96 protein-coding genes, 1 tRNA gene and 1 riboswitch (2 of these 98 only partly in view) are annotated in these 115343 nt (G+C 73.1%); of the genes, 56 read left to right on the forward strand and 41 right to left on the reverse strand.

The genetic code is table 11. The features are described 5' to 3' along the window. The 3 genes from ACGF12_RS03275 to ACGF12_RS03285 form a co-directional block, all read left to right on the forward strand. Positions 1–625 carry the 3' portion of an anti-sigma factor family protein gene (locus ACGF12_RS03275; protein WP_393024788.1) on the forward strand. Its footprint begins 392 nt before the window's first position, so only the last 625 of its 1017 coding nucleotides appear in the window; its start codon lies off the left edge, out of view; it ends in the stop codon at positions 623–625. A gap of 127 nt (positions 626–752) precedes the next feature. Further along, positions 753–1187, forward strand: coding sequence for a sec-independent translocase (locus tag ACGF12_RS03280; protein ID WP_393024791.1), 435 nt, complete (start codon positions 753–755; stop codon positions 1185–1187). Positions 1188–1410: 223 nt separating this feature from the next. After that, positions 1411–2088 (forward strand): hypothetical protein, encoded by a 678-nt coding sequence (locus ACGF12_RS03285; protein WP_393024794.1) that lies wholly within the window; start codon positions 1411–1413, stop codon positions 2086–2088. Between the two features lie 192 nt (positions 2089–2280). On the opposite strand, the gene ACGF12_RS03290 is transcribed toward ACGF12_RS03285, so the two are convergent. The 4 genes from ACGF12_RS03290 to ACGF12_RS03305 form a co-directional block, all read right to left on the reverse strand. Next, positions 2281–3441 carry an Mrp/NBP35 family ATP-binding protein gene (locus ACGF12_RS03290; RefSeq protein ID WP_393024797.1) on the reverse strand — a complete coding sequence of 387 codons (1161 nt, stop codon included), beginning with the start codon at positions 3439–3441 and terminating at the stop codon, positions 2281–2283. A gap of 56 nt (positions 3442–3497) precedes the next feature. Continuing rightward, on the reverse strand, positions 3498–4127 hold the full coding sequence (locus tag ACGF12_RS03295) for a DUF1003 domain-containing protein (RefSeq protein WP_393024800.1): 630 nt from the start codon (positions 4125–4127) through the stop codon (positions 3498–3500). Then, a complete protein-coding gene (locus tag ACGF12_RS03300) occupies positions 4117–5403 on the reverse strand; it encodes a magnesium transporter MgtE N-terminal domain-containing protein (RefSeq protein ID WP_393024803.1) in 1287 nt (428 codons plus the stop codon). Before ACGF12_RS03300 ends, ACGF12_RS03295 begins: the two co-directional genes overlap by 11 nt. Before the next feature lie 151 nt (positions 5404–5554). Beyond that, positions 5555–6094: a hypothetical protein gene (locus ACGF12_RS03305; protein ID WP_393024806.1), complete on the reverse strand. Its 540-nt coding sequence runs from the start codon at positions 6092–6094 to the stop codon at positions 5555–5557. Positions 6095–6257: 163 nt separating this feature from the next. Here ACGF12_RS03305 and ACGF12_RS03310 point away from each other — a divergent pair, with 163 nt between their 5' ends. Then, positions 6258–7184, forward strand: a complete 927-nt coding sequence (locus ACGF12_RS03310) for a DMT family transporter (RefSeq protein WP_393024808.1) — start codon at positions 6258–6260, stop codon at positions 7182–7184. A gap of 4 nt (positions 7185–7188) precedes the next feature. Here ACGF12_RS03310 and ACGF12_RS03315 read toward each other — a convergent pair whose 3' ends face one another. Further along, positions 7189–8310 carry a magnesium and cobalt transport protein CorA gene (locus ACGF12_RS03315; RefSeq protein WP_393024811.1) on the reverse strand — a complete coding sequence of 374 codons (1122 nt, stop codon included), beginning with the start codon at positions 8308–8310 and terminating at the stop codon, positions 7189–7191. Positions 8311–8752: 442 nt separating this feature from the next. Between ACGF12_RS03315 and ACGF12_RS03320 the strand changes: the two genes are divergently transcribed. Further along, positions 8753–9394 carry a suppressor of fused domain protein gene (locus ACGF12_RS03320; protein WP_393024814.1) on the forward strand — a complete coding sequence of 214 codons (642 nt, stop codon included), beginning with the start codon at positions 8753–8755 and terminating at the stop codon, positions 9392–9394. Between the two features lie 187 nt (positions 9395–9581). Here the strand turns inward: ACGF12_RS03320 and ACGF12_RS03325 are convergent, their stop codons facing one another. The 5 genes from ACGF12_RS03325 to ACGF12_RS03345 all read right to left on the reverse strand — a co-directional run bounded on the left by ACGF12_RS03325 (position 9582) and on the right by ACGF12_RS03345 (position 15038). Further along, positions 9582–10442, reverse strand: coding sequence for a PHP domain-containing protein (locus ACGF12_RS03325; RefSeq protein WP_393024817.1), 861 nt, complete (start codon positions 10440–10442; stop codon positions 9582–9584). Between the two features lie 54 nt (positions 10443–10496). Beyond that, positions 10497–11135, reverse strand: coding sequence for a DUF6758 family protein (locus ACGF12_RS03330; RefSeq protein WP_393024820.1), 639 nt, complete (start codon positions 11133–11135; stop codon positions 10497–10499). A 308-nt stretch (positions 11136–11443) separates the two neighbouring features. Beyond that, positions 11444–11602, reverse strand: a complete 159-nt coding sequence (locus tag ACGF12_RS03335) for a hypothetical protein (protein ID WP_380615731.1) — start codon at positions 11600–11602, stop codon at positions 11444–11446. 462 nt (positions 11603–12064) lie between these two features. Continuing rightward, positions 12065–12943, reverse strand: coding sequence for an alpha/beta fold hydrolase (locus ACGF12_RS03340; protein ID WP_393024823.1), 879 nt, complete (start codon positions 12941–12943; stop codon positions 12065–12067). Between the two features lie 181 nt (positions 12944–13124). Next, a complete protein-coding gene (locus ACGF12_RS03345; RefSeq protein ID WP_393024825.1) occupies positions 13125–15038 on the reverse strand; it encodes a DEAD/DEAH box helicase in 1914 nt (637 codons plus the stop codon). Positions 15039–15735: 697 nt separating this feature from the next. Here ACGF12_RS03345 and ACGF12_RS03350 point away from each other — a divergent pair. Next, complete coding sequence (locus tag ACGF12_RS03350) at positions 15736–16464, forward strand: ferritin-like fold-containing protein (RefSeq protein ID WP_393024828.1); 729 nt, start codon at positions 15736–15738, stop codon at positions 16462–16464. Between the two features lie 6 nt (positions 16465–16470). Here the strand turns inward: ACGF12_RS03350 and ACGF12_RS03355 are convergent, their stop codons facing one another. The 3 genes from ACGF12_RS03355 to ACGF12_RS03365 form a co-directional block, all read right to left on the reverse strand. Further along, on the reverse strand, positions 16471–16797 hold the full coding sequence (locus ACGF12_RS03355; RefSeq protein WP_393024830.1) for a hypothetical protein: 327 nt from the start codon (positions 16795–16797) through the stop codon (positions 16471–16473). Between the two features lie 136 nt (positions 16798–16933). After that, a complete protein-coding gene (locus tag ACGF12_RS03360) occupies positions 16934–17161 on the reverse strand; it encodes a DUF3107 domain-containing protein (RefSeq protein ID WP_387626451.1) in 228 nt (75 codons plus the stop codon). Positions 17162–17294: 133 nt separating this feature from the next. Next, the gene (locus ACGF12_RS03365) at positions 17295–17954 is read right to left on the reverse strand and encodes a TetR/AcrR family transcriptional regulator (protein WP_393024832.1); all 660 of its coding nucleotides are present in this window, start codon (positions 17952–17954) and stop codon (positions 17295–17297) included. A gap of 220 nt (positions 17955–18174) precedes the next feature. Here ACGF12_RS03365 and ACGF12_RS03370 point away from each other — a divergent pair, with 220 nt between their 5' ends. The 5 genes from ACGF12_RS03370 to moeZ all read left to right on the forward strand — a co-directional run bounded on the left by ACGF12_RS03370 (position 18175) and on the right by moeZ (position 24783). Next, positions 18175–19077 carry an alpha/beta fold hydrolase gene (locus ACGF12_RS03370; protein ID WP_393024834.1) on the forward strand — a complete coding sequence of 301 codons (903 nt, stop codon included), beginning with the start codon at positions 18175–18177 and terminating at the stop codon, positions 19075–19077. Positions 19078–19422: 345 nt separating this feature from the next. Then, positions 19423–21138 (forward strand): DUF3492 domain-containing protein, encoded by a 1716-nt coding sequence (locus ACGF12_RS03375; protein WP_393024837.1) that lies wholly within the window; start codon positions 19423–19425, stop codon positions 21136–21138. Then, on the forward strand, positions 21138–22232 hold the full coding sequence (locus ACGF12_RS03380; protein ID WP_393024840.1) for a hypothetical protein: 1095 nt from the start codon (positions 21138–21140) through the stop codon (positions 22230–22232). Before ACGF12_RS03375 ends, ACGF12_RS03380 begins: the two co-directional genes overlap by 1 nt. A 134-nt stretch (positions 22233–22366) precedes the next feature. Next, positions 22367–23374: an NAD-dependent epimerase/dehydratase family protein gene (locus ACGF12_RS03385; protein WP_393024843.1), complete on the forward strand. Its 1008-nt coding sequence runs from the start codon at positions 22367–22369 to the stop codon at positions 23372–23374. Between the two features lie 230 nt (positions 23375–23604). Continuing rightward, positions 23605–24783 carry an adenylyltransferase/sulfurtransferase MoeZ gene (moeZ, locus tag ACGF12_RS03390; protein WP_387628238.1) on the forward strand — a complete coding sequence of 393 codons (1179 nt, stop codon included), beginning with the start codon at positions 23605–23607 and terminating at the stop codon, positions 24781–24783. 89 nt (positions 24784–24872) lie between these two features. Here moeZ and ACGF12_RS03395 read toward each other — a convergent pair whose 3' ends face one another. Continuing rightward, positions 24873–27590, reverse strand: coding sequence for a flippase-like domain-containing protein (locus ACGF12_RS03395; protein ID WP_393024846.1), 2718 nt, complete (start codon positions 27588–27590; stop codon positions 24873–24875). 134 nt (positions 27591–27724) lie between these two features. On the opposite strand from ACGF12_RS03395, the gene ACGF12_RS03400 reads away from it, so the two are divergent. From ACGF12_RS03400 to ACGF12_RS03415, 4 genes are all read left to right on the forward strand, one after another. Next, entirely contained in the window at positions 27725–28102 is a 378-nt protein-coding gene (locus ACGF12_RS03400) for an MGMT family protein (protein WP_393024848.1), read from the forward strand. Between the two features lie 313 nt (positions 28103–28415). Continuing rightward, entirely contained in the window at positions 28416–31790 is a 3375-nt protein-coding gene (locus ACGF12_RS03405) for an ATP-dependent helicase (protein WP_393024851.1), read from the forward strand. 57 nt (positions 31791–31847) lie between these two features. Then, on the forward strand, positions 31848–35162 hold the full coding sequence (locus ACGF12_RS03410) for a UvrD-helicase domain-containing protein (RefSeq protein ID WP_393024854.1): 3315 nt from the start codon (positions 31848–31850) through the stop codon (positions 35160–35162). A 194-nt stretch (positions 35163–35356) separates the two neighbouring features. After that, the gene (locus ACGF12_RS03415) at positions 35357–36541 is read left to right on the forward strand and encodes a PP2C family protein-serine/threonine phosphatase (RefSeq protein WP_393024856.1); all 1185 of its coding nucleotides are present in this window, start codon (positions 35357–35359) and stop codon (positions 36539–36541) included. A gap of 12 nt (positions 36542–36553) precedes the next feature. Here ACGF12_RS03415 and ACGF12_RS03420 read toward each other — a convergent pair whose 3' ends face one another. Further along, positions 36554–37525, reverse strand: a complete 972-nt coding sequence (locus tag ACGF12_RS03420; protein WP_393024859.1) for an endonuclease/exonuclease/phosphatase family protein — start codon at positions 37523–37525, stop codon at positions 36554–36556. A gap of 67 nt (positions 37526–37592) precedes the next feature. Here ACGF12_RS03420 and ACGF12_RS03425 point away from each other — a divergent pair, with 67 nt between their 5' ends. The 6 genes from ACGF12_RS03425 (at position 37593) to ACGF12_RS03450 (ending at position 45642) form a co-directional block, all read left to right on the forward strand. Beyond that, positions 37593–38231 carry a PadR family transcriptional regulator gene (locus ACGF12_RS03425; protein WP_393024861.1) on the forward strand — a complete coding sequence of 213 codons (639 nt, stop codon included), beginning with the start codon at positions 37593–37595 and terminating at the stop codon, positions 38229–38231. A 141-nt stretch (positions 38232–38372) separates the two neighbouring features. Beyond that, on the forward strand, positions 38373–39137 hold the full coding sequence (locus ACGF12_RS03430) for an ABC transporter ATP-binding protein (RefSeq protein WP_393024863.1): 765 nt from the start codon (positions 38373–38375) through the stop codon (positions 39135–39137). After that, complete coding sequence (locus ACGF12_RS03435; RefSeq protein WP_393024865.1) at positions 39134–41989, forward strand: FtsX-like permease family protein; 2856 nt, start codon at positions 39134–39136, stop codon at positions 41987–41989. Before ACGF12_RS03430 ends, ACGF12_RS03435 begins: the two co-directional genes overlap by 4 nt. A gap of 132 nt (positions 41990–42121) precedes the next feature. Next, on the forward strand, positions 42122–43525 hold the full coding sequence (locus tag ACGF12_RS03440) for a dipeptidase (RefSeq protein ID WP_393024868.1): 1404 nt from the start codon (positions 42122–42124) through the stop codon (positions 43523–43525). A gap of 87 nt (positions 43526–43612) precedes the next feature. Then, positions 43613–44572 carry an NAD(+) diphosphatase gene (gene nudC / locus ACGF12_RS03445; protein ID WP_393024871.1) on the forward strand — a complete coding sequence of 320 codons (960 nt, stop codon included), beginning with the start codon at positions 43613–43615 and terminating at the stop codon, positions 44570–44572. A 230-nt stretch (positions 44573–44802) separates the two neighbouring features. Further along, positions 44803–45642 (forward strand): GntR family transcriptional regulator, encoded by an 840-nt coding sequence (locus tag ACGF12_RS03450; RefSeq protein WP_393024874.1) that lies wholly within the window; start codon positions 44803–44805, stop codon positions 45640–45642. 44 nt (positions 45643–45686) lie between these two features. Here the strand turns inward: ACGF12_RS03450 and ACGF12_RS03455 are convergent, their stop codons facing one another. Then, entirely contained in the window at positions 45687–45944 is a 258-nt protein-coding gene (locus tag ACGF12_RS03455; protein ID WP_393024876.1) for a mycoredoxin, read from the reverse strand. Between the two features lie 263 nt (positions 45945–46207). Between ACGF12_RS03455 and ACGF12_RS03460 the strand changes: the two genes are divergently transcribed. From ACGF12_RS03460 to ACGF12_RS03475, 4 genes are all read left to right on the forward strand, one after another. Beyond that, the gene (locus tag ACGF12_RS03460; RefSeq protein WP_393025191.1) at positions 46208–48376 is read left to right on the forward strand and encodes an ATP-dependent DNA helicase UvrD2; all 2169 of its coding nucleotides are present in this window, start codon (positions 46208–46210) and stop codon (positions 48374–48376) included. Positions 48377–48670: 294 nt separating this feature from the next. Continuing rightward, entirely contained in the window at positions 48671–49117 is a 447-nt protein-coding gene (locus ACGF12_RS03465) for a hypothetical protein (protein ID WP_393024879.1), read from the forward strand. Positions 49118–49285: 168 nt separating this feature from the next. After that, positions 49286–49654 carry a WhiB family transcriptional regulator gene (locus ACGF12_RS03470; protein ID WP_380615870.1) on the forward strand — a complete coding sequence of 123 codons (369 nt, stop codon included), beginning with the start codon at positions 49286–49288 and terminating at the stop codon, positions 49652–49654. Between the two features lie 152 nt (positions 49655–49806). Continuing rightward, the gene (locus ACGF12_RS03475) at positions 49807–50052 is read left to right on the forward strand and encodes a hypothetical protein (protein WP_393024883.1); all 246 of its coding nucleotides are present in this window, start codon (positions 49807–49809) and stop codon (positions 50050–50052) included. A gap of 87 nt (positions 50053–50139) precedes the next feature. Here the strand turns inward: ACGF12_RS03475 and ACGF12_RS03480 are convergent, their stop codons facing one another. Both ACGF12_RS03480 and ACGF12_RS03485 read right to left on the reverse strand, forming a co-directional pair. Beyond that, entirely contained in the window at positions 50140–51525 is a 1386-nt protein-coding gene (locus ACGF12_RS03480) for an ABC1 kinase family protein (protein WP_393024886.1), read from the reverse strand. Positions 51526–51707: 182 nt separating this feature from the next. Then, positions 51708–52424, reverse strand: coding sequence for a TetR/AcrR family transcriptional regulator (locus ACGF12_RS03485; protein ID WP_393024889.1), 717 nt, complete (start codon positions 52422–52424; stop codon positions 51708–51710). 210 nt (positions 52425–52634) lie between these two features. Between ACGF12_RS03485 and ACGF12_RS03490 the strand changes: the two genes are divergently transcribed. Beyond that, positions 52635–54167, forward strand: coding sequence for an MFS transporter (locus ACGF12_RS03490; protein ID WP_393024892.1), 1533 nt, complete (start codon positions 52635–52637; stop codon positions 54165–54167). A gap of 327 nt (positions 54168–54494) precedes the next feature. Here ACGF12_RS03490 and ACGF12_RS03495 read toward each other — a convergent pair whose 3' ends face one another. Further along, complete coding sequence (locus ACGF12_RS03495) at positions 54495–55583, reverse strand: TOMM precursor leader peptide-binding protein (RefSeq protein ID WP_393024895.1); 1089 nt, start codon at positions 55581–55583, stop codon at positions 54495–54497. Between the two features lie 423 nt (positions 55584–56006). Here ACGF12_RS03495 and ACGF12_RS03500 point away from each other — a divergent pair, with 423 nt between their 5' ends. After that, positions 56007–56582 (forward strand): M48 family metallopeptidase, encoded by a 576-nt coding sequence (locus ACGF12_RS03500; protein WP_393025194.1) that lies wholly within the window; start codon positions 56007–56009, stop codon positions 56580–56582. Between the two features lie 286 nt (positions 56583–56868). On the opposite strand, the gene ACGF12_RS03505 is transcribed toward ACGF12_RS03500, so the two are convergent. Both ACGF12_RS03505 and ACGF12_RS03510 read right to left on the reverse strand, forming a co-directional pair. After that, positions 56869–57456, reverse strand: coding sequence for an NUDIX hydrolase (locus ACGF12_RS03505; protein WP_393024898.1), 588 nt, complete (start codon positions 57454–57456; stop codon positions 56869–56871). Next, complete coding sequence (locus ACGF12_RS03510) at positions 57453–58997, reverse strand: zinc-dependent metalloprotease (protein WP_393024899.1); 1545 nt, start codon at positions 58995–58997, stop codon at positions 57453–57455. The genes ACGF12_RS03505 and ACGF12_RS03510 overlap by 4 nt, the downstream gene beginning before the upstream one ends. A 197-nt stretch (positions 58998–59194) precedes the next feature. Here ACGF12_RS03510 and ACGF12_RS03515 point away from each other — a divergent pair, with 197 nt between their 5' ends. From ACGF12_RS03515 to ACGF12_RS03530, 4 genes are all read left to right on the forward strand, one after another. Next, positions 59195–60343 (forward strand): NAD-dependent epimerase/dehydratase family protein, encoded by a 1149-nt coding sequence (locus ACGF12_RS03515; RefSeq protein ID WP_387630856.1) that lies wholly within the window; start codon positions 59195–59197, stop codon positions 60341–60343. A 133-nt stretch (positions 60344–60476) separates the two neighbouring features. Next, positions 60477–60917, forward strand: coding sequence for a molybdenum cofactor biosynthesis protein MoaE (locus ACGF12_RS03520; protein WP_393024902.1), 441 nt, complete (start codon positions 60477–60479; stop codon positions 60915–60917). A gap of 230 nt (positions 60918–61147) precedes the next feature. After that, positions 61148–61330, forward strand: a complete 183-nt coding sequence (locus tag ACGF12_RS03525; protein ID WP_393024905.1) for a hypothetical protein — start codon at positions 61148–61150, stop codon at positions 61328–61330. Positions 61331–61372: 42 nt separating this feature from the next. Further along, complete coding sequence (locus ACGF12_RS03530) at positions 61373–62485, forward strand: PDZ domain-containing protein (RefSeq protein WP_393024908.1); 1113 nt, start codon at positions 61373–61375, stop codon at positions 62483–62485. An 18-nt stretch (positions 62486–62503) separates the two neighbouring features. Here the strand turns inward: ACGF12_RS03530 and ACGF12_RS03535 are convergent, their stop codons facing one another. Then, entirely contained in the window at positions 62504–63085 is a 582-nt protein-coding gene (locus ACGF12_RS03535) for a PPA1309 family protein (protein WP_393024911.1), read from the reverse strand. 188 nt (positions 63086–63273) lie between these two features. Between ACGF12_RS03535 and ACGF12_RS03540 the strand changes: the two genes are divergently transcribed. From ACGF12_RS03540 to ACGF12_RS03550, 3 genes are all read left to right on the forward strand, one after another. After that, positions 63274–66234: a UPF0182 family protein gene (locus ACGF12_RS03540; protein ID WP_393024914.1), complete on the forward strand. Its 2961-nt coding sequence runs from the start codon at positions 63274–63276 to the stop codon at positions 66232–66234. A 66-nt stretch (positions 66235–66300) separates the two neighbouring features. After that, a tRNA-Met gene (locus ACGF12_RS03545) sits at positions 66301–66374 on the forward strand. 374 nt (positions 66375–66748) lie between these two features. Further along, on the forward strand, positions 66749–68725 hold the full coding sequence (locus ACGF12_RS03550; protein ID WP_393024916.1) for a tetratricopeptide repeat protein: 1977 nt from the start codon (positions 66749–66751) through the stop codon (positions 68723–68725). Between the two features lie 37 nt (positions 68726–68762). Here the strand turns inward: ACGF12_RS03550 and ACGF12_RS03555 are convergent, their stop codons facing one another. Next, positions 68763–69176: a Fur family transcriptional regulator gene (locus ACGF12_RS03555; protein WP_387630872.1), complete on the reverse strand. Its 414-nt coding sequence runs from the start codon at positions 69174–69176 to the stop codon at positions 68763–68765. A 104-nt stretch (positions 69177–69280) separates the two neighbouring features. On the opposite strand from ACGF12_RS03555, the gene ACGF12_RS03560 reads away from it, so the two are divergent. After that, entirely contained in the window at positions 69281–70756 is a 1476-nt protein-coding gene (locus tag ACGF12_RS03560) for a catalase (RefSeq protein ID WP_393024919.1), read from the forward strand. Positions 70757–70994: 238 nt separating this feature from the next. On the opposite strand, the gene hisN is transcribed toward ACGF12_RS03560, so the two are convergent. The 5 genes from hisN to ACGF12_RS03585 all read right to left on the reverse strand — a co-directional run bounded on the left by hisN (position 70995) and on the right by ACGF12_RS03585 (position 75531). Next, positions 70995–71792, reverse strand: a complete 798-nt coding sequence (hisN, locus tag ACGF12_RS03565; RefSeq protein WP_393024922.1) for a histidinol-phosphatase — start codon at positions 71790–71792, stop codon at positions 70995–70997. Between the two features lie 80 nt (positions 71793–71872). Then, positions 71873–72196, reverse strand: a complete 324-nt coding sequence (locus ACGF12_RS03570) for a multidrug efflux SMR transporter (protein WP_363569454.1) — start codon at positions 72194–72196, stop codon at positions 71873–71875. Positions 72197–72308: 112 nt separating this feature from the next. Next, positions 72309–73364, reverse strand: coding sequence for a ribosome small subunit-dependent GTPase A (gene rsgA / locus ACGF12_RS03575; protein ID WP_393024926.1), 1056 nt, complete (start codon positions 73362–73364; stop codon positions 72309–72311). A 15-nt stretch (positions 73365–73379) separates the two neighbouring features. Beyond that, a complete protein-coding gene (aroA, locus tag ACGF12_RS03580) occupies positions 73380–74711 on the reverse strand; it encodes a 3-phosphoshikimate 1-carboxyvinyltransferase (RefSeq protein ID WP_393024928.1) in 1332 nt (443 codons plus the stop codon). Between the two features lie 94 nt (positions 74712–74805). Continuing rightward, positions 74806–75531, reverse strand: coding sequence for a M50 family metallopeptidase (locus ACGF12_RS03585; RefSeq protein WP_393024931.1), 726 nt, complete (start codon positions 75529–75531; stop codon positions 74806–74808). Between the two features lie 137 nt (positions 75532–75668). On the opposite strand from ACGF12_RS03585, the gene ACGF12_RS03590 reads away from it, so the two are divergent. The 10 genes from ACGF12_RS03590 (at position 75669) to ACGF12_RS03635 (ending at position 85859) form a co-directional block, all read left to right on the forward strand. Then, the gene (locus ACGF12_RS03590) at positions 75669–76421 is read left to right on the forward strand and encodes an SOS response-associated peptidase (protein WP_393024933.1); all 753 of its coding nucleotides are present in this window, start codon (positions 75669–75671) and stop codon (positions 76419–76421) included. Positions 76422–76497: 76 nt separating this feature from the next. Then, positions 76498–77136 (forward strand): alpha/beta family hydrolase, encoded by a 639-nt coding sequence (locus ACGF12_RS03595; protein ID WP_387628951.1) that lies wholly within the window; start codon positions 76498–76500, stop codon positions 77134–77136. A 424-nt stretch (positions 77137–77560) separates the two neighbouring features. Further along, entirely contained in the window at positions 77561–78211 is a 651-nt protein-coding gene (locus ACGF12_RS03600) for a sigma-70 family RNA polymerase sigma factor (RefSeq protein WP_167349734.1), read from the forward strand. Beyond that, positions 78208–78633, forward strand: a complete 426-nt coding sequence (rsrA, locus tag ACGF12_RS03605) for a mycothiol system anti-sigma-R factor (RefSeq protein WP_393024936.1) — start codon at positions 78208–78210, stop codon at positions 78631–78633. Before ACGF12_RS03600 ends, rsrA begins: the two co-directional genes overlap by 4 nt. Positions 78634–78994: 361 nt before the next feature. After that, a complete protein-coding gene (locus ACGF12_RS03610) occupies positions 78995–80428 on the forward strand; it encodes an HD-GYP domain-containing protein (protein WP_393024939.1) in 1434 nt (477 codons plus the stop codon). 146 nt (positions 80429–80574) lie between these two features. After that, complete coding sequence (locus ACGF12_RS03615) at positions 80575–81864, forward strand: HD-GYP domain-containing protein (protein ID WP_393024941.1); 1290 nt, start codon at positions 80575–80577, stop codon at positions 81862–81864. Between the two features lie 293 nt (positions 81865–82157). Continuing rightward, positions 82158–83144 (forward strand): tetratricopeptide repeat protein, encoded by a 987-nt coding sequence (locus ACGF12_RS03620; protein ID WP_393024942.1) that lies wholly within the window; start codon positions 82158–82160, stop codon positions 83142–83144. Positions 83145–83172: 28 nt separating this feature from the next. Beyond that, entirely contained in the window at positions 83173–83826 is a 654-nt protein-coding gene (def, locus tag ACGF12_RS03625; RefSeq protein ID WP_393024945.1) for a peptide deformylase, read from the forward strand. Between the two features lie 187 nt (positions 83827–84013). Further along, positions 84014–84523 (forward strand): hypothetical protein, encoded by a 510-nt coding sequence (locus ACGF12_RS03630; protein ID WP_393024947.1) that lies wholly within the window; start codon positions 84014–84016, stop codon positions 84521–84523. A gap of 307 nt (positions 84524–84830) precedes the next feature. After that, on the forward strand, positions 84831–85859 hold the full coding sequence (locus tag ACGF12_RS03635) for a hypothetical protein (protein WP_393024950.1): 1029 nt from the start codon (positions 84831–84833) through the stop codon (positions 85857–85859). A gap of 102 nt (positions 85860–85961) precedes the next feature. On the opposite strand, the gene ACGF12_RS03640 is transcribed toward ACGF12_RS03635, so the two are convergent. Together ACGF12_RS03640 and ACGF12_RS03645 are read right to left on the reverse strand one after the other, a co-directional pair. Then, positions 85962–86234: a hypothetical protein gene (locus tag ACGF12_RS03640; protein ID WP_393024953.1), complete on the reverse strand. Its 273-nt coding sequence runs from the start codon at positions 86232–86234 to the stop codon at positions 85962–85964. Continuing rightward, complete coding sequence (locus ACGF12_RS03645) at positions 86231–86638, reverse strand: ATP-binding protein (RefSeq protein WP_393024956.1); 408 nt, start codon at positions 86636–86638, stop codon at positions 86231–86233. The genes ACGF12_RS03640 and ACGF12_RS03645 overlap by 4 nt, the downstream gene beginning before the upstream one ends. 228 nt (positions 86639–86866) lie before the next feature. On the opposite strand from ACGF12_RS03645, the gene ACGF12_RS03650 reads away from it, so the two are divergent. The 3 genes from ACGF12_RS03650 to ACGF12_RS03660 all read left to right on the forward strand — a co-directional run bounded on the left by ACGF12_RS03650 (position 86867) and on the right by ACGF12_RS03660 (position 89493). Further along, entirely contained in the window at positions 86867–87724 is an 858-nt protein-coding gene (locus ACGF12_RS03650; RefSeq protein WP_393024959.1) for a helix-turn-helix domain-containing protein, read from the forward strand. Between the two features lie 2 nt (positions 87725–87726). Then, positions 87727–88032 carry a DUF397 domain-containing protein gene (locus tag ACGF12_RS03655; protein ID WP_393024962.1) on the forward strand — a complete coding sequence of 102 codons (306 nt, stop codon included), beginning with the start codon at positions 87727–87729 and terminating at the stop codon, positions 88030–88032. A 300-nt stretch (positions 88033–88332) separates the two neighbouring features. After that, a complete protein-coding gene (locus ACGF12_RS03660) occupies positions 88333–89493 on the forward strand; it encodes a protein-L-isoaspartate O-methyltransferase (RefSeq protein WP_393024966.1) in 1161 nt (386 codons plus the stop codon). A 10-nt stretch (positions 89494–89503) separates the two neighbouring features. Here the strand turns inward: ACGF12_RS03660 and ACGF12_RS03665 are convergent, their stop codons facing one another. The 7 genes from ACGF12_RS03665 to ACGF12_RS03695 all read right to left on the reverse strand — a co-directional run bounded on the left by ACGF12_RS03665 (position 89504) and on the right by ACGF12_RS03695 (position 99935). Then, positions 89504–90520: a ribonucleotide-diphosphate reductase subunit beta gene (locus tag ACGF12_RS03665; RefSeq protein ID WP_387628968.1), complete on the reverse strand. Its 1017-nt coding sequence runs from the start codon at positions 90518–90520 to the stop codon at positions 89504–89506. Further along, entirely contained in the window at positions 90520–92940 is a 2421-nt protein-coding gene (locus ACGF12_RS03670) for a ribonucleoside-diphosphate reductase subunit alpha (protein WP_393025199.1), read from the reverse strand. Before ACGF12_RS03670 ends, ACGF12_RS03665 begins: the two co-directional genes overlap by 1 nt. A 190-nt stretch (positions 92941–93130) precedes the next feature. Beyond that, a riboswitch (cobalamin riboswitch) is annotated at positions 93131–93274 on the reverse strand. Between the two features lie 65 nt (positions 93275–93339). After that, the gene (locus ACGF12_RS03675) at positions 93340–94614 is read right to left on the reverse strand and encodes a ricin-type beta-trefoil lectin domain protein (RefSeq protein WP_393024969.1); all 1275 of its coding nucleotides are present in this window, start codon (positions 94612–94614) and stop codon (positions 93340–93342) included. A gap of 62 nt (positions 94615–94676) precedes the next feature. Continuing rightward, the gene (locus tag ACGF12_RS03680) at positions 94677–95996 is read right to left on the reverse strand and encodes a glycoside hydrolase family 26 protein (protein ID WP_393024972.1); all 1320 of its coding nucleotides are present in this window, start codon (positions 95994–95996) and stop codon (positions 94677–94679) included. Then, positions 95996–97993, reverse strand: a complete 1998-nt coding sequence (locus ACGF12_RS03685; RefSeq protein WP_393024975.1) for a glycosyltransferase family 2 protein — start codon at positions 97991–97993, stop codon at positions 95996–95998. The genes ACGF12_RS03680 and ACGF12_RS03685 overlap by 1 nt, the downstream gene beginning before the upstream one ends. Positions 97994–98254: 261 nt before the next feature. Then, complete coding sequence (locus tag ACGF12_RS03690) at positions 98255–99319, reverse strand: DUF2510 domain-containing protein (protein WP_393024977.1); 1065 nt, start codon at positions 99317–99319, stop codon at positions 98255–98257. A gap of 121 nt (positions 99320–99440) precedes the next feature. Further along, positions 99441–99935, reverse strand: coding sequence for a GNAT family N-acetyltransferase (locus ACGF12_RS03695; RefSeq protein WP_393024980.1), 495 nt, complete (start codon positions 99933–99935; stop codon positions 99441–99443). Between the two features lie 400 nt (positions 99936–100335). Here ACGF12_RS03695 and ACGF12_RS03700 point away from each other — a divergent pair, with 400 nt between their 5' ends. Next, on the forward strand, positions 100336–101286 hold the full coding sequence (locus ACGF12_RS03700; protein ID WP_393024982.1) for a helix-turn-helix domain-containing protein: 951 nt from the start codon (positions 100336–100338) through the stop codon (positions 101284–101286). 13 nt (positions 101287–101299) lie between these two features. Here ACGF12_RS03700 and ACGF12_RS03705 read toward each other — a convergent pair whose 3' ends face one another. From ACGF12_RS03705 to ACGF12_RS03720, 4 genes are all read right to left on the reverse strand, one after another. Continuing rightward, the gene (locus tag ACGF12_RS03705; RefSeq protein WP_393024985.1) at positions 101300–102094 is read right to left on the reverse strand and encodes a histidine phosphatase family protein; all 795 of its coding nucleotides are present in this window, start codon (positions 102092–102094) and stop codon (positions 101300–101302) included. 154 nt (positions 102095–102248) lie between these two features. Next, complete coding sequence (mctP, locus tag ACGF12_RS03710; RefSeq protein WP_393024988.1) at positions 102249–103859, reverse strand: monocarboxylate uptake permease MctP; 1611 nt, start codon at positions 103857–103859, stop codon at positions 102249–102251. Continuing rightward, positions 103856–104119: a DUF3311 domain-containing protein gene (locus tag ACGF12_RS03715; protein ID WP_393024991.1), complete on the reverse strand. Its 264-nt coding sequence runs from the start codon at positions 104117–104119 to the stop codon at positions 103856–103858. The genes mctP and ACGF12_RS03715 overlap by 4 nt, the downstream gene beginning before the upstream one ends. 481 nt (positions 104120–104600) lie before the next feature. Continuing rightward, positions 104601–105392 (reverse strand): GntR family transcriptional regulator, encoded by a 792-nt coding sequence (locus tag ACGF12_RS03720; RefSeq protein ID WP_393024994.1) that lies wholly within the window; start codon positions 105390–105392, stop codon positions 104601–104603. Positions 105393–105728: 336 nt separating this feature from the next. Between ACGF12_RS03720 and ACGF12_RS03725 the strand changes: the two genes are divergently transcribed. From ACGF12_RS03725 to ACGF12_RS03755, 7 genes are all read left to right on the forward strand, one after another. Continuing rightward, positions 105729–107009 (forward strand): extracellular solute-binding protein, encoded by a 1281-nt coding sequence (locus ACGF12_RS03725; protein ID WP_393024997.1) that lies wholly within the window; start codon positions 105729–105731, stop codon positions 107007–107009. Positions 107010–107098: 89 nt separating this feature from the next. Then, complete coding sequence (locus ACGF12_RS03730) at positions 107099–108124, forward strand: carbohydrate ABC transporter permease (RefSeq protein WP_393025001.1); 1026 nt, start codon at positions 107099–107101, stop codon at positions 108122–108124. Next, the gene (locus ACGF12_RS03735; RefSeq protein ID WP_393025004.1) at positions 108121–108951 is read left to right on the forward strand and encodes a carbohydrate ABC transporter permease; all 831 of its coding nucleotides are present in this window, start codon (positions 108121–108123) and stop codon (positions 108949–108951) included. Before ACGF12_RS03730 ends, ACGF12_RS03735 begins: the two co-directional genes overlap by 4 nt. 6 nt (positions 108952–108957) lie before the next feature. Next, complete coding sequence (locus ACGF12_RS03740; RefSeq protein WP_393025007.1) at positions 108958–110511, forward strand: glycoside hydrolase family 3 protein; 1554 nt, start codon at positions 108958–108960, stop codon at positions 110509–110511. Between the two features lie 423 nt (positions 110512–110934). Continuing rightward, positions 110935–112248, forward strand: coding sequence for an extracellular solute-binding protein (locus tag ACGF12_RS03745; RefSeq protein ID WP_393025010.1), 1314 nt, complete (start codon positions 110935–110937; stop codon positions 112246–112248). 176 nt (positions 112249–112424) lie between these two features. Beyond that, positions 112425–113483: an SIS domain-containing protein gene (locus tag ACGF12_RS03750; protein WP_393025013.1), complete on the forward strand. Its 1059-nt coding sequence runs from the start codon at positions 112425–112427 to the stop codon at positions 113481–113483. 439 nt (positions 113484–113922) lie between these two features. Beyond that, a protein-coding gene (locus ACGF12_RS03755) for a sensor histidine kinase (RefSeq protein ID WP_387629037.1) crosses the window boundary here: on the forward strand, positions 113923–115343 show its 5' portion. Its footprint extends 100 nt past the window's final position; the window shows 1421 of its 1521 coding nt (coding positions 1–1421); its start codon is at positions 113923–113925; the stop codon falls past the right edge of the window.

Consider the following 115343-nt stretch of genomic DNA (forward strand, 5'->3'; position numbering starts at 1 on the left):
CAACCTGCCCGAGGACGGCCCGGCGGACGGCGGCTGGCCGGGCCAGGGCGGCGGTCGGCGCGACGACGACGACCTGCCCGGCGGCGGGCTCGGCGTCACCGGCACGCTCGGCGGCAGCCGGCTCACCGGCGGCTCCTTCGGCCGCGGCGCCGGCGCCTCCTTCGGCGCGGGCGCGCTCGGCGCCGACACCCCGGTGCCCGGGGTCGACCCGCGCGCCTTCGGCCGCGGCTCGGTGCTGCGGCCGCTGATGGGCCGACGCACCGGCCGTCCGGAATCCGCCGTCGGCCCCGACCGTACCGCCGCCCGGCCGCTGCCGGCCGCGGCCGCCGTCCGCTCCTCCGCTCGCGGCCGCCGACTGGTCTTCGCTGCCGCGGGTGCTTTCTCGGTCGCCGCGGTGACGCTCGGCGGCGTCGGCGGCCTCGCCCAGGGCGAGGACCAGCACGGCACCACCGTCAGCCCGATCGGCGGCGGCACCACCGGCCGCGGCGGCCTGGTCCCGATGACCGCGCAGGTCCCGGTGGACTTCCCGGCCCGCCCGGTCGCCGCCACCCGCGAGGCGAGCCCCTCCTCCTCGCCGGAGCGCTACCCGGGCGGCATCGCGGCCCTGCGCCAGCAGATCCGCTAGCCGACACCCCGCCTTCGGGCCCGGCCACCGGCTGGTCTTTACCACGGCTTCATCGCAGCGTGGAGCGGGGACCCGCCGGTGGCCATTACTCTGGAGGAACCGTCGTCCGGCGAGCTAGGGAGCATAGGTGTTCAGCGACGTAGGCGGGCTGGAGATCCTGACCCTGATCGTGATGGCGATCATCATCTTCGGCCCTGACAAGCTGCCGAAGCTGATCCAGGACACCATGGGCTTCATCCGCAAGGTCCGCTCCTTCGCCGACAACGCGAAGGAGGACATCCGCAGCGAGCTGGGCCCCGAGTTCAAGGACTTCGAGTTCGAGGACCTCAACCCCAAGACCTTCGTCCGCAAGCAGCTCATGGGCGGCGAGGAGGATCCGCTGGGCCTCAAGGACATGAAGGACTCGCTCGACATCCGCTCCGTCCTGGACGACAAGCCCGCGGCACCGGTGAACGGTCGTGCGGGCGGCGTGAGTTTCGACAAGGCCGCCCCGGCGCCCGCCTCCGCCGGAGCCCCGCTGCAGCCCGGCGAGCGGCCCCCGTTCGACCCCGACGCGACCTGATCGAGCCCGCGCGCAACCCGCGGGAACACGACGCCACCGCCCCGCCCGGCCGTCCGGGTGAGCGGGGCGGCGGCATCCGCGCCGCTATTGTGCTGATTGTTCCCGCTGAGCCGTCCGTCACATCCGCGCTTGCGCGGACCAGGAACGGCCCCCGGGAACGCCGAGGTGCGCCACCATGGGAGCGCGCCACGGCAGGCACACGTGCGTTTGAGGAGGCCCGGGGATGGACGCGACGAGTCAGGCGGGAGGGGCGACGGCCACGGCCGGCGGCCCGGTGGTCGGCGGGCAGGCCGGTCCGGCGGATCCGCTGGTGCCCTACCTGTCCGCGGACTTCCCCTGGTACGGCCTGGACGACGGCTGGACCGGCCGCCGCTACCTGATGCAGGCCGGCGCCAGCGGCCCCCGCGGCTGGGCGGCCGGCAGCATCGACTACGGCACCCTCGGCCACGGCGACGAGCCGGCCAAGCAGTACGAGCCGCGCGAGATGCGCAAGTTCGCGGTCGTGGTCACCGTGGCCCGCCGCGACAGCCGCCGCAGCGCCGACAACACCGGCACCCTGGAGGCGACCTCCGCCTCCTCCGCCGCCTGGCTGGCCGGCTCCGGCCTGCTCGCCGCGACCTGGCCCGGCCAGCTCGACCGCGCGCTGCGCCAGGACTGGCTGGACCAGCAGAGCAGCCTGGCGTGGGACCTCGCCGACGATCTGGCCGGCCCCGGCTGGTCCACCCTCAGCCTGCCGGTCAACGGCCTGCCGCAGCCCTTCCGCTACCGCGAGTCCGAGTACGGCTGGGTGCTCGCGGGCGAGGCCCCCGGTGTCCTCCTCGGCGCCTTCGGCCGCGGCGTCAGCGCCTACGGCGTCGGCTTCGCCACCGTCGCCGATCTGGGCGGCTACACCCGGTCGTAGGAGTCGTGGATACGTCGAGGGCCCGGGTGGGATCCACCCGGGCCTGCTATTCGCCCGCTCGCCTCCGGGGCGCTCTGATCCGGTGCCGACGGTCGGCGGGCGCTGCGCCACCTCCTTCGTCGGCGGCTTGGCCCTTCTCCCTTTCGGCACCGGCGCGCCCCTTCGGCTCGGGGCGGGGACTCGCCCGCCCCGTCAGAACTTGTTCTTGGGCGTCAGCCCGAGCGACATGCCCGACAGGCCGCGCTGGCGGCCGCCGAGCTTGCCGGCCACGGCACGCAGGGCGGCGCCGGCCGGGGAGTCGGGGGCGGCGAGCACGACCGGGCGGCCGTCGTCGCCGCCCTCGCGCAGCCGCACGTCGATCGGGATCGAGCCGAGCACCGGGACGGTCGCGCCGACGGTGCGGGTGAGCGCGTCCGCGACGGTCTGGCCGCCGCCGGTGCCGAAGACGTCGATCATCTCGTCGCAGTGCGGGCACGGCATGCCGGACATGTTCTCGATCACGCCGACGATCTTCTGGTGGGTCTGCACCGCGATGGTGCCGGCCCGCTCGGCCACCTCGGCGGCGGCCATCTGCGGGGTGGTGACGATCAGGATCTCCGCGTTGGGGATCAGCTGGGCCACCGAGATCGCGATGTCACCGGTGCCGGGCGGCAGGTCCAGCAGCAGCACGTCCAGGTCGCCCCACCACACGTCGGCGAGGAACTGCTGCAGCGCGCGGTGCAGCATCGGGCCGCGCCAGACCACCGGGGCGTTGCCCGGGGTGAACATTCCGATCGAGATGACCTTCACGCCGTTCGCCTGCGGCGGCATGATCATGTCCTGGACCTGGGTCGGTCGGCCCTCGACGCCCAGCATGCGCGGCACGCTGTGGCCGTAGATGTCGGCGTCCACCACGGCGACCTTCAGGCCGTCCGCGGCCATCGCGGCGGCCAGGTTGACCGTCACGGAGGACTTGCCGACGCCGCCCTTGCCGGAGGCGACGGCGTAGACGCGGGTCAGCGTGCCCGGCTTGGCGAACGGGATCTCCCGCTCGGGGGCGCCGCCGCGCAGCAGCTGGGAGAGCTCCTTGCGCTGCTCGTCGCTCATCACGTCGAGCTCGACCTCGACGCCGGTCACGCCCGGCACCCGGCCGACCGCGTCGCGGACCCGGGTGACGATGGTGTCGCGCATCGGACAGCCGGAGACGGTCAGGTAGACCGCGACGCGAACCGCGCCCCCCTCGGCGATCTCGACCGATTTCACCATGCCGATCTCGGTGATCGGGCGGTTGATCTCCGGGTCGTTGACGGTCGCCAGGGCCTCGCGTACGGACTCCTCCGTGACGCCGGCAGCGACCTCTGTCTCGTTGGCCATGCCTTGATGGTACGGCTCCGGGCGAACCGCTTAACCGGTCGGTAGCGTGCTGCCGGTCACAACGTCCCGGAGGCGTCCCGGCGTTCGTCCATCTCCTTGAGCAGGGACTGGAGCTCGGACCGGATGAAGTCGCGGGTGGCGACCTCGCCGAGCCCGTGCCGCAGCGCGGCGACCTCGCGGGTCAGGTACTCGGTGTCGGCGATGTTGCGGTCGCTGCGGGCCCGGTCCTGCTCCATGTTGACCCGGTCCCGGTTGTCCTGGCGGTTCTGCGCCAGCAGGATCAGCGGCGCCGCGTAGGAGGCCTGCAGCGACAGCGCCAGGGTCAGGAAGATGAACGGGTACTCGTCGAAGCGCACGGTGGTCGGCAGCAGGGTGTTCCAGCCTATCCAGATGACGACCACCACCGTCATCCAGACGATGAACCGCCCGGTGCCGAGGAAGCGGGCGATCCGCTCCGACAGCACGCCGAAGGCCTCGGGGTCGTAGGACGGCAGCGAGAGCAGGCCGGGCCGGGCGGTGCGCGGCTGGTCGAGCCGGGTGCGGCTGGAACCGCTGATCGGGGCGGTCTCCAGCCGGCCGCCGCCCTCGCGGGTGCGCAGCTCGCGCAGCTGGCGCAGCTCCCGAAGTTCGCCCTGCAGGCGCCGGCGCGCGGAGTCGTCCGGCCGTCCGTTGCGGTCACCGTCCATCGGCCATCTCCTCTCTCTCGTCGTCGCGGGCGTGCAGCGCGGCGTCGCGCCAGTCCTCGGGCAGCAGGTGGTCGAGCACGTCGTCGACGGTCACCGCGCCCAGCAGGTGGTCCGCCTCGTCCACGACCGGCGCGGACACCAGGTTGTAGGTCGCCAGGTAGCTGGTGACCAGCGACAGCGGGGTGTCCGGCGGCAGCGGGTCCAGGTCGTCGTCGACCAGCGAGCCGACCAGCATGTACGGGGGCTCGCGCAGCAGCCGCTGGAAGTGCACGGTGCCCAGGTAGCGGCCGGTCGGGGTCTCGTTCGGCGGGCGGCAGACGAAGATCTGGGCGGCCAGCGCGGGCTTGTGGTCGCTGATCCGGATCCGCGCCAGCGCCTCGGCGACCGTCGCGTCCGGCTCCAGCACGATCGGCTCGGTGGTCATCAGACCACCCGCGGTGTCCTCCTCGTACGACAGCAGGCGGCGCACCGGCGCGGCCTCCTCCGGCTCCATCAGCTGGAGCAGCCGCTCGGCCTCGTCGCCGGGCAGCTCCGACAGCAGGTCGGCGGCGTCGTCCGGGTCCATCGCCTCCAGGACGTCGGCGGCGCGCTCGTCCTTCAGCTTGCCGATGATCTCGACCTGGTCGTCCTCGGGCAGCTCCTCCATGACGTCCGCGAGCCGCTCGTCCGGCAGCGCGGCGGCCACCTCGGCGCGGCGCTTGGCGGACAGGTGGTGCATCACGCTGGCCAGGTCGGCCGGGCGCAGCTGTTCGAAGGTGGCGAGCAGGTTGGCCGCGCCCTGGTCCTGCTCGGGCTGCGAGAAGCCGGTGACGTCCTGCCAGTCCAGGGTGAGCCGCTCGCCCTTGCCCTTGCGCAGCCGGCCGGCCCGGCCGACCTGGACGAAGACCTTGCTGATCTCCCACTCGCGCAGGCGGGTCTGCACCATGCCGATGTCCAGCACGGTGACGTCCTCACCGGTCTTGGACCAGGTGACGGTACGGTCCAGCAGCTCGGCGAGCACCAGGGTCTCGGACGGGCGCTGTTCGAAGCGCCGCAGGTTGATCAGGCCGGTGGTGAGCACCTGGCCGGACTCCAGGCTGGTCACCCTGGTCATCGGCAGGAAGATCCGGCGCCGGCCGACGACCTCGACCACCAGGCCGAGCACCCGCGGCGGGCGGCCGCCGAGCCGCAGCGAGACCACCACGTCCCGGACCCGCCCGACCTGGTCGCCGTTCGGGTCGAAGACCGCGATGGCGGAGAGATGGGAGATGAAGACCCGGGTGCCTGGCCCTGCCATGAACTCCCTCTGATCGCTCGACGCCTCGGCAAGGGTGTGCCGAGCACACCCGCGGCCCAAGGCTACCCGCGTGTCCGGGGCCGGGCCCGCTGGGCACGGTAGCGGCCGCAGGAGTCGTGGACGCCAACTCCTGCTTACGGTTGGGCGGCCCTCAGCGGCGCTTGAACAGCAGCTTGGGCAGTCCGGCCGGGATCGGGCGGCGGGTGGTGGCCGGGGTGGGCATCGGCCGGGCCGCGTGCGAGTCGTCCGGCATCGCGCCCGGGCGCTCGCCGAGCGCGCCGACCGGCTCCAGCCGCAGCACCCGGCACTCCCGGGCCCAGCGCTCGGCGATGGTGTCGGTGTCGGGCGCGTTCAGCCGCTTGCCCTTGAGCTCCTCCACGGCGCCCCGCCAGGCCTCGCCGTCCGGCGCCAGCTCCACCACCCTGGCGCCCCAGCCGGTCAGCCGGCCGCCCTTGTCCTTGCTGCGCACCGTGACCACGGCCACGGCGCCGGGCTCCAGGCCGTGCAGCGGCTGCTCGCCGCCCCCGCCAACCACCACCACCGCGCCGTCGTGCCAGGCGTGCCAGAGCGGACGGGCCTGCTCCTGGCCGTCCGCGCGCACCCAGAGCAGACCGGACTTCTTCGCGGCCTCCTCCAACAGGGCCTGGTCGAGGAAGTCGTCGGCGGTCGCGGCGGCGGGCGTACGGTCCATGGCGGACAGCGTACGGCTTCGCCCCCGCCGCCGTCCCTTCCCGTCCACCGGACGTCTCAGCTCCTGTCCACCAGATGTCTCAGCCTCCGGGCGACAGTTCCATTGCGGCGGCACGGGCCTTACCGTATGAGCGCCCAACCACCGTGATCAGCGAAGGAGCGCCGTGCCCGCCGCCCGGCCCGCAACCGCCCCTGCCATCCCCGCCGCCGACCCGCGGCCCGCGCACCCGCTCCCCACCCTCGATCTGCTGCTGCTCGCCGTCTCCATCGCCGGCATCTCGTTCTCCGGCCCGCTGATCAGCGCCACCGCCGCGCCCGCCCTGGCGATCGCCCTCTGGCGCAACGTCATGTCCGTCGGCGTCCTCGGCCCCTACGCGCTGCTGCGCCACCGCGCCGAACTGCGCGGCATCGGCCGACGGGCGCTGCTGCTCGCGATCGCCGCCGGCGCGCTGCTCGCCGTCCACTTCGCGCTCTGGATGCCCAGCCTGCGGATGACCTCGGTGGCCTCCGCCACCGCCCTGGTCACCACCACCCCGCTGTGGACCATCCTGCTGATGCGGCTGTTCGGCGTCCGGGCCCCCCGCATGGTCTGGCTCGGCACCGTCGTCGCCTTCGCCGGCGTGCTGGTGCTCACCGGCGTGGACCTCTCGCTCTCCCCGCGCGCCCTGCTCGGCGACGCCCTCGCCCTGGCCGCCGGCCTCGCCGCAGCCGGGTACATGCTGCTCGGCGCCGAGGTCCGCAAGACCGTCAGCACCACCGGGTACACCCTGGTCTGCTACACCACCACGGCGGTCGGCCTGCTGGTGATCTGCCTGGCTGCCGGGACACCGCTGTCCGGCTGGTCGGCCGGGGCCTGGTGGCAGATCGTGCTGCTGATGGTCGCCGCCCAGCTGCTCGGGCACTCGCTCAGCAACCGGGTGGTGCGCAACCTGGGCCCGTCGATCACCTCCACCGCGATCCTGCTGGAGACCCCGGGCGCCGCCCTGATCGCCGCCCTCTGGCTCGGCCAGTGGCCCCCGGCGGCCGCCTACCCGGCGGTGGTGCTGATCCTGCTCGGACTGGTCCTGGTCGCCCGCGGCGGACGCCGGTAGCGGGCTACAGCCAGCCGTTGCGGCGGAAGCCCCGGTACATCCCCACGCAGATCAGCGTGACCGCGCCGAGCACCGCCGGATAGCCGTACGGGTTGTGCAGCTCCGGCATGTAGTCGAAGTTCATCCCGTACACGCCGGTGATCATGGTGGGCACCGCGAAGATCGCCGCCCAGGCGGTGATCTTCCGCATGTCCTCGTTCTGCGCCACCGACACCTGCGCCAGGTTCGCCTGCAGCAGCGAGTTCAGCAGCTCGTCGAAACCGTGCACCTGCTCGGTCACCCGGGCCAGGTGGTCCGCGACGTCCCGGAAGTACTTCTGGATGTCCGGGTCCACCAGGCCCTGCGGCGGCTCCGACAGCTGCTGCATCGGACGCAGCAGCGGCGCCACCGCGCGCTTGAACTCCAGCACCTCGCGCTTGAGTTGGTAGACCCGGCCGACATCGGCGCTGCGCCCGCCCTTGGCCGAGAAGACGCCGTACTCGATCTCGTCCACGTCGTTCTGCAGTCGCTCGGCGACCAGCAGGTAGTTGTCCACCACGTGGTCGGCGATCGCGTGCAGCACCGCGGACGGCCCCTTGGCCAGCAGCCCGGACTCGTCCGCGTCCGCCTCCAGTCGGTGCCGCAGCTCCTGCAGCGAACCGTGGCCGCCGTGCCGGACGGTGATCACGAAGTCCCGCCCGGCGAACACCATCAGCTCGCCGGTCTCCACCACCTCGCTGGTGGGCGTGAGCTGGTCGTGCTCGACGTAACGGATGGTCTTGAAGACGGCGAAGAGGACGTCGTCGTAGCGCTCCACCTTGGGCCGCTGGTGGGCGTGCACCGCGTCCTCCACCGCGAGCGGGTGCAGGCCGAAGCGCTGGGCGATGCCCTCGAACTCCGCCTCGGTCGGCTCGTGCAGCCCGATCCAGCTGAACGAGCCCGCGCTGTCCGGGAATTGGTGCGCCGCCTTGACCCGGCGGGCGGCCTCGCGCGGGCTGCAGGTCTCGCCGTTGCGCCGGCCGTGCTGGTAGACCGCGCAGTCCACGACCGCCGAGCCGCTGCCTTCCGGCACGGCGTCGTACGGGCCGGGGACGCCCCGACGACGGTTGGTGCGGACGGCGGCGCGCAGGCTGTTGATCATCGACATGGCAGGCTCCCTGGAACAGGAGCCGTCGCACGGCGGCACGGAGAACGCGGGAACGCAGGGCCGTGGTGCGACGGCGAGGAACACCGGTGAAGGGGATGAGGGTGCTCTCCCGGCCGGTCCGTCCGCCGTCGACCCGCGCCCGGGGCCACTTACGGCTGGATCAGCCGGTACGGCCTGCGAGGCGAGGGATGCGGGGAAGTCGGGGCCGGGCAGAGCTGCCGGTACTGCATGGTCGGCCGGTATCCACCGCAACCACCTCCTTCACGCCGCCGCCCCGGGACGAACGATCCCGGTGGCCAGTCGCTCACCCTAACATCTGACCAGGCATCGGCGCCGAGGGGTTCAGCCGTCCCTTACGGGCCCTTGACGGGTCCGCCCCGCCCGCCGCCCGGCCCGCCGCCCGCACGAAGCCCGCGCGACCCGGCGGGTTACGCTCACCGGCATGGCCCATGACTTCCCGTCCTTCGGCGACCCCCACGGCGGCAGCTCCCCGGAGCTCACCCGGGAGGCGGTGCTGGCCGCCGTCGAGGCCCGGCTGATCTCCACCTTCGGCGAGCCGGGCGGCCGCGCCGCCGTCACCTTCCTCGGCGCCGACCGGATCGAGGTGCTGCGCTTCGGCCCGGACGCCGAGGGCCTGGTCCGCTACACCACGCTCGGGATGGCCGCCGCGCCGATGGCCGACCCGACCGCACTGGTCGCCGACCAGCTGCGCGGCCCCCGGGTCGAACTGGTGCTGACTGTGCGCGGCGGGCACGACAGCGTGCTGCGCAGCCTCGCCACCTTCGCCGCGACCCCGCAGGTCGAGGGCCTGGTGGTGGCCCCGGGCGGCTCGCTGGACCTCGGCGCCCCGCTGTGGGACGGCGCCCCCTTCACCTCGGTGCTGGCCGCCGAGCCGGGCGGCCTGGTGGAGGACCTCGAACTGGCCGAACCCGCCGAGCCGGTGCGCTTCCTGCCGCTGCTGCCGATGACGCCCAACGAGGCGGGCTGGAAGCGGGTGCACGGGGCGGCCGCGCTCCAGGAGCGCTGGCTGGACCAGGGCACCGACCTGAGGGACCCGGACCGGCGCGGCGTCCGGCTGGACTGACGGACGCTCAGGCGGGGCGTAGGGGGCCGGGGCGTACGGGGCGTGCGGGCTGCTGTGCGCGCCCGTGCCGCGCCCCCGTACGCCGGAGCGCGGCCGGGGAGTGCCGGCCGCTCGTACGGCTACTCGCACGGTTACCCGCACGGCTGCTCGTGCGGCCGATCGGCTCGGCTCAGCGCGCCGGAGCGGCTCAGCGCTCGATCGGCTTGGCCCCGGTCGCCTGCGCCAGCAGCGCCTCGTACACCGCCGGGTCGGTGGTGTGCTCGCCGAGCCGGACGGTCTTGCGGCTGCCGTGGTAGTCGCTGGAGCCGGTGACCAGCAGGCCCAGCTCGCCCGCCAGGCCGCGCAGCCGCTGCCGGGTCTCCTCGTCGTGGTCGGTGTGGTCGACCTCCAGCGCGGCCAGCCCGGCCGCCGCGAGGTCGGCGATCACCTGGTCCGAGACCGTCCGGCCGCGCTTGACCGCGCCGGGGTGGGCGAAGATCGGCACCCCGCCGGCCGCCCGGACCAGCCGGACCGCCTCCACCGGGTCGGTCTCGTGCTTGCGCACGTCCGCCCGGCCGCCGTTGGCCAGCCAGTCCGGGGTGAAGGCGTCCGAGACGGTGGCCACCACGCCCGCCTCGACCAGCGCGCTGGCGATGTGCGGCCGCCCGACCGAGCCGGCCCCGGCGATCCGCTGCACCTGCTCCCAGCTGATGTCCGCGCCGAGCTCGCGGCAGCGCTCGACGATCGCCCGCCCGCGCCGGAACCGGTCAGTGCGCACCAGCTCCCGCTCGCGCGCGAACTCCGGCTCCTCCGGGTCGAACAGGTACGCCAGCAGGTGCATGCTGATGTCGCCCACCACACAGGACAGTTCGGCGCCCGGGACGACGGTCAGCCGGGTACCGTCCGGCAGCGCGCGCACCGCCCCGGCGGCCTCGGCGTGGCCGGCGACGGTGTCGTGATCGGTGAGCGCCACCACGTCGAGGCCGGCGGCCACCGCCGCGGCGACCAGCTCGGCCGGGCTGTCGGTGCCGTCGGAGGCGTTGCTGTGGGCGTGCAGGTCGATGCGCACGGGGCGGACTCCTGGAGGCTCGTGGGTGCCGCCCAGGATAGGCCGTTCGGGCGTTCAGCCGAGCAGACGGGGGGAGAGGGCCCCGCAGGGCAGCAGGTCCAGCTCGGCGCCGGCCTCGCGCAGGTCGGTGAGCACCAGCTCGTCGTACATCACCAGGGCGGACTGCTCGGGCCAGGCGATCGCCCAGAGCCAGAGCCCGCGGGCCTCGCCGGCGAACACCGCGCGGTCGGCCGGGGCGTCCGGGACGTGGAACATCGGGGTGGGGCGCCCGGCGGCCATCAGCTTGGCGTCGGCGGGCTTGTAGAGGCCGACCGAGTCGCCCGGGTCCGGCCCGGGCAGCCCGGCGTAGCGTGCACCGAGCCCGACGCCCAGCTCCTCGGCGATCAGCACCAGCTCGCCGAAGCCGCCGAGCGGCGCCGGACCGGAGCAGGCGACGGCGGTGGCGCGGGCGCCCGAGACGTCGTCGCCGACGTGGCCGATGCCGGTGTAGAGCCAGCCGACCGGGAGCGGCCAGGGCAGCCAGACCGGGACCTGTGAGCGGGCGACGGCCACCCCCAGGGCTTCCACACTCGGGGGCAGCACGGGCTGCATCGGGTGCACGGCTCCGTGCCGATCGCACTGCCAGGTGTCTGAGAACAGACCGGGGGCGCGGACCCGACCGGCGCACCTCGGGCAGCTTGGCTCGCCCCTCATAGCCGACAACGCTCCTCCCTCCGGACCGCCGCGTCAAGGACGATCACCCGTACGGAGGGCTCGGCGGCACCTGTCGGTGGCGGACTCCCGGCCGGCGCGGGGTGGGCGCGGCGCGGGCGGTTCCCGTTGGGGGATGTCCCGTCGCGGACGGCGGCAAACGTCGCGCGGGTCAGGCCCCGGACGCACTGACGCCCCGTCATCGGCGAATGCGGCGACAGGGCGTCAGTCGGGTATCGGAACGTCCGGATCGGACGCGCCGGGCTCGTCGGCGGCGGGTGAGGGCTCCCGGTCGGAGGCGCCGCGCCTGGTCAGACGGTCGGGCACGGGCGGATGAGCAGGCGCTCGCCGGTGCGGGCGGCGGCCTCGACGTACTCGCGGACGGTCTCGGCGTCGGCGATCAGGCGGTCGGTGGCGGAGCCGTCGGTGTCGTCCAGTCGGAGGATCTCGAAGCGCATGGGCTTGGTCATGGGCGTCTCCTTTCCTGGCCCCGCGGGGCGGGGCGATTGCGGCTGAGTCGGTATCAGCCCATTCGGGGTCTTGCGGATCCGGCGGTACGGCCGGACCGATCGCGTCGTACGTGCGGCGGTCTGCTGCGGCAAGGGCTCCCCCTGCTTGCCTGGTGCGTCCAATGCCTCGTGCAACCACGGTGTCGTGGCGGTGCTACTGGGCCGTTGCCCGTCCGTAACGTCCAGGTTTCGCCTGATCGGCAACCGCGTGCGGGCCGGCGATGATTCCCGGACAGAATCAAAGATTACCGTAACTAACGAATTTTGTCCCGCGTGAAGAACGGTCGGACTGCCAAAAGTGGTTCAGACCACTCCGGTGAGGGTGCCGGGTGGATCCCCGCCCCGAGCTGAAGCGGGGCCCCCGCCCCGAGCGTCGGCGCCGGGTCCGAGCGCCCCGGAGGCGAGCGGGCGAATAGCCGCGGCTCAGGCCCAGAACGCCGCCAGCGCCTCGGCCGTGACGGCCGGCTGCTCGGCGTTGGGGGAGTGGCCCGCGTCCGCGACGACCACCCGGCGGGCGCCCAGCCGCTCCGCCATCCGGGACTGCTCCGGCACCGGCCAGGCGTAGTCCCGCACCCCGGACAGCACCAGCACCGGCAGCGCCCCGGCGGCCACCGCCGCCAACTCGTCCACCCGGTCCGGCGCGGCCACCAGGTGCCCGCCGACCACGGCCAGCGCCTGCGGCACGTTCGCCACCCAGCGGCGGTGCAGGAACTCCGTGACATCCGGCTCCAGGACGGGCTTGGGCGTGTCGCTGCTCTCGTCCATCTGCCGCATGACCTGCCAGATCTCCTCCAGGGTCAGCACCGGCAGGGCGTCCAGCAGCAGCTTGGTCCGGGCCGCCTCGGCCGCGTCGATCGCCCCCGGCCCGGTGGCCATCAGGGTCAGCGAACGCCAGGGCAGCGGCCCCGCCGCGGCGGCCGCGAGCACGGCCTCCCGCACCACCTGACCGCCGAAGGAGTGCCCCAGCAGGTGCACCGGCCCGTCCTCGGCCGCCAGCACCTCGGTCAGCGCCCGCACGTCCGCGCCCAGCGCCGGGAGCTCGTACGCGGCCGCCTCGTCCGGCCCGCCGGTCTCGTACTGCCCCCGCTGGTCCACGGCCGTCACCCGGTACCCGGCCGCCGCCAGCGGCTCCAGCAGCCCGATGAAGTCCTCCTTGCTGCCCGTGAACCCCGGCACCAGCAGGGCCGACCCCCGCACAGGCCCGTCAGGCTCCGCCCGCAACGCCGCGAACTCCCCGCGCGCGGTCACCACGCGCTCCGCCCGGGCACAACCGGGCAGGGTCAGGAACGGCGGAGTACTCATGGGCAGCTTCCCTCCCGCGACAGGCCGACACCCCGAGCTTAGGGGGTCCCTGACACCCACTCCCACCAGCCCGGACGCCGACGGCGCGTCGCCGACTGTCGCCCCGGTGGTGGCGGGTGGGAATGCCCGAGGGGGCGGGCGGGGCCGTCACGGCTCCGCCCGCCCCCTCGGGGTGGGAGTGTCAGCTCTCCGGGGTGGCCGCGACCTTGCGGGTGCGGGTCCGCTTGCGCGGGGCCGGGACCTCGGCGGGAGCCTCGGTGGCCGGGGCCTCCGGGGCGGTCTCCGCGACGGCCTTCGGCTTGCGGGTCCGGGTGCGGGCCGCGGGCTTCTCGGCCGGCGCCTCGGCGGCGGCCTCGACGGCCTCGGCCTTCGGCTTGCGGGTGCGGGTCCGGGGGGCGGGCTTCTCCTCGGCCGGGGCCTCGGTCGCCGCCTCGACGGCCTCGGCCTTCGGCTTGCGGGTCCGGGTGCGGGTCGCGGGCTTCTCGGCCGGGGCGGCCTCGACCGGCGCCTCGACGACGGCTTCGACGGCCTCCGCCTTCGGCTTGCGGGTCCGGGTGCGGCGCGGCTTCTCCTCGGCGACCGGCTCGGCGACGGTCTCGACGGCCGGAGCCGCCTCGACCACGGCCTCGGTCGCCGCCACGGCGGCCTCGGCCACGGCGGCGCCACCGCGCGAACGGCGGCGGCGACGGCGCGGCGCGGCCTCGCCCTCGGTGCCCTCGACGGCCGGGGCCCTCTCGGTCACCGGAGCGGCAGCGGCGGCCTCGCCCTCGGCGCCGACCTCCGAGCCGCGGCGGGTGCGGCGGCGCTCACGGGTGCGGCGCGGCTTCTCCTCCGCCGGGGTCTCGACGGCGGCGCGGCCCGGGCCGCTTCGCCCGCCGCGGCCGGAGCGGGAACCGCGTCCGCCGGTCTCGCCGAGGTCCTCGATCTCCTCCGCGCCGAGCCCGGCCCGGGTGCGCTCCGAGCGCGGCAGCACGCCCTTGGTGCCCGGCGTGATCTTCAGCAGCTCGTACAGGTGCGGCGAGGTGGAGTAGGTCTCCTCCGGCTCGTTGAACGGCAGGTCCAGCGCCTTGTTGATCAGCTGCCAGCGCGGGATGTCGTCCCAGTCGACCAGGGTGACGGCCGTACCGGAGGCGCCGGCCCGGCCGGTGCGGCCGATCCGGTGCAGGTAGGTCTTCTCGTCCTCGGGGCACTGGTAGTTGATGACGTGGGTGACGCCCTCGACGTCGATGCCGCGAGCCGCGACGTCGGTGCAGACCAGCACGTCGACCTTGCCGTTGCGGAAGGCCCGCAGGGCCTGCTCGCGGGCGCCCTGGCCGAGGTCGCCGTGGACCGCGCCGGCCGCGAAGCCGCGCTGGGTCAGCTGGTCGGAGACGTCGGCGGCGGTGCGCTTGGTGCGGCAGAAGATCATCGCCAGCCCGCGGCCGTCGGCCTGCAGGATGCGCGAGACCATCTCGACCTTGTCCAGCGAGTGCGCACGGAAGATGTGCTGCTCGATGTTGGCGACGGTCGAGCCGGTGTCGTCCGGGGCGGTGGCCCGGATGTGGGTCGGCTGGCTCATGTACCGGCGGGCGAGGCTGATCACCTGGCCCGGCATGGTGGCCGAGAACAGCAGCGTCTGCCGCTTGGCCGGCAGCATGGTGATGATCTTCTCGACGTCCGGCAGGAAGCCGAGGTCGAGCATCTCGTCGGCCTCGTCCAGGACCAGCGCGCGGACCTTGGACAGGTTGAGCTTGCGCTGCCCGGCCAGGTCCAGCAGTCGGCCGGGGGTGCCGACCACGATGTCGACGCCCTTGGCGAGCGCCTCGACCTGCGGCTCGTACGCCCGGCCGCCGTAGACGGCCAGGACGCGCACGTTGCGGACCTTGCCGGCGGTCTGCAGGTCGTTGGTGACCTGGGTGCAGAGTTCACGCGTCGGGACGACGATCAGCGCCTGCGGGAATTCGGAGAGCTGCTCCTCGGTGGCCCGGTCGGCGTCCACGTCGGCGCGCACGACGACCCGCTCGATCAGCGGGAGGCCGAAGCCGAGGGTCTTGCCGGTGCCGGTCTTGGCCTGGCCGATGACGTCGTGGCCGGTCAGCGCGACCGGGAGGGTCATCTCCTGGATCGGGAAGGGATGGACGATGCCGACGGACTCGAGCGCCTCGGCGGTCTCCGGGAGGATCCCCAGGTCCCGGAACGTCGTCTTGATGGGTTCAGCGGTGGTGGACAGGGTGCTGCCTCTTCCGTTTTCGGAGGGGCCGAGAGCGAGCGGCGGGCGGGCAGCCGCGCGGCTGCGAACGGGCCTGGGCGGCCCCGATTACAGCTGCGCGGACGCACAACCGCGCCGGTCCCTGCGGCCGGCCGGTGCGCGCGGCCCGGTGCGGGGCGCGTCGCCGGCGGCGTCGGGGAGGGTTCCCGTGAGGGACCTGCGCGGGACCTCCGCCAGGGGGCGTGGTCTCGGCGGCCCTCGCTCGGCCACTGATGCGGTGCCAAGGCTTGAAGTCCAAGCCATGGTCGGAGCCGATCGGCTCTCCGACCGGGCATCCGCGTACGTGAGTACCCGTGCCTCCGGTGCGGACACGTCCGAGGGGACGGTGCCGCTACGGAGCGGGCTTGCGCGGGCCACCGAGACGGCGGTGACACCGTGCGAGCACGACGGGGCTCCGTACCACCATACAGTCAGGCGACGACTCGAACACGTGACGCGTCTGACATTGCCCCGGGGGACCGGCCCGTGAACGGGCACTCCGGGCGGTCACCCGACCGCGCCGGGTGGTGGGGCGGACGCCGTGGCGGGACTAAGGTGGCGGGTCATGGAGACCCATGGTGAGACGCAGGACGGCGGGGCCGGCTCGATCGGCGACTGGGCCACGTGCTCGGCCGAGCCGGGCTACCGCGCGGCGGTGCTGGACCTGCTCGGCGCGCTCGCGTACGGCGAGCTGAGCGCCTTCGAGCGGCTCGCCGAGGACGCCAAGCTGGCGCCCGACCTCGCCGACAAGGCGGCTCTGGCCCGGATGGCCTCCTCCGAGTTCCAGCACTACCAGCGGCTGCACGACCGGCTCGCCGAGATCGGCGCCGACCCGCAGGAGGCCATGCGCCCCTTCGTCGAGCCGCTGGAGCTGTTCCACCGGATGACCGCGCCCTCGGACTGGTTGGAGGGCCTGGTCAAGGCCTACGTCGGCGACTCCATCGCGACCGACTTCTACCGCGAGGTGGCCGTCCGGCTGGACGACGACACCCGCGAGCTGGTCCTCGGCGTCATGTCCGACACCGGCCACGCCCAGTTCGCCGTCGACAAGGTCCGCCAGGCCATCGAGGCCGACCCGCGGGCCGGCGGACGGCTCGCACTGTGGGGCCGGCGGCTGATGGGCGAGGCGCTCAGCCAGGCCCAGCGGGTGGTCGCCGAGCGGGACGCGCTGTCCAACCTGCTGGTCGGCGGCGTCCATGTGCAGGGCTTCGACCTGGTCGAGGTCGGCAAGATGTTCAACCGGATCACCGAGGCGCACACCAGGCGGATGGCCGCGCTCGGCCTCGCCTCCTGAGCGGCGTCAGGCCGGCCGGTGCCGCCGCGGCGCGCGGTGGGCACCGGACCGGTGCGGGTGGTGCCGGTGCGCCGGTGCCCGGCCGGCGGCCAGGTCCGGCCGGGCCAGCAGCGAGGTGAGCACCCCCGCGGCCAGCGCCGAGAAGGCCACCGCGACCACCGGGTAGCGCCCGTCCAGGCAGAAGTGCGCGACCACCCCGCCGAGCAGCGCCGCCGCCGGCGCCGTGCCGGCGACCAGCGGACGGGACGCCCGGAAGTACCGGGGCAGGCCCAGCAGCGCGGCCGTGCCCGCGACCAGGCCGACGAGGGCGAAGGCGATCGACTCGACCAGCAAGGCAGCCTCCCCGGGGGACGGGCGTGCGGCAGCGGTGCCGCATCTGTCGGCGTACCCCGCCCCACCCCGCCGTACACGCGCCGGTGCCCCGCTCCCTGAGGGGAACGGGGCACCGGGACGAGCTTCGGGCGGCGCCTCAGAGGGTGCCGAAGCCGACCTTGCGGGCGGCCTGCTCGCCGATCTCCACGTACGCCAGGCGCTCGGCCGGGACGATGACGCGGCGGCCGTGCTCGTCGGTCAGCGAGAAGAGCTTGGTGGAGCCCTCCAGCGCCTTCGCGACCAGGCTCTCGACCTCATCGGCAGTCTGCGAGCTCTCGATCACGATCTCGCGCGGCGCGTTCTGCACGCCGATCTTGACCTCCACGGCTTCCGTCCCTCCGGGGTTGCAGCCTCCACGCGCGGCACCGGACCGCCCGGAACAGGCGTTCGCGGCGACCGCGCCGTACGGCTTCACCATAGAGCACCCGATCACCGCCCAGGCGAAGGTCAGCGGATCGTCACTGCTGGGCGGAGGCCTCCCCGGCCTGATCGCCCGGGTGCATCGGGAAGCCCTTCAGCCCGCGCCAGGCCAGGCTGGCGACCAGCCGCACCGCCTCGTCGCGCGGGATCTCCAGACCCTGCGAGAGCCAGTAGCGGGCGGTGATCTGGGCCAGGCCGCAGACCCCGGCGGCCAGCAGCTTGGACTCCGACTCCGGAAGGTCGGTGTCCTCCTGGATCACCTGGCTGACCAGCGTCGCGCTCGCCTCGGAGGCCCGCTCGACCCGCTCGCGCACGGCCGGCTCGTTGGTCAGGTCCGACTCGAAGACCAGCCGGAACGCGCCCGACTCGCTGGAGACGTAGTTGAAGTACGCCTCCATCGTCGCGGCCACCCGCAGCTTGTTGTCGGTGGTCGTCCCCAGTGCCTCGCGGGTCGACTCGACCAGGGCGTCGCAGTGCTTGTCCAGCAGCGCCAGGTACAGCTCCAGCTTCCCGGGGAAGTGCTGGTAGAGCACCGGCTTGCTGACCCCGGCGCGGTCGGCGATGTCGTCCATGGCGGCCGCGTGGTAACCCTGCGCGACGAACACCTCCTGGGCGGCACCGAGCAGTTGTTCACGGCGGGCGCTTCGCGGCAGGCGGGCACCGCGCGGGCGCTCCTGCGCCTCCTGGATGGCCGTCACGGCGCTCCTCACTTCGGGTTGTTCGGGGCTGGCAAGAGGGCCGATTCTACTTTTCGGTAACCGCGCCCGCGCTCGGCGAAGGCGAGAAAAGCTGCCCGGCCTCCTTGTCAGGAGCCCACAATACGGCGCTGACCTCGGCGTCGGCAGTGGTGTGACGAGGGGTGGAACGGCCGGACCACCCCACACCGCCCCCGGCCGGGGCTCAATACCATCGTCCACCATGAGCAGCACTGAGCAGCAGGTACGAACGGTCGAGGTCCCCGGCGCCGTGCTCGCGGTGCACCGCCCCGCCGACGGAGCGGGCCCCGACGGGCGCGAACCCGGCCTCTTCGTACACGGCCTCGGCGGCTCGGCCGCCAACTGGACCGCCCTCATGGACCGCCTCGGCGGCCTCGTCGACGGCGAGGCCGTCGACCTGCCCGGCTTCGGCCGCTCCACCCCGCCCACCGACGGCAACCTCAGCGTCTCCGGCCACGTCCGCGCCGTCATCGGCTACCTGGAGGCGACCGGACGCGGACCGGTCCACCTGTTCGGCAACTCGCTCGGCGGCGCCGTCGCCGTCCGGCTCAGCGCCCTGCGCCCCGACCTGGTCCGCAGCCTCACCCTGGTCTCGCCCGCCCTGCCCGAACTGCCCCCGCAGCGCTCCGCCTGGCCCACCGGCCTGCTCGCCATGCCCGGCGTGCCCGCGCTGCTGCGCCGGCTGCCCGCGGGCCGGCGCGACGTCGAGGCCGCCACCGAGGACCTGCTGCGGCTGGTCTACGGCGACCCGGCCGCCCTGAGCCCGGCCACCCGGGCCGAGGCGGTGGCCGAGTACCGGCGCCGGCTGGAGGTGCCGCACGCGATGCAGGCGCTGATCGGCTCCGCCCGCGGCATCGTCTCGGCGTACACCGAGCGCGGCGACCAGGCGCTGTGGCGGCAGGCCGAGCAGGTCCAGGCGCCGGTGCTGCTGGTGTACGGGCTGCGCGACAAGCTGGTCGCCTACCGCTCGGCCCGCCGCGCCTGCGCGGCCTTCCCGGACACCCGGCTGCTGGTGCTGCCGGAGTCCGGGCACGTGGCGATGATGGAGCACCCCGACGCGGTCGCCCGCGCCGTCCGCGAGCTGATCGCACACGCCGGCCGCTGAGCACGGCGCACCGGGCGCCCCGCGGACGACGCCCGCGTATAGCGCCCGCTAACGGCCCGGTTCGGGGCGAGGTCACGACGGTTCACTCGTTCAGGTGGCAGCCAGGCATGTGACCGATGGATCGCCCCGGGCCGGTCCTACCTTTCTGCTGCCGGACCGAACAGGTGTGGGGGAGGGCCGCTGACGCCGGAGCACACGGCGGGCGGCCCGAGCAAGGGTCCCGGCGTACGGCCCCGCGGCTCCCGTGGCCCCTTCCCGAGGGGCGTCCCAGGGGTGCGAGGGGACAGCCGGCCCTGACCGAGGGCTGCCGTCACCACCCCGCTCCGAGGCAGAAGGAGGTCTTCCGTGCGCGTCGCCCTGCTCACCGAGGGTACCCGTCCGCATCCCCGGCGTGGTGCCGGAGCCTGGTGCGACCGGCTGGCCGAGGGCCTGCCGGAGCACCGGTTCGAGCTGTACCTGCTGACCGGCCCCGAGCGCACGGGGCCCGTCCCGGGCACCGCCGAGCGGCTCTCGCCCGCCTGGCGCGGGGCGCGCGACCTCGCGCTGTGGGGGCGCCGGCCGCGCGGCCGGGCGCCGGGCGCGCTGCGCAGACGCCAGTACGCCGGCGCGTACGAGGAACTGGTGCGGGCGCTCGTGCTGCCCGGGCAGCGGGCCGGCTTCGGCGCGGGGCTGTACCGGCTGGCGGCACTGGCCGGGGAGGACGGCACGCTGCCCGCCTTCCTCGCCTCCGTGCACGCCCGGCGGGTCCTGGAACGCACCTGGCGGCTGCCCGGCGCGGACACCTCCGCCGGGCAGCCGCTGGTGTGCGACGTCCTGGTCGCCGCGGACCTGCTGGAGCAGTGCCTGCGACCGCTGTCCGCGCCCTGGTACGGCACCGGGCCCGGAGGCCTGGGCGGGGTCGACCTGTGCCACGTCGTCGGCGGCGGCCCCGCCGCACTGCCCGCCCTGGTCGCCCGGCACCTGCACGGGGTGCCGTTCGTCGTCACCGAGCACGGCCTGCACCTGCGCGAGCAGTACCTCGGCTACCGCGAGGCGCCGTACCGATGGCCGGTGCGGGCGCTGCTGCTGGCCTTCTTCCGGGCCCTCACCGAGGAGACCTACCGGCAGGCCGCGATACTCACCCCGGGCAGCGCCCACGACCAGCAGTGGCAGCGCCGCTGCGGGGCCGACCCGGCGCGCACCCGGGTGGTGTACGAGGGCACCCCGGCCGTGGACCGCCCGGCGGCCGGGCCCGAGCCCGAGCGGCCCACCCTGGTGTGGGCGGGCGCGCTGGAACCGGGCCGCGACCCCGAACTGATGCTGCACGCCTTCGCCCGGGTCCGTGCCGAACTACCCGAGGCCCGCCTGGTGATCCACGGCGAGGAGACGGCCCCCGGCTACCGGGCGCACTGCGCGGCGGTCGCCGAGCGGCTGGGCATCACCGGGGCGGTGGACTTCGCCGGACGGCCCGGCTCCCTCGCCCGGGCCTGGGAGGGCGGCACGGTGGCCGTCTTCACGGCGCTCTCCCAGCGCGGCCCCGGACTGCTCGCGGACGCCATGCTGAGCGGGCGGGCCGTGGTGACCACCGACGTCGGGGTGGCCCGCGAGGTGGTCGGCCCGACCGGGCTGCTGGTGCCCGCCCGCGATCCGCGCGCCCTGGCCGGGGCCTGCCTGGCGCTGCTGCGCGACGAGGAGCGGCGGGCCCGGCTCGGGCTGGCCGGGCGGCTGCGGGCGCAGGAACGCTTCGCCGTCGAGCCGGTGATCGGCGCCTTCCGGGAGATCTACCTGGAACTGGTCTCCCAGTACCCGGCCTTCCCCGGCGGCGACGGCGGCGAGGACGGCCGGGCGCCGCGCCCCTTCGCCCGCCCCGCCGAGTACTGGCTCACCGACGGCCCGCGCCCGGGCCACGGCGGCGCCCCGGACGGCGGCGGCGAGGACCCCGGCTCCCCGGAGCAGCCCGCCGCCCGGCACCCCCGCGGTGCCCACCTCGCCGCACTGCCCTCCGGCACCGACGCCCGACGGGAGCGCGACGACGACCCCGGCGGGCGGGAGCATGCCGAAGAGCTCGCGGGGGCCGTCTGATGCCCGGCGGCGCGGCGGTGGGCAGCGTCGACCCGGTGCGTGAGGTGATGGCCGAGCACCGGGAGCTGTGCGAGCGCGCCGTCGACCCGCTGGAGATCGCCGCCGGGCTGGAGGAGGCCGGACTCGGCCCGGACGCCGCCGCCCGCTGCCGGCACACCAACCTGTTCTCGCTCGCCGAGGAGCTGTACGCCCGGGTGCCCCGCCGCCCGCCCGCCGCGCCGGACCCACCCCGGCCCGGGCGGCGCGGTGCCGCCGCCCGGGCCGCCCTGACCGCCGCCGTGCTGGCCGCGCCGCCCTGCGCCGCCGTGGCCGCGTTCGGCGCCCGCTGGCCGGTGCTGCTGCCCGCCGCCGTACCGCTGGTGCTGCTGCCCGCGCTGACGACCCCGGCCGAATCCGGCCCGCCGCCGACCGCCCCGGCCCGCCCCGACGCCCTGGGCCCCGCCCCGGGCCGCGTCCCGGCCCCGGTCCCGTCCGCCGGCTCCCGGCTGCGCCCCGCCGCGCTCGGCCACGGGCTGGGCCTGGCCGCGCTGCTGCTGCTCCCGCTGGCCGTACCGGGCGGGGACCGGCCGCCGGCCGTCGCGCTGGTGCTGGCCGCCGCGGTGTCGGCGGGCTCGGCCGAGCGGGTGGCCCGCTGGTACCGGCAGGTCGGCCGCGGCCACCTGGGGGCGGCCCGCACGCTGGCCGGGTTCCGGGCCCGGATGCGGCCGGTGCTACCGGTCGCGGTCGCGCTGCACCTGGCGGTGCTCGCGGTGCTGACGTACGCCGCGCTGGCGGTGCTCGCCGTGGTGGCGCCGCACCCCGGGCCGGGCCACGGCGGCGGGCTGCTGCACCTGGCCGCCGAGCGGGCGGGCCCCGCGCAGTGGGCGGCGCAGGGCGTGCTGGGCCTGCTGCTGGTGCTGCCGGTGCTGCTGGCCCGCTGCGGCCGGAGGACGGCCGCCGCGCTGGGCGCGCTGGCCGGGCCCGCCGCGGCGGCGGTGCCGCTCGCCCTGGGCCGCTCCGCGCCGGCCGCCGTGCTGCTGGGCGGCGGCGCGGTCGCGGCGGCGCTGCTGGCGTACGCCTGGGCGCGGCTCGGCCGGGCCGGCGCCCACCGCTGACGTGCCGACGCCCGGCCGTACGCCGCCGTGACCCTCCGCCGCCCCGACCCTCCGACGCTCGAAAAACGCTGTTCGTTCGTAGTTCTCAGTCCGCCAGGTCGTCCCCGACCTCGCTTCGTGGAAGGACGCCCCCGATGAGGGTGCTGCTGCTGGGCGCCGACGGCTTCATCGGCCGCCGGGTGACCGATCGTCTGCTGATGGACCAGGAGTTGCAGGTGACGGTGCTCGGCCGGCGCGACTCGGCCGACATCCGCTTCGACCTGACCACCGGGAGCCCGGGCGCGCTGGCCCGCTTCCTGGACGCGGTCGCGCCGCAGGTGGTGATCAACTGCGCGGGCGCCACCTACGGCAGCTCGCGCACCCTGATCCGGTCGAACACGCTGGCCGTCGCGACCGTCTGCGAGGCGATCAGGCGCAGCCGGGAGCCCGCCCGGCTGGTGCACGTCGGCTCGGCCGCCGAGTACGGGCCGGTGCCCGGCGGGGTGCCGGTCTCGGAGCAGGCCGAGCCGAGGCCGGTCGGCCCGTACGGGGTGTCCAAGCTGGCCGGGACGGAGCTGGTGCTGGCCTCCGGGCTGGACGCGGCGGTGCTGCGGGTGTTCGACGTGGTGGGCCCGGGGGCACCGACCGCCTCGCTGTTCGGGCGGCTCGCCGAGGGCCTGCGGCGGGCGCTGGAGCGGGACGAGAACCAGGTGCGGATGCCGGACCTGTCCGGATACCGGGATTTCGTGGACGTGCGGGACGTCGCACGGGCGATCCAGGCGGCGGCGGTCTCGGCCGCCACCGGGGTGATCAACATCGGCAGCGGGCACGCCGTCCGGGCTCGGGACGCGGCCCAGCTGCTGGTGCGGGCCTCGGGCTTCGAGGGGTCGATCGTCGAGGAGAACCGCCAGATCCTGCTGCCCGCGCAGGCCGGCGGGCCGGGCGGCGACCACCTGCCCGGCCATCACCACCCGCCGGGGCAGTACCTGCCGGGGCACCGGGCGGAGGGCCAGCGGCCGGAGGGTCGGCCCGCCCCGGGCGAGCCGGTGCCGTGGCGGCAGGCGGACGTGCGCACCGCCCGGGACCGTCTCGGCTGGCGGACACAGGTGCCGCTGGAGGAGTCGCTGGGGGATGTCTGGCTGGAGACGGCCTGCCGGGTGTGAGCTCGCACCGGGGGTGTCCCGGGCCCGGAATCACGGGCCTGGGGCGGCCCGGAGGGGCCCGTCGGCCGGTTCCACGATCCGGCGCCGCCCGTCTCGCCCATCGGACGGGCTGTCTCGGAATACCGGAGGGGCGTGACACTGTTGGCCTAGAGAGCCACCTGAGTGGCGGAGCAACAACCCCGTCCGAGGCGGCCCTGGGCCACCTGAACAAGACACCCATCGGAGTCCCCGTGTCGTTGCCACCCCTGGTCGAGCCGGCCGACGAGCTCACCGTTGACGAGGTCCGCAGGTACTCCCGCCACCTGATCATTCCGGACGTCGGGATGGCCGGGCAGAAGCGGCTGAAGAACGCCAAGGTGCTGTGCGTCGGCGCCGGTGGCCTGGGTTCGCCCGCGCTGATGTACCTGGCCGCCGCCGGTGTCGGCACGCTGGGCATCGTCGAGTTCGACGTGGTCGACGAGTCGAACCTGCAGCGCCAGATCATCCACGGCCAGGCCGACATCGGGCGCTCCAAGGCGGAGTCGGCGCGGGACTCGGTCAAGGAGATCAACCCCTACGTCGACGTGATCCTGCACGAGGAGCGCCTCGACAACTCCAACGTGATGGAGATCTTCTCCGGCTACGACCTGATCGTGGACGGCACCGACAACTTCGCCACCCGCTACCTGGTGAACGACGCCGCGGTGCTGCTCGGCAAGCCGTACGTGTGGGGCTCGATCTACCGCTTCGACGGCCAGGCCAGCGTGTTCTGGGCCGAGCACGGCCCCTGCTACCGCTGCCTGTACCCGGAGGCCCCGCCGCCGGGCATGGTCCCCTCCTGCGCCGAGGGCGGCGTGCTGGGTGTGCTGTGCGCGTCCATCGGCTCGATCCAGGTGAACGAGGCGATCAAGCTGCTGGCCGGCATCGGCGACCCGCTGGTCGGTCGGCTGATGATCTACGACGCCCTGGAGATGAACTACCGCCAGGTGAAGGTCCGCAAGGACCCGAACTGCGCCGTCTGCGGTGAGAACCCGACGGTCACCGAGCTGATCGACTACGAGGCCTTCTGCGGCGTCGTCTCGGAGGAGGCGCAGGCCGCCGCCGCCGGTTCGACCATCACCTCGAAGCAGCTCAAGCAGTGGCAGGACGACAAGGAGGACATCTACCTCATCGACGTCCGCGAGCCCGGCGAGTACGAGATCGTCAACATCCCCGGCGCGGTGCTGATCCCGAAGAACGAGTTCCTGATGGGCGACGCGCTGGAGAAGCTGCCGCAGGACCGGAAGATCGTGCTGCACTGCAAGTCGGGCGTGCGCTCGGCCGAGGTGCTGGCCGTGGTGAAGGCCGCGGGCTTCGCCAACGCCGTCCACCTGGGCGGCGGCGTGCTCGGCTGGGTGAACCAGATCGAGCCGCACAAGCCGGTCTACTGAGAGGCTGACGCGAAGGGAGGGCCCGCCGTCCGGCGGGCCCTCCCTTCGCGCGTCCTCCCGTACGTTCCCCCGTGGGTCTTCCCGTACGGTCAGAGCGCGTGCTTGCGCTGCAGCACGTTGTAGGCGATCCAGCCCGGCAGCACCGGCAGCCAGAAGGTGAGCGCCCGGAAGAGGAACACCGCCGGGGTGGCGACCGCCGGGGGCACGTCCGCGACGGTCAGCGCGCCGATCAGCGCGACCTCGACCGGGCCGATGCCGCCCGGGGTGGGGATCGCCGAGCCGGCCGCGTTGGCGGTCAGGAAGACCACCGCGACGGCCGAGAAGCTGACGTCACCGCCGAAGGCCTGCACCGAGAAGTCCAGGCAGGCGGTGAAGGAGAGGGTCAGCAGCAGGATGCCGCCGAAGCCGGTGAACAGCTTGCTGGGCGTCTGCATCAGGTCGAGCATCCGCGGCACCACGCCGAAGAACAGCGAGCGCAGCCGGCCCAGTACGAAGCGCCGCAGCGGCGCGACGGCGGCCACCACCAGGGCGAGTACGGCGGCGGTCAGCACACCGATGATCACCGCGCGGGACGCGGAGAGGTCGCCGTTGGTCTGGCTGCCGGTGATCAGGCCGAAGCTGAACAGCAGCAGCAGGTGCCCGGCCAGGCCCGCCAGCTGGGAGGCGCCCACCGAGGCGACCGCCTGACCGGGGCGGATGCCGGCCTTCTGCAGGTAACGGGTGTTGAGCGCGATGCCGCCGATCGCGGCGGGGGCGACCAGCTTGACGAAGGAACCGGCCAGCTGGGCCGCGACGGTGCGCCGGAACGGCAGCCGCTCGGGGACGAAGCCGGTCAGGCTCATCGCGGCGGCGACGTAGCTGAACGCGGCCGCGAGCAGGGCCGCCGCCGCCCACGCCCAGTTCATCTGGGACAGCTTGAGCTGGGCCGGCTTGATGGTGGTCAGCGCCAGGTAGGCGGCGAAGGTGAGCGCGATCACCATGATCAGCGTCTTCGGCTTCAGCCGCTCCAGCCTGGCCGGCTCCATCGGCGCCTCGGGGGCGATCTGCAGGATCTGACCGCGGATGCGGCTGAGCAGGTCCTCGCCGGCCGCCGCGATGTCCTCCTCGGCCTGCTGCTGGGTGCGCTCGCCGGCCGCGACCTGTTCCAGCGCCCTGGCCCGGGCGGCGGCCTTGCGCTCCTTGGTGAGCTTGGCGAGGTCGATCCGGGTGGAGCGGCTCATCCCGACCGGCTGGAGCAGCGGCAGCGCCTGGGCGACCCGGTCGGCCCCGAGCACCGCGTTGGCGGTGGCCACGGCCCGCTCGGGGCCGATCCGCAGCGCGAAGGTGGTGAGCAGCTGGGCGACGTCGATGCGCAGCGTCAGGTCGGTGGCGGCGATGTCGCCGCCGGACAGGTTGACCAGGCAGGCCGTCTTCCCGTCCACCACCAGCAGCGACTCCCCGGTGAGCCGGCGGTGGGCGATCCGGCGCTCGTGCAGGGCGGCCACCGAATGCCACAGCGAGGCCATCACCTCGTTGGTGACCTCCTCGTCGGCGAGCTCGTCCAGGGTGCGGCCCTCGACGTTCTCGTACACCAGGATCGCGGCGTCCGGGCCCAGCTCGGAGGTGGCGACCAGCTGCGGAGCGCGGGCGCCCGAGGCGGCCGCCGCGTACGCGATCAGGGCCTCCTGCTCCAGCGCCTGGCGCAGCGACTGGGGGCTGCGGCGCACCGCCACCGAGCGCAGCCGCAGCCGCCGCCAGGCCCGGTAGAAGAAGCCGGAGGCCTGCTGCTCGCGGTCGATGATGTGGACGTCCAGCGGCGGGCCGTCCTGCTGGGTGACGTAGTAGCGGCGGGTGCCGCCGGGCGCGTCCGGGGCGCGGTGGGCGCCGTCCGGGGTGAAGCCGACCTTGCGCAGGCCGATCATCAGGTGCTGGCCGGTGGGCCGGATGTTGGGGGAGCCGATCGCGTACAGCGTGCCGTAGGCGACGGACCAGCCGATCAGCACGGTCAGCAGCAGCGACAGCGGGGTGGTGTAGCCGCCGAGCAGCTCGGTGACGCCGCTGAAAACCACCACCACCCACAGGGCCACCCGCCAGCGGGGTCTGCTCGACATGCCGACGGCGGTCATGTAGGCGATCACCGGGGCGAGGTAGCCGTGCACCGGGTCGGTGAGGGTGCCGTTGCTGTCCAGCGGCAGCCGGGTCAGCGCGACCTGGATGTGCTCGGAGGCGCCCTCCGCCACCCACCAGTCGATGCCCAGCGAGACGCCGTACGCCAGCACCGAGGCGAGCACGCCGTCGGCGACCCGCAGGCCGTCGCGTTTGATCAGCCGCTCGACGGCGAACGCCAGCGGAACGGCCAGCACCGCGACGCTGGAGACCAGGCCGGTGATGGTGGACAGCACCGCGGAGAAGTGCGGCGCGTTGGTGGCGATGTCCTGCTCGATGCCGGTGGTGGTCGAGGTGGCGATGCCCGCCAGCACGAAGACGGCGACGATCCCGAGGACGCCGGCCAGGAAGCGGATCAGGTCGGACGGGCGGTGCGCGCGGGCGGCGAGCAGCGGTTCGTCGACGTCCAGGTGCGGGGCGTCGTCCAGCGGGTCGTGGTACTCGCCCCGCTGGGCCGGCTGCACCGGAACGAGGGGCCGCTCGACCGGCTCGGGCGTCTTCTCGGGCGTGGGGGTCTTGATCGTCGGGTCCTTGATCAGGGAGACTTCCGGCGTCGGCCCGCGCTCGGGCCCGCCGTCGGACTCGCCGCCGGGCGCCGGGGGCACGGCGGATCCGGACTCGTCGGAGTCCCTGTCCACGCCCACGTCAGCCGTCCCGGTCATCTGGTCTTGTCCTCGTATCACCACTCACCGCCCCGAAGATGGTGGCATGCCCCGCGCCCCTGTGCTGGACAGGGGGCGGATCGGGCGCGGCGGATCGGAGGCGCGGGGCCGCGCGTGCGCCCCTGTAAGGAAGAATGCCGCAGGTGACGGACGTAACAGACGACGGCCTCCCGGGCGCCCTACCGCCCTTCGCCGAACTCGTGCTCGACCTGACCGAGCGGATTCCACCCGGCAGGGTGATGACCTACGGCGACGTCGCCGAGTACCTCGGCCAGGGCGGCCCCCGGCAGGTCGGCCGGGTGATGGCACTGTACGGCGGGTCGGTGCCCTGGTGGCGGGTGATCCGCGCCGACGGCCGCTTCCTGCCGGGGCACGAGCACCGCGCCCTCGCCCACTACAGCGAGGAGGGCACCCCGCTGCGCGAACTCGCCGACCCGCCCCGGGTCGACCTGAGGCGGGCCCGCTGGGACGGCGAGCAGATTTCACCGGATCCTTCGCGCGGGCGGGATTGACGGGGCAGGATCGTAGGCTCGATACGGGCGGGCCCCGGCGGGCCCGCCCGGCCATGCCCCCTGCACTACCTCAGGACCATCTGTGAGCGAGCGAAGCGAGCGAGCCATCGAAAGGCGCGTGTGGGCGAACGCCCCTGCCGAGTGCGGCGAGGTGGGCGCGTGAGCGAGCGGAGCGAGCGAGCCATCAAGAGGTGCGTGTGGGCGAATGCCCCTGCCGAGTGCGGCGAGGCGGGCGCGTGAGCGAGCGGAGCGAGCGAGCCATCAAGAGGTGCGTGTGGGCGAATGCCCCTGCCGAGCGCAGCGAGGCGGGCGCATGAGTTCGCCGTACCGGCTCGTGCGCAGCCCGCTCGTCCAGCCCGACCCGCCCGTGCTGGACGCCTACCAGCGCGCCGTGGTCGAGCACACCGGCGGCCCGCTGCTCGTCCTCGCCGGACCGGGCACCGGCAAGACCACCACCCTGGTCGAGGCGGTCGCCCGGCGCGTCCAGGACGGCACCGACCCCGAGAAGATCCTCGTCCTGACCTTCAGCCGCAAGGCCGCGATGGAACTGCGCGACCGGATGTCCGGCCGCCTCGGCACCGCCGCCGCCCCGCAGGCCACCACCTTCCACTCCTTCTGCTACGCCCTGCTGCGCGCCCACCAGGACCCGCAGGACTACGCCGAACCGCTGCGGCTGCTCTCCGGCCCCGAGCAGGACGTCATGGTCCGCGAACTGCTCGCCGGCGGCGCCGAGGACGCCAAGCTCGGCAGTACCCGCATCCAGTGGCCGCTGGACCTGCGCGCCTGCCTGACCACCCGCGGCTTCGCCGACGAGGTCCGCGCCGTCCTCGCCCGCAGCCGCGAACTCGGCCTCGGCGAGGCCGAACTCGAACGCTTCGCCCAGGGCGTCCAGCGCCCCGACTGGGCCGCCGCCGCGCACTTCCTCGCCGACTACCTCGATGTCCTCGACCTGCGCGGCGTCCTCGACTACGCCGAACTCGTCCACCGCGCCGTCCTGCTCGCCGAACGCCCCGAGGTCGGCGAGGAGCTCCGGCAGCGCTACGAGGTCGTCTTCGTCGACGAGTACCAGGACACCGACCCCTCCCAGGTCCGGCTGCTGCGCCAGCTCGCCGGCGGCGAACGCGACCTCGTTGCCGTCGGTGACCCCGACCAGTCGATCTACGCCTTCCGCGGCGCCGACATCAACGGCATCCTCGACTTCCCGCAGACCTTCCGCCAGGCCGACGGCAGCCCGGCCGAGGTCAAGGTGCTGCGCGTCTCCCGCCGCTCCGGCGCCGTCCTGCTCGCCGCCTCCCGCGAACTCGCCCGCCGGATGCCGATGGGCCGGCTGCCCGCCGACAAACTCGCCCAGCACCGCGCCCTGCTGCCCTCCCGCGAGGGCGGCCGGGCCGAGGTCTACACCTACCCGACCCCCGGCGCCGAACTCGACTCGATCGCCGACCTGCTGCGCCGCGCCCACCTGGAGGACGGCGTGCCCTGGGGCGAGATGGCCGTGCTGGTGCGGGCCGGCGCCCGCTCCATCCCCGGCGTGCGGCGGGCGCTCGGCGCGGCCGGCGTCCCGCTGGAGATCGACGGCGACGACCTGCCGCTGCGCGAGGAGCCTGCCGTCGCCCAGCTGCTGCTCGCCCTGCGGGTCTGCGCCCAACAGGCGACCCGGGTCGCCGCCCGCGACCGGCACGGCGACCCGGACTCCGCAGAGCAGGACTCCGCGGAGCAGGACACCGCCGGCCCGGACACCCCCGACCCCCTCACCGTCGACCTGGCCCACGCCCTGCTCACCGGCCCGCTCGGCGGCCTCGACGGCTCCGACCTGCGGCGCCTGGGCCGCGCCCTGCGCGAGGAGGAACGCGCCGCCCTGCGCGCCGAAGGCCGCCCCGCCGCCGCTCTGCGCCCGGCCGGCGAACTGATCCGCGAGGCCCTCGCCGAACCCGAGCGCCTGATCGCCCTCGACCCGGCGATCGCCCGCCGCGCCCGCGACCTCGGCACCCTGCTGCGCAAGGTCCGCGAACGCCTCGCCGGCGGCTGCACCGCCGAGGACGCCCTGTGGGAGCTGTGGGACGGCAGCCGCCGCTGGCGCGAACGCCTGGAACGCGCCGCCCTGCGCGGCGGCGCCGCCGGCCGCAACGCCGACCGCGACCTGGACGCGCTGTGCGCCCTCTTCGAGACCGCCGCCCGCGCCGAGGAACAGGTCACCGGCCACCGCAGCGCCCTCGACCTGCTCGCCGAACTCGAAGCCCAGGACATCGCCGCCGACACCCTCACCGTCCGCGCCGTGCGCCCCGAGGCGGTCCGGCTGATGACCGCCCACCGCTCCAAGGGCCTGGAATGGCGCCTGGTCGTCGTCGCCGGCGTCCAGGACGGCCTCTGGCCCGACCTGCGCCGCCGCGGCTCCCTGCTGGAGGCCGACCGGATCGGCCGCGACGGCCTCGCCGAACCGCTCTCCCCGGCCGCCCTGCTCGGCGAGGAACGCCGCCTCTTCTACGTCGCCGCCACCCGCGCCAAGGAACGGCTGATCGTCACCGCCGTCAAGGCGCCCGCCGACGACGGCGACAAGCCCTCCCGCTTCCTGCGCGAGCTCTACCGCGAGGACGTCGACCCGCGCACCGGCAAGGTACTGCGCCGGACCCCGCCGGTCACCGTCGAGGACGTCACCCACCGCCCGCGCCGCCCGCTGTCGGTCGCCGCCCTGGTCGCCGAACTGCGCGCCGTCACCGTCGACCCCGCCCGCTCGCCCGAACTGCGCCGCGCCGCCGCCGAACGCCTCGCCACCCTCGCCGCCGCCACCGACGACGAGGGCCTGCCGCTGGTGCCCGCCGCCCACCCCGACCGCTGGTGGGGCCTGGACGACGCCACCGCCGCCCCCGAACCGCTGCGCAGCGCCGACCTGCCCGTACGGTTGTCCGGCAGCGGCCTGGAACAGCTGGAGAACTGCTCGCTGCAGTGGTTCCTGGACAAGGAGGTCAAGGCCCGGAGCGCCGGCTCCGCCGCCCAGGGCTTCGGCAACGTGGTGCACGCCCTCGCCGACGAGGTCGGCTCCGGCCGCACCCCCGCCGACCTCGCCGTCCTCATGGAACGCCTGGACACCGTCTGGGACGCGCTCGCCTTCGACGCCCCCTGGAAGTCCCAGCAGGAGAAGGGCGAGGCCCGGGCCGCCCTGGAGCGCTTCCTCAACTGGCACGTCCTGGAACGCGGCCGCGACGTCGTCGCCACCGAGCACGGCTTCGACGTCACCCTCGACGTCGGCGGCGTCTCGGTGCGCATCCGCGGCTCCATGGACCGGGTCGAGAAGGACCGGGCCGGGCGCGCCTACGTGGTCGACTTCAAGACCGGCAAGCAGATCCCCACCGACAAGTCGCTGCCCGAGCACAAGCAGCTCGCCGTCTACCAGCTCGCCGTGCGCGCCGGCGCCCTCAACGAGCTGCCCGGCTTCACCGCCCGCCCCCCGGCCACCGGCGGCGCCGAACTCGTCCACCTGCGCGAACCCGCCGCCAAGGCCGCCCCGGACGCCCCCAAGGTGCAGCGCCAGGAGCCGCCCGAGGGCGACCCGTGGATCGAGAACCTGCTCGCCGAGACCGCCGGCAAGGTCCTCGCCGAGCGCTTCGTCCCGCAGACCGGCAGCGGCTGCGACCGCTGCACCTTCCGCCGCAGCTGCTCCGCCCAGCGCGACGGCGCACAGCTCGTGGAGTAGGAAACGGTCGGGGAACGCCCGGCGGGGAATGTCCGCCGCTCCGGTTACGGTTGCGGGGTGACCGCCGTGCTCAGCCATCCCGACCAGCTCAAGGAGCTGCTGGGCATCCCGTTCAACCGGGAGCAGATGGCGGCCATCGGCGCCCCCCTGGCACCGGCCGTGATCGTGGCCGGCGCCGGCTCCGGCAAGACCACCGTGATGGCCGCCCGGGTCGTCTGGCTGGTCGGCTCCGGCGCCGTACGGCCCGAGGAGGTCCTCGGCCTCACCTTCACCAACAAGGCCGCCGGCGAGCTCGCCGAACGCGTCCGCGCCAGCCTGCTCCGGGCCGGGGTCGCCGACCGGGCCGACACCGACCCCCTCGGCGACCCGGAGATCTCCACCTACCACGCCTTCGCCGGCCGCCTCCTCAAGGAGCACGGCCTGCGGATCGGCATCGAACCGGACGTGCGGCTGCTCGCCGACGCCACCCGCTTCCAGCTCGCCGCCAAGGTGCTGCGCACCGCCCGCGGCCCCTTCCCCGCCCTCACCGGCACCTTCGCCAACCTCGTCGCCGACCTCACCGCCCTGGACGGCGAACTCGCCGAACACCTGGTCGAGCCCGCCGCCCTGCGCGCCCACGACGAGGAGCTGCTCGACACCCTCGCCACCGTCAAGCTCAGCAACGACGACCTGCGCGCCGTCCCCGCCACCGCCCGCGCCCGACTGGAACTGCTGCGCCTGGTCGAGGAGTACCGCCGCCGCAAGCAGAGCGCCGGGCTGATGGACTTCGGCGACCAGATAGCCGCCGCCGCCCGCCTCGCCCAGCAGCGCCCCGAGGTCGGCGAACTGCTCCGCGGCCAGTTCAAGGTCGTCCTGCTCGACGAGTACCAGGACACCTCGGTCGCCCAGCGGCTCATGCTCGCCGGCCTGTTCGGCGCCGGCCCCGACCAGCGGGGGGGCGGCCACCCGGTGACCGCCGTCGGCGACCCCTGCCAGGCCATCTACGGCTGGCGCGGCGCCTCCGTCGCCAACCTGGACGACTTCCCGAGGCACTTCCCGAAGGCAGACGGCCGCCCCGCCGACCGCTACGCGCTCAGCGAGAACCGCCGCAGCGGCGGGCGCCTGCTCGCCTTCGCCAACGAACTCGCCGCCCCGCTGCGCGCCATGCACGAGGGCGTCGAGGCGCTGCGCCCGGCCCCCGGCGCCGAACAGGACGGCTACGTGCGGGCCGCGCTGCTGCCCACCCACGCCGAGGAGGTCGACTGGCTCGCCGACTCGATCGCCCACCTGGTGCGCACCGGCACCGCCCCCGGCCGGATCGCCGTGCTGTGCCGCGGCGGCGCGGCCTTCCCCGACATCCACGCCGCCCTGGTCGCCCGCGAGGTGCCGGTCGAGGTGGTGGGCCTCGGCGGGCTGCTGCAACTGCCCGAGGTGGCCGACCTGGTGGCGGTCTGCGAGGTGCTGCAGGACCCGACCGCCAACGCCGCCCTGGTGCGCCTGTTGATCGGTCCGCGCTGGCGGATCGGCCCGCGTGACCTCGCCCTGCTCGGCCGCCGCGCCGCCGACCTGGTGCGCACCGAGCGGCCCGAGGGCGTGACGGCGCTGGCCGCGGCCGTCGCCGAGGCCGACCCCACCGAGGTGGTCTCGCTGGCCGACGCGGTGGAGACCTTCCTCACCACCTCACCCGGTGAAGGCGGTGACCAGCCGGACGACCTGCCGTTCTCCGCCGAGGCCAGGGTCCGCTTCGCCCGGCTCGCCGCCGAACTGCGCGAGCTGCGCCGCTCGCTCGCCGACCCGCTGATGGACGTGCTGCACCGGGTGCTGGCCGCCACCGGCCTGGAGGTCGAACTCGCCGCCTCCCCGCAGGCGCTGGCCGCCCGGCGGCGGGAGACCCTGCACGCCTTCCTGGACGTCGCCGCCTCCTTCGCCGACCTGGACGGCGACCCGGGCCTGGCCGCCTTCCTCGGCTTCCTGCGCGCCGCCCAGGAGTACGAGCGGGGCCTGGACAGCAGCCTGCCCGGCGGCGAGGACACCGTGAAGGTGCTCACCGCCCACAAGTCCAAGGGCCTGGAGTGGGACGTGGTGGCCGTCCCCGGCCTGGTCAAGGGGGCATTCCCGTCCGGCACCCCGCGCGAACGCTGGACCAGTACCAAGCGCGTGCTCCCGCACGCCCTGCGCGGCGACGCCGCCACCCTGCCCGACGTGCGCGGCGGCTGGAACGGCAAGTCGATGGCCGCGTTCAAGAAGGAGCTGGCCGAGCACTCCGGCACCGAGGAACTGCGCCTGGGCTACGTCGCGTTCACCCGGCCGCGGTCCCTGCTGCTGGCCTCCGGCCACTGGTGGGGGCCCAGCCAGAAGACCGTCCGCGGCCCGTCCGTCTTCCTGGAGCGGCTGCGCGAGCACTGCGAGCGGCCGGGCGCCGGCGAGGTCGAGCACTGGGCCGAGCAGCCGGACAAGGGTGCCGAGAACCCGGCGCTGGCCGCCGCCGTCGAACGCCCCTGGCCGCTGCCGCTGGACCCGGCCGCGCAGCACGCCCGCCGCCGGGTCGCCGAGGTGGTGCGCGGCAGGATCGCGGGCGGACCTGTGACTCGCCCGGTTGCCGCTGTGACTCGCCCGGTTGCCCCTGTGACTCGCCCGTTCGCCTCCGGGCCCTCGGAGCCGGCGCCGGCTCAGGGCGGACCCGAGCCCATGTCCGCCGAGGACCAGCGCCAGGTGGCCTCCTGGGACCGCGACCTGACCGCGCTGCTGGGCGAGCTGGAGCGCTCCCGGCGCACCGCCCGCGAGGTGCCGCTGCCCGCCGCGCTGTCCGCCACCCAGCTGCTGCGCCTGGCCGCCGACCCGGACGGCTTCGCGCGCGACCTGGCCCGCCCGATGCCGCGCCCCCCGCAGCCCGCCGCCCGGCGCGGCACCCGCTTCCACGCCTGGGTGCAGTCCCGGATCGAGCCGCTGCTGCTGATCGAGCCCGGCGCGCTGCCCGGCGCCGACGACGACGGCATCGAGGACGAGCAGGACCTGGAGCGGCTCAAGGAGGCGTTCCTGCGCACCCCGTACGCCCAGCGCAAGCCCCACCGGGTGGAGGCGCCGTTCCAGCTGGTGCTGGCGGGGCGGGTGGTGCGCGGCCGGATCGACGCGGTCTATCGTGGCGGTGACGTACTGTCAGAATCGGGTGGTGCGTCACGCTACGAAGTGGTGGACTGGAAGACCCATCGCGAGGAGACCGCCGACCCGCTGCAGCTCGCGGTCTACCGACTGGCCTGGGCCGAGCAGGCGGGCGTGGATCCCGAGCAGGTCACGGCTTCGTTCCTGTACGTCCGCAGCGGGCGGATCGTCCGTCCGGAAGGACTTCCCGACCGAAAAGAGTTGGAACGGCTCCTGATCGGGAACAGTGACTAATGAGTCACGCAGAGCATCCAAGTCATCACGTCGACGTCCGAAACCTGTGCGTCGCGCACGTTTCGCGCCTATTGTGGGGTCGGTAACCGGTCAACCCCCGTGCTCCGGCCGCCAGCGAGGCCCGCGTTCCCTAACCCTCAGTCATCACCGCAGGTGCCCCCGGGCATCGGCGCCTTCTGCTGGAGAGACCGAAGTTGAGCGCGACCGGATGGATCAGAGAGCGGTTCACCGGGCCGACCCCGGGACCCGCCCCGGGCGCGACCGGCACCTGGCCGAGGACAGCGCTCGCGCTGCCCCTCATCGGCATGGCGCTGATCGTCGTCCTCGACTACCTCAGCGGCACCGAGGTGACGGTCGAACCCGCCCTCACCGCCGTTCCCGCGCTGGCCGCCGTGGTCAGCCGCCGCACCTGGTACCCGCTCGTCATCGGCCTGTACACCGAGGCGGCGGCCTTCCTGATGGCCTTCCACAGCGACGCGCTCGGCGAGTCCGTGCACGCCGCCAGCGTCATCGCGGTCCTGCTGGTCGCCACGATCGGCTGGGTCAGCGCCACCCTGAGGCTTCGCCAGGAGCGCGCCCTCGCCGACGCCCAGCTGGTCGCCTCGATCGCCCGCCGGGTCCTGCTGCGGCCCGTCCCCGAGAAGGTCGGCAGCATGCGCGCCGCCGTCCACTACGAGGCCGCCGCCGCACACGCCCGCATCGGCGGCGACCTGTACGAGGTCGTCAACACCCGTCACGGCGTCCGGGCCGTGGTCGGCGACGTCCGCGGCAAGGGTCTCGGCGCGGTCGAGACCGCCGCCGCCGTCCTCGGCGCCTTCCGCGAGGCCGCCCACCAGGAACCCGCGCTCGACCGGGTGGCCGGCTGGCTGGCCGTCAGCCTCGACCGCGCCCTGCACGAGAACGATCACCCCGGCGTGGAGGAGGAGTTCGTCACCCTGGTGCTGATCGGCGTCGGCCCCGACGGCACCGCCGAACTCGTCAACTGTGGACACCCCGCGCCGCTGCTGCTGCGCGGCGACACCGTCCGCCCGCTCGAACTCGCCGACACCGTACCGCCGCTGGGCGTCCTCGATCCGGCCGACGTCCACCCCCCGGTGCACCGGGTCCCGCTCCAGGGCGGCGACCGGGTCCTGCTGTTCACCGACGGGGTGATCGAGGCCCGCGACCGCTCCGGCGCCTTCTACCCGCTCGCCGAACGCCTCCCGCGTTGCGCCGACGGCCGCCCCGCCGACGTCCTGCAGCGCCTGCACGAGGACGTGGTGCGCCACGTCGGCCGCCAACTCTGTGACGACGCGGCCATGCTGCTCCTGCAGTACGACCCCCAGCCGACCCCGGCCTTCCAGCTGCCGCAGCAGAACGCCGTCCTGACGACCCGCTAGCTCAACGACGGCTCACAGCGACACCCGGACCACCAGCGGCCGGTGGTCCGACACCACCGCGCGCGGCGCCGCCGCCGGGCCCACCGCCGCGCGCGGCACCCCGACCGCCAGCACGTGGTCGAACTGCACCGCCGGCCGGTGCGAGGGATAGGTCGGCGTGCGCGCCAGGTCGTACCAGCCCTGCAGCCGCGCCCGCGGCTCCCGCACCCGCCGCCGGCGCGGCTCCGCCAAGGCCGGCCGCACCCGCCGCGCCGCCCGCAGCTCGCGCACCCGCGCCCGGGGCGCGGTGCGCTCCAGCGCCGTCGCCCCGCCCAGCACCGTGCGCGGCACCGCGCCGATCAGGTTGAAGTCCCCCAGCACCAGGTACGGCTGCGGCAGATCGGCGATCCAGCGCCGGATGCCCGCCAGCTGCGCCATGTTCCAGCCCGGGACGAAGGACAGGTGCGCCGCCACCACCGTGAACGGCCCGCGCCCGCCCTCCAGCACCGCGGCCAGCGCCGCCCGCGGCTCGTCCGGCACCGGGGTCAGCCCGCGCCGCCCGGCCACCCGCAGCGGCAGCCCGAACGGCGCCGGGGCGAACCGCCGGGCCCGCCAGTGCCGCACCGGCAGCCGGGTCAGCAGCGCCGTCCCGTACGAGGGCGGGGCGCCGTCGCCCACCTCGCCCGGCCCGTACACCCGCAGCCCGTTCGGCCCGGACGGCTCCGGGACCCAGCCCGCCACCGGCGCCGGGCGCCCGTGCAGCGCGGCGGCGAAGCGCCAGTCGCCGGCGCCCATGGCCGCGCCCGCCACCGCCGCCTGGTCGGTGCCGCCCGAGCGGACCTGGTGCCGGTCCACCTCCTGCAGGGCCAGCACGTCGACGTCCAGCGCGGCCACCGCCTCCGCCAACGGGGCGCCCGCGTCGGCCGGGTAGGGCCGCGGCGCGCCGTCCGGGGCGAGCGGCTGACCGTGCAACAGGTTGAAGGTGGCGATGCGCAACTGGCTCACACCGCACGACGGTACCCGAGGGGGCGCGGCTTGAGGCGGCAGGGCATACCGGGTATACATACCGAGTATGTCCATCCGCCACGGTCTGCTCGCCCTGCTCGACCAGGGCCCCCGCTACGGCTACCAACTGCGCACCGAGTTCGAGGCCCGCACCGGCGCCACCTGGCCGCTCAACGTCGGGCAGGTCTACACCACGCTCTCCCGACTGGAGCGCGACGGCCTGGTCGAACCCGCAGGCGAGGACGAGGAGGGCCACCAGTTCTACGCCGCCACCGACGCCGGCCGCGCCGAACTGCGGGCCTGGTTCGACACCCCGGTGCCCCGGACCAACCCCCCGCGCGACGAACTCGCCATCAAACTCGCCATGGCCGTCACCGTCCCCGGAGTGGACGTCTGCGCCGTCGTCCAGAGCCAGCGCCGGCACAGCATCAAGGCACTGCAGGACTACACCCGGCTCAAGGGCCGCGCCCTCGCCGGCGAGGCCGGACCCGGCACCGTGCCCACCGAGAGCAACGAACTCGCCTGGCTGCTCGTCCTCGACCAGCTGATCTTCCAGACCGAAGCCGAGATCCGCTGGCTCGACCACTGCGAGACCCGACTCGCCCAACAGGCCGAACTCCACCGGGCCCGCGCCGCCGAGACCACCCGCGACGCCGAGGCCACACCCAAGAAGCCCACCCGGCTCGGCCGCCGCACCCGCGCCTAGAGCCCGTCCCATCGGCCCCGGCCGACCCGAACCACCGGCCGACCCGAACCACCGGCCGTCCCGAATCACCGGCCGGCGCTCCGGCGCCGGACCCGCACCCAGCACAACGGGGGAACCATGTCCCAGAACAAGGGGGGAAGCATGTCCCACACCCGACAGCCCCGGCAGGAACCGGTGCTGCACTTGGAGAACGTCACCCGCGTCCACGGCCAGGGCGCCGCCGAGGTCCAGGCCCTGCGCGGCGTCGACCTCAAGGTCCACCCCGGCGAATTCGTCGCCGTCATGGGCCCGTCCGGCTCCGGCAAGTCCACCCTGCTCACCCTCGCCGGCGGCCTCGACACCCCGACCGACGGCCAGGTCCTCGTCGAAGGCATCGCACTCGGCGCCCTCACCCGCAAGAAACTCGCCCAGGTCCGCCGCCGCTCCATCGGCTACGTCTTCCAGGACTACAACCTGATCCCGGCCCTCACCGCCGCCGAGAACATCTCCCTGCCGCGCGAACTCGACGGCCTCTCCGTCCGCGCCGCCCGCCGCGAAGCCCTCGCCGCCCTGGAGGAACTCGGCATCCCCGAACTCGCCGACCGCTTCCCCGACGACATGTCCGGCGGCCAGCAGCAGCGCGTCGCCATCGCCCGCGCCGTGATCGGGGACCGCCGCCTCGTCCTCGCCGACGAACCCACCGGCGCCCTCGACTCCACCACCGGCGAAGCCGTCCTCGCCGTCCTGCGCGCCCGCTGCGACGCCGGCGCCGCCGCCATGATGGTCACCCACGAAGCCCGCCACGCCGCCTGGGCCGACCGCGTGGTCTTCCTGCGTGACGGCCGCATGGTCGACGAATCCGTCAGCCAGGACGCCGCCAGCCTGCTCGTCAGCGCCGCCGCGAACAGCAAGCAGGTGGACGAGTGAAGCCCGGAGCCTGGCGGCTCGCCCTGCGTATCGCCCGCCGCGACGCCCTACGCGCCAAGGGCCGCAGCGCCCTGGTCATCGCCATGGTCGCGCTGCCCGTCCTCGGCGTCACCGGCGCCGACGTGGTCTTCCGCAGCGCCACCCTCGAACCCGCCGAGAAGGTCGTGCGGATCATGGGCCGGGCCGCCGGCGAACTGGCCATGGACCACCGCGGATCCGCCGTCAAACAGGCCCCCGACCCCGACCAGGGCCTCATGGTCGACAACCCCAAGTACGAGGCCAAGGAGGGCACCGCCCCGCAGTACACCCCTGCCCAGCAACGCGCCCTCGACACCGAACCCGCCCAGCTGGCCCGGCAGCTGCTGCCGCCCGGCAGCACCCTGGTGCCCGAGCCCCAGGGCCCCGAGACCGCGGCCACCAGCACCCAGGGCCTGCTCAGCACCCGCACCAGCGAAGCCGACCTCACCGACCCGATCTGGAACGGCCGGGTCGACCTGGTCGAGGGCAGCGCCCCCACCAACGACCAACAGGCCGCCGTCACCCGGGCGTTCCTCAAGCGCTCCGGGCTGAGGATCGGCGACCGCACCACCGTCCGCGGCCTGGAGTCCAGCCCCTTCACCATCACCGCCGTCGTCGAGTACCCCGGCGACCTCGCGGTCACCGAACTCATCGCCCGGCCCGGCGCCCTGATCGGAAAGCTCTCCCAGGACCCCGGCCACGACTCCGGCCCGGCCACCCGCTGGCTGGTCAGGCTCCCCGCCGGCGCCACCCTCGACTGGGCCAAGGTCACCGAACTCAACGGCTACGGCTTCGTCCTGACCTCCCGCGCCGTCCTGCTCGACCCGCCCGCGCGCGGCGACGTGCCCTACTACGTCGAGATGGACCGGCACAACAGCGGCTTCCGTACCGCCCTCCTCGACCGCACCTCCGTCGTCATCCTCGCCACCGTCGTCGGCATGGCCCTGCTGGAGATCGTCCTCCTCGCGGGCCCCGCCTTCGCCGTCGGGGCCCGACGCTCACGGCGGCAGCTCGGCCTGCTCGCCGCCGCGGGCGGTGACCGCGCCAACGTCCGCGCGGTCGTCCTCGGCGGCGGCATCGTCCTCGGCCTCACCGGCGCCGCCACCGGCCTCGGCCTCGGCGTCGGCCTGGTCGCCCTGCTGCGCACCCGGGCCGAGGAGTACTCCGGCGCCCGCTTCGGCCACTTCAACCTGCAGCCGCTCGACCTGCTCGGCGTACTCCTGGTCGGCCTGGTCACCGGACTGCTCGCCGCCGTCGTACCCGCCGTCCAGGCCTCCCGCCAGGACGTCGTCTCCGCCCTCACCGGCCGCGACTCGCTCAAGCCCCCGAGCCGCAAACTCGCCCTGCTCGGCCTGCTGATGCTCGCCGGTGGCGCCGCGTTCGCCCTGCTCGGCGCCACCAGCGGCTTCGCCAGCCGCAGCATCGCCGTCCTCGGCGGCTCGCTCGTCGCCGAACTCGGCATGGTCGCCCTCACCCCGTACCTGGTCGGCCTGTTCGGCAAGCTCGGCCGCCTGCTCCCGCTCGGCCCCCGGCTCGCCCTGCGCGACTCCGTCCGCCACCGCGGCCGCACCGCACCCGCCGTCGCCGCCGTGATGGCCGCCGTCGCCGGCTCCGTCGCCGTCAACGTCTACATCGCCAGTTACGACGACCAGTACCGCCGCGAGTACGTCGCCTCCGGTCCCTCCGGCGCCGTCATGCTCGGCAGCGGCTACACCAGCGGCCCCGACGGCAAGCTGCTGCCGCAGATGCGCGACAGCGTGGAACACAGCATCCCCGCCCTCGGCCCGCGCGCCGACGTCTCCCACGTCGACTACAAGGGCGACTGCCGGGACGGCGGATCCTGCGGCTACATCCAGGTCATGCCGCCCAAGGAACGGCGCTGCCCGATCTACGACGGCGACACCCCGCTCAGCTCCGGCGAGGCCGAACGGCTCCGCAACAGCGACCCGCGCTGCCAGGTCCGCGAACGCCGCGGCAGCCACTACGGCGACATCACGGCCGGCGACGCCACCCTGCTGCGCAACCTGTACGGCGTCACCGACCCGGCCGTCGGCCAGGCCCTCGCCGCCGGCAAGGCCGTGGTCTTCGACCCGCGCTACATCAAGGACGGCAAGGTCGTCCTCCAGTACACCGAGCCGATGTCCACGGGCGCCGACGGAACCGTGCCCGGCAAGCCCAAGATCACCGAGGCCGCCGTCGACGCCGTCCTCGCCTCCGCCGTGGCGCCGGCCCCCGGCCAGGCCGTGATCACCCCGGACGCAGCCACTCGGCTCGGCTTCACCACCAGGCCGGCCGGCTCGGTCTGGCTGCCCGCTGCCGCGCCCTCCGACGGCGACCAGCAGAAGGCCGACGGCGCGCTCGCCAAGCTCGCCGACCACTCCGTCCTCGAAGTCGAACGCGGCTACCAGTCCAAGGCCGGACTCGTCGGCCTCGGCCTGGCCGGCTTCGCAGCCCTGGTCGCCCTCGGCGCGGCCGGCATCGCCACCGGACTGGCCGCCGCCGACTCCCAGCGCGACCTGACCACCCTCGCCGCGGTCGGCGCCGAACCGCGCATCCGGCGCTCGCTGTCCGGCTTCCAGTGCGGGGTGATCGCCGCCATGGGCACCCTGCTCGGCACCGTCTGCGGCGTCCTGCCGGCCGTGGCGCTGCGCAAGGTCCAGGGCATCGCGGACAGTTACCCCGGCATGAGCCCCGAGGATCTCGCCGACAGGTCGTCCGTGGTCTTCCCCTGGCCCACCATCGCCGCCACCGTGGTGGCGCTGCCGCTGCTCGCCGCCGGCCTGGCCGCGCTGCTCACCCGCTCGCGGATCTCGCTGCTGCGCCGCACGGGCTGACCTCCCACGCGGCCTCCGTCACCCCCGTCCGCCCCTCCCGGCGGCGGGGGTGACGGAGGTTACAGCCCCGACGAGCGGCAGCAACCGGACGGCCGGGGCGGACACCCGCACGGGCGAACTACAGTCGTCGGTATGACGAGAACCCCGGACAGCGTCGTCCGCTCCTACATCGACCAGCACCAGGCCGCCTTCCTCGCCGACCTCTCCGAGTGGCTGGCCATTCCCTCGGTCTCCGCCGACCCGGAGCGGGCCGGCGACGTGCGCCGCTCCGCCGAGTGGCTGGCCGCCAAGCTGCGCGACACCGGCTTCCCGGTCGCCGAGGTGTGGGAGACCAACGGGCTGCCGGCGGTGTTCGCCGAGTGGCCCTCCGGGGACCCGTCCGCGCCGACCGTCCTGGTCTACGGGCACCACGACGTGCAGCCCGCCGCCCAGGAGGACGGCTGGGACACCGAGCCGTTCACCCCGACCGTGGTCGGCGGGCGGCTGTACGCGCGCGGCGCCGCCGACGACAAGGGCCAGGTGTTCTTCCACACCCTGGGGGTGCGCGCCCACCTGGCCGCCACCGGCCGCACCGCGCCCGCCGTCAACCTCAAGCTGCTGATCGAGGGCGAGGAGGAGTCCGGCTCGCCGCACTTCGCCGACCTGGTCCGGCGCGAGGCCGGGCGGCTGGCCGCCGACGTGGTGGTCATCTCCGACACCGGCATGTGGTCCGAGACCACGCCGACCGTCTGCACCGGCATGCGGGGCCTGGCCGACGCCCAGCTCGACCTGTACGGGCCGGACACCGACATCCACTCCGGCTCCTTCGGCGGCGCCGTCCCCAACCCGGCCCAGGTCGCGGCCGAGCTGGCCGCCGCCCTGCACGACGCCGACCGCAAGGTCGCGATCCCGGGCTTCTACGACGGGATCGTGGAGCTGACCGACCGCGAGCGCGAGCTGTTCGCCGAGCTGCCCTTCGACGAGGCGCAGTGGCTGCGCGTCGCCAAGTCGTACGGCACCCGCGGCGAGGCCGGGTACTCCACCCTGGAGCGGGTGTGGGCCCGCCCGACCGCCGAGGTCAACGGCATCTGGGGCGGCTACACCGGCCCCGGCGGCAAGACCATCGTGCCGAGCTCGGCGCACCTGAAGCTGTCCTTCCGGCTGGTCGCCGGGATGGAGGTGGAGAAGGTCCGCGAGGCCGTGCGCGACTGGGTCGCCGAGCAGGTGCCCGAGGGCATCCGGTACGAGCTGGCCTTCCCGGGCGCGACCCGGCCGTGCCTGACCCCGCTGGACCACCCGGCGCTGCAGTCCACCGTCCGTGCGATGGGCCGCGCCTTCGGGCAGAAGATCCTCTTCACCCGCGAGGGCGGCTCCGGCCCCGCCGCCGACCTGCAGGACGTGCTGGGCGCCCCGGTGCTGTTCCTCGGCATCTCGGTGCCCTCGGACGGCTGGCACTCGGTCAACGAGAAGGTCGAGCTGGACCTGCTGGCCAAGGGCGTGGAGACCGCCGCGTACCTGTGGGGCGACCTGGCCGAGAACTTCCGGCCCGGCGCGTGAGCGGGCGGAGCGAGGCGGGCGCATGAGTCCGTTCGGTGCACGGGTCCGTGCACATGGCAGTCAGATCACTCATCCGGATGATTCACCATGTGGGGATGGAACGACGTGAGCACCGTGCCTGAGACCGAGCGCCCACTGGCCCTGGCCCTGGCCAGGTCGGGGGTGGACCGGGCGGCCGAGCACCGGTTCGACGAGCCCTGGCTGGCGGCCGCGTGGAGCCACCCCGCCACCCGGGTGCTGCCGATCGCCGGCGGCGAGGCCTTCGTCGTCGACACCGCGCAGGGCACCGAACTCGTGCTGCTGCCCTCCTTCGAGGCGCCGCAGACCGGGGACCGGTACTTCCTCGGCACCGACGAGGACGGCGTCTCCTACTTCGCGCTGGCCGGCGAGAGCCTGCCCGGCCGACTGGACGGCGACGCCCGCCCGGCCGGGCTGCGCGAGGTCGGAGCGCTGCTGTCCGACCGGGACGCCGGGCTGCTGGTGCACGCCGTCGCGCTGGAGCACTGGCACCGGCTGCACAGCTTCTGCTCGCGCTGCGGGCACCCGACCGAGAAGGCCGGCGCCGGGCACGTGCGGCGCTGCACCTCCTGCGCGGCCGAGCACTACCCGCGCACCGACCCGGCGGTGATCATGGTGATCACCGACGAGCAGGACCGCTGCCTGCTCGGCCGCCAGGCGCTGTGGCCGGAGGGCCGCTGGTCCACGCTGGCCGGCTTCGTCGAGCCGGGGGAGTCGATCGAGCAGGCGGTGGCCCGCGAGGTGCAGGAGGAGGCGGGGGTGCGGGTCGGCGAGGTGCGCTACGTCGCCAGTCAGCCCTGGCCGTTCCCGTCCAGCCTGATGCTCGGCTTCGCGGGCAAGGCGCTGCCCGGCGGCACCGAGATCACCGTGGACGGCGAGGAGCTCGCCGAGGCGCGCTGGTTCTCCCGCGAGGAGCTGCGGGCCGGGATGGCCGCGGGCGAGATCCTGCCGCCCTCCGGCATCTCGATCGCCCGTCACCTGGTCGAACTCTGGTACGGGGAGCCGCTGCCGGCGACCGCGCGCTGGTAATCCTGTACGAATTCCCGATGCTTCCGTGCGAAAGGGGGCGTGCGGCTTATGCCGCGCGCCCCCGTTTTTCTTTTCCAGCCCTTCCCGAACCCGCCACGACCTGCTGTTCGTGGCCGGACGGGCCAGTTCTGCTACCGCAGGACGTTCCCTCGCCCCCACCGTCAACCCGCGCGGACGACATTGCCGGAAACGGCTGAAACCGCGTCACCGCGCTCGCTACATTCACTCGGGTGACAATCCCCCGGGGCACCGCCCAATCCCCCAAATACCAGCGCCTCGCCGCCGACCTGCGCCGCCGGATCGCCGAGGGCGAGTTCACCGCCGACGCCGCCCTGCCGGTCGAGAGCGAACTGGAACGCCAGTACGGCGTCGCCCGCAACACCGTCCGCCTCGCCGTCGACGTCCTCGTCAACGAAGGCCGACTCGTCCGCCTCCAGGGCAAGGGCACCTACCTGCGCGAACACCCGGTCCTCGACCACCGCGCCTACGGCCCGGACCTGGCCCCCGAGCCCCGCGACTGCCTGGGCGCGCCCTCCGCCGTCTACCTCGGCGAAGCCGCCGACGCCGGGCGCGAACTCGGCACCGACTTCGAGATGATGATCGTCCGGGCCCGCGTCGACATCGCCGAACGCCTCGGACTGCGCCCCGGCGAGGCCATCGTGGTCCGCCGCCAACTGCGGCTGCTCGACCGCGAGCCCTACTCCATCGAGGAGAGCCACTACCGGGCCGGACTCGCCGCCGGCACCCCGCTGATGGAACCCGACCCCGTCGAGGGCGGCGACGAAGCCGTCCTCGCCGCCCTCGGCCGCACCGAGATCGGCGCCGTCGACCACCTCGTCGCCCGGATGCCCGGCCCAGAGGAGGCCCAGTGGTTCCAGGGCGGCCCCGGCGTCCCGCTCATGGTGCAGACCCGCGTCACCTACGACCGGCGCGGGCCCGTACGGGTCATCGAGACCCGCTACTCCGCCGACCGCAGCCGGCTCGTCTACGGCATCGGCGACCTCGGCGCGCGCACCACCCTGCCCGCCCCCGCCGCCCCCGTCGACCCCGCCCGGGCCGACGCGCCGTGACGCGCGCCGACCCGGCCGGCCCCTTTGCGCTCGGGGTGGGCGGATCAGGCCGCCAGGGCCTTCTTGACCTGCAGCAGGCTCGGGTTGGTCATCACGACCCGCTCGCCGCCGCCGACCGGCTGCACCAGAACCGTCGGCACCGTCTGGTTGCCGTCGTTCACCGACTCCACGAAGGCCGCCGACGCCGGGTCCTCCTCGATGTTGATCTCGGTGTAGCCGATGCCTTCACGGTCCAGCTGGCTCTTGAGGCGGTTGCAGTACCCACACCAGGTCGTGCTGTACATCGTCACGGTGCCGGACATTGAGGGGGCTCCTTCGAAAGAGAGGTTCACGCGGTCCCTGGACCAAACGTCCGCCGGGCGGCGGGCATTCCGCCATGCCATCGGTCGGCACGCGGCGCGATCATCCTGCGATCACACCGGGCCTGTGGACAACCCCGCCCCCGTTGTCCCACCGGACTGAGAGGATGGAACGCATGCAGGAAGACCTCTTGAGCGGCAGCCCCTACGACGGCCCCCACGGCTCCCCCTGGGCCGACCCCGGCGCCGCCACGGGCCCCGACGCCGTGCTCGCCGGGCTCGACCCCGAACAGCGCGCCGTCGCCACCGCCCTGCAGGGCCCGGTCTGCGTGCTCGCCGGCGCCGGCACCGGCAAGACCCGCGCCATCACCCACCGCATCGCCTACGGCGTGCGCAGCGGCGTCTACCAGCCCGCGCAGGTCCTCGCCGTCACCTTCACCGCCCGCGCCGCCGGCGAGATGCGCGGGCGCCTGCGCCAGCTCGGCGCCGACGGCGTCCAGGCCCGCACCTTCCACGCCGCCGCCCTGCGCCAGCTCCAGTACTTCTGGCCCCGCGCCGTCGGCGGCCCCGTACCCCAGCTCCTCGAACGCAAGGTCCAGCTCGTCGCCGAAGCCGCCGGCCGCTGCGGGCTGCGCGTCCAGCGCACCGAACTGCGCGACCTCACCGCAGAGATCGAATGGGCCAAGGTCACCCAGACCGGCCCCGAGGACTACCCCGCGGCCGTCGCCAAGTCCGGCCGCGAAGCCCCCCGCGACCCCGCCGAGACCGCCCAGGTCTACCGCGTCTACGAGGAGACCAAGAGCCGCCGCGGCACCATCGACTTCGAGGACGTCCTGCTCCTCACCGCCGCCATCCTGGAGGACCGCCCCGACATCGCCGACCAGGTCCGCTCCCAGTACCGGCACTTCACCGTCGACGAGTACCAGGACGTCTCCCCGCTCCAGCAGCGCCTGCTCGACCAGTGGACCGGCCCCGGCGGCGGCGCCAGCCTCTGCGTCGTCGGCGACGCCAGTCAGACCATCTACTCCTTCACCGGCGCCACCCCCGACTACCTCCTCAACTTCCGCAGCCGCCACCCCGAGGCCACCGTCGTCAAACTCGTCCGCGACTACCGCTCCACCCCCCAGGTGGTCCACCTCGCCAACGGACTCCTCGCCCAGGCCCGCGGCGAAGCCGCCCGCCACCGCCTCGAACTCGTCTCCCAGCGCGAAGCCGGCCCCGAACCGGTCTACACCGAGTACGAGGACGAACCCACCGAGGCCGAGACCACCGCCCGCCGCATCAAGGACCTCCTCGCCACCGGCGTGCGCGCCAGCGAGATCGCCGTCCTGTTCCGCACCAACGGCCAGTCCGAGGTCTACGAACAGGCCCTCGCCGACCTCGGCGTCCCCTACCAGCTCAAGGGCGCCGAACGGTTCTTCGAACGCCCCGAGGTCCGCGACGCCGGCGTCCTGCTGCGCGGCGCCGCCCGCGCCGCCGCCGACCCGCTCACCGCCGGCGCCCCCGACCTCGCCGGCCAGGTCCGCGCCGTCCTCGCCACCCGCGGCTTCACCCCCGAACCCCCCGCCGGCTCCGGCGCCGTCCGGGACCGCTGGGAATCCCTCGCCGCCCTCGTCCGCCTCGCGGAGGAGTTCGAGCGCACCCGCACCGCCGACGGCCGCACCACCGACCTCGCCGCCTACGTCGCCGAACTCGACGCCCGCGCCGCCGCCCAGCACGCCCCCGCCGTCGAAGGCGTCACCCTCGCCTCCCTGCACGCCGCCAAGGGTCTCGAATGGGACGCCGTCTTCCTCGTCGGCCTCACCGAGGGCACCCTGCCGATCATCTACGCCAAGACCGACGAACAGGTGGAGGAGGAACGCCGCCTCCTCTACGTCGGCGTCACCCGCGCCCGCAAACACCTCAGCCTCTCCTGGGCCCTCGCCCGCTCCCCGGGCGGCCGCGCCGGCCGCAAGCCCAGCCGCTTCCTCGACGGACTGCGCCCCGGCTCCGCCGCCCCCGGCGCGCGCACCGGCGGGCGGGGCGGAAGGGGGAGCGTCGAGACCGGCGAGCGCTCAGCCGCCCGACGGGTCCGCGGCCCGGTCACCTGCCGGGTCTGCGGCAAGGTCCTCACCGAGGCCGTCGAACGCAAGCTGCGCCGCTGCGAGGACTGCCCCTCCTCCATGGACGAGGGACTGTACGAGCGACTGCGCGAGTGGCGGGCCCGGCAGGCCAGGAAGCAGGGCGCCCCGGCCTACGTGGTGTTCACCGACGCGACGCTCATGGCGATCGCCGAGGACGTGCCCTCCAGCAGCCGGGAACTGGCACTGATCTCCGGGGTCGGCGCCATGAAGCTGGACAAGTACGGGGCCGCCGTGCTCTCGTTGTGTGCGGGGGAGGAGCCCGAGGAGGATCCGGACGGCGTCGAGGACGACGGTCCGGTCGATCCGGTGTGAGCCGGCGCGGGCGCGGTCCAGGGGACTGCTCGGGGGACTTCGAAGCCGCCGCGGAACGTGTCGCGGATCGCGCCGTGTAACGCGCCGCAGAACTCGCGTGAAAAATAGTTTGCGCGGCATACCGGGAGCGCAATAGCCTGCCGGAGCGGTCAAGGGGACGCGGTCGCACGGGGTGACACCTGTGCCGATTCCCCTCGCCCCACAGCTTTACCGAGACAGACATCCGAACATTCGGAGCCAGGGGAACCAGGCTCCGCGAGACGCCGAGAGGAGGCGAAGACAGTGGGAAACATCATGATCACCAAAATGACTGGCCAGACCGTTGTCGCTGCCTCCCTGCGTGCCGCCCGCCTGCGGGCGCTCGCCGAGCTCGGTGGAACCGGTCTGGGTCTCGACACCACCGGTGTCTCCGTCGCCTCCGTTGTCAGTGGTCTTGGACACACTGATCTGCGCATCACGGGCGGCAGGAGTGTCGAAGGCACCGTTGTCGAGGCCGGTCTGTCCCGTGACTGGGCGTCGGTCGATGCGTCGCGTCCCATGTGCGATGAGCGACCGATCCAGGCACCGAAGGCGGCCGTAGCCGCCGCCATGCATGGCGGCTATGCGCAGGTCATCGGTGCCGGAAACGCCCAGGAGCAGAACGAGCAGCAGATTAAGCAGGCCACGGCCGCCTTTATCGGCGCCAAGGCCATCCGGATGCGGGCCTTCCGCGGGCCTGAACCCTGGAGAGAACGAACCTGAGTCAGCCTCAGGTCGGCACCTCCAGGGCCGCGGAACCCGTCACACCGGGATCCGCGGCCCTTCTGTTTTGTCCGGTACGCAAGACCACCCAGGCCCCCCGGGGCCTCCGGCCCAGCACCACCAGTCCACTGGGCCGGAACCACTGAGAAGACGAGGAAGACGCCCACAGTGTCCACGGTCATCACGCCGCCCATCCCGTCCGTACCGCCGACAAGCCAGATCACCAAGGCCGACCAGGCCGACCCCCCGGAGGTTCCTTCCATGCAGATCAGCTCGATCGAGCAGGCCGAGGCACTCGGTCTCCCCATCCCGTGCCGCGCCTTCGACCCCGAGGTCTTCTTCGCCGAGACGCCCGCCGACGTCGAGTACGCGAAGTCCCTCTGCGGCACCTGCCCGGTGAAGGAGGCCTGCCTGGCCGGCGCCCTGGAGCGGCGCGAGCCGTGGGGCGTCTGGGGTGGCGAGCTCTTCGTCCAGGGCGTCGTCGTGGCCCGCAAGCGGCCGCGTGGCCGTCCGCGCAAGACCGAGGTCATGGCGTGAACCCCGCCGACCACGCCAGGGCCGTCCGCCGGGGAGAGCAGCCCCCGTTGGATACCGCCCTCCGCCGGTCCGTAAGGATCGCCGCCGCCAAGGCCGACTCAGCGGCCCGCACCCGCCCATTCCCGAGCACGCACCACGAGCAGGACCACCACATGACCCCCGCCGCCATCGATCCGACCGTCCGCGCCGAGCAGGCCGCCGAACTTCAGACCCAGAACAGGATCCTCGAGATGCAACTCCTGCATGAATCCCTGGCCCGTGCCCATATGCAAGACAGGCTGCACGAGGCCGAGAACCAACGGCTCGTCAGCCGGGTCGTCCGGGCCCGCAAGCTCCGGCAGCGGGCCGAGCGGGCCTCGCTGCGGGCCCGCAAGGCCCTCGCCGTCGCGCTGATGTAAGCGCCGACCGCCGTAGTACCGCCCCTGTCGTGCCGCAGGCCGCCCCCCGTCCACGGGGAGCGGCCTGCGGCCGTTCGGCGCCCTCGGTCAGCGCCTGCGGGCGGGTTTGGCGCGCCGCACGGACTCGGCCGGCTCCGCGGACGGCCCGTCAGAGAACTCGGGCAGCCACTGAAGCATCTCGGCGCGGAACGGCGCCTTGGCGCCCAGCTGACACAGCACCCCGATGGTGCTCAGCGTCACCCGGTGGATCAGCAGGTACGCGGGCGGCAGGTTCAGCTGCTTGCCCAGGTTGTAGGCGGGCGAGCGCGGATCGGCGATCCGGGCCGCCTGGGCGCGCATCCACGTCCGGGTGAAATGGAAGCTGTCCACCGCGGCCGGCTCGATGATCGGCAGCAGGTAGTCCAGCACCGCGTCCGGGTCCAGCCGGATCGAGGGCTTCACGAAGCCCTCCTCGCGCAGCATCTTCAGCACGCCGGCCGCGTCCCCGTCCAGCGCCATCCGCAGCGAGGCCCCGATCGGCTCGGGCAGCCCGCCCGGCAGCCGGTCCACCGTGCCGAAGTCCAGCACGCCCAGCCGCCAGCCCGCGGCCGGGCCGTCGTCCGTCAGCAGCCGGAAGTTGCCCGGGTGCGGGTCCGCGTGCAGCAGACCGGTCCGCGACGGGCCGGCGAACAGGAACCGGGCCAGCAGCTGCCCGGCGCGGTCGCGTTCCTCCTGGGTGCCGCGCGCGATCACCTCGGCCAGCGGGGTGCCGTCCATCCACTCGGTGATCAGGACCTGGTCGGCCTGCGCCACCACGTTCGGCACCAGGATGTCCGGGTCGCCCGCGAACTCCTCGGCGTGCCGGCGCTGGGCCTGTGCCTCCAGCTCGTAGTCCAGCTCCTCCGAGACCCGCTCGCGCAGCTCGGCGATCAGCGGCTTGATGTCCAGCCCGGGAACCAGCGGGCCGAGCAGCCAGGCCACCCGGCTCAGCTGGGACAGGTCGGCGAGCAGCGCGTCACCCGCTCCCGGGTACTGCACCTTGACCGCGACCCGTCTGCCGTCGTGCCAGACCGCCCGGTGCACCTGGCCGATCGAGGCGGCGGCCGCCGGGCGGTCGTCGAACTCCCGGAACAGCTCGCGCCAGCCGTCCCCGAGCCGTTGGGCGAGCGCGGCGTGCACCTTGGCGGAGGGCATCGGGGGAGCGGCGTCCTGCAGTTTGGTGAGTGCGGCCCGGTACGGCCCGGCGACCTCCTCGGGCAGCGCGGCCTCGAAGACGGACAGCACCTGCCCGAACTTCATCGCCCCGCCCTTGAGTTCACCGAGGACCTTGAACAGCTGGTCGGCGGTGGCCTGCTGGAGCTCGGCCGTCACCACCTCGGCGGAGCGGCCGCCGATGCGCTTGCCAAGTCCGAGCGTGGCGCGTCCGGCTATCCCCAGCGGTAGGGCGGCGAGCCGTGCCGTGCGGGTCACTGCCTTGCGCGGAAGATCGCTCACCCGGGCCTCCAATCCCTGGCCCCCCGACACCGGACGGCCCACCATCACTACGCCATTGTGCCCGCTCCCCACCCCACGGCCGCCGGTGTTTTACGGGGCGGGCGGGCGGCGCCGTTCCCTCGCGGAGTCCCTCGCGGGGTCTTTGCGGGGAGTTGGGCGGCTTGGTCCGGTGGACCGACGGGTCAGCGGGGCAGCCGCAGGGCGAGGCCGTCCAGGACGACCTCCAGGCCGTAGGAGAACTTGGCGTCGCGTGCGGCGGCCGGGTCCACGGCGGCGGCCGTGGAGTCGCCGTTGAGGTGCTCGTAGCCGACGGTGGCCTGCTCGGCGGCGGGCATCAGCCGGGCGACGAACTCGGTCTCGCTCTCGCCGGAGCGGGCCACGGCGGTGAGCCAGGCCGCCTCGGCGGTGCTCATGCCGACGACGTAGGAGATGAGGGTCTCGATCGCCCGGGCCGGCTCGGGGAAGGCGGCCGCGGCGAAGAGGGCGGCCAGTCGCTCGGAGAAGGACATCAGGTTGGGGCCGAGGTAGACGAGACCGGCCTGGCCCAGCACCGAGGACAGCCAGGGGTGGCGCAGGGCGGTCGCCCGGAAGGCCTGGGCGGCCTCGACGGCGGCGGCGCGCCAGTTCGGGCTGTCGGCGGGCGGGAGGGCGATCTCGCCGAAGACCTCGTCCACCGCGAGCTCCATCAGCTCGTCCTTGGTCGCCACATGGCGGTAGAGGGAGGTCGCGCCCGCGTTCAGGCGGGTGGCGAGCTTGCGCATGCTCAGGGCGTCGATGCCCTCGGCGTCCAGCATGACGACCGCCTCGCGGACGATCGCGGCCCGGCTCAGGGAGGGCTGCTCGGGCTCACGCGGCTGGCGGGCCCAGACGGACGGGACGGGGTTCGTTCGGGCGGCCATGGGTGGCTCCTCTTCCTGGGCCCTCTCGCGGGGGCGCTGTTTCCGGTGCCGCTCGCGCTGTCGGCCGGCCGACAGGTGCGCACGCCGTACGCATTGAGCGTACAGGAGCCAGGTGTTGCGCACACTGTTCCGCCGTGCGTACAGTGTTCTCATCGACGGAACGCAGTGCGCATCGAAGGAACGGTGTGCGCAAGAAGGGGAGGGTGTCCGATGACAGCGAGCAACCCGGCCGAGGGCCGCAACCCGCACCGCTGGTGGATCCTGATCGTGCTCTGCCTGAGCTCGCTCGTCCTGGTGGTCGACAGCATGGCCCTGACCGTCGCGGTCCCCTCGATGACCGCCGACCTGGGCGCCGGCGCCCAGGACACCCAGTGGATCCTCGACTCCTACGTCCTCGTCTTCGCCGGACTGCTGCTCACCTCGGGCAGCCTCGGTGACCGGTTCGGCCGCCGGAAGGTCATGATCATCGGACTGCTGCTCTTCGGGGCGGCGTCACTCGCGGCGACCTTCTGCACCAGCCCCGGCGAGGTCATCGCGGCCCGGATCGCGATGGGCGTCGGCGGCGCGCTGATCATGCCCTCGACGTTGTCGATCCTCATCACCGTCTTCGACGAGGAGGAGCGCAACAAGGCGATGGCCGCGTGGGGTTCGGTGTCGATGCTCGGGCTGGTCGGCAGCCCGGTGCTGGGCGGCGTGCTGATCAACCACTTCTCGTGGCACTCGATCTTCTTCATCAACGTGCCGGTCGTCGCGCTGGCGGTCCTGGCCGGGCTGCTGCTGATGCCGGAGTCCAAGGGCCAGTGGCAGAAGCCCGACCCGCTCGGCGCGGTGCTCTCCGCCGTCGGCATGACCGCGCTGATCTGGTGGATCATCGAGATCCCGCAGCACGGCGCCTTCGCCGGCCGGTCGCTGGTCACCCTGGTCGTCGCGGTCCTCGCCCTCGCCGGGTTCATCGTGTGGGAGAACGTCGCCTCCGCGCCGATGGTGCCGCTGGCACTCTTCAAGGCCCGCAACTTCAGCGGTGGTTCGCTGTCGCTGACCCTCGTGCAGATCGGCAACGGCGGGCTGCTGCTGGTGCTTACCCAGTACCTGCAGTTCGTGCTCGGGTACTCGCCGGTCAAGGCCGGCCTCGCCTTCCTGCCGCTGGCCCTCGCCGCCCTGCTCGGCAACGGGGTCGGCGCCAAGCTCGCGGCGAAGCTCGGCAACCGGCTGCTGATCCTCGCCGGGATGCTCGTCATGGCCTCCTCCTTCGCGCTGCTGACCACCGTCTCCGCGGAGACCGGCTTCGCCGTCCCGGCGACGGCGCTCGGACTGCTCGGCCTCGGCGCGGGCCTGGCGATGCCGGCGGCGGTCGGCGCGCTGATGGGGACCATCCCGTCGGAGCAGGCAGGTGTCGGCTCGGCGCTGAACGACACCATCCAGCAGGCCGGCACGGCGCTCGGCATCGCGATCCTGGGCTCGCTGCTGTCGAGCGGCTTCGCGAGCCGGATGCCGGCCGGGACGCCGGAGCAGGCCAAGCGCTCCATCGCCGGGGCGCTGGCGGCCGCGAACGGGGACGCCGGGCTGGTGCGGACCGCCCGGGAGGCGTTCGCCGGGGCGATGTCGACGACCTTCACGGTCAGCGCGATCGGGGTGCTGGCGGCGGCGCTGGTGGCCGTACTGGTGATGCGGGACCGGAAAGCGGGGGAGGGCGCGGCCGAGGAGGCCGCGGAGCCGGCGAAGGAGATCGGGATCGCCGCCTGAGGCCGGTTCGGCCGGGAGCTCGCTGAGATGGCCGGTGCCCTTGGGGGCGCCGGCCTTCGGCGTTCTCCCGGGGGCTGCGCAGGAAGTCGGCGGGGCCGACTTCCTCCCGGAACAGCGGCTCCCGCTTCTCCCGGCCCGCGCCCTGCCCCAGGCAGGGCGCGGGCTATGGGCTCAGCTGGCTCACCTGGCGGGCGTCGCGCCCTCCGCCCCGGGCCCAGGTCGGGCGGCTGCTGAGCCCCGCAGCCGCCGGGCCTGCTCCCGGCACGCTTCTCATTCCTCCTCCCTCGACTTCCTCCTCCCTCGACTTCCTCCTCCCTCGACGACTCCTCAGCCCGGCGGCAGCGGCTGCCACAGGCAGCCGCAGTCCGGGTGTCCTCGCAGCCGCAGGCGGCGGGGCATCCCGTCGCTCGCCGACACCTCGCACCAGCCGTCGACGCTCGGCGGTCGGCCGCCGTCCAGAAACACCTGCACATGCAGGGCCGCCAGTCCGGCGACGGCCGTCGCCAGTGCCGTGTCGCAGGCCGGGGTGCGGGCCCGGCCCGGGCCGTTGTTCGCCAGTTGGGCCAGCACCCGCGCCCATGCGGCGTCCTCGTCCTCCCTGCGCAGCACCAGACAGTGCCCGCAGGCCGACCTTCCGGGGATCACCAGCGGCCCGATGATGCCGAACTCCTCGACCACGCCCACGTACAGATGCGGCACCCCGGCCCGGAGCAGCAGCTTGGCCTCGTACGTCCCGCCCGCGAAGGCGGCGCTGCCGTCCCGGGGCGCGAGGACCACGAAGTCGGGCGGCGGGTCCTCTGACTTCCGCCGCGGGACGGGCACCAGTGGCCGGCCCGCGGCCCGTTGCACCGCCTCCCGCGCGGCCGTCGAACGCAGCCGCCCGATGTCCGCGGGCGGCAGCCCGGCCGGGGAGCAGTCGCCGGGCTTGACCCGGCCGCCGTCGGACACCGTGATCTTGCCGGTGCCCGCCGCCGCGAGCACCGCCGCCACGGCGGCGCCGACCCGGCCCGCGCCGCGCACCTCGATCCGGGTCTCAGCCCGGCGGGTCAGGACCGCCGGTGCGGCGCCGGGGCCGGAGTGGACGAGGGACAGTGAGGCGAGGTCGGGCCCGAGGAGGTCCCGGTGGGGCTGGGGGAAGCGGGACAGCACCCGGTCGGTCGCCTCCGCGTCGTCCAGCAGCCCGATCTCCTCCAGTTCGGTCAGCAGGGTGTCGGCGGGCTCGCGGCCGAGGCCGATTCGCTCGCCGGCCTCCAGGAGCTCGGGTCGGTCGCGCGTTCCGTCGACCAGCCCGAGGAAGTCGCAGAGGGTCTTGTCGGCGTTTTCGAGCACCCCCGCATGCCGGGTGACGGTGCCGAACTGCAGGGTCTCGGAGTCCCGCCAGCTGCGGGACAGAGCGGGCTTCAGGGCGAGGCGCACGACGATCTCCCTTCCGATCGTTTCCGGACGGCTGACCGCAGCATGCCCCATCGCGCCGACCGCGTGCTGAAAGTTATCCACAGGCCCGGGTGCATGATCACACCATCTGTTCGCGAGCCCTGTGGATAACTGCTCATCCGCCCGAATGTCGATTTCCGGACACCCTCTGTCGGCCTTTCGTTCCCGATCGCTCCACGAAAGATTTCGGCCATGGCAGCGGACTTCTGTCAGTGGTACCGGGTAACGTCGTGTGCCATGGCGGCCGAGCGGGACTCCCATCCACCGGTGTCGCGTCGGCGTGCCCGTGCAGCGTCCGGGTCCCAGGCGGCGGCGCCGAGCACACGTGGGCGTTCGGACGAGCAGCAGCACGAGCAGCAGCACGAGAAGCCGCAGGGGAGGCCGCAGCACCCGCCCACCGGGGCGGTGCCGCCCGAAGCGCACGACCGCAGCCGGGTCGAGGTGCGGCGCAGTGCCCGCCGTAGCCGTACCGTCTCCGCCTACCGCGAAGGCGACCGCACCGTGGTGCTGATCCCGGCCCGGATGTCGCACGCCGAGGAGCAGCGCTGGGTCACGCAGATGCTGGAGAAGCTCGCCGCCCAGGAGCGTCGGCGGATCCTCGGGGACGACGCCCTGATGGCCCGGGCCCGGGAGCTGGCGGCGGCCTACCTGGACGGTCGCGCCCAGCCCGCGCAGGTCCGCTGGGTGACCAACCAGAATTCGCGCTGGGGCTCCTGCACGCCCAGTGAGGGGACGATCCGGCTGTCCCACCGGCTGCAGGGCATGCCGGAGTACGTGCTGGACTACGTGCTGCTGCACGAGCTCGCGCATCTGCTGGTGCCGGACCACGGGCCGGCGTTCTGGGCGCTGTTGGAGGCCTACCCGCGTACGGAGCGGGCCCGCGGCTATCTGGAGGGCGTGGTCTCCGCTGCCCGTCTGCCGCACATCCCGGGTGCCCGGCACGGCACCCCGGGCGAGGATCCGGCGGCCTCCTGCGGCTGAGTCCGGGGGAACGCCACTGGGAAGGGCCGAGGGAACAGGTCGACGAAAAGGGCCGACGAAAAGGGCCGACGAATGGGGGCGGGGGGGGGGGCCCCCCCCCCCCCCCCCCCCCCCCCCCCCCCCCCCCCCCCCCCCGCCGCCCCCCCCCCCCCCCCCCCCCCCCCCCCCCCCCCCCCCCCCCCCCCCCCCCCCCCCCCCCCCCCCCCCCCCCCCCCCCCCCCCCCCCCCCCCCCCCCGCGGGGGCGGGGCCCCCCCCCCCCCCCCCCCCCCCATTCCGCGTCGCACCTCAGCCGGTCAGCTGCCGAGCCCGGGCGACCAGGTCACGCACCGAGTGGTCGGTGAGCTCCGGCAGCCGGTCGTAGTCGAACCAGCGCAGGTCCAGCGACTCCTCGCTGATCAGCGCCTGCGCCCCGGCCGGGGCCACCGCTATGTACTGGACGTCCAGGTGGGTGTTCTCCGGCCGGTCCTTGCCGGTGCAGCGGACCAGGTGCCGGTCCAGCTTGGCCGGTACGGGGGTGCCGTTGTCCCGCAGCAGGGTCAGGTCGGGGATGCCGGACTCCTCGACGGCCTCGCGCAGCGCGGCCGAGGCGAGGTCGGTGTCGCCGGGCTCGCAGTGTCCGCCCATCTGCAGCCACATGCCGACCTTGGGGTGCAGGGTGAGCAGCACCCGCCCGGCGGCCGGGTCGACGACCGCCGCGCTCGCGGTGATGTGGGCGGGCAGGCAGGAGCGGTAGAGGCCGCCGGGCTGCTCGGCCAGGTGCGCGAGGTAGTCGCGCCGCAGCTGTTCCTGGTTCTCGTCGGCGGGCCGCCAGTCGGTCAGGGTGCGGACGGCGTCCGCGTGCAGGGCGGACGCGCCCGTGTCGGTGGCCGTCATGCGGTGGGCTCGCCCTTTCCGTCGGTGCCGTCCTGGTCGGGCTTCGGCTCGTCGGCCCTCGGCTGGTCGCTCTTGGTCAGGTCGGGCTTGCCGGCCGCGGCCTCTCCCAGCAGCTTGTCGAGGGCGTCGAAGTCGATCCCGCCCTCCAGGTCGTCGCTGCCGCCGCGGTGCACGAAGGCGTCCGGGTCGTCGAGGTCGGCGGCGGTGGGCAGCATGTCGGGGTGCTCCCACAGGGCGTCGCGGCCCTCGACGCCGCGGGCGTCGGCGAGCAGCGCCCACAGCCGGGCGGCGTCGCGCAGACGGCGCGGGCGCAGCTCCAGGCCGACCAGGGTGGCGAAGGTCTGCTCGGCGGGCCCGCCGGCCGCGCGGCGGCGGCGGACGGTCTCGCGCAGGGCGCCTGCCTGCGGCAGGTGGGGTTCGGCGGCGGCGTGCACGACGGCGTCGACCCAGCCCTCGACCAGGGCGAGCGCGGTCTCCAGGCGGGCGAGCGCGGCCTTCTGCTCGGGGGTGTCCTCGGGCTGGAGCAGGCCGCCGGCCAGGGCCTCCTGGAGCGCCTCGGGGTTGCTCGGGTCGAGCTGGCCGACGAGTTCCTCCATGCGGGAGGTGTCGACCTTGATGCCGCGCGCGTAGGCCTCGACGGTGCCCAGCAGGTGGGCCCGCAGCCACGGCACGTGGGCGAAGAGCCGCTGGTGGGCGGCCTCGCGCAGGGCGAGGTAGAGCCGGACCTCCTCGGCGGGCACGCTCAGGCCCTCGCCGAACTCGGCGACGTTCTGCGGCAGCAGGGCGGCCTTGCCGGCCGGGGCGAGCGGCAGGCCGACGTCGGAGGAGCCGACGACCTCGGCGGCCAGGGCGCCGAGCGCTTGGCCGATCTGGGTGCCGAACATGGCGCCGCCCATGGAGCGCATCATGCCCATCAGCGGGCCGGCCATGGCCTGCATCTCCTCGGGCAGGACGCCGCCCATGGCGTTGCCGACGCGCTCGGCGACCGGGTCGACGAGGTCCTTCCAGACCGGGAGGGTGGCCTCGATCCACTCGGCGCGGCTCCAGGCGACGGCGGTGCCGGCGCCGGAGGGGAGCTCGGTGACGCCGTCGAGCCACAGGTCGGCGAGGCGGACCGCCTCGGCGACGGCGGCGCGTTCGGTGGCGCTGACGGAGCGGTCCTTGCTCTTGCCCTCGGCGGGTTCGGCGACGACGGTCTGCCGGGCGATGTTGGTGGCGAGGTCCCAGTTCACCGGGCCGCCCTCGAAGGAGAGCATCTGGCCGAGCTGCTGGAAGGCGGCGCCGAGATCACCGGGGTTGAGGCCGCCGAACATCGCGGCGAAGGGGTTGGCGGCACCGGCGCCGCCGGGGCCGCCAGGGGCGCCGGGCATGCCGAAGATCGCGCCGAAGGGGTTGCCGACCCCGAAGCCGAAGGGCTGCGGGCCGCTGTCGCCGGAACCGGCCGGGCCCTGGTCCTTCTTCTTCTGCGCGTCGTCGGGCTTGGCCTTGCCGTCCTCGGGCTCCTCGGGCGGAACGCCGAATCCGAAGGGAAGGTCGCTCACGGGGTCCTCGATCCGGTCGGCCGTCATGCGGGTGTGGCGGGAAGTACTGCCCGCCCGGGGTTGCGGTGGAGCGGACTCGTGGGCGGCTCCCACGCGGCAGGCCCGCGCCGGGTGCACCGCCGGGCCTTCGCCTCGGGCAGGATGTGCGTACGTGACACACGTCCGTACGCACATAAGCTAACCGTGGAGGATGGCCGGTGAGTTCCCCGCCCTCGGACGTTCGCTCTGGGCTGACCGGAGGAGAGGACGCGTCGGACACCACGGCGTCGCCGCCTCCAGCCTACGGCGGGCGGCCGCTGACCGTGGCCGTCACCGGTGCCGCCGGGGTGCTGGGCGAGCGGGTCGCCGCCCGGTTGGTGGCCTCCCCGCACGTGCGCAGGGTGCTGGCGGTGGACGACCGGCGCGGTGACGTGCCGGGTGTGCAGTGGCGGGTGCTGGACGTGCGGGACCCGGCGGTGGCCGAGCGGCTGGCCGGGGTGGACGTGGTGGTGCACCTGGCGATGGACTTCGGGATGGAGTCCGACCCCCGGGCGCGCAGCGCCTACAACGTGCGGGGCGCCCAGACGGTGCTGACCGCGGCCGCGGCGGCCGGGGTGCACCGGGTGGTGCTGTGCACCTCCGCGATGGTCTACGGGGCGCTGGCCGACAACGAGGTGCCGCTGGCCGAGGACTCGGAGCTGCGGGCGACCGAGGAGGCCTCGCTGGTCGGGGACCTGCTGGAGATCGAGCGCCTGGCCCGGCGGGCGCCGCGCGCCCACCCGGGGCTGCAGGTGACGGTGCTGCGCCCGGCCGTGGTGGTGGGCCCCGGTGTGGACACGGTGCTGACCCGGCACTTCGAGGCGCCGCGGCTGCTGGTGGTGGCCGGCTCGCGCCCGTGCTGGCAGTTCTGCCACGTGGACGACCTGTCGGCGGCGCTGGAGTACGCGGCGCTGGGCCTGGTCGAGGGCGAGGTGACGGTCGGCTGCGACGGCTGGCTGGAGCAGGAGGACGTGGAGCGGCTGTCGGGGATCCGGCGGATGGAGCTGCCTGCGTCGCTGGCGCTGGGTACGGCGGCGCGGCTGCACCGGCTGGGCCTGACCCCGGCCCCGGCGGGGGACCTGGCGTACACGATGTATCCGTGGGTGGTGTCGGGCAGCCGACTGCACGAGGCGGGGTGGCGTCCGGAGTTCACCAACGAGCAGGTGCTGGCGGAGCTGCTGGCCCAGGTGTCCGGAAAGCACGCGGTGGCCGGGCGCCGGCTGGGCGGCAAGGAGGCGGCGACCAGCCTGGGGGCGGCCGGGGCGACGGTGGCGCTGGTGGGTACGGCGGCGCTGGTGCGCCGGGCGCGCAAGCGCCGCCGGTTCTGACCGGCCCGGGGTCGGCCCCCGGATCGGCCCGGGGCGCCCGTCGAGCGGCGAGACTTCTCACGATGCGAAATTTCCACATCGTGATGTGGAAACCCCTTGCCCGCATCCGGCCGGGATGGGGAATCATGGGGTCATGTCCGAGAACCACGACCCCATCCGCCTGCTCGCCGTCCGCGACACCCCGCTCTCGCTGGACGAGGTGTACGAGGCGGTCGGCGACGACGCGGCCGGCGGCACCACCGTCTTCGTCGGGACGGTCCGGGACCACGACGGCGGCAAGTCGGTCGCCGCGCTGGAGTACAGCTGCCACCCCACCGCCGAGCAGGAGATGCGCCGGATCGCCGAGAAGGTCGTCGCCGACTTTCCGGTCAAGGCGCTCGCCGCGGTCCACCGGGTGGGCCGGCTGGAGATCACCGACAAGGCCGTGATCGTCGCGGTCTCCTGCGCCCACCGCGGCGAGGCCTTCGCGGCCGCCCGCCGGCTGATCGACGACCTCAAGCACGAGGTGCCGATCTGGAAGCACCAGGTCTTCGCCGACGGCGAGGAGGAGTGGGTCGGCGCCGGCGGCTGCTGACCCTCGTCGGGTGTGCGGCGGAACCGGATGCACACGGAGCGCGTCCCCGGGGTCAGGCGCGCCGTCTCCTCACCCGAACGGGTCTGGGCGGCTGCGCCGAATAGTCCCTGGAAGTGAGCCGATCGGCCGTCCCGTTACCCGGACGGCGCCAGCCGCGTTGTCCGCCGGAGTGGTTAATCTGCTCATAGACACGACGAGCTGGGAGTACTGATATGGGTGCGCTCGCCTGGTTGATCATTCCGGTAATCGCCGTTCTTGCCGCCGCCGTCTGGGCCGGCTGGGCCCAGCGGGCCCCGAAGGCCACGGGGGACCCTGCCTCACTCGCCGAGCACCGGCGCTTCATGGCGGCGATGGAACGCACCACCGCCGACACCGCCGGCACCGTCGGCCCCGGCGAGCACTCCGGCCGGTAGCCCGCCGGGCGTCGCGTCACCCGCGTCCCGTACTGTCGAGGCATGCCACGCCGCTCCGCGACGATGCTCGCTGCCACCCTGCTGCTCATAGCGCTGCTCTGCGTCTCGGTGCTGATGAAGGTGCCGTACACGGAGATGAGCCCGGGCCCGACGTACAACACGCTCGGCGACCAGGGCGGCAAGCCGGTGATCACGATCACCGGGCACGACTCGTACAAGACGAGCGGGCACCTCAACATGACCACCGTCCAGGTCACCGGGGCCAAGTACGAGCCCAGCCTGGTCAACGCGGTGGTCGGCTGGCTGCGCGACGACGTGCTGGTGGTGCCGCACGACAACGTCTACCCCAAGGGGCAGTCGGACGCCGACGCGAAGCAGCAGAACGCCGAGGAGTTCGCCTCCTCCGAGGACAGCGCCCGCACCGCCGCGCTCAACCAGCTGGGCATCCCGGTCGGCAACGAGCTGATCGTCAAGTCGGTCACCGCGGGCGCCCCGGCCGAGGGCCGGCTGCACGCGGGCGACCAGATCGCCGCCGTGGACGACACCCCGGTCACCTCGGTCGACCAGGTGGTCGCCGCCGTCACCAAGCACAAGCCGGGCGAGTCGGTGGTCTTCACCGTGGTCCCGCGGGCCAAGGACGCCTCCGGCAACGGCACCGCCACCCCGGGGGCCAGGACCGACGTCACCGTCCCGACCGTGCGGGCCAAGGACCTCGACCCGAAGGCCCCGGCCGAGCGCGCCGACCTCGCGGTGGTCGGCATCGGTACCGGGATCCGGCACACCTACCCGTTCCAGATCGACATCGGCCTGCAGGACGTCGGCGGCCCCAGCGCCGGGCTGATGTTCTCGCTCGGCATCATCGACAAGCTCACCCCCAGCGGCGACCTCACCGGTGGCAAGTTCGTCGCCGGCACCGGCACCATCGACGACGACGGCAAGGTCGGCCCGATCGGTGGGATATCGATGAAGCTGATCGCTGCCCGGGACGCCGGGGCCGAGTACTTCCTCACCCCGTCCTCGAACTGCGCCGAGGCCACCAAGAACGTCCCGTCCGGGCTGACCCTGATCAAGACGGACACGCTGGACGGCGCGCTGAAGTCACTGGAGCAGATCCGCTCCGGGCAGACCTCCGCGCTGCCGTCCTGCGCCAAGTAGCCCCGGGCCCGGGGAGGGTTACGAGAAGGTCGCCAGCAGCGCGTCGGTCAGGCCGGGCACCAGGTCCGGGCCGGTCAGCACCTCGCGGGCGACGTCCTTGGAACGCAGCCGCAGGGCGATCTCCTTCTTGCCGTCGCGCAGCACCGCGGCGGTGATCCGCACCTCCTCGCGCTTGGGGTGGTTGGCCACCCACTCGGCGAGCTGGGCGTCGCTGGCGCCCCGCGGGCGGGACTGCTCGGCGCCCGGCGGCAGCATCAGCCGCTCGACGACCAGGGCGCAGCCGGCCACCGCGTCGGGCCAGGCGATGGTGCCGAGGAACTTGTCGAGTTCCATGCCGGCCGGGAGCTCGTCCTGCTCGACCGGGGTGAGGCCGGGCTCGTCGCCCTCGGCGAGGCCGAGCTGCTCGGCGATCCTCGGGTCGGCCTTGCGCAGGGCGGCGCTGTCCACCAGGGCGAACAGCCGGGCCGGGAGGTCCCAGCCGAGGGTGGCGGCGTACTCGTCGATCTCCAGCGCGGCCCGGGTGAGCGGGTTGGCGGCGGGGAGCTTGGACACATCGTCGGCAGAGCCGGGGGAGTTCGTGAATGCAGACGCGTCGGACATGACTCAATCCTCACACGCCGGGCGGGTGGCGCCCGCCGGGCGGGCTCGGGGGTGAGGTGGCGGGGGTGTGGGGGAGCGGCGTAGTAACCGTCTGCTAACGGTGGGAACTCGGTCGAAGCCTGGTTAAGTTGCTCTGACGACCGACCGATTCCAGACGACACAGCTGAGGTGCCACCGTGGTATTCCAGATGCCGGAACGCTCAGGGCCGGGTTTCCGGCGCAGGGTAGGCCCGCCCTCCCGGCGGGCGCGGGTGGCCCTGCTGACCCTGGGCGTGCTCGCGGTGCTGTTCCTGCTGTTCGTCATGTTCGCCGGGTTCTGGACGGACTGGCTGTGGTTCAGGTCGGTCCACTACTCCTCGGTGTTCACCACCGAGCTGTGGACGAAGATCGGGCTGTTCGCGGTGTTCGGCCTGCTGATGGCGGTGATCGTCGGCTTCAACGTCTGGCTGGCGCACCGGCTGCGCCCGCCGCTGTCGGCGATGTCGGTCGAGCAGCAGAGCCTGGACCGCTACCGGGCGGGGCTGGCGCCGTTCAAGCGCTGGGCGCTGATCGGCGTCTCGCTGGTGATCGGTCTGGTGGCGGGTGCGGCGGCGTCGGGCCAGTGGCGGACCTGGCTGATGTGGACGAACGCGACGTCCTTCGGGGAGAAGGACGCCCAGTTCGGCATGGACGTCTCGTTCTACGCCTTCGACCTGCCGTTCTACGAGTTCCTGCTGGGCTTCGCGTTCAGCGCGGTGATCGTCTCGCTGCTGACCTCGGCGCTGGTGCACTACCTGTACGGGGGGCTGCGGCTGCAGGGCCCGGGGCGGCGGGCGAGCGCGGGCGCGCAGGGGCACCTGGCGGTGCTGCTGGGGGTGTTCGTGCTGCTGAAGGCGGTGGCGTACTGGCTGGACCGGTACGCGCTGGCGGTGAAGACCGGTTCGTACAAGGGCGTCTCGGGCTGGACGGGCCTGCGCTACGTGGACGCCAACGCGTTCCTGCCGGCCAAGACGATCCTGTTCTTCGTCGCGATCATCTGCGCGGTGCTGTTCTTCCTGACGCCGATCCGCCGCACCTGGGCGCCGGCCCTGATCGGGCTGGGACTGATGGTGCTGTCGGCGGTGCTGATCGGCGGGCTGTACCCGGCGATCGTGCAGCAGTTCCAGGTCAAGCCGAACGAGCAGGCCAAGGAGACGCCGTACATCCAGAAGAACATCGACGCCACGCGCCAGGCGTACGGGATCGCGGACGCGCAGACCACCCAGTACAGCCCGCAGGGCTCGACCAACGCGGACGCGTTGAAGCCGGACGCGCAGACCATCGCGGACATCCGGCTGCTGGACCCGAACATCGTTTCGCCGACGTTCCAGTCGCTGGAGCAGCAGCGCAACTACTACGCTTTCCCGAGCACGCTGGACGTGGACCGCTACGGCACGGGCACGGGCAAGCAGGACACCGTGATCGGCCTGCGCGAGCTGGACCTCAACGGGGTGCAGCGCAACTGGATCAACGACCACTTCAAGTACACCCACGGCTACGGCGCGGTGGTCGCCAAGGGCAACCAGGTCGACGACCGGGGCCAGCCGGTGTTCACGGAGTCGGGCCTGCCGGCCACCGGCACGCTGGGCGACTACCAGCAGCGGATCTACTACGGCGAGAAGACGACGACGTACTCGATCGTCGGCGGCTCGAACAAGGAGATCGACTACACCGACTCCAAGACCGGCCAGAACGCCGAGTACACCTACTCCGGGGACAGCGGGGTCTCGCTGGACAACCCGATCACCCGGGCCGCGTACGCGGTGCGCTTCACCGAGCCGCAGATCCTGTACGCGGGGGCGATCACCGACGGCGCCAAGGTGATCTACAACCGGACGCCGAAGGAGCGGGTGGAGAAGGTCGCGCCGTGGCTGTCGATCGACGCCGACCCGTACCCGGTGGTGCAGGACGGCCGCGTGGTCTGGGTGCTGGACGGCTACACCACCTCGGACGGCTACCCGTTCTCGTCGAAGACGACGCTGGGCACGGCGACCAAGGACTCGCTGACCAACCAGCGTGGTGAGCTGCTGGCCGTCGCCAACCAGGTCAACTACATCCGCAACTCGGTCAAGGCCACGGTGGACGCCTACACCGGCGAGGTGAAGCTCTACCAGTGGGACGAGAAGGACCCGGTGCTGAAGACCTGGATGAAGGCCTTCCCGGGCACGGTCGAGCCGAAGGCGGACATCCCGCAGTCGCTGCTGCCGCACCTGCGCTACCCGCAGGACATGTTCAAGGTGCAGCGCGACCTGCTGGGCCAGTACCACGTGACGGACGCCAACTCCTTCTTCAACGGCAGCGACATCTGGCAGGTCCCGGTGGACCCGACCAGTGACACCAAGCAGGTCCAGCCGCCGTACTACGTGACGGTGCGGATGCCGGACACCAAGGCCGCGAGCTTCTCGCTGACCAGCACCTTCGTTCCCAACCAGCGGCCGAACCTGGCGGCGTTCATGGCGGTGGACGCGGATCCGGGCGACGACTACGGGAAGATCCGGATCCTGAAGATGACGGGGGACAGCGGCGCGCCCGGCCCGGGCCTGGTGCAGTCGAAGTTCAACTCCCGTCAGGAGGTGGCCTCGCAGATCACGCTGCTGAAGAGCGGCGGCGACTCGGAGCTGGAGTACGGCAACCTGCTGACCCTGCCGGTCGGCAACGGGCTGCTGAACGTCGAGCCGGTGTACGTGCGCGGACGCGGCGCCAAGTACCCGACGCTGCAGAAGGTCCTGGCGGTGTACGGGGACGACAACGTGGCGTTCGAGAACACCCTGGAGGACGCGCTGAAGAAGGTGTTCGCGGGGGCGGCCCCGGCGACCACCCCGACCGCGCCGTCCACCACGGGCGCCGGCGGGACGCCGACCTCGCCGGCGACGCCCTCGCCCACCGGGCCGGCCACCCCGGGCGCCGGCGGGACGATCTCGCCGGAGCTGCAGAAGGCGCTCGCGGACGCGGAGAAGGCGTACAACGACGGCCAGACCGCGTTCAAGAACGGCGACTGGGCGGCGTACGGCAACGCCCAGAAGGCGCTCGGCGACGCCCTGAAGGCGGCCGAGGCGGCCCGCGGCGGCGGCCCGGCGCCGAGCCCGGCGGCGACGCCGACGGGCTCGGGGTCGCCGAGCCCGACCCCGTAGTCTCTGCTGAGCCGCGGTAACCGTTTTCGGTTCCACCCCGTGTCCGTGCTATGGTTTAACCACCGACGCGGGGTGGAGCAGCTCGGTAGCTCGCTGGGCTCATAACCCAGAGGTCGCAGGTTCAAATCCTGTCCCCGCTACTCAGTAGCCGAAGGGCCCGGAGGATTCTTCCTCCGGGCCCTTCGCATTTTCGGGCGCGGACGTTTCCCTCCCCAAGCGGGGGGAACCGCTCCGGTACTATCGACCGTCGCCAACGGGGACGGCATTGGGGTTTGTGGGGTGGAAGTGTCGGGAAATCGACAAAGCGCCGAAGCAATTTCGTCGGCTTCGGGTTCGCCCCGCCTGAATTCGGCCGGGGCAGGTGTACGCGGGTAGCGGGTGATGCGACGATGGGACACATGGGGGACGGTGCACGGTTGCTGACCGGCCGTCGGGTCCGGCACCTCTCCCGCGAGTCCCTCCGGCCGCGGGCCGGGGCACGATGCCGCGACACTCTGGGGGAGCGGGAGTCGGCATGAGGCTGATCGGCAAGTCAGGGACCAGGTCCGGTGCGGCCGTCGAGGCGGACACCGACGCGTGGGCGGAGAGCGCCGAGAACCCCGACGGTCGCCCGGGAGCCCTGCCCGCCCAGCGCACCAGCGGACTGTCCGAGCGCCCCTCGGTCGGCGGCTTCGGCCCGGACAGCCTGGTCCACGTGTCCACCCGTCAGTTCTCCGCGGCCGTCGGCCCGTACGGCGCGGCCGGCGGCGAGGACGCGCCCGCCGGCGCCGCGCTGGATGCGGCCGGCCTGGACCCGACCAGCTTCGAGACCGCGCTGGCCGCCCGCGAGTGCGCCGCCCTGGAGGCCCGCCACCGGCAGGCCGCCGACGACGGCGACCCGGACGCCGCCTGCCGGCTCGGCACGCTGCTGCTGCGCCGCGGCGACCTGGAGGACGCCGAGCCCTACCTGCGCGCCGCCGCGGCCGCCGGGCTGCGCGCCGCCGCCAACAACCTCGGCGTGCTGCTGCACCAGCAGGGCCACCGCGCCGAGGCCGCTCAGTGGTGGCGCCAGGCCGCCGTCTCGGGCAGCGCCCCGGCCGCGCACGCGCTCGGGCTCCAGCTGCGCGACCAGGGCGAGGAGGAGGCCGCCGAGTACTGGCTGCACTTCGCCGCCGACCACGGCCACCCGCTCGGCGCCTACGCGCTGGGCGACCTGATGGAGCACCGGCGCGACGTGCGGGCCGAGCGCTGGTTCAAGGTCTCCGCCGACGCCGGGCACCGCGAGGCCGCCTACCGGCTGGCCCGGATGCGCGAGGCCGCCGGGGACAAGGACACCGCCGAGGCCTGGTACCGCACCGCCGCCGCCCGCAGCCACCCCCGCGCCGCGCTGCGCCTGGGCGTGCTGCTGGAGGAGCGCGCCGGCATCGACCAGTCGCTGCTGGACGAGGCGGCCCGCTGGTACCGCCAGTCCGCCCAGAACGGCGAGCCGCGCGCCGCCTGCGCGCTCGGCTTCCTGCTGCGCGACTCCGGGGACGTCGTCGCCGCCGCCGAGTGGTGGCGGGAGGCTGCCGAGGCCGGTGACGGCAACGCCGCCAACGCGCTGGGCGCCCTGCACGCCGGCCGCGGCGAGGCCGAGCAGGCCGAGCACTGGTACCGCACCGCCCTCGACGCGGGCGACCAGAACGGCGCCTTCAACCTCGGCCTGCTCTGCGCCGGCACCGGCCGCGAGCAGCAGGCCGAGCAGTGGTACCGCCGGGCCGCGTACGCCGGGCACCGGGAGGCCTGCAACGCGCTGGCCGTGGTGCTGCTCCAGCGCGGCGACGAGTCCGGCGCCGAGCCGTGGTTCTCCAAGGCCGCCGAGGCCGGCAGCGTCGACGGCGCCTTCAACCTCGGCGTGCTGCACGCCGGGCGCGGCCAGCACCGCCAGGCCCAGGAGTGGTACGCGCGGGCCGCCGCCGAGGGTCACGGCGAGGCGGCCCTGCAACTGGCGGTCGCCCAGGAGCAGCGCGGCAACCTGCCCGGCGCGCTGGAGCGCTACCGGCAGGCGGCGGCCGGCGGTTCGGCCGAGGGCGCGTTCCGGCTGGCCTCGGTGCTGGACCGGCGCGGGGACGCCGACGCCGAGGCCGAGCACTGGTACGCGGTGGCGGCCGACGCCGGGCACCGGCGGGCGCAGGTGCGGATGGGTGTGCGAGCGGCCGAGCGCGGGGCGCTGGAGATCGCCGAGAGCTGGTACCGGCGGGCCGCCGAGGCGGGCAGCCGCAGCGCCGCGTTCAACCTGGGGCTGCTGCTGGCCCGGCAGGACAGCGAGGCGGAGGCGATGCTCTGGTACACCCGGGCCGCCGACGCCGGGCACGGGCGCGCCGCGCTGCGCCTGGCGCTGCTGGCGCTGCGCCGGGGCGAGCCGGTGCAGGCCGAGAACTGGTGCCGCCGGGCGATCGACTACGGGCCGGCCGAGGTCGCCGAGCGGGCCGGGCGGCTGCTGGGCGCGTTGCACGCGGAGCTCAGCGCGTAGCCCGTCGCCTCGAACGGGGCGGTCGGCCGGCCGCCGGTCAGGGGCGGCAGTCGGGGCACAGGCCGCGGTAGGTGACCTCGGCGGCGGTGACGGTGAAGCCGAAGCGCTCGGCGGCGGGGAGGTCGGCCAGCGGGTCGCCGTGCGGGTGGACGTCGCGGATCGCGCCGCAGCCGGAGCAGACCAGGTGCTGGTGGGCGCGGTGGGCGTTGGGGTCGTAGCGCTTGGCGCGGCCGTCGGTGGCGACCTCCAGCACCTCGCCGAGGGCGACGAGTTCGCCGAGCGTGTTGTAGACGGTGGCGCGGCTGATCTCGGGCAGGTGGGCGGCGGCGCGTGCGTGCACCTCGTCCGCGGTGAGGTGGACGTGCTCGCCGTCGAGGACCTCGGCCACCACCCGGCGCTGCGAGGTGAGCCGCCAGCCGTGTCCGCGCAGTCTCTCCAGCAGGTCACTCATGGCACCAGAGTAAGTCACGCTCTGAGTTTGGTTCCAGTGTTGACTTGGACAAAGTCCAAGTTAGGATCGTGTCATCACGACCGGATCCCTCGGAGGCACCCGTTATGACCACGCAGGACGAGCTGCGCCCGACCCTCACCACGGAGGCGGGTGCCCCCGTCGCCGACAACCAGAACACCGAGACCGCGGGCGTCGGCGGCCCGGCCCTGATCCAGGACCAGCTGCTGTTCGAGAAGCTCGCGCACTTCAACCGCGAGCGGATCCCGGAGCGCGTGGTGCACGCCCGCGGCGCCGCGGCGTACGGCACCTTCACGGTGACCGCCGACGTCTCGCAGTACACCCGCGCGGCGTTCCTGTCCGAGCTCGGCAAGCAGACCGAGGTCTTCCTGCGCTTCTCCACCGTGGCCGGCAACCTCGGCTCGGCCGACGCGGTGCGCGACCCGCGCGGCTTCGCGGTGAAGTTCTACACCGAGGAGGGCAACTACGACCTCGTCGGCAACAACACCCCCGTGTTCTTCATCAAGGACGCGATCAAGTTCCCGGACTTCATCCACACCCAGAAGCGCGACCCGTACACCGGCTCGCAGGAGGCCGACAACGTCTGGGACTTCTGGGGCCTGTCGCCCGAGGCGACCCACCAGGTGACCTGGCTGTTCGGCGACCGCGGCATCCCGGCCACCTACCGGCACATGAACGGCTACGGCTCGCACACCTTCCAGTGGCAGAACGAGGCCGGCGAGCACTTCTGGGTCAAGTACCACTTCAAGACCGACCAGGGCATCCGCAACCTCACCCAGGACGAGGCCAACAAGCTCGCCGGCGAGGACCCGGACAGCCACCAGCGCGACCTGCGCGAGTCGATCGAGCGCGGCGAGTACCCCACCTGGACGGTGCAGGTCCAGGTCATGCCGGCGGCCGACGCGGCCGGCTACCGCTTCAACCCCTTCGACCTGACCAAGGTCTGGCCGCACGCCGACTACCCGCTGATCGAGGTCGGCCGACTGGAGCTCAACCGCAACCCGGAGAACGTCTTCGCCGAGGTCGAGCAGTCGATCTTCTCCCCCTCGCACTTCGTGCCCGGCATCGGCCCGTCCCCGGACAAGATGCTCCAGGGCCGCCTGTTCGCCTACGCGGACGCCCACCGCTACCGGGTCGGCATCAACGCCGACCACCTGCCGGTGAACCGTCCGCACGCCACCGAGGCCCGCACCAACAGCCGCGACGGCTACCTGTACGACGGCCGCCACGGGCGCCAGAAGAACTACGAGCCGAACAGCTTCGGCGGCCCGGTGCAGACCGGCCGCCCGCTGTGGGCCGCCACCGTCGTCGACGGCCCCACCGGCAACCACGCGACGCCCGCGCACGCCGAGGACGACGACTTCGTGCAGGCCGGCAACCTGTACCGGCTGTACTCCGAGGAGGAGAGGCAGCGCCTGATCGCCAACCTGGCGGGCTTCATCGCCAAGGTCTCCGCCGACCGCGAGGACATCGTGGAGCGGGCGGTCGACAACTTCCGCAAGGCCGACGCCGACTACGGGCAGCGGCTGGAGGCGGCGGTGCGGGAGCTGCGCAAGCAGTAGCCCGGACCGGCTGAAGCAGCGGGCCCCTTGACCAGCACGAACTGGTCAAGGGGCCCGCACCATTGCCGCCCGAGCCGAAGGGCCCGCCCCGAGCCGAAGGGGCGCGCCGGTGCCGAAAGGGAGAAGCGACAAGCGAGGAACGAGCGCCGGAGCGCCGACCGTCGGCACCGGGTCAGAGCGCCCCGGAGGCGAGCGGGCGAGTATCAGAGCGCCCCGGAGGCGAGCGGGCGAGTAGCTCTCAGACCGACAGCCGCCGCAGGGTCTCCTCGTGCAGCAGGCCGTTGGAGGCGACGGCGTCGGCGCCGCCGGGGCCGGGGATGCCGTCCAGACCGGTGAAGCGGCCGCCGGCCTCCTCGACCACGATGCAGGGCGCGGCCATGTCCCACAGCGACAGCTCGGGCTCGGCGGCGATGTCCACGGCGCCCTCGGCGAGCATCATGTAGGACCAGAAGTCACCGTAGGCGCGGGTGCGCCAGCAGGCGCGGGTGAGGTCCAGGAACGGGTCGAGGCGGCCGCGGTCCTCCCAGCCGGTGAGGGAGGAGTAGGACAGGGAGGCGTCCTCGATCCGGGACACCCCGGAGACGTGGATCCGGGAGGCCTTGGCCAGGCTGCGGCCGGTGAAGGCGCCCAGGCCCTTGGCGGCCCACCAGCGGCGCTGCAGCGCCGGGGCGGAGACGATGCCGACCACCGGGCGCTGGACACCGTCCGGGCCGTCCTCCAGCAGGGCGATCAGGGTGGCCCAGACCGGGACGCCGCGGATGTAGTTCTTGGTGCCGTCGATCGGGTCGATCACCCAGCGGCGCGGGCCCGAGCCCTGGAGGCCGAACTCCTCGCCGAGGACCGCGTCGCGCGGCCGGGCGCGCTGGAGCACGCCGCGCACGAGTTCCTCGGCGGCCTTGTCGGCGTCGCTGACGGGGGTGAGGTCCGGCTTGGTCTCGACCGCCAGGTCGAGGGCGCGGAAGCGCTCCAGGGTGACCGAGTCGGCCGAGTCGGCGAGGACATGGGCGAGTCGGAGATCGTCGTGGTAGTCGGCCATGTCCGAAACCCTAGCGAGCCCGCCCCGATCGGCACAGCCGGGCTCGCGGAGCGGGACGCTTCCCATCGGATGCCTCCCGGCTAGTGGGCGGTGCCGCTGAGCTGCAGGCCGATCACGCCGGCGATCACCAGGGAGATGGAGACCAGCTTGAGCACCGAGGTGGTCTCGTCCAGGAAGACCATGCCGTAGACCGCGGTGCCGGCCGCGCCGATGCCCGTCCACACCGCGTAGGCGGGGCCGACCGGCAGGCTCTTCAGGGACAGGGTGAGCAGGCCGAAGCTGCCGAGGGCGAACACGCAGAAGCTGACGGTGGGCCAGAGCTTGGTGAAGCCCTCGCTGAGCTTGAGGTTGATCGCGAAGCCGGTCTCCAGCAGGCCGGCCAGGACCACCAGGGCCCATGCCATCGCGTGCCCTTCCTGTCGATCGACGGACGGACCGTGCCCGGCCCGACTTTCCTATGATCGCCAGGCGGGCCCGCTCCGACACCTCGAACGGCCCACGGACCGCGGGAAAGCCTCAGTCGCCCTCGCGGGACTCCTTGCTGGCCAGCAGACGGCGCAGCGAGTAGAGCCGGGCTGCCTCGGCGTGGCCCTCGGTGACCCAGGCGTCCAGGGCGCAGTCCGGTTCGTCGTGGCTGCACGCGCGCGGGCAGTCCACGGTGCCGGGCTCCAGGTCGGGGAAGGCGTGGATGACCCGGGACGGGTCGATGTGCGAGAGGCCGAAGGAGCGGAAGCCGGGGGTGTCGATCACCCAGCCGGAGTTGAGCGCCTTCTTGGAGCCCTCCTTGGCGCCGGGCGGCGGGGGCAGCCGCAGCGCGAGGGCGGAGACGGTGGTGTGCCGGCCGCGGCCGGTGACGGCGTTGACCTGGCCGGTCTGCCGCTGGCGGTCCGGGACGAGGGCGTTGACCAGGGTGGTCTTGCCGACGCCGGAGTGGCCGATGAACACCGTGGAGCGTCCGCGCAGGTACTCGCGGACGGCCTCGGCGCCGGTGGTCTCCAGTTCGTCCCGGCGGGTGACGACGTAGGCGATGCCGAGCGGGGCGTAGGACTCCAGCAGTGGGGCGGCCGGGGCGAGGTCGGACTTGGTGAGCACCAGCAGCGGTTCCATGCCCGCGTCGTAGGCGGCGACCAGGCAGCGGTCGATCAGCCGGGGGCGGGGCTCGGGGTCGGCCAGGGCGGTGACGATGGCCAGCTGCTCGGCGTTGGCGACGACGATCCGCTCGTACGGGTCGTCGTCGTCCGCGGTGCGCCGCAGCACGGAGCTGCGGTCCTCGACCCGCACGATCCGGGCGAGGGTGTCGGCGTCCCCGGAGAGGTCGCCGACCAGGTTGACGACGTCGCCGACGACGACGCCCTTGCGGCCCAGCTCGCGGGCCTTCATGGCGACGACCTGGCGCTCGTGCTTGGTCCCCGGGTCGACCAGGCAGGTGAGCCGGCCGCGGTCGACGGTCAGCACCATCGCCTCGGCGGCGTCCTCGTGTTTGGGCCGGATCCGGGTCCGCGGCCGGGAGCCCCGGCGGGCGGGGCGGTTGCGGATGTCGTCCTCGTCGGCGTCCTTGCCGTAGCGGCGCATGGCTTCAGTCTCCGCTCAGGCGTCCGCCGCCGCTCCGCCGAGCAGCTCCGACCACATCTTGGGGAAGTCGGGCAGGGTCTTGGCGGTGGTGGCCACGTTCTCCACCTCGACGCCGGGCACGGCGAGGCCGACCACCGCGGCGGCGGTGGCCAGGCGGTGGTCCTCGTAGGTGCGGAAGACGCCGCCGCGCAGCGGGCGCGGGCGGATCCGCAGGCCGTCCTCGGTCTCGCTGACGTCGCCGCCGAGGTCGTTGATCTCCTTGGCGAGCGCGGCGAGCCGGTCGGTCTCGTGCAGGCGCAGGTGGGCGATGCCGTACAGGTGGGACTCGGAGTCGGCGAGGGCGGCGACGGCGGCGATCACCGGGGTGAGCTCGCCGACGTCGTGCAGGTCGGCCTCGATGCCGTGGATCCGGCCGGTGCCGGTGAACTGCAGACCCTCGTCGGTGAACTCGCAGGCGCCACCCATCCGGGTGTAGAGGTCGCGCAGCTGGTCGCCGGGCTGGGTGGTGTGCTTGGGCCAGTCGCGGACGGTGACCCGGCCGCCGGTGACCAGGGCGGCGGCGAAGAACGGCGCCGCGTTGGACAGGTCGGGCTCGACCACCAGGTCGCGGCCGAGCAGGGCACCGGGGGTGACCCGCCAGACGTCCTTCTCGCCACCGTCCTCGGGGGCGTCGACCTGGACACCGGCCAGGCGCAGCATCTCGACGGTCATCCGGATGTGCGGCAGGGAGGGGACGGGGCCGCCGACGTGCCGGACCTCGACGCCGTGGTTGTAGCGGGCGCCGGAGAGCAGCAGGGCGGAGACGAACTGGGACGAGGAGGAGGCGTCCAGTTCGACCGGGCCGCCGTCGAGGCCGCCGGTGCCGTGGACGGTGAGCGGGAAGGTGCCGCGGCCGTCGTCCTCGATGCGGGCGCCGAGCGTGCGCAGGGCGTTGATCACGCCGTGCTGGGGGCGCTCGTGGCTGCGCGGGTCGCCGTCGAAGTGGACGGGGCCGTCGGCGAGGGCGGCGAGCGGGGGCAGGAAGCGCATCACGGTGCCGGCGTTGCCGACGTCGACGTTGGCGGGGCCGCGCAGGACGGGGGCGGGAATGACCCGCCAGGCCTCGCCGCCGCCGGTGCCGCCGGAGTCGTTGTTGACCTTCTCCTCGATGGTGACCCCGAGGGCGCGCAGGCCGTCGGCCATCAGCTGGGAGTCGCGGCTGCGCAGCGGGCGGCGCACCCAGCCGGGTCCGTCGGCGAGTGCCGCCAGCACCAGGGCCCGGTTGGTGACCGACTTGGAGCCGGGGATGGTGACGGTGGCGTCGACGGGGGCGGTGGCGACGGGGGCGGGCCACAGGGTCTCGGTCATGGAGGCCAGTCTAGGCGCCGTACCGGAACGACCCCGGTCGGTGGCCGCATGGCGATACTCGCCCGCCCGCGCGCCGGGCGGGTGGGCGCGGCGGTCAGTGCAGGGGCTGGAGCAGCCAGGCGGCGCCGAGGGCGAGGCAGGCGAGGGCGACGAGCAGGAAGACGGTCACCCAAGCGATGCCGGGGACGTGGGTGAGCCGGGCGAGTTGGTCGGCGTCGGAGTCGCGGGCCCAGCCGATGCGGCGCTGGTGCTGGAGTTCCAGGACGGGGCGCACCGCGCCGATGAGCAGGAACCAGCAGCCGAGGTAGGCGAAGCCGGCCTGGACCTGGGCGCTGCCGAACCAGGAGACCAGGAAGAAGGCGCCGCCGGCGACCAGGACGGTGAACAGGCCGAAGGCGTTGCGCACGCGGATGAGCAGGGCCAGCAGCAGGGCGATGGCGAGCCACAGCAGCAGGGTGATCCGGTCGGCGGCGAGCAGGGCGGCGCAGCCGAGGCCGAGCAGGGCGGGGGCGGTGTAGCCGGCGGCGGCGGTGAGCACCATGCCGGGGCCGGTGGGGCGGCCGTAGGAGAGGGTGAGGCCGGAGGTGTCGGAGTGCAGCCGGATGCCGGCGAGTTTGCGGCCGGTGGCGAGCGCGGCGAGGCCGTGGCCGCCTTCGTGGGCGATGGTGACGGCGTTGCGGGCGACGTGCCAGAGCGGGCGGGCGAGGACGGTGAGCAGGGCGGCGGCGCCGGTGGCCAGGACGAGCCAGCCGGGCGGGGCGGCCTGGGTGCCGGTGACCTGGTCCCACAGGGCGCCGAGGTTCTGGTCGTTGGCGTTCATCGGGGGGTCTCGCCTCCGTTCGCTGTGTTGGGCCGTTCGGGGCAGCCTCCCATGCGGGGACGGGTGGGTGGGAGCGGGCGGTTCCGGCCGGGGGATGAGGAAGGGGTGAGAAGGGGCGGCATGGCAAGCTGGCCCGCATGTGCGGTCGCTTCGCAGCCAGCAGCAAGCCCGAGGACATCGTCGAGCTGTTCGACGTGGAGTACTGGGATCCCGAGGAGACCCTGGACCCGAACTGGAACGTGGCGCCGACCAACAGCGCGTTCGTGGTGCTGGAGCGGCTGTCCGAGGAGCGGCCGCGGCCGTTGCGTCAGCTGCGGGCGCTGCGCTGGGGGCTGGTGCCGCCGTGGTCGGACTCCGCCGGGACGGCGGTGAAGATGATCAACGCCCGGTCGGACACGGTGCACGAGAAGCCGGCGTACCGGCAGGCCTTCGCCTCGCGGCGGTGCATCCTGCCGGTGGACGGCTACTACGAGTGGCAGACGGTGCCGGGCGAGCGGGGCAAGGCGCGCAAGAAGCCGTTCTTCGTCTCCCGGGCGGACGGCGGCCCGCTGGCGCTGGCCGGGCTGTACGAGTTCTGGCGCGACCGGGCGGTGCCGCCGCAGCATCCGCAGGCCTGGCTGGTGACGTTCACGATCGTCACCACGGACGCCGAGGAGTCGCTGGCACCGATCCACGAGCGGATGCCGCTGTTCCTCGACCTGGAGTCCTGGGGCGAGTGGCTGGACCCGCGGCTGAGTGACCCGGACCGCCTGCGCCGACTGCTGATACCCCCGCCGCCCGGCGCGCTGCTGGCCACCCCGGTGTCCCCGGCGGTCGGCAGCATCCGCAACAACGGCCCGGAGCTCAAGGAGCCGTGGGCCGAGACCGAGTACGAGACCACACTGTTCTGACGTTTTCGTTCTGACGTTCTCCGGACTCGCGTCCCGGATCCACGTCCTTGGATTCAAGCCGGCTGGAGCCGCCGAGATGACCACCTCCGAACTCGTTGCCACCGGGGCCGGCGAGGCCCGGATCACCTACCACCGGGCGGCCGCCCCGAGGGCCGTGCTGGCGCTGGGGCACGGCGCGGGCGGCGGGACCGCGGCGCCGGACCTGGTGGCGCTGGCCGAGCGGCTGCCGCCGCGCGGGATCACCGTGGCGCTGGTCGAGCAGCCGTGGCGGGTGGCGGGCCGGAAGCTGGGGCCGGCGCCGAAGACCCTGGACCTGGGCTGGCGGCCGGTGGCGGAGCGGCTGGCCGGGCAGGGGCTGCCGCTGGTGGTCGGCGGGCGCAGTGCCGGGGCGCGGGTGGCGTGTCGTACGGGGGCGTCGACCGGGGCGGTGGGGGTGGTGGCGCTGGCGTTCCCGCTGCACCCGCCGGGCAGGCCGGAGAAGAGCCGGGCGCAGGAGCTGCTGGAGTCGGGGCTGCCGACGCTGGTGGTGCAGGGTACGGCGGATCCGTTCGGCGGGCCGGCGGAGTTCCCGGAGCTGCCGCGGGGGCACGAGCTGGTGGAGGTGCCGTACGGCGGTCACGGGTTCGCGGTGCCCAAGCGGGCGCCGGTCGGGGAGGACGAGGTGCTGGGGCTGATCTGTTCGGCGGTGGGGGACTGGGTGCTGCGGCTGGTGTGAGCGGGTCGTCGCCGGGAGGGCCGTGAGCAGGGCGCCCGGGACGGCCGTGAGCAGGGAGTTCGCGATCGCTCACTCGCACGAGTGAACGGTGTGCGCGGGCGGGAATGCGGGCGGGGCCCGGGTGGTTGTCGTGTCCGTCAGCAGGAGTGACCGGTGAGAGGCAGGGCAGATGGGTTCGATCGCGTGCCCCGAACGGCCTGAGGAGCGCGAGGCCACCACGGCGTTCGCCCCTTCCTGGTCGGAGTGGCTCGACGCGGGCGAGAAGCCCGTCAGCCCGATATCCTCCATTTCTGGGCGGCCCGCCGTGGGTCGTTCCCGTCATGCCGAGGAGGTGGGTCCGGTCGTCGGGACCGAGCACGAGGCCGAGCCGGGCCGTGGCCCGGACGAGGCCCTGCCTGCGGACGAGGCGCTCACCGGTGAGGAGCTGGCCGAGGCGATCGGCGAGGACACCTTCCGGGTGTCGGCGGAGGAGACCGAGGAGGCCCGGCGGGAGCGCTTCGAGCGCGACGCCCTGGGCTACCTGGATCCGATGTACTCGGCGGCGCTGCGCATGACGCGCAACCCGGCGGATGCGGAGGACCTGCTCCAGGAGGCGTTCGCCAAGGCGTACGCGTCCTTCCACCAGTTCCGTGAGGGCACGAACCTCAAGGCCTGGCTGTACCGCATCCTCACCAACACGTTCATCAACTCGTACCGCAAGAAGCAGCGGGAGCCCCAGCGCACCGCGGCGGAGGAGATCGAGGACTGGCAGCTGGCCCGGGCCGAGTCGCACATGTCGACCGGTCTGCGCTCGGCCGAGACCCAGGCGCTCGACCACCTCCCCGACAGCGATGTGAAGGACGCGCTCCAGGCCATCCCGGAGGAATTCCGGATCGCCGTCTATCTCGCGGACGTAGAAGGCTTTGCGTACAAGGAGATCGCGGACATCATGGGTACTCCCATCGGTACGGTGATGTCCCGGCTGCACCGCGGCCGCCGGCAGCTGCGCGGCATGCTGGAGGATTACGCCCGTGAGCGCGGGCTGGTCCCGGCCGGCAGCGGGGCAGGGCAGGAAGCGAAGGGCTCGGGCTCATGAGCTGCGGCGATCCGCACGAAACGGAGTGTGGCGAGGTCCTCGACCACCTCTATGAATTCCTCGACAACGAGATGGCCGAGGGTGACTGCGCCAAGCTGCGCGTGCACTTCGAGGAGTGCTCGCCGTGCCTGAAGCAGTACGGGCTGGAACAGGCGATCAAGGCGCTGATCAAGCGTTCCTGCGGCTGCGACGACACCCCGACCGACCTGCGCGGCAAGGTGCTGGCGAGGATCGACTCGATCCGGGCCGGGCAGCGCTCGGGAGAGCCGGTGGTGGTCGCCGCGGAGACCTCGGTCGAGGTGCACGCCGAGTCCGCCCGCCCGGCACCGACCATGACGAAGGCCCAGGCGGGGGAGGGCGCGGCCGAGGAGCCGGCCGTGCGCCCTGGTGCGCCGGTCGAGGCCGGCGCCCCGGCGGAGTGAGCGGCCGGTCGGCGCGCGGCCACACGGCCGCCGACCGGGCGCGGTAGCGCGCCGGCCCGTCGACGAGGGCGGCCCGGCGGTTCGGGCAAGGAGTTCAGCGGCCCCGGGAGCGTGCGCTCCCGGGGCCGCTCCCGTTCTGCTCGCATGCGCCGTCACTCGTTCGAGTGAGTTGGCGGTGCGCCAACTGCGTCATCGCGCGATCATGCGTCCCCGTGCCCGGACGGCGGCCTATCCTCCTGACGGACGCTCACCGTCGGTACCCCCGGCGCGCTGAGGCAACACGGGCCCGGACGGCGGGGAGGTCGAGATCGCTACCGACAGTGGAGGCGCGACCCTGCCGCAGGGGGCGGCGCGCTACCTGGTGGCCGTCCCGGTGGCGGCGCTGTGCTGCCTGCTGCCGCTGCTGCCGCAGGCCGTGACCCCCGGGGTGCCGCGCTGGCTCGGCCACCCGGTGGACTGGCCCAAGGTCGGACTGCTGGCCTTCCTGCACGGCTGCTGGGAGTCACTCGCCCAGGGACTGCCCACCCCCTGCTCGCTCCTGGTGCGCCGGTTGCTGCGCCGCCCCGCGCCCACCAGGCGCGCCCCCGCCCGGCCCGGGGTGAACGCCTTCTTCCCGGTGCTGTTCGCCGGGGTGCTGATGCTCCCGCCGGCCGCCGCCGCCCTGGTCGCCGCACCCGCCGCGCTGCTCGGCGGCCCGACCGGGCCCGGCTGCCGCCGGCGCCAGCTGTTCAACGGCGCGCAGCTCGCGCTGTGCGCCTTCGCCTCCTCCGTCGCCTTCCACCTGCTGCGCGGCCCGCAGCTGCTGCTCGGCTCCCGCTTCCCGGCCGCGCTCGTGCCGGGCTTCGTCGCCGTCGCCACGTTCTGCCTGGTCAACGGGGTGGTGGTGGGGGTGATGGTGATGCTCAGCGAGGGCCGCGGATCCGGGGTGGTGCTGCGCGGGGCCTGCTCGGTGTGCGGGCTGCCGGTGCTGGTGCACGCGGCCGGCGGGCTGATGGTCTCGGTGCTCTGGCAGGGCCCGTACGGGGCGTTCGCCGCGCTGCTGGCGCTGCTGCCGCTGTCCATCTCCGCCTGGGTGTTCGCCCAGGGCCAGCGCGAGCGGGACGCCCACCAGGCCACCGTGCAGTCGCTGGTGCAGGCCGTGGAGATCAAGGACGCGTACACCCGCGGGCACAGCGAACGAGTCGGCCGGGCCTCTGTGCTGATCGCCACTCAGCTCGGCATGGAGGCCGAGCGACTGCGCACCCTGCGCTTCGCCGGGATCCTGCACGACATCGGCAAGCTGGGGGTGGCCACCGAGCTGCTGCGCAGAAACGGTCCCCTCAGCGAGGGCGAACGCCGGGCCGTGGAGGTCCACCCGGTGTACGGGTACGAGCTGGTGCGCGGGATCGACTTCCTCGGTGAGGCGCACGCCGGGATCCTCCACCACCACGAGCGGATGGACGGGCGCGGCTACCCCAGCGGGCTGGCCGGCGAGCAGATCCCCGAGTTCGCCCGGATCATCTCGGTCGCCGACGCCTTCGACTCGATGACCTCCACCCGCTCCTACCGGCGCGGGCGCCCGGTCACCGAGGCGGTGGCCGAGCTGGAGCGTTGCTCGGGCAGCCAGTTCGACCCGGTGATGGTGCGCGCCCTGATCGACGCGCTGGCCGCGCACGACTGGCAGCCGGTGGTGTACTCCGAGGACTGTGTGCGGGCCGTCCCGGACATCCCGCTCGGGGTGCCCGAGCCGGTGCGGGCCGCGCCCGGCCGGGTGCCCGCCCAGGGCGGGACCGTCCCCGCGGTCGGGCAGCCGTGACGGGCCCCGGTCGGGTCGGCTCCTGTCGTAAGGGGCTCGGCCGTACGGGGTCCGGTCGTAGGGGGATCGGCCGTAAGAGGCTCGGCCGTAAGGGGTCCGGTCGGGCGACGCCCGGCCGTGCGGCCCGCGGACGTACCGCCCGCGCGGTGCACACGGCCGCCGCCGTGCTGCTGGCGCTCGCGCTCGGCGCGGTCGCGCTGCGCGGGGTCGCGGAGCCGGGGGTCGCGCTGGCGTTCGCCGCGCTGATCGCGCTCGGCGAGTGCGTCCGGATCACCCTTCCGGGTGATCGCGAGCAGGCGCCCATCGGCGCGGCCGGCGCGCTGGCGTACGCCCTGCTCGGGCCGCTGCGCGGAGTGCCCACCGCACACGGCACGCTCCAGGTGGTCGCCGTGACCGGGGCCGGCCTGCTGCTGGCCTGGCTGCCCGGCCTCGCCCTGCCGCACCGCCCCGAGCGCCCGCACCGGCGCCCGCCCTGGGCCGACCCGGCCCGCCGGGACGGCGCCGCCCGCCGACTGCTCGCGGTCGGCTTCGCCGCCGCCGTCTTCCAGCCGCTGTACAACGGCGGCCTGGTCGACCGCTTCTCGCCCGAGGGCCCGGCCTACGGGGCGTTCCTGACCACGGTCGCCGCGCTGGCCGCGCTCTGCGACGCCACCCTGGCGGCACTGCTGCGCTGCGACTCGGCGGGCCCCGAGAGCGGGCTGCGGCTCCCGGCGGCGCTGGAGGACGAGCTGCGCTCGCTGTTCGGGATCGGCTCGGCGATCGTCGCCACCGGAATGCTGGTCAGCCTCGCGGCCGGCGAGGTGGGGCTGTGGGCGCTGCCGCTGTTCTGCACCCCGCTGCTGCTCGCCCAGGTGTCCTTCCGGCGGGCCGCCGCGGTGCGGGCCACCACCGGGCAGACCATCGCGAGCCTGGCCCGGGCCACCGAGGTGGCCGGCTACACCCCGCACGGGCACGCGCGCCGGGTCGCGGACACAGCGTGCGCGCTCGGCCGCGAGCTGGGGCTGGGCACCCGGGAGCTCGCCCTGCTGGAGTACGCGGCGCTGATGCACGACGTCGGTCAGCTGTCCCTGGTCGAGCCCGTACCGGACGGCGCCACCGCGCTGCTGCCCTGCGACGAGCAGCAGCGCATCGCCCGCCTCGGCAGCGAGGTGATCAGCCGCACCGGGGTGCCCCGGCAGGTCGCCGAGCAGGTCGCCCGGCTGGCCGATCCCTGCGCAGGGCCGGTCGGCGGCGAGGGCCCGGCGCCGTTGGCGGCCCGGATCATCCGGGTCGCCAACGCCCACGACGACCTGCTGACCACGGCCCGCGGCCGGGGCGTCGGCGAGGCGGTGGGGCGGCTGGAGGCGCTGGAGGTGCTGCGGCTGGGCCGCGGTCGGCTCTACGACGCCCGGGTGGTGGACGCCCTGGTCCGGGTCGGCGGGCAGGCGCGCGGCTGAGCCCGTCCCGTCCGCGACCATCCCGTCCGCGACCGTCCCGTCGGTGGATCGAGGCCCGCTCGGCCTCGGGTCGGGCCCGTGCGTCCAGGGGTTGAGGAGGCGCGCTCCGGCGGGCAGGCTGGGGAGGGGCGGGCCCCAACCTCGGCGGTGGGGAGCGCGGGCGGGGGCGAGCGTGGTTGGATGCGGTCGTAGCGTGGAACACCGACCCGGGGCACCGGGACCCGGACCCCGTCGAGGACGGGACGGGCCCGTCGGTCACGGGACTTGAGCGGACGACGACGGCAGGGACGAACGTGAGGATCTTCCACCGGGCACGGCACCGGCCGTCCGCCACCTGGCGGCAGACGACCGATCGGGCCTTCACGCTGATCGGCGACGGCCGCTACGAGGACGCCGGCGCCCTGCTGGTGATGGCCGCCGACCTGGAGCCCTGGCTGTCCGACTCCTGGTTCAACCTCGCCCTGCTGCACAAGTTCCGCCGGGACTGGGAGCAGGCCCGCTCGGCCGGCCTGCGCGCCGTCGCCCTGCTGGACCGCGAGCACGGCGCCCCCGACTGGTGGAACCTCGGCATCACCGCCACCGCGCTGCAGGACTGGCCGCTGGCCCGCCGCGCCTGGCAGGCGTACGGGCTCAAGCTGCCCGGCGGCCCCGGCGTGGACGGCCCGGTCAGCCTGGACCTCGGCACCACCCCGGTGCGGCTGTCCCCGGAGGGCGAGTCCGAGGTGGTGTGGGGCCGGCGCCTGGACCCGGCCCGGATCGAGGTGCTGTCCATCCCGCTGCCCTCCTCCGGCCGCCGCTGGGGCGAGGTGGTGCTGCACGACGGCGCCCCGCACGGCGAGCGGGTCACCGACGGCGTCGCCTACCCGGTGTTCGACGAGATCGAGCTGTGGGCGCCCTCCCCGGTGCCGACCTACGTGGTGCTGCTGCAGGCCGCCACGTCCGGTGACCGGGACGCCCTGGAGCGGCTGGTCGCCGAGGCCGGCTACGCGGCCGAGGACTGGACCTCCTCGGTGCGGCTGCTGTGCCGGGCCTGTTCGGAGAGCCGGATGGCCTCCGACGACGGCATCGTCGCCCACCACGACCCGCACGACGACGGCGACGCCGCCCACCCCGGCCACCTCAGCCACCTCAGCCAGGGCGGCGCCGCCGGGATGTCCTGGCTGGTCGAGCGCGAGTGCGGGATCGCGGCCCCGGCCCACCTGGTCCGGGTGCTGTTGGACCGCTGGGTCGCGGCCGCCCCCGGAAGCCGGGCTTACCGGGATCTCGAAGAAGTGTGCTGAGTACCCTGGTGAGGTACGCGTAGGACCTATGGAAGCGGAAGACATGGCGGAGCAGCACGACCACGAGCACGAGCACGACGTGGAGGGGGCGGCGCCTGAGGCGCCGGCCAAGGTGATCGGTGAGGAGCCCGACCTCACCAAGGGCACCGCGCGTCCGATCACCGTCGTGGGCAACCCGGTGCTGCACCGCGAGGTCAAGGACGTCACCGCGTTCGACGGTGAACTGTCCGCGCTGATCGACGACATGTTCCAGTCGATGTACGCCGCCGAGGGCGTGGGCCTGGCCGCCAACCAGATCGGCGTCGACCTCAAGGTCTTCGTCTACGACTGCCCGGACGACGAGGGCGTGCGCCACATCGGCCACGTGATCAACCCGCAGCTGGAGGAGTACCCGGCCGACCGCCGCCGGGTGCTCGACGACGGCAACGAGGGCTGCCTGTCCGTCCCGACCGCCTACGCCGAGCTGCCGCGCCCGGACTACGCGGCCGTGACCGGCGTCGACAAGGACGGCACGCCGATCCGCGTCGAGGGCACCGGCTTCTTCGCCCGCTGCCTGCAGCACGAGACCGACCACCTGTACGGCACCCTCTACATCGACAAGCTGTCGAAGCGGGACCGCAAGGACGCCCTGAAGCAGATGGCCGAGGGCGCCGCGAAGTACGCGACGGTACCGAACGAGTAAGGCCTGATGGTCAGTTGGAGGCCGGTGCGGAGCGATCCGCACCGGCCTTCGTGCTGTGGTCCGCGGCGAGGGGGGTCAGTCGGGGAGGAAACTGCGAGGCGTGAACCGGCAGTAATTCCGGTTGATCGTGGGCGTAATGATTCGGGGTTGTGGGATCGGGAACTGACATTCCCCTGCAAAGCCCTGTGTGCTGGTTCTGCAAGCGATTTTTTCGGACATGGTGCGTCGCCTGGTGCCCGAAAAGGCACTGTCGGGCCGGCTCTGTCGCGGCGCTATAAAGATCCACGTACATATCAATGTTGTATTGAAGGGGAGTTTCGCAACCATGAAGCGCGTCACCCGCGCCGGCATAGCCCTGGGCTTCGCCGCCGCCACCGCCGTCCTGTCCGTTGCCCCTGCCCAGGCCGACACCGCGGCCCCGGGTAGCACCACGATGGTGTGCGCCGATACCCCGACGCCGGCCGGGTACGTCGACCTCGGGTGGAGGCCGCCGCCGGGGTGCTGGATGATGTTCCCCGGCGGCGTGCGGGTGATCGAGAAGGTCGACGGCCTCCCGATCGGCACCCAGGTGGACGCCTGTGCCGACAGTCCGATTCCGGCGGGCTGGACCATCGTGAAGAGCTACCTCGACAACAGTGGGCTCGCCTGCTTGACCGTCAACGGGGTCAGCAAGATCACGCTCCAGCGCACCTCCTGACGTCCGAGCGGGCGGCTCGGTGGTTCGCTGAGTTCGCGGCTCGGAGGCCGCAGGGTCGTCCTGCTCGATAGTGCGGACAGGTCCGGCATGCACGGCATGCCGGACCTGTCCGCTTTTTTGTTTCCCTGGAGTTCCGGTTGCGCGCGCTGCCCGGGAAGTCGGCGGGGCCAACTGTCGGTAGGGGTCCCTAGGGTGACCGGCAAGATCGTCGGTAGGTGGTGCCGGGGGCGGGTGGAGCGAGCTTGCGGGGGTGTGTGGCGTGGTGCGTTGGTGGAGCAGGAAGCCGGGGGAGGAGCGGGCGCGGTGGGTGCTCGATCCGCTGGTGGGGGTCGGGCCGCTGCGGTTCGGGATGAGCCCGGATGAGGTGAAGGCGGCGCTGGACGGGGCCATCGCCTATGTGTCGCAGGGGGTGGAGGGCGAGCTGTCCTGGCAGCGGTACGACGGTTCCGAAGTGACCGCGATCTACGGGGAGGGGCAGCGGCTGGTCGCGGTGGCGGTCGACGCGCTGGACGGCCCGCTGGTGCGGCTGGGGGAGGTCGAGCTGATCGCCCGGGTGCCGTCCGAGCTGCGGGCGGACCTCGTCGAACTCGCCCGTCGGGAGGGGGCCTCGATGCGGGTGAACTGGAGCGGCGATCCGGAGGTGGCGGCCTGGGGGCTGTCGATGGGCGCCAGGAAGGAATGGGCGCTGTCGGCCGAGGGGTACGCGGAGCGGACGGACCGGATGGTCACCGACGCGCTGTTCGTCGGCCCGGCGCCGGCCGAAGACCTGTACGGGAGCGAGCCGGTCAAGCGGTGGCGCCGCGTCCAGGAGTGGGACGCGAACCCCGGGGAGTGGCCGGTGAGGGCGGACGGGGACCGGCCGCGCTGGGGCTGCGCGCCGCTGGAGAGCGTCGGTCCGCTGCGGTTCGGGATGAGCCCGTCGCAGGTGGCGGCCGCGCTGGACGGTGAGGCGCCGACCGCGCGCCGAGGGCGGTACGCCGCGAAGTGGCACGGGGCCGGACCGTGGTCCCTGGCGGAGGACCGCTTCGACCGGGCCGGGGTGACGGCCCACTACTGGCGGCCGGAGGGTGTCCCCACGCTGGGGGCCGTGACCGTGCACGGGCGCACCGGGCCCCTGGTCGAGTTCGATGGCATCGAGCTGATCGGCAGGCCGGTCACCGAGGTCGACGCGGCCGTCGTCCGGTACATCGAGGACCATGACCTGAGCCTGCGCCTCACCTGCGCCGGGGATCAGGGGCCGGACGGGACCAACCTGTTCGTCCGGGCCGACCGGGCCGGGGACACCGTGGTCAGCGGGGCCCGCTTCTGCGCCCCGGACTGGGAGGACCACGGCTGACGTGGCGCGCAGGAAGTCGGCCCCGCCGACTTCCTGTGCACCGGGCCCCGGGGGGATGTGGCTGTCCCGCCCGGCGTGGACGCCGGGCGGGAGCGGTGGAGTTCAGGGGTGGACGGTGGTGATGGTGATGGGGTGGGCGGTCCAGTCGGTCATCTCGCCGACGTAGAGGGTGGTGCTCCAGCTGCCGCCCCGGTCGAGGCAGCGGGCGACGCCCTCGCCACCGGCGGGGCCGATGCAGATGCGGATGAAGTCGCGGTGGGCCTCGCGGATGGGGAGCGTGCGGACGCGCTCCCAGAGGACGGGCAGCGCGTGGTCGAGGCTGGGGAAGTCGGCGGCCGGCATGATGCCGGTGATCTCGGCCCGGACGGCGCTCACGCGGCGGCCGCCTCGGGGGTGACGTGGCACCAGATGAACTTGCCGATGCCGCCCTCGCGGGGGGAGCAGCCCCAGCTCTGCGCCAACTTCTGGACGAGGAACAGGCCTCGACCGGTCTCGGACGAGGTGGGGGCGGGCCGGAGTGTGGGCTTCTCGCTGTCGGCGTCGTGCACCTCGATGCGGAGGGTGCTGTTCGGGGAGAGCTGGAAGCGGACGAAGATCAGACGCCCGCGCGGGGCGCGGGCGTGCTGGACGGCGTTGGTGACGAGCTCGCTGACGAGCAACTCGCCGATGGGGAGGAGGAGTTCGCCGGAGGGGCGGGGGAGGAGGAACTCGCGGAGCTCGTGGCGGGCGGCTCGGGGGGACTTGTGGTGCCGGGGGAGCCAACAGGTCTGCTCAGGCATGGCAGGGCCACCTCTGGAGTGTGCAGGTGAGAGCGGCTGAAGAGGGCATGGGAATGCCCGGTCGATGAGCCCGCCATGATCACAGCGTGTCGAGTAGCGGACTACGTTGAGTAGCATGCTCCTGGGGACTTCTAGAGTGCAAGTCCCTACTTTAGAAGTGATCAAAGATTGTTGTCGGTGCCAGGGGGAGGCAGACTGACAGCTCACAGAAGTGGGGAGGTCGCGACGGTGCCGGTGAACAAGAACCCGACAGTTCGGCAGCGGCGGCTGGCCCGAACGCTCAAGGAGCTACGGGCAGGTGCCGATCTGACGATCGCCCAGTCGGCTCGGCAGCTGGCCTGCGCAGAGAGCAAGATCAGTCGAATCGAGGCCGCTCAGTCGGGCATTCGACTGGTGGATCTCCGGCTGCTGCTCGATCTGTACGGAGTGACGGATCCGGAGACGCGGAGTCGACTGGAGGCCTTGTCGCGCGAAGGTCGTCTGCGCGGATGGTGGGATCGCTACTCGGACACGCTGTCGCCGCTCTATGCCGACTTCATCGCACTGGAATCCGATGCATCGGACATGTACAGCATCCAGACGTTCCTGGTGCCGGGGCTGCTGCAGACTGAGGACTACACGCGTGCGGTGGTCCGCGCTCAGATAGAGGATGCAACCCCGGAGCAGGTCGAGCGGCTCACGAAGGTCCGGCAGGAGCGGCGTGCAGTGCTCATGAGGGAGGCGCCGCTTCGCATGTGGGTCGTCCTTTCCGAATCCGTGTTGAAGCACCGGATTGGCGGCCAGGTGGTCATGCGGGAACAACTCGACTTCTTGGTGGCGAGTGCCGAACAGCCGAACATCAACATCCAGGTCTTGCCAGAGGAATCTGATGTTCACGCTGCGCTCTTCGGCCCCGTTGCGATCCTGAGCTTCCCCGAGGCGACCGAAACAGACGTGGTGTACGTCGACAGCCTCCTCAGCACGCTCTACATCGAGGAGCCGGAGGAAGTGTTCAAGTACACCAACCTGTTCCGCCGTGCCCTGGCGGAGTCACTGCCGCGTACCGAATCGGTCGCACTCATCGAGCGTGCAAAGGACAAGGTCTAGAAATGGTGCGTAAGTTCCTGTCGTCTGCTTCCGTTGTCGGACTTAAGTGGCGCAAGTCCTCGTACTCGGGCGCGCAGAGCGATTGTGTTGAGGTCGCTGAGGTCGTTCCAGCCGCAGCTGGACTTGACTGGCGTAAGAGCAGCTTCAGCGGCCAGGGCGGTGATTGTGTCGAGGTGGCCGGCGGTGTGACCGGTGTCGTACCAGTACGCGACTCCAAGGACCCGGACGGGCCTGCCCTGCTCTTCCCGGCTGATGCTTGGTCTTCGTTCGTCGCGGGGGTCAAGGGCGGCGAGTTTCCGACCGACTGAGACAACAGAGGTGCCCCGCACGGGCTGTGGCCGTGCGGGGCACCATCCAGCGTTCTCCTCCTGGCCGCAGGGGCGCGCGTCTCGGGTGGGCACGCGCCTCCGGGTATGCATCTGCGCCGTCTACCGCCGAGCAGCGGTGCCGCGCGAGGATTCGCAACCGGACGTGTTCCGCACGCGAAGGGAGCGACGTATGGGTGAGCACAAGAAGCCGCCGCCGGATCCGGGGCAGGGGACCCCGCCGCCGGGCAATGCCGACGGGCAGGTGCCGCCTCCGCCGCCGAGCGACGGAAAGTATAAGAAGTGACCGATGACCTGGTGGGCCGCCGGGCGCAGTTGGCGGCGGTGATGGAGCGATGCCGGGCGTGGCCGGCCGATTCGCCGTGGCTGCGTGAAGCCATGGCTGTGCTGCCTCGCGACGCGTTCGCGCCGGATCGGCTCTGGCATTGGGACGGCCACCGCTACGTCCCGCTCGACCGGGCGACCGATCCGGCCGGGTGGGCGGACGAGCTGTACGCCGGTCCGGACGCGGCGGCGGTCACCCAGGTCACCGACGGACTTCCGTCCTCCAGCCTCTCGGCACCGGCCGTGGTGGCGGACATGCTGGACAGCCTGAGGCTGGAGCCCGGCCACACGGTGTGGGACATCGGCACTGGCCAGGGGTGGAGCTGTGCGCTTGCCGCGTGGCGCGCCGGTCCCGGCTTGGTCGTCTCCACGGAGATCGATGAAGACCTCGTGGCGTTCGCCCGCCGACGGCTCGGCGCCGCCGGGGTTGATGCCGAAACGCTCGTGGGCAACGGCACCAGCAGTGTGCCGCCCGGCGGCCCGTTCGACCGGATCCACGCGACCTACGCCGTCGAGACCGTTCCGTACGAGTGGATCAAGGCCGCCAGGCCCGGCGGTCGGATCGTCTATCCCTGGGGACGGCTTGGCCACGTGGCGCTCACAGTGGCCCCCGACGGTTGCAGGGCGAGCGGTTGGGTGCAGGGCCTCGGACAGTTCATGGCTGACCGGTCCGGCCCAGTCTGGGCACCGACCGGTTACGCGAAAGTGCGCGGCAACGGTGATCCCGAGGCTGAGGAAGTCGTTGAACGCGACCTCGCTCCGCTGGCCGGCGACTGGGATCTGCGGTTCGCACTGCGCGTCGCTGTTTCGGACGCCATAGTGATCACCGGCCGGGACGAGGACGGCGTCAACGCTTGGATCCACGACGGCAACGCGTCGTGGGCGGCGCTGTCCGCGCGTGGCGACGGCAGCACCGTGCTGCATCAAGGCGGCCCGCAGCGCATCGGCGACGAGCTGCTGACCGCCTGGTCGCAGTGGGAGGCTCACGGCCACCCGACGCCGTACGACTACGGGATCACCGTCACGCCGGAGAAGCAGTGGGTGTGGCTGCGCGATGAGGACGGGCCGAGCTGGCCCATCGGAGAAGCGGGGGAGCGCCGAGCGGCGCTCCCCCGCTGAACCCTGCTTCTTAGAAGTCGTCGTCGAAGGAGACCGAGCCCTCGACGGCGACCTGGTACGCCGACACCCGACGCTCGAAGAAGTTGGTCAGCTCCTGGACGTTCTGGAGCTCCATGAAGCCGAACGGGTTCGCCGACCCGTACCGGATCGGCAGGCCCAGGCGGGCCAGGCGCTGGTCGGCCACAGCCTGGAGGTACTCGCGCATGGAGGCGGTGTTCATGCCGGGCAGGCCGTCACCGCACAGGTCCTGGGCGAACTGGAGCTCGGCCTCGACGGCCTCCTCCAGCATCTCCGTCACCTGCTTGGCCATCTCGTCGTCGAAGAGGTCGGGCTCCTCCTCGCGGACGGTGTCCACCACGGAGAACGCGAAGTCCATGTGCATGGACTCGTCGCGGAACACCCAGTTGGTGCCAGTGGCCAGGCCGTGCAGCAGACCGCGCGACCGGAACCAGTACACGTACGCGAACGCGCCGTAGAAGAACAGGCCCTCGACGCACGCCGCGAAGCAGATCAGGTTCAGGAGGAACGCGCGGCGGTCCTCCTTGGTCTGCAGCGAGTCGATGTGGTCGACCGCGTTCATGTACTTGAAGCAGAACTTCGCCTTCTGGGCGATGGAGGGGATGTTCTCCACCGCGGCGAAGGCCGCCGCGCGGTCCTCCGGGTCCGGGAGGTAGGTGTCCAGCAGCGTCAGGTAGAACTGCACATGGACGGCCTCCTCGAACAGCTGGCGCGACAGGTACAGGCGCGCCTCCGGGGAGTTGATGTGCTTGTAGAGGCTCAGCACGACGTTGTTCGCGACGATCGAGTCACCGGTCGCGAAGAAGGCGACCAGCCGGCCGATCATGTGCCGCTCGCCCTCGCTCAGCTTGGCGAGGTCGGCGACGTCGGAGTGCAGGTCCACCTCCTCGACGGTCCAGGTGTTCTTGATCGCGTCGCGGTACCGGTCGTAGAACGACGGGTAGCGCATCGGGCGCAGGGTCAGCTCGAACCCGGGGTCGAGCAGCATCTTCTCGCGGTCGTCGGACATTACTGGCAGGCCTCGCAGGACTCGGGGTTCTCCAGGGAGCAGGCGATGGCGGCTTCCTGCTCCGGGGTGAGGGTCGGGGTGCCCACAGGGATCGTGTTGGCGGGCACCGGCGCGGCGGCGCGGGCGGTGCCGGAGGCGGCCTGGGCGATCCGGGTGGCGGGGCGCGAGCGCAGGTAGTAGGTGGTCTTCAGACCGACCTTCCACGCGTAGGCGTACATCGAGCTGAGCTTGCCGATGGTCGGCGCCGCCATGAACAGGTTCAGCGACTGGCTCTGGTCCAGGTACGGCATGCGCGCCGCGGCCAGGTCGATCAGCGCGCGCTGCGGCAGCTCCCACGCCGTGCGGTACAGCGAACGCACCTCGGCGGGCAGCCAGTTGAACTCCTGGACGGAGCCGTTGGCGTCGCGCAGCGCGTCGCGGGTCTGCTGGTCCCAGACGCCGAGCTCCTTGAGCTCGCGCACCAGGTACGGGTTGACCTGGAGGAACTCGCCGGAGAGGGTCTCGCGCTTGAACAGGTTGGACACCTGCGGCTCGATGCACTCGTACACGCCGGCGATCGACGCGATGGTCGCGGTCGGGGCGATCGCGAGCAGCAGCGAGTTGCGCAGGCCGGTCTCGGCGATCCGGGCGCGCAGCGCGGTCCAGCGGTCGGCCCACTGCGGGGCGGCGCTCGGGAAGTGGTCGATGTGCAGCTCGCCGCGGGCGGCGCGGGTCTCGCCGTACGCCTCGTGGCGGCCCAGCTGCTCGGCCAGGTCGGCGGAGCGCTCGTAGGCGGTGAGCATGATGCGCTCGGCGATCAGCGTCGACAGCTGCTTCGCCTCGGCCGAGTCGAAGTCGATCCGCAGCTTGAAGAAGACGTCCTGCAGGCCCATCACGCCGAGGCCGACCGGGCGCCAGCGGGAGTTGGAGGTGCCGGCCTCGGTGGTCGGGTAGAAGTTGATGTCCACCACGCGGTCGAGGAAGGTGACGGCGGTGCGCACGGTGGCGTCCAGCCGCTCCCAGTCCATCGCACCGAGCAGGTCCTCGACCGAGGCACCGGCGGCCACGTGCGCGCCGAGGTTGACCGAGCCGAGGTTGCAGACGGCGGTCTCGGAGTCGTCCGTGACCTCCAGGATCTCGGTGCACAGGTTGGAGGAGTGCACCGTGCGGCCCGGCAGCGCGGTCTGGTTGGCGGCGCGGTTGGAGGCGTCCTTGAAGGTCATCCAGCCGTTGCCGGTCTGCGCCAGGGTGCGCATCATGCGGGCGTACAGGGTCTGCGCCGGGATGGTGCGCACGGCCTTGCCGGCCAGCTCGGCCTTGCGGTACGCCTCGTCGAAGTCGGCCCCCCACAGGTCGACCAGCTCGGGCACGTCGGCGGGGGAGAACAGCGACCAGTCGGCGTTGGCGTTGACCCGGCGCATGAACTCGTCCGGGATCCAGTGCGCCAGGTTGAGGTTGTGGGTGCGGCGCGCCTCCTCACCGGTGTTGTCGCGCAGCTCCAGGAACTCCTCGATGTCGGCGTGCCAGGTCTCCAGGTAGACGCAGGCCGCGCCCTTGCGGCGGCCGCCCTGGTTGACCGCGGCGACCGAGGAGTCGAGGGTGCGCAGGAACGGGACGATGCCGTTGGACTTGCCGTTGGTGCCGCGGATCAGGCTGCCGCGGGAGCGGATGCGCGAGTAGGACAGGCCGATGCCGCCGGCGTGCTTGGACAGCCGGGCGATCTGCGCGTAGCGGTTGTAGATCGAGTCCAGGTTGTCCAGCGGGGAGTCGAGCAGGTAGCAGCTCGACATCTGCGGGTGCCGGGTGCCGGAGTTGAAGAGCGTCGGCGAGGAGGTCAGGTACTCCAGGCGGCTCATCAGGCCGTACAGCTCGGCCACCTCGCGCACCGACTGCTCGGAGTCGCCGACCGCCAGGCCGCAGGCGACGCGGAGCAGGAAGTGCTGCGGGGTCTCGATCACCTTGCGGGTGATCGGGTGGCGCAGCAGGTAGCGGGACTGCACGGTGCGCAGGCCGAAGTACTCGAAGCGGTCGTCGCCGGAGGCGTCGATCAGCGCGTCCAGGGCGGCGGCGTGCTTGGCGACGAAGGCCGCGGTGGTGTCGCCGATCAGGCCCTCGGCGTGGCCGACGGCGATCGAGGCGGAGAAGGAGACCGAGCCCTGGCTGTTCGCCTCGTCGACGATCTCCAGGGCGAGCAGGCGGGCCGCCAGCTTCGAGTACTGGGGGTCCTCGGCGATCATCGACGCGGCGGCGTCCACGGCCAGCCCGCGCAGCTCGGCGAAGTCCGAGCCGGCGTGGCGGCCGCGCAGCGCGGCGGCGGCGACATGGCCGGGATCCACCTCGGTGAGGTCGACGCTGCGGTCGGTGAGAAGCCGCAGCAGCGCTCCGCCGGGGTCGGAGACCGTCGGGTCGGTGAAGGCGGAACCGGTTCCCTGGGCGGGCAGGGTGGCTGAGGCAGCGGTGGTCAAGGCGCTCTCTCCTGGCGGCGATCGGCGGCGGTGATCGGGTGGCACCGGACCGATCTGGGCAGGGGAGCACGGCGCGAACGCAAACGGCGCCGCGCGACGGTGTCTCCCCGGCCCGCCCGCGAGGCCCGGAGGTGTACTGCTGGTGCTGGTGCGGCCTCTGCGGGAGGGCCGTGGGCACGCCGTCGGCAGGTACTCGGACTCGCGGACATGGCTGCTGGAGCCGCCCGCACACCGCTGCGGGGCAGTCCCGGACTCCCACCGGGTTCCCCTGCATCGACAGCAGGGACGAGCATACATCTAGTGTCGGGAATCCGATGCAGCCCCACATGTAGTGTCGCGCCGCACAAATGTTCGAGCTGGTGTGCGATAAACTGCTCAGGCCGGGGGGTGCCATTCCTGCCCTGTGCGGGTGTCGCACGGGCGCATCCGCACCTGCAGCGCGCCGCCCGTGGCGGCCCCCGGAGCCGTCCCCGAAGGGGCCCCCGGGCTCGCCGGGTTTTCGACGCAGCGCCCGGTGTCCTGGTTCGCGAGCTGTCCCGTTGGGGTCACCCGCCAGCGCTGGTCGGGCCGGGAGGTGCAGGCAGTGAGGACCGGGAAGCCGATGGCGGGGTCCTCGACGCAGCGTCCGGACTGGCCGATCGAGCCGTCGTCCGCCATCGTCCAGGTCTGGGCAGCGGAGCCGTCACAGGTGCCCGCGCCGACCGCGGCCGGGTCGCCGCTCACCCGGCTGTCCAGGCACAGGCCCGGCAGGGCCGAGGTGATCGCGCCGCTGGGCTGGCCGGCGGCCGCCTGGAACGAGAACGAGTCGCTGCCGAGCCCGGCGCCGCCGTCCCATATCTCGAACCCGGCCTGGACGGCGCACAGGTAGGAACCGGCCGGGACGTAGCCGCGCTGGACGGCGTCGCGGGTGAAGGCCCGCAGGTCCAGGTCGGTGACGGAGGACGTGCTGGTGGCCATCTCGTAGGTGATCAGCGTGTGGCTGCTGGTCTTCGGCGCCTGGTACACGCGGTAGGAGGTGCCGCCGGCTTTGAGCTCGCCGGCCTCGTCGCCGAACGGGGACTTGCCGTTGCCGCGCAGCCAGATCATCAGCTCGGCGCTCTCGGTGAACGAGCAGCTGGTGCGGCTGTTGCTGTACCAGATGTCGTACGAGGCGTTGTAGACGCCGGAGTCGATCTGGGTGGTGTGCCAACTGCTGGTCGCGTAACGCAGGTTGCTGACGGGGATGGGCAGCGGTCCGGTGCCGGGCTGGAACTGGGTGCTGATGTGCGGGTAGGCGCCGGGGCCGCGGTCGGGGTCGGTCAGGCTGGCAGGGCCGATGCCGCTGCGGGTGACCTTGAAGCCGGTGGCGTCGTCGGTGCCGCTGATGCACAGGCCGCCGGTGGCGTTCCACTCGTTGGGATTGATCAGGTAGTGGCCGGAGTCGACGGCCTGCGAGGGGTATCGGTTCTGCGCGGTGGAGCAGATCTCGCCGGCGGTGGCGGCGGGCAGCGGGGTGACCACCGGGGCGGCCTTGGCGGGCCTGGCGGGTTCCCGGTGGTCCCGGGGGAGCAGCAGGGCGCACAGGACCAGCACGATGACGACGGTCGGTGCGAGCGCCCACCACGGGCGCCGGCCGGGGCGCCCGGTTGCGGGCACGGCGGGGTTGGTCATGGGGTTCTCGCCTCCCAGCTGCTGCGTGGTCGTACGGTCCGTCGGCCGGGCCTGGGGCGCGCTCACCCGGCTGGGGTGGAGCTCGACCGCGGCCGGGTGGCGGTGGCGGTCGGCTTCCGGGCCGGGACGCTGGGCCTGGCGCTGGCCGACGGGGAGGCCGACGGCGACGGGTCGGGCGCCGGGGCGGGCGCCGGGGGAGGCGGCGGTGCGACGGTCAGGGCCGGCACGGAGAGGACGGTCCACGGCGTGTTGTAGCGGGGCGCGGAGACCGCGGCGGCGTACGCCTGGGAGGCCGCGTCGGACGCGGCGACCCGCCAGTCGACCTCCTTGCGCGCCTCGTACCAGATCACGCCGATGATGTCCGGGTGCTGGGGGAGCTCCGAGAACATCTCGGTGATCCACTGCGCCTTGAGCCCGGAGGTGTCGGTGGCCCCGGTCTCGGTGATCACCACGGGCTTCTGGGTGAAGTCCCGGAGCTCCTTGATGGTCGGCTGGAAGATCTGGTCGAAGGACTTGTACTTCTCGACGCCGGTGGTGCCGTAGTAGCCGGACAGGCCGATCCAGTCGACGTAGTCGTCGCCCGGGTACAGCGTGTTGAGACTGGTGGCGTTCTCGTAGTCGACGTTGGGGCTCCACACCCAGGTGACCTTGGTCGCGCCGACCTGCTTGAAGATGTCGTGGACGTGCTTCCAGGCCTGGACGTACTGGCCCTTCTTGTTCCCGTTGGCCTGCTCGGCCCACGGGTACCAGTAGCCGTTCATCTCGTGGGCGAAGCGCAGCGCGACCGGGTAGCCGAGGCCGTTGATGCCCTCGGCCCAGGTCTTGATGTAGTCGTCGAACTTCCCGTCAATGATGTTGGAGAGGGTGTACTCGGGCTGCTCGCCGCGGAGCTTGTCCTCCTTCGCCTCCTTGCGGTAGTCCCAGGGCTCCCAGGCGACCATCGGCATGATGCCGCGCTGGGCGACGGTGTCGAAGATCCGGCGGTCGAACGTCCGGTCCCACCAGCCGACCGAGAACTCCAGCACGTTTGGCTGGTGCTTGACGGCGGAGGTGAAGTCGTCGAGCGGTGAGAGGTCGTACGGGCCGGTCTTGGTCATGATGCCGGTGAACGCCTCGCCGGCCGGCGGGAACTGCGGCGGCGGGGGCGGCGTCGGGGACGGGGCCGCCGTGGCGCCGGGGGCGGCCGTCGCGGGGGCGGCGGTCGGGGAGGCGGCCAGGGCGCTGGTGAGCCAGCTCGGCATGGCGGTGGGGGCGGCGCCGGCGAAGCCGTACGGGGCCTGGTCGTGGTTGTGGGAGAGTCGGGGCGCGAGCACGAAGGTGTACCCGACCATCAGGGCCAGGGCGACCAGGGCGGCGATCCGGGGGACGGTGACCCGCAGCATCAGCGGACCTCCTGCTCGCGGCGGCCGCCGGCCCGGGCGGGCTCCAGCAGTTCCTCGAACTCCTCGGCGGGCTCGGGCTCTTCGGCGCGCGCCGGCTCGCTGTGTCCGGACTCGCCGTGCACGGACTCGGCGCGCTGCGTCGACAGCGGCCGGGCCGCGGGCGCCTCGACGGCTTCGGCGCTCCTGTGCGCCTCGGCGGCGCGCCGGGCGCGAGCCTCGCGGCGGCCGCTGACGAAGGAGATGACGACCGGTGCGATCCCGGTGAACAGGCTGACGAACGCCCAGAACCGCAGGATCCAGATGTCGTGGTGGAGCGTGAAGCTCGCCCCGAGCAGCCCGCCCGCGACCGCCGCCCACAGCAGGTGCAGCCGGAACGTCGACAGCGACTCGGCGCTGCGCAGGTCGCCCTTGGCGGTGACGGCGTACGCGAGCGGCCGGCGCAGCAGCGCGGCCAGCGCCGCGACGACGTACACCGGGCCGGCGAACAGGGCCAGGCCCATGCCGGCCATGCCGATCTCGCGCCGCTCGTGCGCGGCCAGGTTGAACCGGCGCAGCCACAGCCACAGCACGAACCAACTGCCCATGCTGGCGCCCCACAGGGCCATCCAGTGGGTGCTGTTGAGGTGGATGGAGGTGACGCCGAGGGCCAGGTAGACGGAGGTGGCGAGGCTGCCGAGGACGGTGTTGACCGCCACGCTCGGGTAGTAGAACTGGACGAGCCCGTACAGCACGCGCTGGCGCAGCCGCAGCTTGAGGCCGGAGCGCAGGCGGCTCTTGAGCAGGATCTCCCAGATGCCGTACGCCCAGCGCTTCTGCTGGTTGAAGTAGTCGGTCCAGGAGGTCGGCCCCTCGCCGACGGCGAGGACGTCGGGGGTGTAGACGCCCTTCCAGCGGTGGCCGGTCTCCGGGTTGACGGTAGCCTGGATCCGCATGCTGGTCAGATGGTCCTCGATGATCGAGTCCTGGTAGCCGCCGATCTGCTGCCAAGCGGTGGGACGGTACAGGTGGTTGGTGCCGATCAGCAGCGGCGCGTCCATGCCGTTGCCGCCGCGCTCGACGAGGCCGGAGAAGAGGTACTGCTGCACGGAGGCGCCGTGGGCGACCCAGTTGTCGTACATGTTGCCGTACACCTGCGGGGCGACGACGAACGCGACGTCGGGGTCGCGGAAGTAGCCGAGGGTGCGTTCCAGGAAGCAGGGCAGCGGGACGTGGTCCGGGTCCATCTGGGCCACCACGTCGTAGCCGTGCTCGTGCTCGGCGCGCCAGGAGTTGTGGTTGCCGGACTTGGTCTTGGCCCGGAACTCGCCCTCGGCCTGGTTGTACTCGGGGCGCCCCTTGCGGCTGAAGTGGTGGACGCCGAGGCGGGCGGCCATCTTCTTGACCCGGTCGTCGTCGCCCTCGTCGAGGATCCAGACGTCGACCTGGCCGTCGTACTCGATCCGCAGCATCGCTTCGAGGGTGCGCTCGACGATCTCGATCGGCTCCTTGGAGGGCACGATCGTGGTGAGCACGGCGACCTTGAGGCCGGGCGGCGGGGTGACCGGGAGGGGGTCCTTGGCGCGGAAGGCGAAGACCCAGACGGCGAGGTTCTGGACCAGGCGGATCACTTCGACCGTGATGACGGCGCAGAAGCAGATGCGCGCCAGGTTGATCCGCCAGTCTGGAGACCAGCCCACGCCGGAGCCGGGGATGTGCTCGGGCAGCAGCAGCCAGCCGACGAAGACGAGGCCGGCGAGCGCGTTGGCCGTGACCAGGACGGTCATGACGAACTTGACGCCGCGGGAGGAGACCGAGCGGTAGCGGACGGTGGCGCCGTCCTCGCCCGGGGTCAGCGGGCCGGTGGTGTCGGCGCAGGCGACGTAGGCGCGCTGGGCGGCGCTGTTGCGCAGGTCCCGCCGGACGAGCCGCCGTTCGTGCCGGGCCCGGGGGAGTATGCGTCCGTGGCGCCCTCGTCCCCGGCCGGTCCGGTTCGCCGCGTGTTCGTTGGTGGAGTCCACCGGTATTCCCCCATACAACCGCTCCGTCGCACCGGAGCCGCTGGTTTCCTGCTCTGTCGCCGCCCGTCGGCCGTGGTCACCCGCCCGTCGCTGGACGTTTCGGCGGTGCCGACGCTCTTACATGGGCATGGTCGGATTGTCGTTCAAGCGGTCAGCATACGGGCAGCGTTCGGCCGGTCAGAGCCGGGGTGGGCGGGGCCTGCGGCCCGCAACGTCCGCAGGCCCCGCCGGAGAGCGGGGCCTGCGGGGCCGATCAGCCTGTCACGGCGTGATTTTGACGGAGTTCGCGATCTGGTCCATGACCGTCAGCGGCGGCGCCTCCGACGCCTGGTCCAGGCAGATCTGCAGCACCGGCACGGTGGTCGCGCCGGCCGCCGGGGTGACCTCCAGGACGCCGCAGTAGCTGTCCGGGGTCGAGGAGCCGCTCGACATCGGCACGTGCCACAGGGCGAGGTAGCCGTCCATGTTCTGGATCTTGACGGCCGACTGCTTCACCGGCTCCGGCGGGGTGGGCGCGTCCGAGCCGAAGCGGGCGTTGTAGAGGAGCTGGCCCATGCCGAGCACGAGGGACTTGGGGTCGGACCAACCGCCGTTGAACACACGCAGGTTCTGGACGATCAGGCCGCGGGTGCAGGCCCCGTTGCCGTGGCCGACGCAGGCGTACGGGTTGACCGCGTACCGGATGTCGTTCGGGTTCTTGGCGTCGGTCTGGACCTGCCAGTCCTGCGGCACCATGAAGTTCATCTTGCCGTCCTGGCCGGTGACCTGGCGCCCGCCCGCGAGCGTCTGGCCGCCGGTCAGCGAGGTGCCCATGAAGCCGTTCGGGCTCTTGGGGTCGCCCGCGGCCGTCGGGGAGGCGCTCGCCGTCGGCGACTTCGAGTCGCCGGTCTTGTGGCCGACGACGTAGCCGGCGCCGGCCATCACGAGGGACAGCACCACGGCGCCGACGGCCAGGAGGACCCGCTTCTTGCCGCGGTTCGGCTCGACGGTCTCGAAGACCACCGAGGTCGGGATCGGCTGCGGCGCCGACGCGGCGGGCCAGGGGCCCGGCACCGGGTTCGGCTGCTGCACGGGCTGCTGGAGCGGCTGCTGAGCCGGCGTGGGCTGGGCGGCCGGTCCGGGCTGCGGGACCGACGTGGCGGTCTGGGTCGGCAGGGACGACATGGTCGGGGTGGGCGGCGCGGGCGCCGGGCCCGGCGCCGCCGGGGTGCCTCCGGGCTTGGCCTGGGTTCTGTCGGTCCAGGTGGAACCGTCCCACCAGCGCCGCGTGTTGGGCTGGCCGGAAGGGTCGTCATACCAGCCGCTAGGCGCACTCCCCGTCGTCATGCGGCGGATCCTAGCAGCGTCCCTATCAGATGGTCATTTCAAGTCACAGGCCTTTGGACGCCGGCCGCTTCCGCCCGTGACCGGGTGCCCGGTGGGACTCCGAGGCGCGATCGGGACGCCGTCAGAACGCCATCGTGTAGACCATCAGGTCCATCCCCGGGTACGGCGCCCAGTCGCGCGCCGGGGTGCGCACGAAGCCGATGCGCTCGTAGACGCGGTGGGCGGCGGTCATCTCGGGGCGGGTGGAGAAGGCCATGCCGGCCAGGCCGAGTTCGCGGCTGCGGCCGATGGTGGCGCGCACCAGGGCCTCGCCGACGCCGCGGCCGCGGGAGGCGGTGGCGGTGGCGAGCATCCGGATCTCGCCCTCCCGGGGGGTGGCTATGTCGGCCCACTCGGTGCCGCCGACGGCGAAGGTCACGCAGCCGAGGACCCGTTCGTCGGCCGTGTCGACGGCGACCAGGAGTTCGGCCTCGCGGGAGCGGCGTCCGGCGTCCCGCAGCAGGTCGACGTAACCGCTCGTGGGCTTGGTGTAGCCGTCGCCGACGAAGGCCTCGACGGTGATCCGGCCGGCCTCTTCGAGGTCGCGCGGGAGGGCCTGGCGGATGAGGAAGTCCATCGGGCAAGTGTGCCGGAGCCGTGCGGGGTTCTGATGTCGGGGGTGGAGCGGACCGGGAGGGTGGCCGGGTCGGCGGAGGGGCGCAGCGAGGCGGCGGGCATGGTGCCGTACAGCCGGTCGGGGCGGTCGGGGTCGGCGGGGTAGCCGCCCGGACGGTGGTAGTTGTCGCGGCCGGAGGCGGGGCCGCGGGAGAGTTCGCGGCCGATCAGGGTGCCGAGCAGGCCGAAGCCGCCGACGGCGCCGACCAGGCCGAGTGCGCTTGCGAGGGTGCCGGGTTCCATGGGCACCACTGTGGCCGGGCGGCGCGGGTGCCCACGAGTGGCAGGAATGACCATTTGCCTCGAAATCCTGCCACCCCGGCCCTTCCCCGCATCCGGTCGGCCGGGGCATGCTGGTCGGCATGCTGAGGAACGTGGTCGCGGTGGTGCTGGAGGAGATCCACCCCTTCGAACTGGGCGTGGCCTGCGAGGTCTTCGGCCTGGACCGCACCGCGGACGGCCTGCCCGGGTACGACTTCGCGCTGGCCGGAGCCCGTCCGGGCCCGCACGCGACCCACTCGGGCTTCGCGGTGGACGTCCCGTACGGCCCGGAGCGGCTGGCCGCGGCGGACCTGGCGGTGGTGACGGCCTCGGGGATCCGCGAGCGGTACCCGGAGCCGCTGCTGGAGGCGCTGCGCGCGGTGGTGGCGAACGGCGGCCGGGTGCTGTCCATCTGCAGCGGCGCCTTCGTGCTGGGCGCCGCCGGGCTGCTGGACGGCCGCCGCTCGACCACCCACTGGCGGCACAGCGAGGAACTGGCCGAGCGCTTCCCGAGGACGGTGGTCGAGCCGGACGTGCTGTACGTGGACGACGACCCGGTGGTCACCTCGGCGGGGACGGCGGCCGGTATCGACGCCTGTCTGCACCTGGTGCGCAAGGTGCAGGGCGCGGAGGTGGCCCGGGCGATCGCCCGCCGGATGGTGGTGGCGCCGCACCGGGAGGGCGGGCAGGCCCAGTTCGTGAACCGTCCGCTGCCGCAGGGGGACGGCGACTCGCTGGCGCCGCTGCTCGACTGGATGCGCCACCACCTGGACGAGGAGGCCACCGTCGAGCAGCTGGCCGTTCGGGCGCACATGTCGCCGCGCACCTTCGCCCGGCGCTTCCAGCAGGAGACCGGCACCACCCCGCACCGCTGGCTGACCGGGCAGCGGGTGCTGCTGGCGCAGCGGCTGCTGGAGTCGACCACCGAGTCGGTGGACGTGATCGCCGCGCGCTGCGGCTTCGGCAACGCGGCCGCGCTGCGCCACCACTTCGGGCGCCGGCTGGGCACCACGCCGTTGGCCTACCGGCGCTGCTTCGCCGACAGCTGCTGATCCCGCCCGGTCGTCAGTCGGTGTCGGCGGCCAGGTGGTCGACGGTGTTCCAGCGGTCCGGCCGCAGCCGCCCCTCCTGGGCCCGCCAGAGGCTGGTGGAGCAGTTGTGCACGGGCCCGAGCGCGGTGAGCTGCTGCTCGGTCAGCCGGTCCAGCGCGTAGCGCAGCATCAGCACCGTGCAGTCGTGGGCGACCAGCAGGACGGGCCGTCCGGCCTCCTCCTCGCAGACGTCCCGCAGCAGGCTGCGCACCCGCAGCGCGACGTCGGCCCAGGACTCGCCGCCGGGCGGGCGGTAGTACAGCTCGCCCATCTTGCGCCGCCGGGCCGCCTCCTCGGGGTGCTTGGTCTCGATGGCGGCCTTCGGCAGCATCTCCAGGACGCCGAGTTCGCGGTCACGCAGCCGCTCGTCGTAGCGGACGGCCAGGGTGACGGGGACGGCGCCGAGCCCGGCGGCCTGGGCGAGGGCGATCCGGGCGGTCTCGGCGGTGCGCGTGTACGGCGAGCACCAGACGCTGCGCGGGCGGTCGGCGCTGGGCAGGGCGGCCCACCAGCGGCCGAGCGCCTGGGCCTGCCGCTGGCCTTGCAGCGACAGCGGGATGTCGGCGTCGCGGCAGCTGATCGGGACGCTGAGCGCGCCGGCGGCCTCGGCCAGCTGGAACTCGACGTTGGCGGTGGACTCGCCGTGCCGGGTGGCGATCAGCACGGACGGCAGCCGGGTGGCCGACGCCGGGCGGTGGGCGGCGACGTGGTGGTGCGGGCTCTGGGTGGACTGGTGCTGGCCGTTGAGGGTGGTGCCGAGTTCTGCCATGCCGCGAGCTCCCCGTGGGTCGATCAGGTTCCGGCCGGTTGCCGGTCCGGTCTGGTGGTGCCCGGCGTGCACGCCTGTTCATACATATGATCGCGCCGCCTTCTCCAGTGTTGACGGAGAAGGCGGCGCGGTCACAGGGCGCGCGCAGCGGCAATCAGTGCGCCGCTACGGGCTCCGGCGCGTTCTCCAGCTCGTCGTCGCCGGCCTCGGCGCTGTAGTCGGACGGCTTGGTCTCGTCCGGGCCGTCGGGCGCCTTGACCGCGCGCAGGACCAGGGTGAGCACCACCGCGACGATCAGGTTGAGCGCGAAGGCGGTCAGGCCGATGTAGCCGATCTCGCCGATACCGGGGATCTTGTCCGCGTTGCCGCCGAAGTGCTTGGTGGCCGGGCTGGCGATCCCGTACGCCTTCCAGGTGCCGTAGACCATGCCGGCCGCCCAGCCGGCGAACAGGGCCCAGTGGTGGAACCAGCGGGTGAACAGGCCGCCGACGATGGCCACGAAGGTCTGCAGGATCCACAGGCCGCCCAGCAGCTGGAGGTTGATCGCGGCCTGCTTGTCCATGCCGAGCACGAAGACCAGCGCGCCGACCTTGACCAGCAGCGAGACCAGCTTGGCGATGCGGGTCTCGTCGGCCGGGGTGGCGGCGGGCTTGAGCCAGTCCTTGTAGACGTTGCGGGTGAACAGGTTGGCCGCGGCGATGGACATGATGGCGGCCGGCACCAGCGCGCCGATGCCGATCGCGGCGAAGGCCACGCCGGTGAACCAGTCCGGGAAGATGTTCGCGAACAGCTGCGGCACCGAGAGCTGGGAGTTGTAGCCCTTGACGCCGCTGCCGACGCCCGCCGCGATCGCCATGAAGCCCAGCAGCGCCAGCAGGCCGAGCATCAGCGAGTACGCGGGCATGATCGCCATGTTGCGGCGCACGGTGTTGCGGGACTTGGAGGCCAGCACGCCGGTCACCGAGTGCGGGTACATGAACAGCGCCATCGCCGAGCCGAGGCCCAGCGTCGCGTACGTCCACTGCTTGTTGTCCGGGACGGTCAGCGAGCCGGCCTTGGTCTGCTTGAAGTGGTCCGCGGCCGCGCTGAAGATGTGCCCGTAGCCGCCGAGGCGGATCGGGATGTAGATCACCGCGACGATGATCACGATGTAGACCAGGGCGTCCTTGACGAAGGCGATCAGCGCCGGGGCGCGCAGGCCGGAGGAGTAGGTGTAGGCGGCCAGTACGCCGAAGGCGATGAACAGCGGCAGGTCCTTGACGAACCAGTTGGCGTTCTCGCCGCCGCCGACGCCGAGCACGTCCAGCACCGCCTGGATACCGACCAGTTGGAGGGCGATGTACGGCATGGTGGCCAGGATCCCGGTCAGCGCGACGACCAGGGACAGCGGCCGCGAGCCGTACCGGCCGCGGACGAAGTCGGCCGGGGTGACGTAGCCGTGCACCCGGGAGACCGACCAGAGCCGGGGCAGGAAGAGGAAGACCAGCGGGTAGGCGATGATCGTGTACGGCACCGCGAAGAAGCCCGCCGCGCCGGTCGCGTACACCGCCGCCGGGACGGCCACGAAGGTGTACGCGGTGTAGAGGTCGCCGCCGAGCAGGAACCAGGTCACCCAGGTCCCGAAGCTGCGCCCGCCCAGGCCCCACTCGTCCAGGTGGGCCGCGTCGTCCGCGCGGCGCCAGCGCGAGGCGAGGAAGCCCATCACGGTGACCAGGGCGAAGAACAGTACGAAGATCACGAGGGCCGGGACGTTGACGTCCTTCATCGGGCACCGCCCTGGCGGGCCGCCGCGCGGGCCTTCTCGTCCCGGGTGATCAGCAGGTAGGCGGCGACGGTGAAGACCGCCGACACCGGCACCCAGAGCAGCTGGTACCAGTAGAAGAAGGGCACCCCGGCCACCGCCGGGTCGGTCTTGTCGTACGAGGACACCCAGAGCATCGCGACGATCGGCACGAGCAGGGCGAGCCCGGCCAGCACCCGTTCGGGGGTCACGGCCGGGACGGGCCGCCCGGCTGGCTCGGGCATGACAGGATCGGTGGGGGCTTGTTCAGACGGCATCATCGGCTCCGCTCCGGAGGGTTCTCGCCGTCGGCGCCGCAGCCCCGGGAGCCGACGCGCGCCCCCGCGGGCCCGCCGAGCAGCACCATCGGTGATCGGCAGTCAGTACGGCTGCGCAATCTAGAGCATGAGGTGATCCATGTCACCGGAATGGCGGAACTTTCCGCCATCCGGACACAGCTATTCGCCCACTCACCTCCGGGGCGCTCGGACCCGGTGCCGACGGTCGGCGGGCACTGCGCCACCTCCTTCGTCGGCGGCTTGGCCCTTCTCCCTTTCGGCACCGGCGCGCCCCTTCGGCTCGGGGCGGTGATTCGCCCGCTCGCCTCCGGGCCGAAGCGCCGGAACGGCGCGGGCACCGGCGCGCGGGTCGCGTGCGCCGGTGCCCGTGATGCGAAGGGGGCCCGAAGAGCGAAGTGCGCCCAGGTCGGACGACTGCTCCGTACGGCTACTCCGGCCGCTTCAGCCGGGTGATGAACTTGTAGCGGTCGCCGCGGTAGATCGAGCGGACCCACTCCACCGGAGCGCCCTCGGCGTCGAAGGAGTGCCGGGAGAGCTGGAGCATCGGCAGGCCGAGGTCGGAGCCGAGCAGCCCGGCCTCGCGCGGGTTGGCCAGGGTGGTCTCGATGGTCTCCTCGGCCTCCGCCACGGTGACCCCGTACACCTCGCGCAGCGCCGCGTACAGCGAGGTGTGCTTGCCGAGGTTCTTGCGCAGGGCGGGGAAACGCTTGGCGGACAGGTGGGCGACCTCGATGGCCATCGGGTCGCCGTTGGCCAGCCGCAGCCGCTCGATCCGCAGCACCCGGCCGCCGGGCTTGATGTCGAGCAGCGGGGCGAGCCGGTCGTCGGCGGTGATGTAGCCGATCTCGATCAGCCGGGAGGTGGGCTCCAGGCCCTGGGCGCGCATGTCCTCGGTGTAGGAGGTCAGTTGCAGGGCCTGGGCGACCTTGGGCTTGGCCACGAAGGTGCCCTTGCCCTGGATGCGCTCCAGCCGGCCCTCGACCACCAGTTCCTGCAGGGCCTGGCGCACGGTGGTGCGCGAGGTGTCGAACTGGGCGGCGAGCGCCCGTTCGGGCGGGACCGGGGTGCCCGCGGGCTGGGTCTCGGTCAGCTGGAGGAGGTGGCGCTTGAGGCCGTAGTACTTGGGGACGCGCGCGGTCGGGTCGGCGCCGGCCTGCGTCGGGAGGTTCTTCACCTCGGGGTCGTCGGCCTGGGCGGAGGTTCCCCCGTCGCTGCTCATCGGACCTGTTCTCCCGCTTCTCGCGGGGCCCTTTACAGCCCCGCCACATCGTTAACGGGTCACATCGTTGCATGTATGGCTACGGAACGAATACCTCATCACGCGATGAACGATGTGCGGTGTCGGCTTGATAACGGGTGGTCGAGATCGGTCGAACAGCCGTTGACAGGCCCATTGGTCTAGGCCAAGCTCCAGGCATCTGGTCTACACCACTAGGCCGGTAACGATGAATCCCCCCACCCGCCCGCAGGGTCCGCGGCACCAATTCTCCCGCTTCGTGTGGGTCTGCCGCTGCCGCCCGACGGGGGTAACCCAGGCATCCCTCAGGAGGATGGCGTGAAGCGTCAGCTCATCGCGGCGGTCGGCGTCGCAGCAATGGTCGTCGGTCTCGCGGCTTGCGGCTCGGACGGCAAGAGCGACGACGGCAAGAGCGGTTCGTCCTCGGCGGCCAAGGACTTCGACGGCAAGACCCTCACCGTGTGGCTGATGGACGGCTCGGCCCCCAAGGGCTGGGAGGACAGCGTCAAGGCGGACTTCGCCGCCGCCTACCCGGGTGCCAAGCTCGACATCCAGACCCAGAAGTGGAACGGCATCGGCCAGAAGGTCACCGCCGGCCTCTCCGAGGGCTCGGTCGACGTCCTGGAGATCGGCAACACCCAGACGGCGGGCTACGCGGCCACCGGCGGCCTGCTCGACATCACCAAGGACAAGACCGACCTGGGCGGCGCGGACTGGGCCGCGAACCTGAACGAGTCCTCGGTCCTGGACGGCAAGCAGTACGCCGCCCCGTGGTACTTCACCAACCGCGTGGTGACCTACAACAAGGACATCTGGACCAAGGCCGGCATCACCGCCGCGCCGAAGACCCTGGACGAGTTCTACGCCGACCTGGACAAGGTCAAGGCCGTCCCGGGCGTCACCGACCCGCTCTACATGCCGGGTCAGGAGTGGTACACCTACTTCGGCCTGCTGACCACCGAGGGCGGCAAGTTCGCCAAGAAGGACGGCGACAAGTGGGCCGGCGGCCTGTCGTCCCCCGAGGCGCAGAAGGCCTTCGAGACCTACAAGAAGCTGCAGAGCTACTCGGCCACCGCCCCGAAGGACAAGGACGAGGCCACCCCGCAGCAGAAGGACGTCTTCGCCAAGGGCGACATCGGCACCATCATCGGCCTCGGCTGGGAGGTCCCGAAGCCCGAGGAGCTGGCCGCCGACAAGATCGGCTACTTCCCGCTGCCCGGCAAGACCGCGGACAAGCCGTCCAGCGTCTTCCTCGGCGGCTCGAACCTGGCGATCGCCCAGCAGACCAAGAACCCCGAACTCGCCAAGGGCTTCCTGAAGATTGCCCTCAGCGACAAGAACGAGGGCCTGTTCGCCGCCGCCGGCTCCATCCCGAACAAGACCTCGCTCAACAGCAAGGTGGCCGGCGACTTCGCCAAGGCCGCCCTGCCGGCCTCCGCCAACGGCGCGATCACCCCGAACGTTCCGACCTGGACCAACGTCGAGAACGAGCCGAACCCGATCAAGGACTTCCTGACCGCGGCGCTGACCGGCGACTACGCCGCCGCGGCCAAGAAGGCCGACGACGAGATCGCGAAGCGTCTCAACACCAAGCAGTAAGCAGTTGAGCGGCGTCGCTCACCGGCTCCCGGCGGGGGCCGGTGGGCGGCGCCCGTCCGTCGTGGTCAGGTCGTGAGGAAGAGAGAACGATGGCCGTGCATTCGGACCCGGTGCGGACACAGTCCCCGGGCACAGGGAAGGCCGCCGTGGCCACCACCGACGCGATCGCCGGCGACGGCACCGGAAGCACTTCGGGGAAGGCCGGCAGAACGACCGGCGAACCGGGCCTCGGCGCCCGTCTCGCGCCGTACCTGCTGCTGCTGCCGGCCACCGTGGCGACCATCGGCCTGCTGGGCTGGCCGCTGCTCAAGACGGTCCTGCTGTCGTTCCAGAACCTCAACAAGCGGCAGTTCATCCAGCACCTGACCGAGTGGAACGGCTTCGACAACTACAAGGAGCAGCTGACCGATTCGGAGTTCTGGACGGTCACCGGCCGTACGATCGGCTTCACCGCGGTCAACGTGGTGCTGATCATGGTCGGCGGCACCCTGATCGGCCTGCTGCTGGGCCGCCTCGGCAAGAGGATGCGCCTGGCGCTGTCGGTCGCGCTGGTCCTCGCCTGGGCGATGCCGGTGGTGGCCGCGACCACCGTCTACACCTGGCTCTTCGACCAGAACTTCGGCGTCGTCGACTGGTTCCTGGACCAGCTGGGCTGGCACTCGATGGCCCACTTCAACTGGTACAGCGGCGAGTACTCGACCTTCTTCGTGATCGTGCTGCTGATCGTGTGGATGTCGATCCCGTTCGTGGCGATCAACATGTACGCCGCGCTGACCACCATCCCCAAGGAGCTCTACGAGGCCGCCCGGATGGACGGCGCCGGCCCCGTCAAGACCTTCACCGCGGTGGTCTTCCCCAGCCTGAAGCCCTTCTTCCTGGCCACGACCTTCCTGGAGATCATCTGGGTGTTCAAGGCCTTCACCCAGGTCTACCTGATCAACCACGGCGGACCGGACGGGCTGACCCGCACGCTGCCGGTGCACGCCTTCCTGGAAGGCATCGGAGCCCAGCGTTTCGGTGCGGGCTCCGCGATCGCGGTGCTCACCATCCTGATGCTGGCCGCGCTGATGTCGTACTACTTCCGCATCATCCTGAAGCAGGAGGACGAGCTGTGAGGCGCTCGCTCATCGGACGTACCTGGCCGAACGTGATCGCGGTCGTCCTCTTCGTCTTCTTCGTCTTCCCCGTCTACTGGATGATCTCCACGTCCTTCAAGCAGGACAAGGACATCATCAGCCGGACCCCGGTCTTCCTCCCGCTGGACGCGACCTTCGCCCACTTCGACCGGGCCGTGCACGCCGACAACTTCTGGACGTACGTCACCAACAGCCTCACGGTGACCATCGGCGCGGTGCTCATCTCGCTGCTCATCGCGACCCTGGCGTCCTTCGCCGTCGCCCGGATGAAGTTCCGCGGCCGCAAGTCCTTCGTGCTGGTCGTCATGGCGGCCCAGATGGCGCCGTGGGAGGTCATGACCATCGGCGTCTACATGCTCTCCCGTGACAACGACCTGCTGAACAGCCTCGTCCCGCTCACCGCCTTCTACATGATGATGGTGCTGCCCTTCACCATCTGGACGCTGCGCGGCTTCATCGCCGCGGTGCCGAAGGAGCTGGAGGAGTCGGCCATGGTGGACGGCTGCACCCGCACCCAGGCCTTCCTGAAGGTGATCTTCCCGCTGCTGGCCCCCGGCCTGATGTCGACCTCGCTGTTCGGCTTCGTCACCGCGTGGAACGAGTTCCCGCTCGTCCTGTGGCTGAACAAGAAGCCCGACAGCCAGACCCTGCCGCTGTGGCTGTCGTCCTTCCAGACCAACTTCGGCACGGACTGGGGCGCCACCATGGCCGCGTCGACCCTCTTCGCGGTCCCGATCCTGATCCTGTTCTTCTTCCTGCAGCGCAAGGCGGTCGGCGGTCTGACCGACGGCGCCGTGAAGGGCTGAGCCAACGTGAGCATCCTCGTCCCCACCGCCCCGGACAGCGACCAGCTGCACCGCGACGCCCTGACCGTCCTGCAGCCCGGCTTCGTCGGCACCGAGCCGCCGGCCTGGCTGCGCCGCCACCTGGCAGCCGGGCTCGGCTCGGTCGCACTGTTCGACCGCAACGTGGCCGACCTCGACCAGCTCTCCGCGCTGACCCGGGCGCTGCGCGCGGAGAACCCCGACCTCCTGATCGCCATCGACGAGGAGAGCGGCGACGTGACCCGGCTGGAGGCGGGCTCCGGCTCGTCCTGGCCCGGCAACCTGGCGCTCGGCGCGATCGACGACCCGGCGCTGACCCGGGACGTCGCCCGCGAGCTGGGTCGGGCACTGGCCGCGGCCGGCGTCAACTACAACTGGGCGCCCACCGCCGACGTCAACTCCAACCCGCGCAACCCGGTCATCGGCGTCCGCTCCTTCGGCGCCGACCCCGAGCTGTGCGCCCGGCACACCGCCGCCTGGGTCGAGGGCCTGCAGTCGGCCGGCGTGGCCGCCTGCTCCAAGCACTTCCCCGGCCACGGCGACACCGCGGTGGACTCGCACCACGGCCTGCCGGTCATCGACGTCGACCTGGACGTGCTGCGCGCCCGCGACCTGGTGCCGTTCCAGGCCGCGATCGCGGCCGGCACCAAGGCCGTGATGACCGCCCACATCATGATCCCGGCGCTGGACCCGATGCTGCCGGCCACCCTGAGCCCGACCGTGCTGCGCGACCTGCTGCGCGCCGCCCCGGCCGACGGCGGCCTCGGCTACCAGGGCCTGATCGTCAGCGACGCGATCGAGATGGGCGCCATCGCCGACACCTTCGGCATGGGCGAGGGCACCGTGCTGGCCCTGGCGGCCGGCGCGGACGCGATCTGCGTCGGCGGCGGGCTGGCCGACGAGGAGACCGTGCTGATGCTGCGCGACGCCATCGTGGCGGGCGTGCGCTCCGGCCGGCTCACCGAGGAGCGGCTGGCGGACGCCGCCGAACGGGTCCGGGCGCTGGGCAGTTGGGGCCGGATCTCGGCCCAGGGCGAGCGGGTGGAGCCGGACCTGGCGGTGGGCCTGCGGGCCGCGCGCCGGGCGCTGCGGGTGGTCCGGGCGCCGGGCCGTGAGGTGCTGCCGGTGAGCGAGCGCCCGTACGTGGCCTCGTTCTCGGACGAGCCGAACATCGCGGTCGGCGACGTCACCCCGTGGGGCGTGGCCGGCATGCTGGCGGACCGCTTCCCCGGCACCCGCACCCGCGAGGTGTCGGCCGCCGAGGCCGCCCCGGAGCTGCTGGACGCCCTGGTCGCCGAGCTGGTGGCCGACGCCGAGGGCCGCCGCCTGGTGCTGGTGGTCCGGGACGCCCACCGGCACGCGTGGATGTCCGCCGCACTGAGCCGCCTGGTGGCGGCCCGGCCGGACGCCGCGGTGGTGGAGATGGGGCTGCCCCAGTCCGAGCCGATCGGCGCGCTCCACATCGCCACCCACGGCGCCGCCCGGGTCTGCGGGCTGGCGGCCGTGGAGGTGCTCACCGGGCAGCCGGGAGCGATCGGCTGAACGGATCGACGAGACGTCACCGGCCGTGTCCGGGAGGCGTCGGCCGACGGGCCCGCCGTGCGCATGCCGCACGTCGGGCCCGTCCCGTTCCCCCGGTGTCCACCTGCGCTTTCGTCGGGTGGCCGTGTTCCCTCGAGTGCGCCTTGAATCCGCCTCAGGTCCCACCGAGGGTGACGGTCCGGCGACTGATCGACGCGCGGTACAACGGCTCTGCAACAGCCCTGGAAGCAGGGGCTGTTGGCCGTTGACACCACACTTGGTCTAGGCCAGAGTCCATGCATCCGGTTCGAATTCGAACGTCGCCGGATGTGGTGCCGCGCCCTCCTCGAAGCCCTGCGCCGCCCCTGTCCGGACTCTCCGCCGCGGGCGCCCATCACGCTGTCGGCGGGCATCACCGGCTCTTGAACACCCTCGGAGGATGGCGTGAAGAAGCGTCAGCTCGTGTCCGCGCTCGGGATCGCGGCCCTGGTGGCCGGACTGACGGCCTGTTCCTCGTCCGGCTCGCCCTCGGGAGGTGGCACGGGCTCCGCCGTCGACCCGAAGGCCGCCACCGGCACCGTCACCGTCTGGCTGATGGACGATGCCCAGAAGAACTGGCCCGACATCGTCCAGCGGGTCAACGACGGGTTCGCGGCGAAGTACCCGGGCGTCAGCCTCAAGCTGGTCTACCAGGGCTGGGCCGACAAGGTCGGCAGGCTCGACAAGGCCCTCGCCGACGGCAACGCCCCCGACGTGGTCGAACTCGGCAACACCGAGACCATGAAGTACGTGCTCTCCGGCGCGCTCGCCCCGGTGGACCGCACCACCTTCGACAACTCCGACACCTGGATCAAGGCGCTCGCCAACACCTGCACCTATCAGGACAAGCTGTGGTGCGTGCCGTACTACGCCGGTGCCCGGGTCGCCATCTACAACTCCACCAGCTTCCAGCAGACCACCGGCAGCGCGGAGTTCCCCAGGACCGAGGCCGACCTGCTGGCCGCCCTGGACCGGATCGCCGACAAGAACAAGGCCGACAGGACCTTCTCCCCGCTCTACCTGCCCGGCCCGTACTGGTACGCCGCGATGAGCTACGTGGCCGCGTACGGCGGCAGCATCGCCAAGTTCGACAGCGCCGGCAACTGGCACGGCACCCTGCACGACCCCAGATCCCAGCAGGGCATCAGCCACTTCGCCGACCTGGTGCGCAAGTACAACAAGGGCGACCTGACGGTGAACGAGCAGAACCAGTCCGAGTCGATGGCCCGCGGGCACGCCGCCTCCTTCTACGGCAACGGCTTCGAGGCGGCCGGCGTCACCGCGCCGGTCACCGGCGACCCGAGCCTCAAGGACGCCGTCAAGGTGGCCACCATGCCCGGTCCGGACGGCAAGCCGCTGCCCACCTTCATCGGCGGCTCCGACCTCGCGGTCACCGCCAGGTCCCCGCAGGCGGCCCTGGCCACCGACTGGATCCGGATGTTCACCAGCACCAAGTCCGAGCAGGCGCTGGCCGACAAGGACATCCTGCCGAACAACCTCACCCAGCTGAACCCGCTGAAGAACAAGCCCACCACCGCCGCCGCGGCCAACGCCGTCCCGGACGCCTGGTTCACCCCGCTGGCGCCCGGCTGGGGCGCGGTGGAGAAGCAGAAGATCATCCCCGACATGCTGACCTCGATCCTCAAGGGCAAGTCCGTGGAGCAGGCCACCAAGGACGCCGACGCCGCGATCGACCAGCTGATCAACAACCCGTCCTGACACCGCAAGGCCGCTGCCGGTCCGGGGGTGCCCGGCGCGGGGCGCCCTCGTAGGATTGCGCCAGGAAACCAGGAAGCCAGGAAGACCGCAGCGAGTGTGCGGACTCGCCGCCGTAGAGATCCCCGTCGGGTGACCGCCCGGGCGGGGTGGACCCATCTCATCGGAGGCACATCCAGATGTCCGACCCGCAGACTGTTTCCGTTCCCGGCCGGATCATGGCGGCGGAGATGGCCGAGCAGCCGGCCGTCCTCCAGCGCATCCTCGACGAGGGCGCGCCCAAGATCCGCGACATCGCGGCCCAGATCGCCGCCCGCAGCCCCCGCTTCGTCCTGCTGACCGCACGCGGCACGTCCGACAACGCGGCGCTCTACGCCAAGTACCTGATCGAGATCCTGCTCGGCAAGCCGGCCGGCCTGACCTCGATGTCCACCACCACCGCGTACGGCGCCAAGCCGGACCTCACCGATGTCCTGGTCATCACCGTCAGCCAGTCCGGCGGCTCGCCGGACCTGGTCGCCTCCACCAAGGCCGCCCGCGAGGCCGGGGCGATCACCCTCGCCGTCACCAACAACCCCGGCTCCCCGCTGGCCGAGGTCTCCGAGTTCCACATCGACGTGCTGGCCGGGCCGGAGAAGGCGCTGCCGGCCACCAAGACCTACACCGCCGAGCTGCTGGCGCTATACCTGCTGGTCGAGGGCCTGCGCGGCGGGGACGGCTCGGCCGCCGAGGGGCTGCCCGCGCTGGCCGCCGGCGTGCTGTCCCGCCAGGCCGAGGTGAAGGCGCTGGCCGAGCGCTACCGCTTCGCCCAGCGCCTGGTCATCACCTCGCGCGGCTACGGCTACCCGACCGCCCGCGAGGCGGCGCTCAAACTGATGGAGACCACGTACATCCCGGCCACCCCGTTCTCCGGTGCCGACCTGCTGCACGGCCCGCTGGCCATGGTGGACAACGTCTCGCCGGTCATCGCGATCGTCCCGGACGGCAAGGGCGGAGAGGCCCTGCAGCCGGTACTGGACCGGCTGCGCGGGCGCGGCGCGGACCTCGTGGTGATCGGCCAGCAGGCCCAGGTGGACGCCGCCTCGGCGGGCTTCGCGCTGCCGGCCGGCGTGCCCGAGGAGGTCCAGCCGATCCTGGAGATCATGCCGCTGCAGCACCTGGCCTACGAGGTCACCATCGCCCGCGGCCAGGACCCGGACGCCCCGCGCGCCCTCGCCAAGGTCACCGAGACCCGCTGACAAGCGCAGCCGGATCGAACCGGCCCCCGTCCACAGGCTGTGGACGGGGGCCGGCCCTGTGAGCGGCGGAACATGGTTTCGATGGGGGGCCCGACGGTCCGCCGCTGACGGTGAAGTGTCCGGAAAGTACTACGGGCCACGGCGCCGACACGGGACCCTCAACCCGTGCGGCACCGCAGCCCGGAGCTGTCGTCGGGCACCGGAGTCGACCGAGGACTGTGCGGGGTCCTCACTCGGTGGTGTCCGACCGAGGAGAAGGCCGCGCGCGGTCAGGGCAGTTGCGCGGTGGGTCTCTCCTTGGTGCCCTTCATTGTGGACTAGACCAATCTGGGTTGTCCAGGTCGACCGGGAAATTGGTCTAAACAACTCCGGACAGTCAGCGACGGCCACCGCACGGTCCGCCGCGCCCGGCCCCGACCGGCGGCGCTACGCTCGCCATGTGCCCTCGCTGAACGAACTCGTCCGCCGCCACACCACCCTCACCGGGGCCGACGTGGAATGGCTCCACATGCTGGTCTCGGAGTGGCAGCTGCTCTCCGACCTCTCCTTCGCCGACCTGGTGCTGTGGATCCCCACCTGGGACGGCATCCGCTACGTCTCGGTGGCGCAGATGCGGCCCAACACCGGACCCACCTCCTACCAGGACGACATGGTCGGCCACCTCGTCCCGCGCGGACGCCGCCCGCTGCTGGACGCCGCCTTCGACGAGGGGCGGATCGTGCGCGAGGGTGACCCGGAGTGGCGCGAGGAGGTCCCGGTCCGGGTCGAGTCCATCCCGGTCCGGCGCGAGGGCAAGGTGCTCGGGGTGATCGCCCGCAACACCAACCTGCTGACCGTCCGCACCCCCAGCCGGCTGGAGCTCACCTACCTGCAGAGCGCCTCCGACCTGGCCCAGATGATCGCCGCCGGCAGCTTCCCGTTCCCCGGCGTCGAGCAGGCCGACATGGACGCCGCGCCCCGGGTCGGCGACGGACTGATCCGGCTGGACGCGGACGGCGTCGTCACCTACGCCAGCCCCAACGCCCTCTCCGCGTACCACCGGCTCGGTCTCACCACCGACCTGGTCGGCAGCCACCTGGGCCGGGCCACCGCCGACCTCGCCCCGCCGTCCCGCTCGGCCGTCCACGAGGCGCTGGTGAAGCTGGCCAGCGGCTGGGCGCCGCGGCAGACCGAGGTGGAGGCGCAGGGGGGAGTGGTGACCCTGCGCGCGATCCCGCTCAAGCCCAAGGGCACCCTGACCGGTTCGCTGGTGCTCTGCCGGGACGTCACCGAGCTGCGCCGCCGTGACCGCGAGTTGATGACCAAGGACGCCACCATCCGGGAGATCCACCACCGGGTGAAGAACAACCTGCAGACCGTCGCCGCGCTGCTGCGGCTGCAGTCCCGCCGGATGGAGTCGGAGTCCGGCCGGGCCGCGCTGGACGAGGCGGTGCGCCGGGTCGGCTCGATCGCGATCGTGCACGAGACGCTCTCCCAGGCGCTGGACGAGCAGGTGGCCTTCGACGAGATCGCCGACCGGGTGCTGGCGATGGTGATGGAGCTGTCCCAGGACGGCCGGGTCGCGACCCGCCGCACCGGCAGCTTCGGCATCCTCTCCGCCGAGGTGGCGACCCCGCTGTCGATGGTGCTGACCGAGCTGCTGCAGAACGCGCTGGAGCACGCCTTCGGCCCTACGGCCTCCGGGAACCTGGAGGTGAGCGCGCTGCGCGGACGGGCGCCGGCGACCGGCATGGGCTGGTCGGACAGCTGGAACGGCGGTGCCCGGCCGGAGGAGTACCTGCTGATCACGGTGCAGGACGACGGCCGCGGCATGCCGGAGGGATTCGACCCGAAGACGGCCGGCAACCTCGGGCTGCAGAT

The sequence above is a fragment of the Kitasatospora sp. NPDC048296 genome, from assembly GCF_043201815.1.
GTDB lineage: Bacteria > Actinomycetota > Actinomycetes > Streptomycetales > Streptomycetaceae > Kitasatospora.

Bases quoted from the DNA above. Each gene is read 5' to 3' on its own strand.
- ACGF12_RS03700 (WP_393024982.1), top strand. From the start codon at position 100,336: ATGCTGAGGAACGTGGTCGCGGTGGTGCTGGAGGAGATCCACCCCTTC.
- ACGF12_RS03505 (WP_393024898.1), bottom strand. From the start codon at position 57,456: ATGACGGCCACCGACACGGGCGCGTCCGCCCTGCACGCGGACGCCGTC.
- hisN (WP_393024922.1), bottom strand. From the start codon at position 71,792: ATGGCCGACTACCACGACGATCTCCGACTCGCCCATGTCCTCGCCGAC.
- ACGF12_RS03320 (WP_393024814.1), top strand. From the start codon at position 8,753: ATGGCCCATGACTTCCCGTCCTTCGGCGACCCCCACGGCGGCAGCTCC.
- ACGF12_RS03430 (WP_393024863.1), top strand. From the start codon at position 38,373: ATGTCCCACACCCGACAGCCCCGGCAGGAACCGGTGCTGCACTTGGAG.
- ACGF12_RS03595 (WP_387628951.1), top strand. From the start codon at position 76,498: ATGACCACCTCCGAACTCGTTGCCACCGGGGCCGGCGAGGCCCGGATC.
- ACGF12_RS03425 (WP_393024861.1), top strand. From the start codon at position 37,593: ATGTCCATCCGCCACGGTCTGCTCGCCCTGCTCGACCAGGGCCCCCGC.
- ACGF12_RS03655 (WP_393024962.1), top strand. From the start codon at position 87,727: ATGGTGCGTAAGTTCCTGTCGTCTGCTTCCGTTGTCGGACTTAAGTGG.
- rsrA (WP_393024936.1), top strand. From the start codon at position 78,208: ATGAGCTGCGGCGATCCGCACGAAACGGAGTGTGGCGAGGTCCTCGAC.
- ACGF12_RS03680 (WP_393024972.1), bottom strand. From the start codon at position 95,996: ATGCTGCGGGTCACCGTCCCCCGGATCGCCGCCCTGGTCGCCCTGGCC.
- def (WP_393024945.1), top strand. From the start codon at position 83,173: ATGGAAGCGGAAGACATGGCGGAGCAGCACGACCACGAGCACGAGCAC.
- ACGF12_RS03570 (WP_363569454.1), bottom strand. From the start codon at position 72,196: ATGGCATGGGCCCTGGTGGTCCTGGCCGGCCTGCTGGAGACCGGCTTC.
- ACGF12_RS03370 (WP_393024834.1), top strand. From the start codon at position 18,175: ATGAGCAGCACTGAGCAGCAGGTACGAACGGTCGAGGTCCCCGGCGCC.
- ACGF12_RS03290 (WP_393024797.1), bottom strand. From the start codon at position 3,441: ATGGCCAACGAGACAGAGGTCGCTGCCGGCGTCACGGAGGAGTCCGTA.
- ACGF12_RS03400 (WP_393024848.1), top strand. From the start codon at position 27,725: ATGCCGCAGGTGACGGACGTAACAGACGACGGCCTCCCGGGCGCCCTA.
- ACGF12_RS03395 (WP_393024846.1), bottom strand. From the start codon at position 27,590: ATGACCGGGACGGCTGACGTGGGCGTGGACAGGGACTCCGACGAGTCC.
- nudC (WP_393024871.1), top strand. From the start codon at position 43,613: ATGTGGGGATGGAACGACGTGAGCACCGTGCCTGAGACCGAGCGCCCA.
- ACGF12_RS03705 (WP_393024985.1), bottom strand. From the start codon at position 102,094: ATGGCAGAACTCGGCACCACCCTCAACGGCCAGCACCAGTCCACCCAG.
- ACGF12_RS03555 (WP_387630872.1), bottom strand. From the start codon at position 69,176: ATGAGTGACCTGCTGGAGAGACTGCGCGGACACGGCTGGCGGCTCACC.
- ACGF12_RS03665 (WP_387628968.1), bottom strand. From the start codon at position 90,520: ATGTCCGACGACCGCGAGAAGATGCTGCTCGACCCCGGGTTCGAGCTG.
- ACGF12_RS03730 (WP_393025001.1), top strand. From the start codon at position 107,099: ATGGCCGTGCATTCGGACCCGGTGCGGACACAGTCCCCGGGCACAGGG.
- ACGF12_RS03330 (WP_393024820.1), bottom strand. From the start codon at position 11,135: ATGAGGGGCGAGCCAAGCTGCCCGAGGTGCGCCGGTCGGGTCCGCGCC.
- ACGF12_RS03715 (WP_393024991.1), bottom strand. From the start codon at position 104,119: ATGCCCGAGCCAGCCGGGCGGCCCGTCCCGGCCGTGACCCCCGAACGG.
- ACGF12_RS03690 (WP_393024977.1), bottom strand. From the start codon at position 99,319: ATGACGACGGGGAGTGCGCCTAGCGGCTGGTATGACGACCCTTCCGGC.
- ACGF12_RS03585 (WP_393024931.1), bottom strand. From the start codon at position 75,531: ATGAACGCCAACGACCAGAACCTCGGCGCCCTGTGGGACCAGGTCACC.
- ACGF12_RS03345 (WP_393024825.1), bottom strand. From the start codon at position 15,038: ATGACCCTCCCGGTCGCGCTGACCGGCCACGACGTCATCGGCCAGGCC.
- ACGF12_RS03405 (WP_393024851.1), top strand. From the start codon at position 28,416: ATGAGTTCGCCGTACCGGCTCGTGCGCAGCCCGCTCGTCCAGCCCGAC.
- ACGF12_RS03465 (WP_393024879.1), top strand. From the start codon at position 48,671: ATGATCACCAAAATGACTGGCCAGACCGTTGTCGCTGCCTCCCTGCGT.
- aroA (WP_393024928.1), bottom strand. From the start codon at position 74,711: ATGACCGAGACCCTGTGGCCCGCCCCCGTCGCCACCGCCCCCGTCGAC.
- ACGF12_RS03385 (WP_393024843.1), top strand. From the start codon at position 22,367: ATGAGGGTGCTGCTGCTGGGCGCCGACGGCTTCATCGGCCGCCGGGTG.
- ACGF12_RS03550 (WP_393024916.1), top strand. From the start codon at position 66,749: ATGAGGCTGATCGGCAAGTCAGGGACCAGGTCCGGTGCGGCCGTCGAG.
- ACGF12_RS03305 (WP_393024806.1), bottom strand. From the start codon at position 6,094: ATGGACCGTACGCCCGCCGCCGCGACCGCCGACGACTTCCTCGACCAG.
- ACGF12_RS03335 (WP_380615731.1), bottom strand. From the start codon at position 11,602: ATGACCAAGCCCATGCGCTTCGAGATCCTCCGACTGGACGACACCGAC.
- ACGF12_RS03645 (WP_393024956.1), bottom strand. From the start codon at position 86,638: ATGCCTGAGCAGACCTGTTGGCTCCCCCGGCACCACAAGTCCCCCCGA.
- ACGF12_RS03475 (WP_393024883.1), top strand. From the start codon at position 49,807: ATGACCCCCGCCGCCATCGATCCGACCGTCCGCGCCGAGCAGGCCGCC.
- mctP (WP_393024988.1), bottom strand. From the start codon at position 103,859: ATGAAGGACGTCAACGTCCCGGCCCTCGTGATCTTCGTACTGTTCTTC.
- ACGF12_RS03695 (WP_393024980.1), bottom strand. From the start codon at position 99,935: ATGGACTTCCTCATCCGCCAGGCCCTCCCGCGCGACCTCGAAGAGGCC.
- ACGF12_RS03520 (WP_393024902.1), top strand. From the start codon at position 60,477: ATGTCCGAGAACCACGACCCCATCCGCCTGCTCGCCGTCCGCGACACC.
- ACGF12_RS03560 (WP_393024919.1), top strand. From the start codon at position 69,281: ATGACCACGCAGGACGAGCTGCGCCCGACCCTCACCACGGAGGCGGGT.
- ACGF12_RS03440 (WP_393024868.1), top strand. From the start codon at position 42,122: ATGACGAGAACCCCGGACAGCGTCGTCCGCTCCTACATCGACCAGCAC.
- ACGF12_RS03455 (WP_393024876.1), bottom strand. From the start codon at position 45,944: ATGTCCGGCACCGTGACGATGTACAGCACGACCTGGTGTGGGTACTGC.
- ACGF12_RS03530 (WP_393024908.1), top strand. From the start codon at position 61,373: ATGCCACGCCGCTCCGCGACGATGCTCGCTGCCACCCTGCTGCTCATA.
- ACGF12_RS03490 (WP_393024892.1), top strand. From the start codon at position 52,635: ATGACAGCGAGCAACCCGGCCGAGGGCCGCAACCCGCACCGCTGGTGG.
- ACGF12_RS03675 (WP_393024969.1), bottom strand. From the start codon at position 94,614: ATGACCAACCCCGCCGTGCCCGCAACCGGGCGCCCCGGCCGGCGCCCG.
- ACGF12_RS03720 (WP_393024994.1), bottom strand. From the start codon at position 105,392: ATGAGCAGCGACGGGGGAACCTCCGCCCAGGCCGACGACCCCGAGGTG.
- ACGF12_RS03315 (WP_393024811.1), bottom strand. From the start codon at position 8,310: ATGTCGATGATCAACAGCCTGCGCGCCGCCGTCCGCACCAACCGTCGT.
- ACGF12_RS03540 (WP_393024914.1), top strand. From the start codon at position 63,274: ATGCCGGAACGCTCAGGGCCGGGTTTCCGGCGCAGGGTAGGCCCGCCC.
- ACGF12_RS03340 (WP_393024823.1), bottom strand. From the start codon at position 12,943: ATGAGTACTCCGCCGTTCCTGACCCTGCCCGGTTGTGCCCGGGCGGAG.
- ACGF12_RS03590 (WP_393024933.1), top strand. From the start codon at position 75,669: ATGTGCGGTCGCTTCGCAGCCAGCAGCAAGCCCGAGGACATCGTCGAG.
- ACGF12_RS03380 (WP_393024840.1), top strand. From the start codon at position 21,138: ATGCCCGGCGGCGCGGCGGTGGGCAGCGTCGACCCGGTGCGTGAGGTG.
- ACGF12_RS03295 (WP_393024800.1), bottom strand. From the start codon at position 4,127: ATGGACGGTGACCGCAACGGACGGCCGGACGACTCCGCGCGCCGGCGC.
- ACGF12_RS03535 (WP_393024911.1), bottom strand. From the start codon at position 63,085: ATGTCCGACGCGTCTGCATTCACGAACTCCCCCGGCTCTGCCGACGAT.
- ACGF12_RS03350 (WP_393024828.1), top strand. From the start codon at position 15,736: ATGGAGACCCATGGTGAGACGCAGGACGGCGGGGCCGGCTCGATCGGC.
- ACGF12_RS03750 (WP_393025013.1), top strand. From the start codon at position 112,425: ATGTCCGACCCGCAGACTGTTTCCGTTCCCGGCCGGATCATGGCGGCG.
- ACGF12_RS03285 (WP_393024794.1), top strand. From the start codon at position 1,411: ATGGACGCGACGAGTCAGGCGGGAGGGGCGACGGCCACGGCCGGCGGC.
- ACGF12_RS03300 (WP_393024803.1), bottom strand. From the start codon at position 5,403: ATGGCAGGGCCAGGCACCCGGGTCTTCATCTCCCATCTCTCCGCCATC.
- rsgA (WP_393024926.1), bottom strand. From the start codon at position 73,364: ATGCGCCGCTACGGCAAGGACGCCGACGAGGACGACATCCGCAACCGC.
- ACGF12_RS03485 (WP_393024889.1), bottom strand. From the start codon at position 52,424: ATGGCCGCCCGAACGAACCCCGTCCCGTCCGTCTGGGCCCGCCAGCCG.